This window comes from Amycolatopsis lexingtonensis, from assembly GCF_014873755.1.
GTDB lineage: Bacteria > Actinomycetota > Actinomycetes > Mycobacteriales > Pseudonocardiaceae > Amycolatopsis > Amycolatopsis lexingtonensis.
Genome location: NZ_JADBEG010000001.1, coordinates 5,350,731 through 5,463,879 on the forward strand (window position 1 = coordinate 5,350,731; position 113,149 = coordinate 5,463,879).

The 113,149-nt window shown below is 71.5% G+C and carries 108 protein-coding genes and 1 riboswitch (2 of these 109 only partly in view); of the genes, 41 read left to right on the top strand and 67 right to left on the bottom strand.

Features of this window, described 5'->3' with window-relative positions; genetic code table 11:
* From H4696_RS24005 to H4696_RS24040, 8 genes are all read right to left on the bottom strand, one after another.
* A protein-coding gene (locus H4696_RS24005) for a thiolase family protein (RefSeq protein ID WP_086863164.1) crosses the window boundary here: on the bottom strand, positions 1-806 show its 5' portion. 376 nt of this gene lie to the left of the window's left edge; the window shows 806 of its 1,182 coding nt (coding positions 1-806); its start codon is at positions 804-806; the stop codon falls past the left edge of the window.
* On the bottom strand, positions 803-1,561 hold the full coding sequence (locus H4696_RS24010; protein ID WP_192782506.1) for a CoA-transferase subunit beta: 759 nt from the start codon (positions 1,559-1,561) through the stop codon (positions 803-805). The genes H4696_RS24005 and H4696_RS24010 overlap by 4 nt, the downstream gene beginning before the upstream one ends.
* Complete coding sequence (locus H4696_RS24015; RefSeq protein ID WP_086859488.1) at positions 1,558-2,367, bottom strand: CoA transferase subunit A; 810 nt, start codon at positions 2,365-2,367, stop codon at positions 1,558-1,560. The genes H4696_RS24010 and H4696_RS24015 overlap by 4 nt, the downstream gene beginning before the upstream one ends.
* A 166-nt stretch (positions 2,368-2,533) precedes the next feature.
* On the bottom strand, positions 2,534-3,841 hold the full coding sequence (locus tag H4696_RS24020; protein ID WP_249026980.1) for a glycoside hydrolase family 27 protein: 1,308 nt from the start codon (positions 3,839-3,841) through the stop codon (positions 2,534-2,536).
* 22 nt (positions 3,842-3,863) lie between these two features.
* Positions 3,864-4,703: a carbohydrate ABC transporter permease gene (locus H4696_RS24025; protein ID WP_086859490.1), complete on the bottom strand. Its 840-nt coding sequence runs from the start codon at positions 4,701-4,703 to the stop codon at positions 3,864-3,866.
* Complete coding sequence (locus tag H4696_RS24030) at positions 4,703-5,656, bottom strand: carbohydrate ABC transporter permease (protein ID WP_086859492.1); 954 nt, start codon at positions 5,654-5,656, stop codon at positions 4,703-4,705. The genes H4696_RS24025 and H4696_RS24030 overlap by 1 nt, the downstream gene beginning before the upstream one ends.
* Entirely contained in the window at positions 5,653-6,921 is a 1,269-nt protein-coding gene (locus H4696_RS24035) for an ABC transporter substrate-binding protein (protein ID WP_086859494.1), read from the bottom strand. Before H4696_RS24035 ends, H4696_RS24030 begins: the two co-directional genes overlap by 4 nt.
* Positions 6,922-6,939: 18 nt before the next feature.
* Positions 6,940-8,130, bottom strand: a complete 1,191-nt coding sequence (locus tag H4696_RS24040) for an ROK family protein (RefSeq protein ID WP_225955790.1) — start codon at positions 8,128-8,130, stop codon at positions 6,940-6,942.
* A 76-nt stretch (positions 8,131-8,206) separates the two neighbouring features.
* Between H4696_RS24040 and H4696_RS24045 the strand changes: the two genes are divergently transcribed.
* The 4 genes from H4696_RS24045 (at position 8,207) to H4696_RS24060 (ending at position 13,339) form a co-directional block, all read left to right on the top strand.
* Positions 8,207-10,285: an alpha-galactosidase gene (locus H4696_RS24045; protein ID WP_086859498.1), complete on the top strand. Its 2,079-nt coding sequence runs from the start codon at positions 8,207-8,209 to the stop codon at positions 10,283-10,285.
* A gap of 106 nt (positions 10,286-10,391) precedes the next feature.
* Positions 10,392-11,279: an SGNH/GDSL hydrolase family protein gene (locus tag H4696_RS24050; protein WP_086859499.1), complete on the top strand. Its 888-nt coding sequence runs from the start codon at positions 10,392-10,394 to the stop codon at positions 11,277-11,279.
* Positions 11,280-11,288: 9 nt separating this feature from the next.
* Positions 11,289-12,221 carry a 2-hydroxyacid dehydrogenase gene (locus tag H4696_RS24055; protein WP_086859501.1) on the top strand — a complete coding sequence of 311 codons (933 nt, stop codon included), beginning with the start codon at positions 11,289-11,291 and terminating at the stop codon, positions 12,219-12,221.
* Positions 12,218-13,339, top strand: coding sequence for a glycerate kinase (locus tag H4696_RS24060; protein WP_086859503.1), 1,122 nt, complete (start codon positions 12,218-12,220; stop codon positions 13,337-13,339). Before H4696_RS24055 ends, H4696_RS24060 begins: the two co-directional genes overlap by 4 nt.
* A 210-nt stretch (positions 13,340-13,549) precedes the next feature.
* On the opposite strand, the gene H4696_RS24065 is transcribed toward H4696_RS24060, so the two are convergent.
* Both H4696_RS24065 and H4696_RS24070 read right to left on the bottom strand, forming a co-directional pair.
* Positions 13,550-13,843 carry an iron-sulfur cluster biosynthesis family protein gene (locus tag H4696_RS24065; RefSeq protein WP_086859505.1) on the bottom strand — a complete coding sequence of 98 codons (294 nt, stop codon included), beginning with the start codon at positions 13,841-13,843 and terminating at the stop codon, positions 13,550-13,552.
* Positions 13,844-13,924: 81 nt separating this feature from the next.
* Positions 13,925-14,335 carry a hypothetical protein gene (locus tag H4696_RS24070; protein ID WP_086859507.1) on the bottom strand — a complete coding sequence of 137 codons (411 nt, stop codon included), beginning with the start codon at positions 14,333-14,335 and terminating at the stop codon, positions 13,925-13,927.
* A 149-nt stretch (positions 14,336-14,484) separates the two neighbouring features.
* On the opposite strand from H4696_RS24070, the gene H4696_RS24075 reads away from it, so the two are divergent.
* The 4 genes from H4696_RS24075 to shbA all read left to right on the top strand — a co-directional run bounded on the left by H4696_RS24075 (position 14,485) and on the right by shbA (position 16,604).
* Positions 14,485-14,958, top strand: coding sequence for a GtrA family protein (locus tag H4696_RS24075; protein WP_086859508.1), 474 nt, complete (start codon positions 14,485-14,487; stop codon positions 14,956-14,958).
* Between the two features lie 11 nt (positions 14,959-14,969).
* Entirely contained in the window at positions 14,970-15,323 is a 354-nt protein-coding gene (locus H4696_RS24080) for a YidH family protein (RefSeq protein WP_086859509.1), read from the top strand.
* A 70-nt stretch (positions 15,324-15,393) separates the two neighbouring features.
* Entirely contained in the window at positions 15,394-15,690 is a 297-nt protein-coding gene (locus H4696_RS24085; RefSeq protein ID WP_086859510.1) for a DUF202 domain-containing protein, read from the top strand.
* A gap of 254 nt (positions 15,691-15,944) precedes the next feature.
* The gene (gene shbA, locus H4696_RS24090; protein ID WP_225955791.1) at positions 15,945-16,604 is read left to right on the top strand and encodes an RNA polymerase sigma factor ShbA; all 660 of its coding nucleotides are present in this window, start codon (positions 15,945-15,947) and stop codon (positions 16,602-16,604) included.
* Positions 16,605-16,635: 31 nt separating this feature from the next.
* Here shbA and H4696_RS24095 read toward each other — a convergent pair whose 3' ends face one another.
* The 3 genes from H4696_RS24095 to H4696_RS24105 are packed head-to-tail and all read right to left on the bottom strand — an operon-like array spanning position 16,636 to position 18,789.
* Positions 16,636-17,487, bottom strand: a complete 852-nt coding sequence (locus H4696_RS24095; protein ID WP_086859512.1) for an amidohydrolase family protein — start codon at positions 17,485-17,487, stop codon at positions 16,636-16,638.
* Positions 17,484-18,446, bottom strand: a complete 963-nt coding sequence (locus tag H4696_RS24100; protein ID WP_086859514.1) for an aldo/keto reductase — start codon at positions 18,444-18,446, stop codon at positions 17,484-17,486. The genes H4696_RS24095 and H4696_RS24100 overlap by 4 nt, the downstream gene beginning before the upstream one ends.
* Before the next feature lie 4 nt (positions 18,447-18,450).
* Positions 18,451-18,789: an L-rhamnose mutarotase gene (locus H4696_RS24105; protein ID WP_086859515.1), complete on the bottom strand. Its 339-nt coding sequence runs from the start codon at positions 18,787-18,789 to the stop codon at positions 18,451-18,453.
* Between the two features lie 80 nt (positions 18,790-18,869).
* Here H4696_RS24105 and H4696_RS24110 point away from each other — a divergent pair, with 80 nt between their 5' ends.
* Complete coding sequence (locus tag H4696_RS24110; protein ID WP_086859517.1) at positions 18,870-19,601, top strand: FadR/GntR family transcriptional regulator; 732 nt, start codon at positions 18,870-18,872, stop codon at positions 19,599-19,601.
* A gap of 28 nt (positions 19,602-19,629) precedes the next feature.
* Here the strand turns inward: H4696_RS24110 and H4696_RS24115 are convergent, their stop codons facing one another.
* The 6 genes from H4696_RS24115 to H4696_RS24140 are packed head-to-tail and all read right to left on the bottom strand — an operon-like array spanning position 19,630 to position 26,132.
* A complete protein-coding gene (locus H4696_RS24115) occupies positions 19,630-20,643 on the bottom strand; it encodes an ABC transporter permease (RefSeq protein WP_086859519.1) in 1,014 nt (337 codons plus the stop codon).
* Entirely contained in the window at positions 20,640-22,163 is a 1,524-nt protein-coding gene (locus H4696_RS24120; protein WP_086859521.1) for a sugar ABC transporter ATP-binding protein, read from the bottom strand. Before H4696_RS24120 ends, H4696_RS24115 begins: the two co-directional genes overlap by 4 nt.
* Positions 22,160-23,191: a sugar ABC transporter substrate-binding protein gene (locus H4696_RS24125; protein ID WP_086859523.1), complete on the bottom strand. Its 1,032-nt coding sequence runs from the start codon at positions 23,189-23,191 to the stop codon at positions 22,160-22,162. The genes H4696_RS24120 and H4696_RS24125 overlap by 4 nt, the downstream gene beginning before the upstream one ends.
* A gap of 43 nt (positions 23,192-23,234) precedes the next feature.
* Complete coding sequence (locus H4696_RS24130; protein WP_086859525.1) at positions 23,235-23,981, bottom strand: SDR family NAD(P)-dependent oxidoreductase; 747 nt, start codon at positions 23,979-23,981, stop codon at positions 23,235-23,237.
* Entirely contained in the window at positions 23,974-25,278 is a 1,305-nt protein-coding gene (locus H4696_RS24135) for an enolase C-terminal domain-like protein (protein ID WP_086859527.1), read from the bottom strand. Before H4696_RS24135 ends, H4696_RS24130 begins: the two co-directional genes overlap by 8 nt.
* A 2-nt stretch (positions 25,279-25,280) precedes the next feature.
* The gene (locus tag H4696_RS24140; protein WP_086859529.1) at positions 25,281-26,132 is read right to left on the bottom strand and encodes a fumarylacetoacetate hydrolase family protein; all 852 of its coding nucleotides are present in this window, start codon (positions 26,130-26,132) and stop codon (positions 25,281-25,283) included.
* Positions 26,133-26,336: 204 nt separating this feature from the next.
* Between H4696_RS24140 and H4696_RS24145 the strand changes: the two genes are divergently transcribed.
* Entirely contained in the window at positions 26,337-27,557 is a 1,221-nt protein-coding gene (locus H4696_RS24145) for a multidrug effflux MFS transporter (RefSeq protein ID WP_086859531.1), read from the top strand.
* On the opposite strand, the gene H4696_RS24150 is transcribed toward H4696_RS24145, so the two are convergent.
* Both H4696_RS24150 and H4696_RS24155 read right to left on the bottom strand, forming a co-directional pair.
* Positions 27,533-27,913, bottom strand: a complete 381-nt coding sequence (locus H4696_RS24150) for a hypothetical protein (protein ID WP_086859533.1) — start codon at positions 27,911-27,913, stop codon at positions 27,533-27,535. The genes H4696_RS24145 and H4696_RS24150 overlap by 25 nt on opposite strands.
* A gap of 21 nt (positions 27,914-27,934) precedes the next feature.
* Positions 27,935-29,158: an NAD(P)/FAD-dependent oxidoreductase gene (locus H4696_RS24155; RefSeq protein ID WP_086859535.1), complete on the bottom strand. Its 1,224-nt coding sequence runs from the start codon at positions 29,156-29,158 to the stop codon at positions 27,935-27,937.
* A 205-nt stretch (positions 29,159-29,363) separates the two neighbouring features.
* Here H4696_RS24155 and H4696_RS24160 point away from each other — a divergent pair, with 205 nt between their 5' ends.
* The 3 genes from H4696_RS24160 (at position 29,364) to H4696_RS24170 (ending at position 33,931) form a co-directional block, all read left to right on the top strand.
* Positions 29,364-29,567, top strand: coding sequence for a hypothetical protein (locus tag H4696_RS24160; RefSeq protein WP_086859537.1), 204 nt, complete (start codon positions 29,364-29,366; stop codon positions 29,565-29,567).
* Positions 29,568-29,846: 279 nt separating this feature from the next.
* Entirely contained in the window at positions 29,847-31,826 is a 1,980-nt protein-coding gene (locus H4696_RS24165; protein ID WP_086859539.1) for an SDR family oxidoreductase, read from the top strand.
* A gap of 326 nt (positions 31,827-32,152) precedes the next feature.
* Positions 32,153-33,931, top strand: coding sequence for a hypothetical protein (locus H4696_RS24170; protein WP_086859541.1), 1,779 nt, complete (start codon positions 32,153-32,155; stop codon positions 33,929-33,931).
* A gap of 3 nt (positions 33,932-33,934) precedes the next feature.
* Here H4696_RS24170 and H4696_RS24175 read toward each other — a convergent pair whose 3' ends face one another.
* Together H4696_RS24175 and H4696_RS24180 are read right to left on the bottom strand one after the other, a co-directional pair.
* Positions 33,935-35,080, bottom strand: coding sequence for an FAD-dependent oxidoreductase (locus H4696_RS24175; protein WP_086859542.1), 1,146 nt, complete (start codon positions 35,078-35,080; stop codon positions 33,935-33,937).
* A 94-nt stretch (positions 35,081-35,174) separates the two neighbouring features.
* Positions 35,175-36,497: an aminotransferase-like domain-containing protein gene (locus H4696_RS24180; protein ID WP_169734968.1), complete on the bottom strand. Its 1,323-nt coding sequence runs from the start codon at positions 36,495-36,497 to the stop codon at positions 35,175-35,177.
* A gap of 224 nt (positions 36,498-36,721) precedes the next feature.
* Here H4696_RS24180 and H4696_RS24185 point away from each other — a divergent pair, with 224 nt between their 5' ends.
* Entirely contained in the window at positions 36,722-37,378 is a 657-nt protein-coding gene (locus H4696_RS24185; RefSeq protein WP_086859546.1) for an O-methyltransferase, read from the top strand.
* Here the strand turns inward: H4696_RS24185 and H4696_RS24190 are convergent, their stop codons facing one another.
* The gene (locus H4696_RS24190) at positions 37,379-39,268 is read right to left on the bottom strand and encodes a transglycosylase domain-containing protein (protein WP_169734969.1); all 1,890 of its coding nucleotides are present in this window, start codon (positions 39,266-39,268) and stop codon (positions 37,379-37,381) included. It abuts the gene before it with no gap.
* Positions 39,269-39,334: 66 nt separating this feature from the next.
* Positions 39,335-39,832, bottom strand: a complete 498-nt coding sequence (locus H4696_RS24195) for a MarR family winged helix-turn-helix transcriptional regulator (protein ID WP_086859547.1) — start codon at positions 39,830-39,832, stop codon at positions 39,335-39,337.
* Between the two features lie 54 nt (positions 39,833-39,886).
* Here H4696_RS24195 and H4696_RS24200 point away from each other — a divergent pair, with 54 nt between their 5' ends.
* Positions 39,887-40,732, top strand: a complete 846-nt coding sequence (locus H4696_RS24200) for a helix-turn-helix domain-containing protein (RefSeq protein ID WP_192782507.1) — start codon at positions 39,887-39,889, stop codon at positions 40,730-40,732.
* Positions 40,733-40,885: 153 nt separating this feature from the next.
* Positions 40,886-41,824, top strand: a complete 939-nt coding sequence (locus H4696_RS24205; RefSeq protein ID WP_086857014.1) for an NADP-dependent oxidoreductase — start codon at positions 40,886-40,888, stop codon at positions 41,822-41,824.
* Positions 41,825-41,827: 3 nt separating this feature from the next.
* On the opposite strand, the gene H4696_RS24210 is transcribed toward H4696_RS24205, so the two are convergent.
* The gene (locus H4696_RS24210) at positions 41,828-42,553 is read right to left on the bottom strand and encodes a FadR/GntR family transcriptional regulator (RefSeq protein ID WP_169734846.1); all 726 of its coding nucleotides are present in this window, start codon (positions 42,551-42,553) and stop codon (positions 41,828-41,830) included.
* Between the two features lie 99 nt (positions 42,554-42,652).
* Here H4696_RS24210 and H4696_RS24215 point away from each other — a divergent pair, with 99 nt between their 5' ends.
* Positions 42,653-42,904 carry a hypothetical protein gene (locus H4696_RS24215; protein ID WP_086857015.1) on the top strand — a complete coding sequence of 84 codons (252 nt, stop codon included), beginning with the start codon at positions 42,653-42,655 and terminating at the stop codon, positions 42,902-42,904.
* 56 nt (positions 42,905-42,960) lie between these two features.
* On the opposite strand, the gene H4696_RS24220 is transcribed toward H4696_RS24215, so the two are convergent.
* The 7 genes from H4696_RS24220 to H4696_RS24250 form a co-directional block, all read right to left on the bottom strand.
* Complete coding sequence (locus H4696_RS24220; RefSeq protein WP_086857016.1) at positions 42,961-44,328, bottom strand: L-serine ammonia-lyase; 1,368 nt, start codon at positions 44,326-44,328, stop codon at positions 42,961-42,963.
* Between the two features lie 14 nt (positions 44,329-44,342).
* A complete protein-coding gene (gene lipA / locus H4696_RS24225) occupies positions 44,343-45,344 on the bottom strand; it encodes a lipoyl synthase (protein ID WP_086857017.1) in 1,002 nt (333 codons plus the stop codon).
* The gene (glyA, locus tag H4696_RS24230) at positions 45,341-46,615 is read right to left on the bottom strand and encodes a serine hydroxymethyltransferase (protein WP_086857018.1); all 1,275 of its coding nucleotides are present in this window, start codon (positions 46,613-46,615) and stop codon (positions 45,341-45,343) included. Before glyA ends, lipA begins: the two co-directional genes overlap by 4 nt.
* Positions 46,615-46,992 carry a glycine cleavage system protein GcvH gene (gene gcvH, locus H4696_RS24235; RefSeq protein WP_086857019.1) on the bottom strand — a complete coding sequence of 126 codons (378 nt, stop codon included), beginning with the start codon at positions 46,990-46,992 and terminating at the stop codon, positions 46,615-46,617. Before gcvH ends, glyA begins: the two co-directional genes overlap by 1 nt.
* A 10-nt stretch (positions 46,993-47,002) precedes the next feature.
* The gene (gene gcvT / locus H4696_RS24240; RefSeq protein WP_086857020.1) at positions 47,003-48,094 is read right to left on the bottom strand and encodes a glycine cleavage system aminomethyltransferase GcvT; all 1,092 of its coding nucleotides are present in this window, start codon (positions 48,092-48,094) and stop codon (positions 47,003-47,005) included.
* A 2-nt stretch (positions 48,095-48,096) separates the two neighbouring features.
* Entirely contained in the window at positions 48,097-50,928 is a 2,832-nt protein-coding gene (gene gcvP, locus H4696_RS24245) for an aminomethyl-transferring glycine dehydrogenase (RefSeq protein ID WP_192783062.1), read from the bottom strand.
* A 135-nt stretch (positions 50,929-51,063) separates the two neighbouring features.
* Positions 51,064-51,157: riboswitch (glycine riboswitch) on the bottom strand.
* Positions 51,158-51,347: 190 nt separating this feature from the next.
* Positions 51,348-52,640, bottom strand: coding sequence for a helix-turn-helix domain-containing protein (locus H4696_RS24250; protein WP_086863326.1), 1,293 nt, complete (start codon positions 52,638-52,640; stop codon positions 51,348-51,350).
* 72 nt (positions 52,641-52,712) lie between these two features.
* Here H4696_RS24250 and H4696_RS24255 point away from each other — a divergent pair, with 72 nt between their 5' ends.
* Positions 52,713-52,910 (top strand): hypothetical protein, encoded by a 198-nt coding sequence (locus H4696_RS24255; RefSeq protein ID WP_086863327.1) that lies wholly within the window; start codon positions 52,713-52,715, stop codon positions 52,908-52,910.
* Here H4696_RS24255 and H4696_RS24260 read toward each other — a convergent pair.
* From H4696_RS24260 to H4696_RS24275, 4 genes are read right to left on the bottom strand one after another with little or no spacing between them, the layout of a single operon-like run.
* On the bottom strand, positions 52,907-53,674 hold the full coding sequence (locus H4696_RS24260) for a 3-oxoacyl-ACP reductase (protein ID WP_086863328.1): 768 nt from the start codon (positions 53,672-53,674) through the stop codon (positions 52,907-52,909). The genes H4696_RS24255 and H4696_RS24260 overlap by 4 nt on opposite strands.
* On the bottom strand, positions 53,674-55,038 hold the full coding sequence (locus H4696_RS24265; RefSeq protein WP_086863329.1) for an aldehyde dehydrogenase family protein: 1,365 nt from the start codon (positions 55,036-55,038) through the stop codon (positions 53,674-53,676). Before H4696_RS24265 ends, H4696_RS24260 begins: the two co-directional genes overlap by 1 nt.
* The gene (locus H4696_RS24270; protein WP_086863330.1) at positions 55,039-55,746 is read right to left on the bottom strand and encodes a gamma-glutamyl-gamma-aminobutyrate hydrolase family protein; all 708 of its coding nucleotides are present in this window, start codon (positions 55,744-55,746) and stop codon (positions 55,039-55,041) included.
* Entirely contained in the window at positions 55,727-57,091 is a 1,365-nt protein-coding gene (locus H4696_RS24275) for a glutamine synthetase family protein (protein WP_211299773.1), read from the bottom strand. The genes H4696_RS24270 and H4696_RS24275 overlap by 20 nt, the downstream gene beginning before the upstream one ends.
* 211 nt (positions 57,092-57,302) lie before the next feature.
* On the opposite strand from H4696_RS24275, the gene H4696_RS24280 reads away from it, so the two are divergent.
* A complete protein-coding gene (locus H4696_RS24280; RefSeq protein ID WP_086863332.1) occupies positions 57,303-57,827 on the top strand; it encodes a YflT domain-containing protein in 525 nt (174 codons plus the stop codon).
* Between the two features lie 345 nt (positions 57,828-58,172).
* On the opposite strand, the gene H4696_RS24285 is transcribed toward H4696_RS24280, so the two are convergent.
* The 4 genes from H4696_RS24285 to H4696_RS24300 all read right to left on the bottom strand — a co-directional run bounded on the left by H4696_RS24285 (position 58,173) and on the right by H4696_RS24300 (position 61,294).
* Positions 58,173-59,057: an alpha/beta fold hydrolase gene (locus tag H4696_RS24285; RefSeq protein WP_192783063.1), complete on the bottom strand. Its 885-nt coding sequence runs from the start codon at positions 59,055-59,057 to the stop codon at positions 58,173-58,175.
* A gap of 168 nt (positions 59,058-59,225) precedes the next feature.
* Positions 59,226-60,437, bottom strand: coding sequence for an HAAS signaling domain-containing protein (locus tag H4696_RS24290; protein WP_086860346.1), 1,212 nt, complete (start codon positions 60,435-60,437; stop codon positions 59,226-59,228).
* The gene (locus H4696_RS24295) at positions 60,434-60,757 is read right to left on the bottom strand and encodes a PadR family transcriptional regulator (RefSeq protein WP_086860348.1); all 324 of its coding nucleotides are present in this window, start codon (positions 60,755-60,757) and stop codon (positions 60,434-60,436) included. Before H4696_RS24295 ends, H4696_RS24290 begins: the two co-directional genes overlap by 4 nt.
* 90 nt (positions 60,758-60,847) lie before the next feature.
* The gene (locus H4696_RS24300; RefSeq protein ID WP_086860350.1) at positions 60,848-61,294 is read right to left on the bottom strand and encodes an Lrp/AsnC family transcriptional regulator; all 447 of its coding nucleotides are present in this window, start codon (positions 61,292-61,294) and stop codon (positions 60,848-60,850) included.
* Positions 61,295-61,354: 60 nt separating this feature from the next.
* Between H4696_RS24300 and H4696_RS24305 the strand changes: the two genes are divergently transcribed.
* Positions 61,355-62,257, top strand: coding sequence for an SMP-30/gluconolactonase/LRE family protein (locus H4696_RS24305; protein ID WP_086860397.1), 903 nt, complete (start codon positions 61,355-61,357; stop codon positions 62,255-62,257).
* A 148-nt stretch (positions 62,258-62,405) separates the two neighbouring features.
* Here H4696_RS24305 and H4696_RS24310 read toward each other — a convergent pair whose 3' ends face one another.
* The 12 genes from H4696_RS24310 to rsmD all read right to left on the bottom strand — a co-directional run bounded on the left by H4696_RS24310 (position 62,406) and on the right by rsmD (position 72,024).
* Positions 62,406-63,584 (bottom strand): MAB_1171c family putative transporter, encoded by a 1,179-nt coding sequence (locus tag H4696_RS24310; RefSeq protein WP_086860352.1) that lies wholly within the window; start codon positions 63,582-63,584, stop codon positions 62,406-62,408.
* A complete protein-coding gene (locus H4696_RS24315; protein WP_249027000.1) occupies positions 63,581-64,147 on the bottom strand; it encodes a hypothetical protein in 567 nt (188 codons plus the stop codon). The genes H4696_RS24310 and H4696_RS24315 overlap by 4 nt, the downstream gene beginning before the upstream one ends.
* 255 nt (positions 64,148-64,402) lie before the next feature.
* Positions 64,403-64,837, bottom strand: coding sequence for a helix-turn-helix domain-containing protein (locus H4696_RS24320; protein WP_086860354.1), 435 nt, complete (start codon positions 64,835-64,837; stop codon positions 64,403-64,405).
* Positions 64,838-64,896: 59 nt separating this feature from the next.
* The gene (mutM, locus tag H4696_RS24325; RefSeq protein WP_086860356.1) at positions 64,897-65,754 is read right to left on the bottom strand and encodes a bifunctional DNA-formamidopyrimidine glycosylase/DNA-(apurinic or apyrimidinic site) lyase; all 858 of its coding nucleotides are present in this window, start codon (positions 65,752-65,754) and stop codon (positions 64,897-64,899) included.
* 30 nt (positions 65,755-65,784) lie between these two features.
* Positions 65,785-67,140, bottom strand: coding sequence for a polysaccharide lyase 6 family protein (locus tag H4696_RS24330; protein WP_086860358.1), 1,356 nt, complete (start codon positions 67,138-67,140; stop codon positions 65,785-65,787).
* Between the two features lie 88 nt (positions 67,141-67,228).
* Entirely contained in the window at positions 67,229-67,978 is a 750-nt protein-coding gene (gene rnc / locus H4696_RS24335; RefSeq protein WP_192782508.1) for a ribonuclease III, read from the bottom strand.
* A 13-nt stretch (positions 67,979-67,991) separates the two neighbouring features.
* On the bottom strand, positions 67,992-68,174 hold the full coding sequence (gene rpmF / locus H4696_RS24340) for a 50S ribosomal protein L32 (protein ID WP_013223689.1): 183 nt from the start codon (positions 68,172-68,174) through the stop codon (positions 67,992-67,994).
* 70 nt (positions 68,175-68,244) lie between these two features.
* Positions 68,245-68,847, bottom strand: a complete 603-nt coding sequence (locus H4696_RS24345; protein ID WP_169734987.1) for a YceD family protein — start codon at positions 68,845-68,847, stop codon at positions 68,245-68,247.
* 407 nt (positions 68,848-69,254) lie between these two features.
* Positions 69,255-69,983: a DivIVA domain-containing protein gene (locus H4696_RS24350; protein ID WP_086860363.1), complete on the bottom strand. Its 729-nt coding sequence runs from the start codon at positions 69,981-69,983 to the stop codon at positions 69,255-69,257.
* Positions 69,984-70,090: 107 nt separating this feature from the next.
* Positions 70,091-70,792 (bottom strand): ribonuclease domain-containing protein, encoded by a 702-nt coding sequence (locus H4696_RS24355; protein ID WP_086860366.1) that lies wholly within the window; start codon positions 70,790-70,792, stop codon positions 70,091-70,093.
* 142 nt (positions 70,793-70,934) lie between these two features.
* Complete coding sequence (gene coaD, locus H4696_RS24360; RefSeq protein WP_086860368.1) at positions 70,935-71,420, bottom strand: pantetheine-phosphate adenylyltransferase; 486 nt, start codon at positions 71,418-71,420, stop codon at positions 70,935-70,937.
* A gap of 43 nt (positions 71,421-71,463) precedes the next feature.
* A complete protein-coding gene (gene rsmD, locus H4696_RS24365) occupies positions 71,464-72,024 on the bottom strand; it encodes a 16S rRNA (guanine(966)-N(2))-methyltransferase RsmD (protein ID WP_192782509.1) in 561 nt (186 codons plus the stop codon).
* A gap of 123 nt (positions 72,025-72,147) precedes the next feature.
* Between rsmD and H4696_RS24370 the strand changes: the two genes are divergently transcribed.
* On the top strand, positions 72,148-74,262 hold the full coding sequence (locus tag H4696_RS24370; protein ID WP_086860372.1) for a HelD family protein: 2,115 nt from the start codon (positions 72,148-72,150) through the stop codon (positions 74,260-74,262).
* 330 nt (positions 74,263-74,592) lie between these two features.
* Here H4696_RS24370 and H4696_RS24375 read toward each other — a convergent pair whose 3' ends face one another.
* Entirely contained in the window at positions 74,593-78,372 is a 3,780-nt protein-coding gene (locus H4696_RS24375) for an nSTAND1 domain-containing NTPase (protein WP_476693076.1), read from the bottom strand.
* 140 nt (positions 78,373-78,512) lie between these two features.
* On the opposite strand from H4696_RS24375, the gene H4696_RS24380 reads away from it, so the two are divergent.
* From H4696_RS24380 to H4696_RS24435, 12 genes are all read left to right on the top strand, one after another.
* On the top strand, positions 78,513-79,508 hold the full coding sequence (locus H4696_RS24380) for an LLM class flavin-dependent oxidoreductase (RefSeq protein ID WP_211299681.1): 996 nt from the start codon (positions 78,513-78,515) through the stop codon (positions 79,506-79,508).
* A gap of 544 nt (positions 79,509-80,052) precedes the next feature.
* Positions 80,053-80,847: an MlaE family ABC transporter permease gene (locus H4696_RS24385; RefSeq protein ID WP_086860376.1), complete on the top strand. Its 795-nt coding sequence runs from the start codon at positions 80,053-80,055 to the stop codon at positions 80,845-80,847.
* Between the two features lie 2 nt (positions 80,848-80,849).
* The gene (locus H4696_RS24390; protein ID WP_086860378.1) at positions 80,850-81,701 is read left to right on the top strand and encodes an MlaE family ABC transporter permease; all 852 of its coding nucleotides are present in this window, start codon (positions 80,850-80,852) and stop codon (positions 81,699-81,701) included.
* Entirely contained in the window at positions 81,698-82,972 is a 1,275-nt protein-coding gene (locus H4696_RS24395; protein WP_086860380.1) for an MCE family protein, read from the top strand. Before H4696_RS24390 ends, H4696_RS24395 begins: the two co-directional genes overlap by 4 nt.
* On the top strand, positions 82,969-83,973 hold the full coding sequence (locus tag H4696_RS24400; RefSeq protein WP_086860382.1) for an MCE family protein: 1,005 nt from the start codon (positions 82,969-82,971) through the stop codon (positions 83,971-83,973). The genes H4696_RS24395 and H4696_RS24400 overlap by 4 nt, the downstream gene beginning before the upstream one ends.
* Positions 83,970-84,962, top strand: coding sequence for an MCE family protein (locus H4696_RS24405; RefSeq protein WP_086860384.1), 993 nt, complete (start codon positions 83,970-83,972; stop codon positions 84,960-84,962). Before H4696_RS24400 ends, H4696_RS24405 begins: the two co-directional genes overlap by 4 nt.
* On the top strand, positions 84,959-85,993 hold the full coding sequence (locus H4696_RS24410) for an MCE family protein (RefSeq protein ID WP_086860386.1): 1,035 nt from the start codon (positions 84,959-84,961) through the stop codon (positions 85,991-85,993). Before H4696_RS24405 ends, H4696_RS24410 begins: the two co-directional genes overlap by 4 nt.
* Complete coding sequence (locus tag H4696_RS24415) at positions 85,990-87,051, top strand: MCE family protein (protein WP_086860388.1); 1,062 nt, start codon at positions 85,990-85,992, stop codon at positions 87,049-87,051. Before H4696_RS24410 ends, H4696_RS24415 begins: the two co-directional genes overlap by 4 nt.
* Positions 87,051-88,247: an MCE family protein gene (locus tag H4696_RS24420; RefSeq protein WP_086860390.1), complete on the top strand. Its 1,197-nt coding sequence runs from the start codon at positions 87,051-87,053 to the stop codon at positions 88,245-88,247. Before H4696_RS24415 ends, H4696_RS24420 begins: the two co-directional genes overlap by 1 nt.
* A 5-nt stretch (positions 88,248-88,252) precedes the next feature.
* Positions 88,253-88,738 carry a hypothetical protein gene (locus H4696_RS24425; RefSeq protein ID WP_225957181.1) on the top strand — a complete coding sequence of 162 codons (486 nt, stop codon included), beginning with the start codon at positions 88,253-88,255 and terminating at the stop codon, positions 88,736-88,738.
* On the top strand, positions 88,735-89,406 hold the full coding sequence (locus H4696_RS24430) for a hypothetical protein (protein WP_225955794.1): 672 nt from the start codon (positions 88,735-88,737) through the stop codon (positions 89,404-89,406). The genes H4696_RS24425 and H4696_RS24430 overlap by 4 nt, the downstream gene beginning before the upstream one ends.
* A gap of 68 nt (positions 89,407-89,474) precedes the next feature.
* Positions 89,475-90,119, top strand: coding sequence for a hypothetical protein (locus H4696_RS24435; protein WP_086860395.1), 645 nt, complete (start codon positions 89,475-89,477; stop codon positions 90,117-90,119).
* Between the two features lie 43 nt (positions 90,120-90,162).
* Here the strand turns inward: H4696_RS24435 and H4696_RS24440 are convergent, their stop codons facing one another.
* Positions 90,163-91,047, bottom strand: coding sequence for an RCC1 domain-containing protein (locus H4696_RS24440; protein WP_192783064.1), 885 nt, complete (start codon positions 91,045-91,047; stop codon positions 90,163-90,165).
* A 431-nt stretch (positions 91,048-91,478) separates the two neighbouring features.
* Between H4696_RS24440 and H4696_RS24445 the strand changes: the two genes are divergently transcribed.
* The 4 genes from H4696_RS24445 (at position 91,479) to H4696_RS24460 (ending at position 94,739) form a co-directional block, all read left to right on the top strand.
* A complete protein-coding gene (locus tag H4696_RS24445; RefSeq protein WP_086865556.1) occupies positions 91,479-92,117 on the top strand; it encodes a DUF6801 domain-containing protein in 639 nt (212 codons plus the stop codon).
* Positions 92,118-92,190: 73 nt separating this feature from the next.
* Entirely contained in the window at positions 92,191-93,594 is a 1,404-nt protein-coding gene (locus tag H4696_RS24450) for a DUF6801 domain-containing protein (RefSeq protein WP_086865557.1), read from the top strand.
* A gap of 9 nt (positions 93,595-93,603) precedes the next feature.
* Positions 93,604-94,170, top strand: coding sequence for a hypothetical protein (locus tag H4696_RS24455; RefSeq protein WP_225955795.1), 567 nt, complete (start codon positions 93,604-93,606; stop codon positions 94,168-94,170).
* On the top strand, positions 94,167-94,739 hold the full coding sequence (locus H4696_RS24460; protein ID WP_086865558.1) for a DUF6801 domain-containing protein: 573 nt from the start codon (positions 94,167-94,169) through the stop codon (positions 94,737-94,739). Before H4696_RS24455 ends, H4696_RS24460 begins: the two co-directional genes overlap by 4 nt.
* A gap of 103 nt (positions 94,740-94,842) precedes the next feature.
* Here H4696_RS24460 and H4696_RS24465 read toward each other — a convergent pair whose 3' ends face one another.
* Positions 94,843-96,120 (bottom strand): PucR family transcriptional regulator, encoded by a 1,278-nt coding sequence (locus H4696_RS24465; protein WP_086865559.1) that lies wholly within the window; start codon positions 96,118-96,120, stop codon positions 94,843-94,845.
* 305 nt (positions 96,121-96,425) lie between these two features.
* On the opposite strand from H4696_RS24465, the gene H4696_RS24470 reads away from it, so the two are divergent.
* Both H4696_RS24470 and H4696_RS24475 read left to right on the top strand, forming a co-directional pair.
* Positions 96,426-97,121: a hypothetical protein gene (locus H4696_RS24470; protein ID WP_086865560.1), complete on the top strand. Its 696-nt coding sequence runs from the start codon at positions 96,426-96,428 to the stop codon at positions 97,119-97,121.
* Positions 97,118-97,480: a GntR family transcriptional regulator gene (locus tag H4696_RS24475; RefSeq protein WP_086865561.1), complete on the top strand. Its 363-nt coding sequence runs from the start codon at positions 97,118-97,120 to the stop codon at positions 97,478-97,480. The genes H4696_RS24470 and H4696_RS24475 overlap by 4 nt, the downstream gene beginning before the upstream one ends.
* Before the next feature lie 62 nt (positions 97,481-97,542).
* Here H4696_RS24475 and H4696_RS24480 read toward each other — a convergent pair whose 3' ends face one another.
* The 5 genes from H4696_RS24480 to H4696_RS24500 form a co-directional block, all read right to left on the bottom strand.
* Positions 97,543-98,328, bottom strand: a complete 786-nt coding sequence (locus H4696_RS24480; protein ID WP_086865562.1) for an arginase family protein — start codon at positions 98,326-98,328, stop codon at positions 97,543-97,545.
* Entirely contained in the window at positions 98,325-101,702 is a 3,378-nt protein-coding gene (locus tag H4696_RS24485) for a pyruvate carboxylase (RefSeq protein ID WP_192782510.1), read from the bottom strand. Before H4696_RS24485 ends, H4696_RS24480 begins: the two co-directional genes overlap by 4 nt.
* Positions 101,703-101,834: 132 nt before the next feature.
* Positions 101,835-102,722 carry a S8 family peptidase gene (locus H4696_RS24490; protein WP_192783066.1) on the bottom strand — a complete coding sequence of 296 codons (888 nt, stop codon included), beginning with the start codon at positions 102,720-102,722 and terminating at the stop codon, positions 101,835-101,837.
* A 43-nt stretch (positions 102,723-102,765) separates the two neighbouring features.
* Positions 102,766-105,123 (bottom strand): caspase, EACC1-associated type, encoded by a 2,358-nt coding sequence (locus H4696_RS50885; RefSeq protein WP_169734931.1) that lies wholly within the window; start codon positions 105,121-105,123, stop codon positions 102,766-102,768.
* Positions 105,124-105,176: 53 nt separating this feature from the next.
* Positions 105,177-106,310, bottom strand: coding sequence for an erythromycin esterase family protein (locus tag H4696_RS24500; protein WP_086858662.1), 1,134 nt, complete (start codon positions 106,308-106,310; stop codon positions 105,177-105,179).
* Positions 106,311-106,341: 31 nt separating this feature from the next.
* Between H4696_RS24500 and H4696_RS24505 the strand changes: the two genes are divergently transcribed.
* Positions 106,342-106,974: a TetR/AcrR family transcriptional regulator gene (locus H4696_RS24505; RefSeq protein WP_086858661.1), complete on the top strand. Its 633-nt coding sequence runs from the start codon at positions 106,342-106,344 to the stop codon at positions 106,972-106,974.
* On the opposite strand, the gene H4696_RS24510 is transcribed toward H4696_RS24505, so the two are convergent.
* Genes H4696_RS24510 through H4696_RS24520 form a run of 3 tightly spaced genes read right to left on the bottom strand, consistent with a single transcriptional unit; the run spans position 106,937 to position 111,124 of the window.
* Positions 106,937-107,341, bottom strand: coding sequence for a GNAT family N-acetyltransferase (locus H4696_RS24510; RefSeq protein WP_249026954.1), 405 nt, complete (start codon positions 107,339-107,341; stop codon positions 106,937-106,939). The genes H4696_RS24505 and H4696_RS24510 overlap by 38 nt on opposite strands.
* A 47-nt stretch (positions 107,342-107,388) precedes the next feature.
* Positions 107,389-109,542 carry an ATP-dependent DNA helicase RecG gene (gene recG, locus H4696_RS24515; protein ID WP_086858659.1) on the bottom strand — a complete coding sequence of 718 codons (2,154 nt, stop codon included), beginning with the start codon at positions 109,540-109,542 and terminating at the stop codon, positions 107,389-107,391.
* 4 nt (positions 109,543-109,546) lie between these two features.
* A complete protein-coding gene (locus tag H4696_RS24520; protein ID WP_086858658.1) occupies positions 109,547-111,124 on the bottom strand; it encodes a DAK2 domain-containing protein in 1,578 nt (525 codons plus the stop codon).
* A 134-nt stretch (positions 111,125-111,258) separates the two neighbouring features.
* Here H4696_RS24520 and rpmB point away from each other — a divergent pair, with 134 nt between their 5' ends.
* Complete coding sequence (gene rpmB, locus H4696_RS24525) at positions 111,259-111,450, top strand: 50S ribosomal protein L28 (RefSeq protein WP_003091970.1); 192 nt, start codon at positions 111,259-111,261, stop codon at positions 111,448-111,450.
* 57 nt (positions 111,451-111,507) lie between these two features.
* Here rpmB and H4696_RS24530 read toward each other — a convergent pair whose 3' ends face one another.
* From H4696_RS24530 to H4696_RS24540, 3 genes are all read right to left on the bottom strand, one after another.
* A complete protein-coding gene (locus H4696_RS24530; RefSeq protein WP_086858657.1) occupies positions 111,508-112,278 on the bottom strand; it encodes an alpha/beta fold hydrolase in 771 nt (256 codons plus the stop codon).
* 64 nt (positions 112,279-112,342) lie between these two features.
* Positions 112,343-113,020 carry a uracil-DNA glycosylase gene (locus tag H4696_RS24535; protein ID WP_086858656.1) on the bottom strand — a complete coding sequence of 226 codons (678 nt, stop codon included), beginning with the start codon at positions 113,018-113,020 and terminating at the stop codon, positions 112,343-112,345.
* 30 nt (positions 113,021-113,050) lie between these two features.
* Positions 113,051-113,149: the final stretch of a gamma carbonic anhydrase family protein gene (locus H4696_RS24540; RefSeq protein WP_086858655.1), read on the bottom strand. It continues 432 nt past the right edge of the window; 99 of the gene's 531 nt are visible here — the last part of the coding sequence; its start codon lies beyond the right edge, outside the window; the stop codon is at positions 113,051-113,053.

Sequence of the window (113,149 nt, forward strand, 5' to 3'; positions counted from 1 at the left end):
TTGTTCAGGCGGTTCGCGGTGGCCTCGTCGCCGAGCAGGAGGGCCGAGGCGCCGTCGTTGAGCGGGGAGGCGTTGCCCGCCGTGACGGTGCCGTTTTCCTTGCGGAAGACCGGCTTCAGCTTGGCGAGCTTCTCGGGGCTGGAGTCCGGGCGGATGCCTTCGTCGCGGGCCAGCTCGACGCCTTCGACCGGGACGACGAGGTCGTCGTAGAAGCCTTCGTCCCAGGCCTTGGCGGCGTTGACGTGGCTGCGGGCGGCGAAGGCGTCCTGCTCGTCGCGGCCGATGCCGTAGCGCTCGGCGAGCTGCTCGGTGGACTCGCCGAGGGACACCGTCCACTGCGACGGCATCGCCGGGTTGACCATGCGCCAGCCGAGCGCGGTGTTGTAGAGGGTCTGGTTGCCGGCCGGGAACGCCTTCTCGGGCTTCGGCATGACCAGCGGGGAGCGGGTCATCGACTCGACGCCGCCGGCGACGACGAGGGAGGCGTCGCCGACCTGGATCGCGCGGCTGGCCTGGATCGCCGCGTCGAGGCCCGAGCCGCAGAGGCGGTTGACGGTGCTGCCAGGGACGGTCGTGGGCCAGCCGGCGAGGAGCGCGGCCATGCGGGCGACGTTGCGGTTGTCCTCGCCCGCGCCGTTCGCGTCGCCGAGGGTGACTTCGTCCACTGTGGACGGGTCAAGGTCGTTACGGGCCTGAAGGGCTTTGAGGACCCCGGCGGCCAGGTCGTCCGGGCGGACGCCGGCCAGTGCGCCGCCGTAGCGGCCGAACGGTGTGCGGATCGCGTCGAGGATGTAGACGTCGGTCATGCGCTCGCCTTCTCCAGGTCTCGGAGCACCTGCAGCTCCTGGTCGGTCGGGGCGGGGGTGGTCTTCAGGTCCTCCGCGACCTTGAGTTTCCACCCCGTCGCCGCCACCACGCGGTCCAGCTCCACGCCTGGGTGCAGCTCGGTGAGGGTGAGCTCGGCGGTCTCCGGGTCGGGGCGCAACAGGCCGAGGTCGGTGACCACCAGGGTGGGGCCCCGGCCGGGGAGGCCGAGGCGCTCGCGGTCGCCCTTGCCCGTTCCGTGGCCGAACGAGGTCACGAAATCGACCTTCTCCACGAACGCGCGCGGGTTCTGGCGCAGGACGATGAACACCTCGCCGCAGGAGGCGGCGATCTCCGGGGCGCCGCCCGCGCCCGGGAGGCGGACCTTCGGGTCGTGGTAGTCGGAGCCGATGACCGTGGTGTTGATGTTGCCGAACTTGTCGAGCTGGGCGGCGCCGAGGAAGCCGACGTCGATGCGGCCCGGCTGGAGCCAGTAGTTGAACACCTCGGGGACGCTCACCACGGCGTCGGCGGTGTCGGCCAGCTCGCCGTCGCCGATCGAGAGGGGCAGGCGGGACGGCTTCGCGCCGAGGCAGCCCGATTCGTAGATGAGGTTGAGGTCCGGTGCGTGCGTGCGGCGGGCCAGGTTGGCCGCCTTGCTCGGGAGGCCGATGCCGACGAAGCAGGACTTGCCGCCGGCGAGCGCGCGGGCCGCCGCGACGCTCATCATCTCGTCCGCGGTGTACTCGGTGCTCATGCCTTCACCCCGGTCAGCTCGTTCAGCCACTTCGTGAACTCCTCGCGATCGCGGCCCACCGCGTCCCACGCCTGGTACGCGGCGTTGTCGCGCTCGTAATAGCCCGCCGCGTAGGACGGTTTCGCGCCGCCGGGGACCTCGGCCACCGCCGTGACCGCCCAGGACGGGAGGACCACCGCGCCGGGGCGAGGCTCCAGTTCGTCCACGATCTCTTCGACCGTCACGATCGAACGCTTCGCCGCCAGTACCGCCTCCTTCTGGACGCCCGTGATGCCCCACATCTGGACGTTGCCGGCCCGGTCGGCGCGCTGGGCGTGGACGATCGTGACGTCCGGGTTCAGCGCCGGGACCGCGGTCAGCTGCTCGCCGGTGAACGGGCACGTGATCGGCTTGATCGTGTCGGTCTGCGACGGCAGATCGGTGCCCGTGTAGCCGCGCAGCACCGCGAACGGCAGGCCGGACGCGCCGGCGACGTACCGGTTCGCCATGCCGGCGTGGCTGTGCTCCTCGATCTCCAGCGGCACCGGCCAGTCGTGCTGGACGGCGTCGCGGAAGCGGTGCAGCGAGCCCACGCCGGGGTTGCCGCCCCACGAGAAGATCAGCTTGCGGGCGCAGCCCGCGCCGATCAGCTGGTCGTAGACGATGTCCGGGGTCATCCGCACCAGCGTGAGGTCACGCTTGCGCTGCCGGATGATCTCCTGCCCGGCCGCGACGGGGATGAGGTGCGTGAAGCCCTCGAGCGCGACGGTGTCCCCGTCGTGCACCAGCCGGGCCACGGCCTCATCGAGCGACAGCAGCTCCGCCATCACGTGCTCCAAACTGTTCGCATCACGCACACTCGTTCTGCAACCGAACATAGCACGCTCGGCGGGCGCCGGACCAGACGTCTTCCGCCCAATGGATGACGCACGCACGACGAAGGGGACTTTTTCCGCCGTTCGCGCGGGAAAAGTCCCCTTCGAGGGAGAAAGCTCAGCCGATCCGGACCAGCCGGGAGCCGTGCGGGGGCACCGAAGAAGCCGTCCACGAGCCGCGGAACCGCCCGAGGTCCTGACGCGCGGCCAGGTCACGCACCGGCCGCGCCCCGGGAACGCCGAGGTCCACCGTGATGTCCGCCGGAGCGGACCCCAGGTTGTAGACCGCCGCGTACCAGGTGCCGTCCGGCGCCTTCTTCTTCCACACCTGCAGGTCCCCGCCGGTGACCCGGACCGGGTACGAGCCGGCGTGGTCGACCGCGATGACCTCGGGGTTCGTCAGGATCGACACGGCGGAGGCATCCAGGAAGTAGATGTCTCCCCCGACGTACAGCGGCGACGACGCCATCGACCAGAACGTCATCACGCTTTGCCGCTCGACGTCGGAGATCCCGTCCTGGATGCCGGACCCCGTGTTGTTGCTGATCGGCATCGAGTCCAGGTCCGGCCGGTACTGCGGCCCGAACACACCCAGCCAGCCCGGCAGGTCCGCCCACCGCGCCTTGACCGAGCTGTCCCAGGTGGACACCGTCTCGCAGTAGCACTCGACGTCGGTGTCGACGCGCACGCCGTTGGCGTAGGGCGCCAGCGAAGAGCCGATGGACCGCGGGACCGGCCACGCGCTCGCCGTCAGCCACATCGGCCGCCGCGAGTGGTCGATCGCCGCCGACCACGCCTTGATGTCCGGGACGTTGTCCGCGGTCGTCCCGTCGACCTTGACGAAGTCGACGCCCCAGGACGCGAAGCGGGCCACGATCGAGTCGTAGTACTTCTGCGCGCACGGGTTGGTGAAGTCGACCTTCCAGTTGCCACCCCAGCCGTTCGACGGCGTCAGCGGCCGGTACGCGATGTCCTGCGCGTGGCACGACGTCCCGAGGATGGGCGCGTTCTTGTCGTAGACCTCCTTCTCGAGCCCGGTCACGGCGTACAAGCCCAGCTTCAGTCCGAGCGAATGCACGTAAGAGGCCAAAGCGGGAATCCCGGAAGGAAACCGCCCCGGATCGGGCGTCGGGATGCCGTTGCCGTCGGTGTGGAACACCCACGACGAATCAGCGTTCCAGCCCGAGTCGATGTTGACGTAGGTGTAGCCCGCGGACTTGAGCTTCGAAGCCATCGCCGAAGCCGCGTCGCGGACGTGCGACTCGTTCAGCCACGAAGTGCCGTAACCCGCGCGGGTCGACGACTCCAGGCTCCAGCTGCTCCAGCCCATGAACGGCCGGACGAACGGCGTCCGCGCGTCGGCCGGAGGAACGACCAGGGAGAAAAGCCCGAGCACGGCGAGGAAAACGGAAAGGAGGCGCTTCACTGAACACTCCTCGGTAGGGGACCTACTCCTTGAGCCCGCTCGCCGCGATCCCGCTGACGATGAACCGCTGGGCGACCAGGAACATCGCGACCAGCGGCGCGATGGTGACGAGCGCGCCGGCGAACAGCGCCGGCAGGTTGACCGACTGCGCGGTCAGGAACGTCGAGAGCGCGATCTGCGCGGTCCACGACGACGGGTCCTGCCCGATCACCAGCGGCCACAGGAACGCGTTCCAGCTTTCGATGAACATCAGCGCGCCGAGCGACGCGATCATGCTCCCCGAGTTCGGCAGGACCAGGCGCCGGTAGACGCCGAGGTAGCCGAGCCCGTCGAGCCGGCCCGCTTCTTCGATTTCGGCGGGGAACCGCAGGTAGAAGTTGCGGAACAGGATCACGGTGAACGCGCTGAACAGGTTCGGCGCGATGATCCCCCACTCGGTGTTGACCCCGCCCATCGAGCCGACGACGACGAACGTCGGCACGAACGTCACCGACTGCGGGATCATCAGCGTGACCAGCACGTACGTGAAGACCGCACGGCGACCGGGCACGTTGATCCGGGCCAGCGCGTACCCGGCCATCGAGCCGAACAGCGTGCCGACCGGAGCCGTGACGACCGCGACCAGGAACGAGTTCCAGAGCGCGTGCGCCATCGGCACCGACGCGTCGGCGAACAGGTCGCCGAAGTTGACCCACGACAGCGGGTCCGGCAGCCACGACCAGTCCGGCGAGCTGACCTGCTGCCGCGTCATCAGCGCGTTGCGCACCATGATGTAGAACGGCAGCAGGAAGATCAGCGACAGCACCGACGCCAGGACGTACTTCGGCGCTTTCCTGACGCGAGGAGCGGCGAGGACGGCCATCAGTCCTTCTTCCCGAAGCCGACGAACCGGCCCTGCAGCAGGGTGATCACGACGATGATCACGGTGAGCAGGAACGCGCCCGCCGAGCCGACGCCGTAGTTCTGGTCGCCGAGCGCGGAGTCGTACAGGTAGACCAGCGGCGGTTTCACCGGCGCGGTCGCGGTGCCGGAAAGCCCGGTGCCGAACAGGTTGTAGAACTCGTCGAACGCCTGGAACGCCGCGATGAGAATGAGCAGCAGCACCGCCACCGACGTGTTCCGCAGCTGCGGCAGCGTGATGTACCGGAACGCCTGCCACTTCGTCGTGCCGTCGAGTTCCCCGGCTTCGTACAGCGACGGCGAGATCGCCTGCAGCCCGGCCAGGAACAGGATCATGTACAGCCCGACCTGCAGCCACAGCCGCAGCGTCACGACCGCGACCCAGTACACCGGCGGGCTCGTCGTGGACAGCCACGGCACCGGGTCGGCGCCGAACAGCCCGCCGACGACGTTCGCGACGCCGGACGGAAGCCCGTTGAACAGCGCCATCTTCCACACCAGCGCCGCGACGACGTACGACACCGCCGCCGGGATGAGGAACACCGTCCGGAAGAACGCCTTGCCGCGCTTGATGCTGTTGATCAGCACCGCGAGGCCGAGCGAAGCCACGAAGGTGATCGGCACGATGAAGACAGTGAAGATCGCGATCGTCGACAACGACGTCAGGAAAGCGTCGTCGCCCAGCAGGAACGCGTAGTTGTCGAAGCCGATCCAGTTCCCGATGGTGATGGTGCCGCGGGCGTCGTTGAAGCTGAGCAGGAAGCTCCACGCGATCGCGACGTACTTGAACAGCCCCAGCCCGATCACCACGGGCCCGGTCAGCACGGCGAACGCGCCGATCGCCCGCCAGTCGCGACGCCGTCGACGCCTTTTCGCCGGCGCCTGCACCGTCGGAGCCTCCAACAGGGCCGTCATGCCAGCTGCTTGTCGACTTCGGCCTGCGCCTTCTTCGCCGCGTCGGCGAGTTCGGCGGCCGGGTCGGCCTGCCCGTTCGCGATCTTCGTCGCGGCCTGCAGGAACAGCGTCGCCGACGCCTTGTTCCACAGCCCCGAGTACGACTTGCCGTTCTGCTGCGAGATCGTCACGGCGTCCTTCGCCGGACCGCTGGAGAACTCGGTGGTCTGCGCGGCGACCTCCTTGCGGGCCGGGATGTGGAAGCCGTACTTGACGCACCAGTCCTTCTGCAGATCGGCGTTCTTGACCCACAGCCAGTCGATGAACTTCTTGACGGCCTCCAAGTTGGCGGACTTCGCGTTGGCCAGCTGGTACCAGCCGCCGACGCGGGCGACCTGCTTGCCGGCGTCGCCGAACTTCGGCCACGCGACGACCCCGAAGTCGTCACCCAGTGCCTTCTTGATGTCCGGCAGCGACCACAGGCCACCCCACTGCATCGCGGTGGCGCCGTTCGCGAACGCGCCCGGGTCGGACCAGTCCGTCGGATAGCCCTGGAGCAGGCCGCCGGTGTCGTGGAGCTGCTTGAGCCCGCCGATCGCGGCGATCGCCTCGGGCGACGCGAACGCGACCTTCTTGCCGCTGGAGTCGAAGAAGTCCCCGCCGGACGACCAGAGCAGGAGCGTCGCCGCTTCGCCGACGCCGTCGGTGCCGACGTACAGGCCCTTCTGCTTGCCGGTGTTGAGCTTCCGCGTCGCTTCGAGCAGCTCCGCGAACGTCTGCGGCGGCTGTACGCCCGCGGCCTGCAGCGCGCTCTTGCGGTAGTACAGCATCATGACGTCGTCGATCATCTTGACGCCGTAGATCTTCCCGTCGACGGTCACGGTGTCCAGCGCGGCCGGGCTGAAGTCGGCCTTGACCGGGCCGACAACGTCGTCAAGCGGCGCGAGCAGGCCGTTCTTGACGTTCTGGTACCGGAAGTCGCCCAGCTCGAACAGGTCCGGCGCCTGCGCGGTGAGCATCGCCGAGTTCAGCTTGGTCTCGTAGTCGCCCGCGATCCAGCTGACGTTGATCGCGATGTCCGGGTTGGCCTTGGTGAACTCCTGCGCGTAGCGCTGGACGGCCTGCTGCGTCCCGGATTCGCCGTACGCGTGGTACCACTGCTGCAGCGTCACTTTCGCGCCGGAAGCGGCGCCCGCGTTCTTGTTCAACGGATCCGAGGTGCAGCCCGCGAGGGCGGCGCCACCGGCGAAGAGGACGGAACCGACCAGGAAGCTTCTCCGGTTCATGGGGCTCACAGGGACTCCTTAGACGCTCTCGGCGACGAAAAGACTTTGGATGGCGACGGCGGCCGCGCCCCGCGCCCACTCCTCGAACGGCAGCGGCCGGATCACCAGGCCGCAGCGGGCGGCGCTGCCGAACGCCTGGACCGCGAAGGTCCGGCGGATCTGGTCTTCGAACAGGTCGTAGGTGGCGACGCCTTCACCCGAGACGACGACCCGCTCGGGGCCGAACAGGTTGACCAGCGCGGCCAGGCCGAGCCCGATCGCGTGCCCGGCCGCGGCGAACACCTCGCGCAGCGGTTCGTCGCCGCGACGAGCGCGCGTCACGGCGTCTTCCATGGTCAGCGCGGGTTCTCCGGAGACCGCGCGGGCGCGGACGAGGATCGCTTCGGTGGACGCGATCGCCTCGACGCAGCCCTGGCCGCCGCAGTGGCAGGACGGGCCGCCGTCGGCGACCGGGACGTGCCCGATCTCGCCCGCGACGCCGTGCGCGCCGCGGACCAGGTCGCCGTTCACGACGAGCGCGCTGCCAATCCCGGTCCCCACCGTGACCAGCGCGAACGACGACGCGCCGACGCCTTCGCCGAACCACTGCTCGGCCACGGCGAGCGCCTTGACGTCGTTCTCCAGCGTCGCGGTCAGCCCGGTCGCGTCTTCCAGCAGCGCGGCCAAGGGGACGTCCCGCCAGCCGAGGAACGGCGAGTACCGGACGACGCCGGACGCGCGGTCGACGTCACCGGACACCGCGACGCCGACGCAGTAGGCGCGGTCGCGGAGGTTGCTGGTGCCGTCCGGGGTCGGCCCGGCCAGCAGCTCACCGACCAGATCGGCCAGCGCGCGCACGACGTGGTCGACGTCGTGACTGGTCAGCGCGTGGTGGGCGCTGGCCCGGACGTCGGCGCGCAGGTCCGTGACGACGCCGATGAGGTCGTCGCCGGTGATCTTGACGCCGACGAAGTACTCCCGGTCCGGGCGGATCGCGAGGGGGTTCGCGGGACGGCCGGCGCCGGGCGTCGTGCGGCCTTCGGAAGCGAGTTCTTCGAGGTAACCGGCTTCGATGAACGGCCGGGCCGCCTTCGTGACCGCGGCCGACGACAGACCGGTGCGCCGGGCGACGTCGACGCGGGAGACCGGCCCTTCGGTCAGGACCGTGGTGAACACGGTCGCTGCCGCGGGACTGGTGATCGGCGCCCTTGCCGGTGCACTGCGAGGCATGGCCGGAAGGGTAGGCAGGATTAATTAACTTCGTCAAGAATTTATTTTTTCGCTGGTCATGCCTACGCTCGGGATCATGTCGCTCGTCGAACACGACCCCGCGCACCGGCTCTGGCTGCTGCGCACCCCCGAAAGCTCGTACGCCTTCCGGCTCGACGCCGACGACCGGCCACGCCACGTCCACTGGGGCCCGCCGCTCACGTTGGCCCAGGCCACACAGGTCGCCGCGCGCCGCAACCCGGCCGACAGCAGCTTCGACGAGCCGGGCGACGAGCGGCAGGAACTCCCGGTCGAAGGCGGCGCGTTCTTCGGCGTCTCGGCGCTGGCCGTGCGGTTCGAGGACGGGACGTCGGCGCTCGAGTGGCGCTACGACGGGTTCGCGATCGAGGACGGAACGCTGGTCATCCGGCTCGCCGACCGGCACTACCCCCTCCGGCTCTCGCTGCACTACCGCGTCCGCGGCGACGTCGTCGAACGCTGGACGTCGCTGCGCGCGGACCAGGCGGTTTCCCTGCTGCGCACGGATTCCGCGTCCTGGACGCTCCCCCGCCGCGACGGCGCCCGGCTGACCCGGACGTCGGGCGCGTGGAGCGCGGAGTACGGCGTCCTGCGCGAAGCCCTGCCGGTCGGCGAGACGACGTTGACCAGCCGTCGCGGCGTGTCCAGCCACCAGGTCAACCCGTGGGTGATGCTCGACGCGGGCGACGCGACCGAGACCTCCGGCGAGGTCTGGAGCACCGCGCTCGCCTGGAGCGGCAGCTGGCGGATCACCGTCGAGCACACGCACACCGGGCGCGTCACGTGGACCGGCGGGTTCGGCCACGAGAACGTCGCCTGGCGGCTGCAGCCGGGCGAAACCTGGGAGACGCCGGTGTTCGCGGGGCTCTACGCGGCCGACGGCTTCGGCGGCACCAGCCGGCGCTGGCACGCCTACGTCCGCGAGTTCGTCCAGCCGCACCCGGCGGAACTGCGGCCGATCGTCTACAACTCGTGGGAAGCCACCGGCTGGGACGTCGACGAGCGGACCGAGACGGACCTGGCCGCGGCGGCCGCTCGCCTGGGGGCCGAACTGTTCGTGATGGACGACGGCTGGTTCGGCGCCCGCACCGGCGACACCGCGGGGCTGGGCGACTGGACCGCCAACGAACAGCGCTTCCCCGGCGGGCTGCGGCCCCTGGTCGACGCCGTGCACGCGCACGGGATGCAGTTCGGGCTCTGGGTCGAGCCGGAGATGGTCAACCCGGACAGCGACCTCTACCGCGCGCACCCCGACTGGGTGCTGCACATGGCGAACCGCGAACGGACGACGCTGCGGAACCAGCTCGTGCTCAACTTCGCCCGCCCGGATGTCGCGGACTGGGCGCACAAGTGGCTCGACCGGCTGGTCGGCGAGCACGGGATCGACTACCTCAAGTGGGACATGAACCGCGCCTTCACCGAAGCCGGCTGGCCGGGCGGGGCGGCCGGGCGCGTGTGGGTGGACCACGTCCGCGCGGTGCACACGATCCTCGACCGGCTGCGCGCCGACCACCCCGCGCTGCGGATCCAGGGCTGCGCGGGCGGCGGCGGCCGCACCGACCTCGGGATCCTGGCGCGGACCGACGAGATCTGGGCGTCCGACAACACCGACGCGGCCGACCGGATCGCCATCCAGCACGGCTACGGGCAGCTCTACCCGGCCGGCACGATGTCGGCCTGGGTCACCGACAGCCCGAACCCGACCACCGGCCGCGAAGCGCCGTTGAGCTTCCGGTTCCACGTCGCCATGGCGGGCGTGCTCGGGCTGGGCGGCGACCTGCCGAAGTGGAGTGCCGCGGAACTCGAGGAGGCGGCCGCGCTCGTCGCGCTGTACAAGGAGATCCGGCCGGTCGTGCAGCACGGCGAGCTGTACCGGCTGGCGGACCCGGCGACGTCGGCGCTGACCGCGGTGCAGTACGTGCTGGACCGCGAAGTGGTCGTCTTCTTCTGGCGGCGGCCCGCGGAGTTCGCGCGGCCGTTCACGCCGCCGCGGCTCGCCGGCCTCGACCCGGCGGGGCGCTACCGCGACTCCGGCGGCGTCGTGCACGACGGCGCGGTGCTGCTGAGCCACGGCCTCGACGTCGACTTCCCGGGCAGCGGGTACGCGAGCGCGGTGGTGCGGCTGACCCGGGTCTGATTACCCACGCCGTTCGGCGTGACCGGCGTGGGTGAGGGTGATTGACTTTTCACCGGGCGTGAGCCGAATGTGAAAGTCCTTCACTTCGCTCGCCAACGGAGGCAGCATGCGCAAGCGCCTGTCCGCCCTGCTCGTCGTACCCGCGCTCGCCGTGCTGGCCCTCGCCGCCCCGGCGTCCGCGAGCACGGGCTACCACGAGTACGTCGCACTGGGGGACTCCTGGACCGCCGACGTCTTCGTCACCTTCCCGCCCACCACCGAGTACACGCCGCTCGACTGCGCGCAGTCCACTTCGGACTACCCGCACGAGCTGGCCGGCGCGCTGGGCGTCGAGACGTTCCGCGACGCGAGCTGCGGCGGCGCCACGACGACCGACTTCACCCAGCCGCAGAAGCTGCCGCTGGGCGGCACGAACCCGCCGCAGTTCGACCGGCTCACGCCCACCACGGACCTGGTCACCGTCGGCGTCGGCGGCAACGACATCGGGCTGGCGGCGGCCGTGACGCAGTGCCTCAACCTGCTGCCGGTGAGCACCTGCAAGGCGAAGTTCACCGCGGGCGGCGTCGACCAGCTGGAAAACGCCGTCACGGCGACGGAGCCGAAGATCGCGGCGGCGCTGCAGGGGATCAAGGAGCGGTCGCCGCACGCGCGGATCCTGCTGGTGAACTACCTCGCCGGCCTGCCCGCGAGCGGCAAGGGCTGCTGGCCGGTGATCCCCGTCGCCGACGGTGACATCGCCTACCTGCAGGCGAAGTTCCTCCAGATGAACGCCATGCTCGCGCGGGTCGCCGCGGACAACGGCGTCGAACTGGTCGACACCTACTCCCCCACCCTGGGCCACGACGCGTGCCAGGCGCCGACCGTGCGGTACGTCGAGGGCCTGATCCCGGTCTCGGTGAGCAACCCGCTGCTGCTCGCCTTCCCCTTCCACCCCAACGGCGCGGGCGCGGCGGCGCAGTCGGAGATCGTTCTCGAGGCCGTTCAGGGGGACTAGGCTGTCGGGGTGGCCAAGATCGCGGTGACCCGGTGGATTCCCGACGACGCGGTGAAGCTCCTCGCCGAAGCGGGCGACGTGGTGGTGTCGCCCGCCGACCGCCCGCTCACACCGGCGGAACTGCACGAGTTCGTGGCCGGCGCGGACGCCGTGGTCGGGATGCTGCACGACCGGCTCGACGGCGCCCTCGCCGACGCCGCCGGCCCGGGCCTGAAGGTGGTCGCGAACGTCGCAGTCGGCTACGACAACGTCGACGTCCCGGCGCTGGCCGGGCGCGGCGTCGTCGTGACGAACACGCCGGGCGTGCTCACCGACGCGACCGCCGACCTCGCCTTCGGCCTGCTGCTCGCCGTCACGCGGCGGCTCGGCGAGGGCGAACGGCTGCTGCGTTCGCGCACGCCGTGGTCGTTCCACCTCGGCTTCCTGCTCGGCTCGGGCCTGCAGGGCAAGACGCTCGGGATCGTCGGGTACGGCCAGATCGGCCGCGCGGTGGCGAAACGCGCCGAGGCGTTCGGCATGGAGATCGTCCACTCGGGACGGTCGAACCGGGGTTCCGTTCCCTTCGACGAACTCCTGGCGCGCTCGGACGTCGTCTCGCTGCACTGCCCGCTGACGCCGGACACCCGGCACCTCATCGACGCGGCCGCGTTGCGCGCCATGAAACCCAGTGCCTACCTGGTGAACACCACGCGCGGCCCGGTCGTCGACGAGGCAGCACTCGCGGACGCGCTCGAAGCCGGCGAGATCGCGGGCGCCGCGCTCGACGTGTTCGAAAAGGAACCCGAGGTCGAACCGCGCCTGCTCGGCCGCGACGACGTCGTGCTGAGCCCGCACCTCGGGTCCGCGACGGTCGAAACCCGCACCGCGATGGCCGTGCTGGCCGCCCGCAACGTCGTGGCGGTGCTCGCCGGGCGGACCCCGCTGACGGAGGTGAAGCCGTGACCCGTGTCGTGATCGCGCCGGACAAGTTTAAGGGCAGTCTCACCGCGGTCGAGGCCGCGGAAGCCATCGCACTCGGCGTCCGGGATGCCTTGCCGGACGCCGAGGTCGTCTCGTGCCCGGTCGCCGACGGCGGCGAAGGGACACTGGACGTGCTCGAAGCGGCGGGGGCCCGGATCGTCCGGCTGTCCGTCCGCGGTCCGCTCGACGAGCAGGTCAAGGCGCGGTACGCGGTGCTGGACGGCACGGCGTACGTCGAATCGGCGCGGGCGTGCGGGATCGAATTCGTCGACCCCACCCCGGAAACCGCGCTGGCCGCGCACACCTGGGGTGTCGGCGAGCTGCTCATGGACGCGCTGATGCACGGCGCTCGCCGGCTCGTCCTGACCGTCGGGGGCACGGCCAGCACCGACGGCGGCGCGGGGATGCTGGGCGCGCTCGGCGCCGGCGTGCTGGACGCGTTCGGCGCGCCGGTCGGCCTGGGCGGCGGGACGCTGACACGGGTCGCGTCCACCGAGCTGGCTCCCGTGCGGGAACGCCTCGAAGGAGTGAGCGTCGCGGTCGCGACCGACGTGACCAACCCGCTGCTGGGCCCGTCGGGAGCCGCGGCGGTGTTCGGGCCGCAGAAGGGGGCGGGGCCCGCGCAGGTGAAGCTGCTCGACGAGGCGCTGGGCCGGTGGGCGCACGCGCTGCAGGTGGGCGGGGCGCCGGACGTCTCGCGGGTACCGGGTGCCGGCGCGGGCGGCGGCGTCGCGGCCGGGGCGATCGCCGGGATGGGCGCGACCGTCGAGTCCGGGTTCGACCTGATCGCCGGGCTGACCGGGGTGGACGCCGCGCTGGTGGGTGCCGATCTCGTGATCACCGGCGAGGGATCGCTCGACGAGCAGAGCTTGAACGGCAAGGCGCCGGCCGGGATCGCGGCGCGGGCGGGCGGGATTCCGTTGCTGGTGCTCGCGGGGCGGATCCAGCTGGACGAGGCCGGGCTGGCGCGGTTGGGCGTGGTGGGGAGCAGTGCGTTGATCGACCACGCGTCGTCGGTGGCGGAGGCGCAGGCGAACGCGCCGGCGCTGCTGCGGGCCCGCGCGGCCGAACTCGTGCGGGAGTGGCGCTCCCGCGGGTGACGTGAACGACTCGTTCACCTCGTCTGGCGCGTTGGTCCCGCGGCAAAGTCGGGTCGGTGCGGTCCGCAGCGGTGCACCGGTGTCTTGAATGAGTCATTCAGGACGTCCGAAGACCTGAATGAGTCATTCAAGACGTTTCATGAACGACTCGTTCACGGCAACCGGGCGAACGGACCTCTCGCCACACTGCGAAAGGCCCGTCCGCCGCGGTCAGCTCGTGTGCTGGGGCAGCACCGCGAAAGCGACTCCGCCCGCTTCGTCCTCTTGGACGTCCAGCACCTTGTCGTCGAGCAGCGCCGCCGCCTGGGGTTCCAGGAACACCTTCGGGCCTTCGTCGGCCCCCAGCACGCTGTCGCCCTCCGCGGGTTCCGGCGCCACCGACAGGGCCAGCTGGGCACTTTCGCCGTCGGCGTTCTGGACCGCCAGGCGGAGCCCGGCGTCGCCCTCCCCCTGGCTGGTCAGTGCGGTGATCGCCTCGGCGGCGGCTTCGGTCACGGTCAGCATTTTCGGCCTTCCCTTCGTCGCGGTCCGATGCACTGGTGCCCCACGCTAGGGGCGCCCGAACGGACGCGCAGTCTGAGCGGATCAGCCCTGCCGGGCCTCGCGGATCGCGTCCGCCACCGAGCCGCCCGCGTAGTCCGCCCGCTCGCCGGGGTCCGGGTCCGCGTGGCGGTGCGGCAGCTCGTCCTCCGGGGTCACCGGCTCGAAGTCCGGCGGGGCGTCCTCGATCGTCTCGTCGAGCTCCGCCGCCGGCGTCGCCGCGAGGGGGCGCTCCGGGACCTGCTCCGGTTCGGTGTCCGGCTCCTCTTCGGCCAGGCGCTGCTCGATCGGCTCGCCCTCGCGGATCTCGCTCGGCGTGGTGCCGTAGCGGTTCGCGGCGCTCCAGTGCTCCGCCGGCTCGACGCCCGCTTCGAGCGGATCCACGCGCAGCTCGTCCTCGTCCAGTGCTTCGCTCGGGCTCAAGCTGTCCGGTTCGGCCGAGTCACGGTCACTCACCAGTCGTCTCCTCGCGCTCGGAACTCGTCATCCCCCGTGACCTACCCCGGACGCCGGGGAGCCGAAACCCCGGCGGTGTCGCCGGGATCACATTTCTTCAACCGGTTTAACACATTCACAAGTTTGTGAACGCAAGGTAGCTTGGCAACATGGCCACCACCAGGTGCGCACCGGAGAGCCGGCTGCTCGCCACCGCCCCGGACCGCCACCACGAGCTCGGCACGCACGCCGCGTGGTACGTCGTCGCCGGCGTCATCACGACGGGCGTCCAGGCCCTCCTCTTCCTGCTGTTCCGCGACGAACTCGGCTCGCAGGTCGCGAACCTGGTCGCGATCGCGCTCACCACGGTCGGCAACACCGAGTTCCACCGCCGCGTCACCTTCGCCGGGCGGCCCAGCAACGCCGGGAAGCGGCACCTGCAGGACTTGCTCACCTTCGCCTTCTACGCCGGGTACGGCTCCGCGGTGCTCGCGCTGCTCGACGCGCTCGTCGACCGGCCGACGTCGTGGGAGGAGACCGGCACGCTGCTGCTGGCCAGCTTCGTCGGCGGGTTCGTGCGGTTCGCCGTGCTCCGCTGGTGGGTGTTCGCACACCGGACGGCCACGGCGGCGCACAGCGGCTAGCGTCTGCAGGCGTGGCCTCGGACGACATCAAGCCCCACGACGGCGGCACGGAACCGGACTACCGCTTCACGCTGGCGAACGAACGCACCTTCCTCGCCTGGCTCCGCACCGCGCTCGGCTTGCTCGCGGGCGGCGTCGCGGTGCACCAGCTGGTGCCGTCGCCGGCCGCCGCCAGCGCCGTCCTCGCCGGGCTGTGCGTCGCGCTGGCCGCGATCCTCGCCGCGACCGCGTATCCCCGCTGGCGGCGGGTGCAGGTCGCGATGCGTGCCGGAGAGCCACTGCCGCGGAGCCGGATGATCCTGGTGCTGACGGGCGGGCTGCTGATCCTCATCGTCGCCGCCGCGGTGCTCCTGGCCGTCTCGTGACGCCGCGAATACCGCTCCCTCGCGATTATCACCAGGTCAGAAATACCGTCATGACCCCTCGGGGGCGGTCGTGAATCCGGCGAGCGGGGCCCAAGCCGAGCGCACCGGCCTCGCTTGGCGCCGGACGGCGCTGGCGGCCGCCGCCTGCACCGTACTGCTCCTGCACTCGGCCGCCCAGCGCCATTGGGGTGTCACCCTGGTCCCCGTTTTGCTGTCCGCGAGCACATCCGCCCTGCTAGCGGCGTTCGGAATGCTGCGCGAACGGGCCTTGCGCACCCCCGGACCGGGGCCGGCCCACCCCGCGCTGCCCGCGATCGCGTCGCTCGCCGTGACCGCCACTGCCGCTTCCGTGCTCGTCTTCCACTGACGAGTGAACTCCGCACATCCTGAAACCGATTAATCGCAATGTGCGGGGACTGGTCGCGGGAACATCACGGTCGATGCTGCGAACGGGGTATTGGTCGTTGAAATCTGGACTGACCGCCATGGAGGTGCTTACGATTACCCAGCGTCGCACGGATGGCAGATCAACCCGGATCTCCCGGAGTATCTGCAACCGGAAAGTCACGGAGAGTGGAGTCCCCCGGCAGCGGCGGTCGAGGGTCGGCCGGGGAGACGACCATGACAGCACCGCCGAGTACCACCGAAGAACCCGCTACCGCCGTTCGCGATTATCGCACTCCGGAGTCATTGCCCCGGCCCGGCGGCCGGCTCACCAAGGAGGATCTCGACCCCCTGGTGAAGGACGCGGGTGAGGGGAACCCCGCGGCGATCCACTCCCTGCTCCAGATGATCGAGCCGGTGGTGGTCCGCTACTGCCGGGCGCGCATGGGCGGGCGCGACCTCTCGTACCTGTCGGCCGACGACGTCGCCCAGGAAGTCTGCCTCGCGGTGTTGAAGGCCCTTCCCGATTATCAGGACCGCGGGGGCTCGTTCCTCTACCTCGTGCACGCGATCGCGGCCAACAAGGTCGCCGACGCCTACCGCGCCGTCGCCCGCGACCGTTCCGAGCCCGTCCCCGAGCTCCCGGAGCGCCCGCTGGTCGCCGGCAACGAGCCGGAATCCCACGCGCTGCACCTCGACCTCGGCGCGCGGCTGGGCCGGCTGCTCGCCTCGCTGCCGCGGGTGCAGCAGGAGATCCTGACCCTGCGCATCGCCGTCGGCTTCTCCGCCCAGGAGACCGCCGAAGCCCTCGGCATCTCCCCGGGCAACGTGCGCGTGACGCAGCACCGGGCGCTGACCCGCTTGCGCGGCATGATCAGCGGCGACGAAGAGTTCTGAGCCTCCCGAGCGGCGGGCGGGGCGTCCTCTTTTACCCCCTGGAAGAGGACTCCCCGCCCGCGTCCAAGCCGTAGACCGTCCGGGCGTTGTGCTCGAAGACGGCGAGGCGCTCCCCGTCCGACAACCCGCCCGTCAGCGCGATCGCCGTGTCCACGACCAGCTCGTAGGACGCCGCCAGCTCGCACACCGGCCAGTCCGAGCCGAACACCACGCGGGACGGGCCGAACACGTCCAGCACGTGGTCCACGTACCGCCGCAGGTGCCCGGCCTCCCAGCCGGTCCAGTCCGCCTCGGTGACCAGGCCCGACAGCTTGCACACGACGTTCTCGTGCGCGGCCAGCGCGGTCACCCCGGATGCCCAGGGCTCCCACTCCCCCGCCGCGATCGCCGGCTTGGCCGCGTGGTCCAGCACCAGCCGCAGCTCCGGCAGCCGTCCCGCCAGCGCGGTGGCCGCGGGCAGCTGGTCGACGCGCACGAGCAGGTCGTAGGTCAAACCCGCCGCCGCGACCGCGCCCAGCCCGGCCAGCACGGCGGGGCGCAGCAGCCACTCGTCGTCCGGCTCGGTCTCCACCTGGTGCCGGATCCCGACCAGCGGACCGTCCAGCGCCGCGAGCCGCTCGGCGACGTCCGGGGCCGCCAGGTCCGTCCAGCCGACGACCCCCGCGATGAGCGGTTCCGCGGCCGCGGTCTCGAGGAATTCGGCCGTCTCCTCGGCCGACGAGGTCGTCTGGACCAGGATCGTCGCGTGGACGCCGGCCGCCTTCGTCACCGCGTGCAGGTCGTCAACGGTGTACGGACGGCGGATCGGGTCGAGAGCCTCGCCGGCCATCCACGGGTAGTCGCGCCGCGAGGGGTCCCACAGGTGGTGGTGCGCGTCGATCATGAGACTCCTTCGGCGATGACGGCGTCGGCACGCAGCAGGCCCGCGCCGACGAGTTCGGTCCACAGCTCCGGCGGCACGACGGCCCCGGCCCGCCGCGCGTTCACGCTGACCTGGGATGGATCGTGCGCGCCGACGACGACCGACGCCACCGCGGGGTGCGCCATCGGCAGCGCCAGCGCCGCTTCCGGCAGCTCGACACCGTGCCGCGCGCAGATCGCCGCGATCCGCCCGGCCCGTTCGACCAGCTCGGGCGGCGCCTCGGCGTAGTCGTAGACGCGGCCCGGCTCGGCCGTCGCCAGGATGCCGCCGTTGAACACGCCGCCGGCGACCACGCGGACCCCGCGGTCGAGGCAGAGCGGCAGCAGCTCGTCGAGGGCGGGCTGGTCCAGCAGCGTGTAGCGGCCGGCCACGAGCAGGACGTCGAGGTCGGTGCGGCGGACGAACTCGGCGAGCATCGGCGCCTGGTTCATCCCGGCGCCGAACGCGCCGATCACGCCCTGCTCCCGCAGCTCGCGCAACGCCGGGAAGGCCCCGCGCAGGGCTTCCTCGAAGTGGTCGTCGGGGTCGTGGACGTAGACGACGTCGACGCGGTCGAGCCCGAGCCGCGTCAAGCTGTCCTCGAAGGACCGCAGGACGCCGTCGCGGCTGAAGTCCCACCGGCGCCGGTACGCGGCCGGGACGGCGAAGCCCTGGTCGTCCTGCCGCGCGGCGCCGTCCGGATCGGGTTCGAGCACGCGGCCGACCTTCGTGGACAGCACGTACTCGTCGCGGGGGTACGACCGCAGGGCCGCGCCGAGGCGGGTTTCCGACAGGCCGAGGCCGTAGTGCGGCGCGGTGTCGAAGTACCGGATGCCCTCGTCCCACGCGCGGCGGACGGTCGCGGCCGCCGTCTCGTCGCTGATCGCGTGGTAGAGGTTGCCCAGCTGCGCGCAGCCGAGACCCAGCGGGGACAAGTTCACCGCGTCACTCCTTCGCCGGCAGTTCCCAGACCAGCCCGATGCCGGTGTCGTCGCCGGAGTAGTCGTCTTCGACGGCCAGCAGCTCGGCCATCCTGGCCTGCCACGGGACGTTCGCGGGGTGGTCCCGCAACGCCGCGCGCATCGCCGCGTAGTCGTCCACTTCGACGACGTGGAAGAGGTCGAGTCCGTTACGCCAGATCCGCCAGGTGCGGACCCCGGCCTCGCGCAGGGCGGTGTCCAGCTCGGGCGGGATGACGGCGTGGACGGACTCGTACTCGGCCTCCTTGCCCGGCTTCAGGCGGGTATGGAGGGCCACTCTTTGAGGTGTGGGCTGGTGGGTCATCACCACTCCTTCGCCGGGACATGGCACGCTGGTGTCGAACACCGAAACATCCGAGGTCTGGTGCAGGGAGGACGGACGCGATGCCCGTCACCGATGTCGCGATCGACAAGATCAAGGACATGATCATCTCCGGCGAGCTGGCGCCGGGCGACCGGCTGCCGAAGGAGGCCGAGCTGGCCCAGCGGCTCGGGCTCTCGCGCAGCTCCCTGCGGGAGGCCGTCAAGGCGTTGTGCCTGATCAGGGTGCTCGACGTCCGCCAGGGCGACGGCACGTACGTCACCAGCCTCGAGCCGAACCTGCTGCTCGACGCGATGACGTTCGTGGTCGACTTCCACCGCGACGACACCGTCCTCGACTTCCTCGCCGTGCGGCGGATCCTCGAGCCGGCCGCGACCGCGCTGGCCGCCTTGCACATGAGCGAAGCCGACATCACCGAGCTGGGCCGGCTGCTCGGCGAGCTGGAGGACGCGCCGACCGTCGAGGCGCTGGTCGCCAACGACCTCGAGTTCCACCGCAAGATCGCCGACGGCTCCGGCAACCCCGTGCTCTGCTCGCTGCTCGACAGCCTCTCCGGGCCGACCGCCCGCGCCCGCATCTGGCGCGGCCTCACCCAGGAGGGCGCGGTCGCGAAGACGCGGGAACAGCACACGGCGATCTACGAGGCCATCGCGGCGCGCGAGCCGGAACTGGCGCGCTCGTGGGCGACCGTGCACGTCGCGGGCGTGGAGCAGTGGCTGCGCAACGCCCTGGGCACCGCGGACGACCCGACCGTGCCCGATTCGGACGACGGGCCGGCCGCGGAAGCCTCCTGACAGTGATCCGATGATCACGGGCTGACCATCAGGTCTGGGGCTTTCCGCCCGCGTACCGGGCGATGATCAGCGCGACCAGGATGATGGCGCCGTAGATCGCGCCCTGCCACTCCGCCCGGACGTGCGCGTAGTTGAGCAGGCTCGACACCGAGGACAGCAGCAGGACGCCGGTGAGCGCACCGACCAGGGTGCCCTTGCCGCCGTCGAGCGAGACGCCGCCGATCACCGCCGCCGCGAACACCTGCAGGATCAGCCCGGAGCCCTGGTTCGCGCCCAGCGCGCCGACGTAACCGGTGTAGGCGAGCCCGCCGATCGCGGCGAGGATCCCGGCGACGACGAACACCGCCCACGCGATCCGGTCGACGCGGACCCCGGCCGCCCGCGCGGCTTCGCGGTTGCCGCCGATCGCGTACAGCGCGCGGCCGACGCGGTGGTAGCGCAGCACCCAGCCGGCGATTGCGAACAGCGCCGCGGCCAGCCAGACCGACATCGGCAGGCCGGCGAACGTCGTCGTGGCGAGGTTCGTGAACGAGTCCGGCAGGTTGAACAGCGTCTTGCCCTGCGTCGACCCGACCTGCACGCCGCGCAGCACGGTCAGCATGGCCAGGGTGACGATGAAGGCGTTCAGCTTCAGCTTCACGATCAGGAAGCCGTTGACGAACCCGACCAGCGCGCCGCACAGCGGGATGATCAGCAGGCCGATCGCCGCGGGCAGCTCGACGCCGAAGCCGGCCGACGCCGCGGGGATCACGACCATCGCGCCGAGCGCCGGCGCCAGGCCCATAGTCGACTCCAGCGACAGGTCGAACTTCCCGGTGATCAGCACCAGCGACTCGCCGAGCACGACCAGCGACAGCGCCGCCGACGCGGTCAGGATGCTGACGATGTTGCTCCAGCCGACGAAGGTGTCGTCGACCAGGCCGCCGATGACGAACACCACGACGAGCGCGGGCAGCAGCGCCAGTTCACGCAGCCAGAGGGCTTTCCGGCGCCGGGGCGGCGCAGGCAGCTCCGTTTGCGGAGAGGTCATCACGTCGGTCACGAAAGCTCGACTCCTTCGATGTCGGCCACGAGGTCGCCGTCGGACCACCCGGCCTGGTGCTCGGCGACGACGGCCCCGGCGCGCAGCACCAGGACCCGGTCGCTCAGGCGCAGGTCGTCCAGCTCGTCGCTGACGATCAGCACCGCCTTGCCTTCGGCGCGCACCCGGTCGACGACCGCGAGCAGCGCCTCCTTCGACTTCACGTCCACCCCGGCGGTCGGGTTGATCAGCACCACGACCCGGGGGTCGCCGATCAGGGCCCGCGCCAGCACGACTTTCTGCTGGTTGCCGCCGGACAGGTCCGACACCGGCTGCTCGGCGCTGGCGGCCACGATGTCGTAGTCCTTCAGCGCCTGGGACGCCCTCGCGAACCGGGTGCGCGGGGACGCGATCCCGCCGCGGCCCAGCTTGTCCAGGATCGACAGCGTCGCGTTGTCGGCGATCGTGTGCTCCAGCACCAGGCCTTCGTGGTGCCGGTCGCGCGGCACGCAGCCGATGCCCGCCCGGATCGCCGCCGGGATGTCACCCGGCCGCAGCGGCGAGCCGTCGACGCGGATCGTGCCCGCGGACGGTGTCCGCAGGCCGTAGACCGTCTCGGCGACCTGGTGCTTGCCGCTGGCGTTGCTGCCCGCGAACCCGACGACCTCGCCGCGGCGCAGCCGGAAGGAGACGCCGGAGAAGCCGTCCCCGGACAGGCCGTCGACCGCGAGGATCTCCGGGGCGTCCGCTTCGAGGGACTCGCGCGAAGCGGCGTCCCGCACGGACAAGCCGCCGGGTTCGCCGGTCATCGCGTCGACGAGTTCCGCGCGCCCCACCTCGGCCACCGGCGCGGTGAGCACGTGCTTCGCGTCGCGCAGCACCGTGACGGCCTGGCAGACCTCGTACACCTCGTGCAGGTGGTGCGAGATGAACAGGAACGTCACCCCGCCCGCCTGCATCTGGCGCATCCGCTCGAAGAGCCGCTCGATGGCCTGGCTGTCCAGCTGCGCGGTCGGCTCGTCGAGGACGATGAACCGGGCGCCGTAGGACAGCGCGCGGGCGATTTCGACGAACTGCCGGTCCTCGACCGACAGCTCACCGGCCGGGGTGTCGACGTCGACGTGGACGTCCCACGAATCGAGCAGCTCGCGGGCCTGGCGCCGCAACGACTTCCAGCCGATCGAGAACCCGCCGCCCGCCTGCCGGTTGAGGAACAGGTTCTCGGCGACGGTGAGCTGCGGGACGACCATCGCGTGCTGGTACACGCAGGCGACGCGCGCCTTCCAGTCGTCCTGTTTGGACAGTGGCGGGGCCGGCTCGCCGCCGAACTCGACGTGCCCGGTGTCCGTGGCGGACAGCCCGGTGAGGATGGAGACGAGCGTCGACTTGCCGGCCCCGTTGCGCCCGACGAGCGCGTGCGACTCGCCGGGGTGCACGGTGAGGCTGACGTCGTGGAGCGCCACGGTGGGGCCGTAGCGCTTCCCGACTCCTACGGCGCTGACCACCGGGACGGCGGGTTCGCCGGCGGGCAGCGCGGTCACAGGTTGTTCCCCCAGAGGGCCTTGTCGTCCACGTTGTCCTTGGTGATGACGGGCGCGGGCAGCTGGTCCTCGAGGATGCCGGGGCTGATCTCGACGATGGTGCTGTCGTGGTCGGTCGGGCCCGGCTTGAACGTCTCGCCGGCCATGGCCTTCTTCAGCCAGTACAGGCCGTACTTCGCATAGGCGTCGGCCGGCTGGGACACGGTGGCGTCGAGCTCGCCGGCGCGGATCGCGGCCAGTTCCTGCGGGATGCCGTCGTTGGAGACGAGCACGATGTGCTTCGGGTCGCCGACCGGGAAGAACAGGTTCTTGCGCTTGAGCGCCTGCTCGGTCGGGGCCAGGTAGACGCCGCCGGCCTGCATGTAGACGCCCTTGATGTCCGGGTTCGCGGTCAGCATGCTGTCCAGCCCGGCGGACGCCTTGTCGGCCTTCCACTCGGCGGGGATCTCCAGCACCTGGACGCCGGGGTACTTGGACTTCATGCAGTCGCGGAAGGCTTCCGAGCGGTCGCGGCCGTTGACCGACGCGAGGTCGCCCATGATCTGCACGACCTTGCCGGACTTGACCTTCTGCCCGATCGCGTCGCACGCCTTGGTGCCGTAGGCCTTGTTGTCGGCCCGCACGACCATCGCGACCTTGCCGCTCTCGGGGGCGACGTCGACGGCGACCACCGGCACGCCCTTGTTCTCGGCCTGCTTGAGCCCGGCGACGATCGCGGCCGAGTCCAGCGGCGTCACGACCAGGCCCTTGACGCCCTGGTTGAGGAAGGTGCCGATGTCGGTGATCAGTTTGGCCGGATCGCTGTCCGCGTTGACCGTCGGGAGGACGTCGACGCCCTCGGACTTGGCCATCTGCGGCACGTAGTTGTTGTAGGCCTGCCAGAACGGCGAGGTCAGCAGGGGCAGCGTCGCGCCGACCTTGCCGCCGGGGCTGCCGCCCGCCGCGGGCGCCGACGCGTTGTCCTTGGTGGACCCGCAGGCGGCCAGTACCAGGCCGCAGACGGCGGCCGTGGCGGCCACCGTGATCACCCTATTGCGCACCGCATCCTCCTTGATGACAGCGGAAAAAGTCTTATCGGGGTTGCACCGGGCCGCGCGGGCGCAGGCCGTACATGCCACCGTCGACCGCGAGCGCGGTGCCGGTGGTCGAAGCGGAAAGGGGACTCGCGAGGTAGACGACGGCGTTGGCGACCTCGTCGGCGGTGACCAGCCGGCCCATGGGCTGGCGCGCGGCGAGGGCCGCGCGTTCGGCCGCCGGGTCGTCGGCGGCGTCGAGCAGGCGGCCCACCCACGGGGTGTCCGCCGTGCCCGGGCAGACGCAGTTGACGCGGATCCGGTCGGGCAGGTGGTCGGTCGCCATGGCCAGGGTCAGCGAGAGCACCGCGCCCTTGGTGGCCGAGTAGAGCGCGCGGTTGGGCAGGCCCGCCCAGGCCGCGATGGAGCAGGTGTTGACGATCGCCGCGGACGGCGAGTTCTTGAGGTGCGGCAGCGCGGCGCGGGCGAGCCGGACCATGCCGACGACGTTGACGTCGAACACGCGGTGCCACTCGTCGTCGTCGTTGGCCGTGACGTCGCCCTGCGCGCCGATGCCCGCGTTGTTGACGAGGATGTCGAGGCGCCCGAAGCGGTCCACGACGGCGTCGATCGCTTCGCGGACTTCCTGATCGGAGGAGACGTCGCAGCGGAAGCCGTCGTCATCCGGTTTCAAGTCGAGTACCGCCACCTGCGCGCCGCGCTCGGCCAGCAGGGTGGCGACAGCCTTGCCGATGCCCGAGGCGCCTCCGGTGACGGCGGCCACCAGGCCCTCGAATTCACTCACTTGCGGTCTCCGTCCACTCGGGACCGTCCGGGAAGCGGAACCGGCGCAGCGTGGCGTCGTGCATGCGCGCGGAGAACCCGGGTGCGGTCGGGGCGAGGTACCGGCCGCGCTCGACGACGGCCGGGTCGGTGAAGTGCTCGTGCAGGTGGTCGACCCACTCGATCGAGCGGTCCGCGTCGGTGCCGGACACCGCGACGAAGTCGAACATCGAGAGGTGCCGGACGAGTTCGCAGAGCCCGACACCGCCGGCGTGCGGGCACACCGGGACGCCGAACTTGGTGGCGAGCAGCAGGATCGCGAGGTTCTCGTTGAAGCCGCCGACGCGGGCGGCGTCCAGCTGCAGCACCGAAATCGCGTCCGCCTGCAGCAGCTGCTTGAACACCACGCGGTTCTGGACGTGCTCGCCGGTCGCGACCTTGATGGGCGCAAGCGCTTTCGCGATGGCGGCGTGGCCGAGGACGTCGTCGGGCGAGGTCGGCTCCTCGATCCAGTACGGGTCGTACGGCGCGAGTTCGGTCATCCAGTCGACCGCGGCCTGGACGTCCCAGCGCTGGTTGGCGTCGACCGCGATCCGGACGTCCGGCCCGACCGTCTCGCGAGCCAGCTTCATGCGGCGGACGTCGTCCTCGAGGTTGCCGCCGACCTTCAGCTTGATCATCCCGAAGCCGTCCGCGACGGCCTGTTCGGCGAGCCGCACGAGCTTCGCGTCGGCGTACCCGAGCCAGCCGGGAGACGTGCTGTAGGCGCGGTAGCCATTCGCTTCCAGCTGCTTGGCGCGCTCGGCTCGGCCGGGTTCCGCGCGGCGCAGGATCTCCAGGGCCTCGGCTTCGGTGAGCGCGTCGGACAGGTACCGGAAATCGACCAGGGAGACGAGTTCTTCCGGGGTCATGCGCGCGGCGAACCGCCAGACCGGGAGGTTCGCGCGGCGGGCGGCGAGGTCCCACGCGGCGTTGACGATCGCGCCGACGGCCATGTGCGCGACGCCCTTTTCCGGGCCCAGCCAGCGGAACTGCGAGTCGCCGACGAGCGTGCGGGACAGGTCGCCGAGCGCGCCCGCGTCCTCGGGGACGTCCCGGCCGACGACGTGCGGGGCGAGCGCGCGGATCGCGGCGGCCTGGACGTCGTTGCCGCGGCCGATGGTGAACGCGAGGCCGTAGCCGTCCGGGCCGCCGTCGGTGTGCAGCACGACGTAGGCGGCGGAGTAGTCCGGGTCGGGGTTCATCGCGTCCGAGCCGTCCAGTTCCTTCGACGTCGGGAACCGGACGTCGAGGACCTCCATACCGATGATCTTCGCCATGGTCAGGCCTGCCTCGCGACCTGGCGCTGCCGCCCGAGGCCGTCGATCTCGAGCTCGATCACGTCGCCGTCGCGCAGGTACGGCTTCGGGTCGGGCTGCCCGAGCGCGACGCCTTCCGGTGTGCCGGTGTTGATCAGGTCGCCGGGGCGCAGCACCATCACCTGGCTCAGGTGGTGGACGATCTCGGCGACGCTGAAGATCATGTCCTTGGTGGACGAGTCCTGCTTCTTTTCCCCGTTGATCCACAGCCGCAGGCCGAGGTCCTGGGGGTCCGGCACCTCGCTCGCCTGGACCAGCGCCGGGCCGAGCGGGTTGAAGTTCTCGCACGACTTGCCCTTGTCCCACTGGGCGGTGCGGAACTGCAGCTCGCGCTCGGAGACGTCGTTCGAGACGACGTAACCGGCGACGTACTCGAGGGCTTCGTCGACGCTCTCGAGGTAGCGGGCGGTCTTGCCGATGACGACGCCGAGCTCGACCTCCCAGTCCGTGCTCGCGGAGCCGCGCGGGATGAGGACGTCGTCGCCGGGGCCGACCACGACGTCCGGCGCCTTCATGAAGACGACGGGCTCGGTGGGCGGCGTCGCCCCGGTTTCCTCGGCGTGGCGGCGGTAGTTCATGCCGATGCAGACGACCTTGCCGGGCTGGGCGATCGGCGAGCCGACGCGGAGCCCTTCGACGTCGGCCTTCGGCAGCTCCCCGGCGGCGAGCGCGGCGGCGGCACGCGCGATGCCGTCCGCGGCGAGGAAGCCGCCGTCGACGTCGGCGGTCAGCCCGCCCAGCTCGTAGGTGGTGCCGTCGCCGTCCCGCACGAACGGGCGCTCACTTCCCGGCTCTCCGAGGCGCACTAGCTGCACGGATATTCCCTTCACCCACAACCGACCAGACATCCGATGTATATCGCAGTCGCGGGCCTCGATCCAGAGCCAGCGGCGAATAGCCCGGAAATTGGTCGGATCAGTATCCGTTAACGCTCATTTGAGCACAGGGTGTCACCGATCACAGCCGGAATAGCCCCGCCGCCGGGGTCGCTGGTCGGAGTCAGGACCCGGAGGAGGCCGATGACCACCACGGCGGAACGTACCGCGACCAGCGGGCGCGCGCAGCTGAAGTTCGTCCTCATCCTCGGTGGCCTCTCGGCGTTCGGGCCGCTGTCGATCGACATGTACCTGCCGGCGCTCCCCCGGATGGCCGAGGACCTGCGCGCGGCGGACAGCACGGTCCAGCTGACGCTGAGCGCGTTCATCGTGGGGCTGGCGCTGGGCCAGCTGGTGCTCGGCCCGCTGTCGGACGCGTTCGGCCGCCGCCGCCCACTGCTCGCGGGGCTGGTGCTGTACGTCGTCGGCTCGGTCCTGTGCGCGGTGAGCCCGGACGCGTGGCTGCTGGTCGGCGCGCGGTTCATCCAGTCGCTGGGCGCCGCCGCGGGCGTCGTGATCGCGCGGGCCACGGTCCGCGACCTCTACTCCGGCACCGCGATGACGAAGTTCTTCTCGACGCTGATGCTGGTCAGCGGCCTGGCCCCGATCCTGGCCCCGCTGATCGGCGGCCAGCTGCTGAACTGGACGTCGTGGCGCGGGGTGTTCGTCGCGCTGACGGCGTTCGGCGCGGTGCTGCTGGCGGTGGTCGTGTTCTTCCTGCCGGAGCCGTCCCCGGTCCGGACCCCCGCCCGGCTCGGCCAGGTGATGCGGACGTACGGGCGGCTGGTGGCGGACCGGTCGTTCGCGGGCTACGCGCTGGCGTCGGGGCTGCTGTTCGCCTCGATGTTCGCCTACATCTCGGGATCGTCGTTCGCGCTGCAGGGCGTGTACGGGCTCAGCCCGCAGGCGTACAGCGTGGTGTTCGGCGTCAACGGCGTGGGAATCGTCCTGGCGGGCCAGCTCAACGGACGGCTCGTGGGACGGGTTTCCGAGCGGGCGCTGCTGTCGTCCGGGCTGCTCTTGGGGGTCGTCGGCGGGGCACTGGTGCTGGCCTCGGCGTTGTTCCGGGCGCCGCTGGCTCTGCTGCTGGTGTCGCTGTTCCTGCTGGTGTCGAGCATCGGGCTGGTGATGCCGAACGCGAGTTCACTGGCGCTGGCTTCGCACGCCCGGTCCGCGGGGTCGGCGTCGGCGTTGCTGGGGGTGCTGCAGTTCGTGGTCGGCGCGGCGGCGACACCGCTGGTGGGCCTCGGCGGGCCGGGAACGGCGGTGCCGATGGCCGCGACGATGGCGGGGTTCGCCGCGCTGGCGCTGGTGGCTTTTCTCGCGCTGACGCGGAAACCTCAGCCCGTCGGCTTGGTCGCGTAGCCGGGCAAGCCGCACCAGTCGGAGCGGTCGAAGGTGTCCGGGTGGTCGAGGATTTCGCGGACCCGGCGCGCCCAGGTTTCGAGCCAGGCGTCCCCGGACCGCTCTGCGATCCGGGCGGTCTCGCGGAAGTCCTCCTTGGCCGGCGCGTGGCCGACCACGCAGTAGAGGCTGCTGAGCAGCGTTTCGCGGGCCGGGCAAGCGGGATCCCCGGCCAGCTCGAGCAAGAGGGGAAGGTTCCCGGGCTCGGCGAGCAGGATGTCCCAGTCCTGCATCGGCTCGCCGGCACCGCTGTACGCCCAGGCGCGGATTTCCGCGTCGGTCGGGTGGAAGCTGTCTTCGAAGTCTGATTCCTTCACGAGGCGATACTCGCACGAAGATCAGGTCAGCGAGGCCAGATCCGCGGTCTTCAGCTGTTCCGCCGTCACCTTCGCCCGGCCGTCCACCAGCGTGCCCAGCGCGTCCCCGTCGTCCCACATGTTCACGTTCATCGCCGCCGCCACTTCGCCGTCGCGGAGCCAGAACGCCGTGAACTCGCGGGCCGCCAGGTCCCCGCGCACCACAAGTTCGTCCGTGACCGGGTCCGCGAGACCCCGGTACTCGCACCCCAAGTCGTACTGGTCGGTGAAGAAGTACGGCGACGCCAGGAAAGGCTCGTTCTCCCCCAGCAGGTTCTGCGCCACGTGCGTGCCCTGGTCCTTCGCGTTCGCCCAGTGCTCCACCCGGATCCGGCGGCCGTAGCGCGGGTGGAAGTGGGCCGCGATGTCGCCCACCGCGTACACGTCCGGGGCCGCCGTGCGCAGGCCCGCGTCGACGCAGACGCCGCCGTCGTCGGACAGTTCCAGGCCGGCCGCGTGGGCCAGCTCCACCCGGGGAGCCGCGCCGACCGCGATCAGGACCACGTCCGCCCGCAGCTCTTCGCCGCTGCCGAGGCGGACGCCGCGGACGCCGTCCGGGCCGCCCGTGATCTCCGCTACCTGCTCGCCCAGGCGGTAGTTCACGCCGTTCGAGACGTGCAGGTCGCGGAAGACGCCGCCGATCGTCTCGCCGACTACGTTGGCCAAGGGCACCGGGACCGGGTCCACCACCGTCACGTCGGCGTTGTGCGTGCGGGCCGCCGCGGCGGCCTCCGAGCCGATCCAGCCCGCGCCGACGATGACCACCCGCTCCGCTTCCGCGAACGCCGAGCGCAGCTTCAGCGCGTCGTCCAGGGTGCGCAGCGTGTACAGCCCCGGCAGGTCGCCGCCCGGGACCGGGAGGGTGCGGGGGCGAGAGCCGGTCGCCAGGACCAGGCGGTCGTAGCGGTGCTCGCCGCCCGCGTCGTCGAGGACCAGGCGGGCGCCCAGCTCGACGCGGGTCGCCGTGACGCCGGCCGCGAACCGGACGTCCTTCTCCGCGTAGAACTTCTCTTCGTGCACCCAGTCGGGCTCGTCGGTGTTGCCCAGCAGGATGCCCTTGGACAGCGGCGGCAGCTCGTACGGGCGGTGCGGATCCGCGCCCATCAACAGGACTTCGCCGGTGTAACCACGCTCTCGCAACGCGGCCGCGGCGGACGCCCCGCCCAGTCCCGCACCGACGATGACGATCTTCCGCGGCTCCGACATCAGCGACCTCCCACGACGACGAGACGGTGCGGACGGTACTCCGGAACCGGCCGCGCCACGACCGGGGGATACGCCGGAAATCCGCGAAGCGCAAGACAAAACCCGCGAGTAGGCAGATCGGGTGAACCCGCGTCATAGCACCGGCACGGCCCCATCCCACCCTCGCACGAAGCACGATCGACGAAGGAATCGGAGGGCGGCGACCATGAGTCGGGGCGAGTGGTCGATCGGCTGTCGCGATCTGGCCGGCAGGCGCAGGGACGTGACGGTGTTCGTCAGCAACGACAAGGTGGTGCTGGTCGCGCCGCCCGGTGAGGCGGCGGTGCTCGGGCCGCTCGACGTCGGACGGCTGCGGGCCGCATTGCGTGACGCCGTCGTCGCGACGGCCGACGAGACGGCGCAAACCTGACCCGGCGGCCGACCCAGGGCGCCGGCAACCTGGTGCCCGGCCGACCGGGTGTGGGCGGTGTGACCGATGTGGCTGCAGGACCTGGTGTTCTGGTCCCGGATGCGCCCCAATGTGGCGTTCGGTGCGTCCCACGCACCCAATGTGGCGTTCGGTGCGTCCAACGGCCGCCGCGGGCCCGACTTTGGCGGGGGCCCGGGGTTCGCTCCCCTGGGCAACACTGACAACTACCGTTCCTACTTTCCAGTAGGTTAGAGTCGGTCCCGACGGAAGGGACCGGCCATGACGACCTACTTCGTGACGGGTGCGACGGGTTTCATCGGGAAACGCCTGGTCGCGCGGTTGCTCCGGCGGCCGGAGACGTCCGCTGTGTACGCATTGGTGCGGGAAACCTCCCGCGAGCGGCTGGCCGCGCTGAGCCGGGACTGGGCGAGCGCGGAGAAGCTGCGGCCCGTGGTCGGCGACCTCGCCGAACCCCGGCTCGGCGTCGACCCCGCGGGGTTCGAGCACCTCGACCACGTCGTCCACCTGGGCGCGGTCTACGACCTCACCGCCGGTGAAGAGGCCAACCGGCGCGCCAACGTCGAGGGCACCCGGCACCTGCTCGCCTTCGCCGCCGCGGCGGGGGCGGGGCTGGTGCACCACGTGTCCTCGATCGCCGTCGCGGGCGACCACGCCGGGCGGTTCACCGAAGCCGACTTCGACCTCGGCCAGCGCTTCGGCTCGCCGTACCACGCGACGAAGTTCCAGGCCGAGAAGCTCGTCCGCGAGCAGGCCCTGCCCTTCCGCGTCTACCGGCCCTCCGCCGTCGTCGGCGACTCGCGCACCGGCGAGATGGACAAGGTCGACGGGCCCTACTTCTTCCTCCCCGCGATCTCGCGGCTGGCGGCGCTGCCCCGGCGGCTCCCGCTGGCCGCCCCCGACCTCGGCGCGACGAACCTGGTGCCGGTCGATTACGTCGTCGACGCGATGGACCACCTGATGCACCGGGACGCGCCGTCCGGGTCGACCTACCACCTCGCCGCCGCGCGGCCGCAGTCGCTCAACTCCGTCTACAACGCCTTCGCGCGCGCCGCCGGCGGGCCGGTGATCCGGGCCGCGCTGCCCGCCCGGCCGTCCGGAGTGGTCCGGCGCGTGGGCGGGCGGGTCGCGAAGGCGGCCGCGGCCGGGATCGACCGCGTGCCCGGCGGCCGGACCACGCGGGCCGCCGTCCTCGAAGAGCTGGGCGTCCCGCTCGAAGTGCTGCCGCACCTGAGCATGCCCGTCGAGTTCGATACCGCGCGCACCACGACGGCGTTGTTCGGCAGCGGCATCACATTGCCCGAGCTCCGTGACTACGCGGGCCCGCTCTACCGCTACTGGCAGGCCCACCTCGACCCCGACCGCGCCCGTCGCACCCATGGCCTCGCCGGGCGGACGGTGCTGGTCACCGGCGCGTCGTCCGGGATCGGCCGGGCGTCGGCGCTGGCCGTGGCGCGCAAGGGCGCGAAGGTGATCCTCGTGGCCCGGCGCGCGTCGGAACTCGAAGAGGTGCGGGAAGAGATCCTCGCGGCGGGCGGCACCGCGGCGGCCTACCCGTGCGACCTCACCGACGGCGACGCGGTCGACGCGCTCGTCAAGGACGTCCTCGGCGACCACGGCGCGGTGGACGTGCTGGTGAACAACGCCGGCCGGTCGATCCGGCGCTCGGTCGCGCTGTCCACCGAACGGTTCCACGACTTCGAGCGCACGATGGCGATCAACTACTTCGGCCCGGTGCGGCTGATCCTCGGGTTCCTGCCGTCGATGGCCGAGCGGCGGTTCGGCCACGTCGTCAACGTGACGACCCAGGGCCTGCAGACCGACACCCCGCGCTTCTCCGCGTACCTGGCGTCGAAGGCGGCGCTGGAGGAGTTCGGGCTGACGGCCGGGCGCGAGACGCTCTCGGACGGCATCACGTTCACCTCGGTCCGGATGCCGCTGGTGCGGACGCCGATGATCGCGCCGACCGGCTACCGCGGGCTCCCGTCGAGCAGCCCGGAACGCGCGGCGGCCCTGGTGGTGAAGGCGTGCGAGGAGCGGCCGGAGATCCTCAGCCTGCCCGAAGGCCGCGCGGCCGAACTGGCGGCGCTCGTCGCGCCGCGGCTCGCCCGCTTCGCCGCGCACCTCGCGTATTCGGCCGTGCGGGAGTCGGCGCCGGAAGCCCGGGACCTCCCCCGCCGCCCCGCGCCGGCGTCGGTCGCGGCGGCGGTGACCCGCTCGATCTGGCGCCGTCGTGCTTGATCCCCGCGTATTCCGCCGAAACGCTGGCACGGCGGCGACGGTACTTCTACCCTCGCGCGAGTTCCCGCACACCGGTGCGGGCGTGAACTGGGGAGCTGGAAATGCCGGAAATCACCACTGGGGAAACAGCCGAGATCGGCACCGCACGGCCCACCTTCGGGTGAGCTGAGCCGGCACGGTTGATCCGTGAATGCCACATCGAGGGACGTAACGTCTCTTGATGTGGCATTCACGGCCTTCGGCCCGGTGGTGCTGTCCATGCCGGGGCGAAGACCGGCCGCTACCATCGCTCCCGGGTGTGATCGGGAGCGGAAGGCGGGCGAGGCGTGGACGTGGCGAGTCCTGCGCACGCCGCCGCGGAGCCCGCGCCCCCGAAGACCGCGCGGCCGGTGCTGCGCTGGGCCGTCCACGCCGGCTGGGTCGTGCTGCTCGCCCTCGCCACCGAACTCCGCGTCGGCCGCTTCGGGTTCCACCCCTCCGACCAGGGCTTCATCCTCGCGCAGGCGTGGCGCGTGCTGCACGGCGAAGTCCCGCACGCCGACATCATCTCCGCGCGCCCGCTCGGGTCCGCCGTGCTGCACGTCGCCGACTTCGCCCTCCCGATGCCGCTGTTCTTCGGGTCGAGCTTCCTGTCGATGATCGAGATCATCGTGGCGACGATCGCGTTCGCCGCGCTCGTCACCCGGCGCCGGGTGCTGGACTGGGGCCCGGGCATGACGGCGATGGTCGCGGCGGCGTCGCTGATCAACCTCAACGCCTTCCCGCTGATGGCCTGGCACACCGTCGACGGCATCGCGCTCACCGCGTGCGGCGCCTGGGCGCTGGACACCGGCCTGCGCTCCGGCCACACTCTCGCCCGCCGCGGCGGGCTGGTGCTGCTGGGCTGCGCGGTGTTCGTGAAGCAGAGCTTCGCGCTGGCCGCCGTGATCGGCGTGCTGTGGCTGCTGCTGCACCCGGCCACCCGGGCGGGCACGCGACGCGTCGTGCGAGTGCTGCTCGACCTGCTCGCGCTCGGCGCGCCCGGGCTGGCGTACGTGGCTTGGGTCGCCCTCGGCGGCGGGTTCGCCGAGATGGTCGAGCAGCTCACCGGCGGCGTGCCCGCGTACGGCGAACGGCTGCTCGGGTTGTGGCTGGCCGACCCCGAGGTGCTGACCAAGGCGCCGGTGCGCGAACTCGGTTTCTTCGCCGCCATCGCCGTGGTGCTGCTGGCCGTCCGGCTGCCCGGCGACCGGCTCGGCGCGGCCGGGCGGGTCGCGTCGTGGCTGCTGGTGCTCGCCGGGGCGGCCGCGGTGGTCTGGACCGTCGTCGACGGCCGGTTCACCGGCTCCTCGCGCTGGGCGGACGTCCTGTGGTGGATCGTCGCGGTCAGCGTGCCGGTGAACGCGGCCGTGGCGCGGAAGGTGCCGTGGGCCGGGCTGCTGGTGCTCGCCACCGGGTTCATGACCAGCCTGTCGTGGGGCAACGACACCCCGACGCTGCTCACCGGCACCCTCGCGCTGACGGCGTTGCTGCTGCTGAGCCACGTCGTCCCGCCGCGGCCGCGGCTGGCGCGCCGCTGGGTGACCGCGACGGCCGGGCTGACCGCGGTCGCGGTGTGCGGCTGGGTCGTCGTCGCCCGCCACGACCAGGCCGCCTACCTCGACCTCGGGCACGACCGGCTGACCGCGGACCTCGGCGACGTCAGCCCCGCGATGTCCGGCATCCGCACGAACCCCTCGACCTACGCCTACGTCCGCCAGATCCGCGACTGCGTCGACCGCTTCCCGGCCCCGCGGACGGCGGTCCTGCCGGACAACGCGTTCGCCTACCCCGCCTTCGGCCTGACCAACCCGTTCCCGCTGGAGTGGCCGCTGCCGCTGGAGATCGTCGGCGACGCACCCGAGCGGATGCTCGCGAAGAGCGACGAGCTCAACCGCGAAGGCGGCTACCTGGTGCTGTTCCAGACGGTGCCGAGCCGCCTGCTGGCCACCGGCGGCCCGGTGCCGGCGGAGGTCCCCGCCGACACCCCGGTGTTCACCTACCTCGGCCTGGAGCGGGCGATCCAGGCCCGGCTCACCGGCCGCGTGGTGACCTGCGGCAGCTTCGTGGGCAAGTACGCGCCCTGAGTTTCAGGAAGCGCGCCCGGCCTCGCTGAGCGCGCTGAACACCTCGATCAGCGCCCGGGCGACGGTTTCCCCGTCGGTGCCGGACATCAGCTCGCCGAACTGGACGCTTTCGGCGGCGACCTTGGCGCTGCGGACGGCCATCGCCCGCTCGTACTCCGCCAGCGCTTCTTCGACCGGGTGCGTGGCCAGGGCTTGCCCCAGCTCGGCGCCGTCGAGCATGGCCAGGTTGGCGCCTTCGCCGTTGACCGGCATGAGGTGGGCGGCGTCGCCGATCAGCGTCACCCCGGGCACCCGGTCCCACTCGTGCCCGGCCGGCAAGGTGTAGTGGGGACGCAGGACGGGCGCGGTGTCGCCGTCGGTGATCAGCGCCGTGAGCTCCGGTGCCCAGCCCTCGAACTCCGCCGCGATCCGCGCGGCCGCCGCGGCGGGATCACCGAAGTCGACGGCGTCGAACCACTCCAGCGGCCGCGTGAACGAAACGTAGGTGTGCAGCGTGTCCCCGCTCTCCCGGTGGGCGTGGATCCCCTTGCCGGGCGCGGGCACCATCAGCGAACCGCCGCCGACGGCTTTCGCGGCCGCCGGGTGGCGGGTGTCGGCGTCGTGGAGGTGGATCTCGACGAACGCTTCGCCGACGTACTCGGGTTTCGCCGCCGTCAGCAGCGGCCGGATCCGCGACCAGGCGCCGTCCGCGCCGACCAGCAGGTCCGTGACGACCGTGGTGCCGTCGGCGAAGACGACTTCGTGCCGCCCGCCGGCGAGGGTCCGGGCGCCGGTGACCTTCCGTCCCCAGTGGACGGTGCCGGGCGGCAGCGAATCCAGCAGCATCTGCCGCAGTTCGCCCCGCTGCACCTCGGGACGGCCACCGGTACCGTCGTCGGCCTTCTCGAACAGGAGCTTCCCGTTCGCGTCGAGGACGCGCATCGCTTGGCGGCCTTCCAGGATCAGGCCCCGGAACTCGGTCATCAGCCCGGCGGCCTCGACGGCCAGCTGGCCGTTGTAGTCGTGGATGTCGAGCATCCCGCCCTGCAACCGCGCCATCGGGGACGCTTCGGCTTCGTAGACCTCGGCTTCGATGCCGTGGACGTGCAGGACGCGGGCGAGGGTGAGGCCGCCGAGGCCGGCGCCGACGATCGTGACTGGGGTGTGCATCCGTGCTCCTCCGGAATTCGTGGTGACTTCCGAAGGCTGGCGCGGCGCACTGGCGCGGGCCGCACACCGCGCTGGCACGGACCTGGTAGCGCGGTCAGTCCGCCAGCAGGTCGTCCGGGCTCCCGCTCGCCAGCCCGGCCAGCACGTCCAGCGCGGCGGCCAGGGTCTCCACCGGCGGCGCCGACACCGCGACCCGCACGGCGTTCGGCGCGTGGCCGGGCAGCACGGCGAAGGCCGCCGCCGGGGACAGCGCGATCCCGCGCTTGGCCGCGGCCGCCACGAACGTGTCCGCGCGCCACTGCTCCGGCAGTTCCCACCAGCGGTGGTACGAAGCCGCGTCGCCGCGCAGGCCCGGCAGCTTTTCCCCGACCACCAGCGCCCGCGCGGCGGCGTCCCGGCGCTTGGCGGCTTCGACTTCGGCGAGGGTGCCGGTGACGATCCACTGGGTCGCCGCTTCGACTGCGAACCGGGACGCCGCCCAGCCGCCCGAGCGCACCGACGACGCCAGCCGCGCGGCCCAGCGCGGTGGCGGCACCAGGAAACCCGCCGTCAGGCCGGGTGCGACGCGTTTGGACAGGCTGTCGGCGAAGACCGTCCGCTCGGGCGCGTACGCGGCGAACGGCCGGACGTCGTCGCGCAGGAACGTGTAGATGCCGTCCTCGATCACCGGCAGGTCGAGCCGCGCGACGACGTCGGCCAGCTCTTCCCGCCGTCGCGGGGACATCGTCGTGCCCAGCGGGTTGTGCAGCGTCGGCTGGACGTACAGCGCGCGCACCGGCTCGGCCGCGGCGAGCGCCGCCGGCACGAGGCCGTCCTCGTCGGTTTCGATCGGCACCAGCTCGATCCCGAGCCGCGAAGCGAGGGCTTTGACCACCGGGTACGTCAGCGACTCCACCGCGAGCCGCTCCCCCACCGGGACGAACGCGGCGATCGCCGCCGCGATGGCCTGCCTGCCGTTGCCGGTGAACAGGACCGCCGCCGGGTCCGGCCGCCAGCCGCCGCGGGCGAGCAGCGACGCCGCCGCCGTCCGCGCCGCCGGGGTGCCCGCGGCACCGATCGGGTGCAGGGCCGCGGTCAGGACGTCCGCGCGCAGCAACGGTTCCAGCGCTTTCGCCAGCAGCGCCGACGCCTCGGGCAGGACGGCGAAGTTGAGCTCGAGGTCGACGCGGGCGTCGCCGGGCTCGGCGAGCGCGGGCTCGGGCGGCGGCTTCGCGGCCCGGACGAACGTGCCGCGGCCGACCTCGCCGACCGCCAGGCCACGCCGGACGAGCTCGCCGTAGACGCGGGCGGCGGTGGAGTTCGCGATGCCGCGCTGGCGCGCGAAGCGGCGCTGCGGCGGGAGCCGGTCGCCGGGGCGGAGGCGGCCCGCCTCGATGTCGGCGGCGAGGGCGTCCGCGACGACGCGGTAGTCGTCCATCTCCACCTTCCCGCTTCCGGTCGCTCCTGAGCATGATCCCAGGCCGCCCAGGACCCCGCCGTCCCGCCTCGCGAGCGCCCCAAGGCGGCCTTGGTTGCGTCTGACGCACCGAAGGCCGCCTTGGGTGCGTCTGACGCACCGAAGGCCACATTGGGGCGCTGGGTCCGCTGTCGCGATCTCCGGTGCCTGGCGTCCCAGCCCGCTAGGTTGGCCGTGGAGGTGCCATGACCGACAAGACCTGGACCGAAGTCGACGACTACCTCACCGAAGCCCTGCTCGCGCCCGATCCGGTGCTCGACGACGCGCTCGCCGATTCGGCCGCCGCCGGGCTGCCGTCCATCGCCGTCGCGCCCAACCAGGGCAAGCTGCTGAACCTGCTCGCCCGCCTGTCCGGGGCGCGGACGATCCTCGAGATCGGCACGCTCGGCGGGTACAGCACGATCTGGCTGGCCCGCGCGCTCCCGGCCGGCGGCAAGCTGGTGACCTGCGAATACGAACCGAAGCACGCGGAAGTCGCGAAGGCGAACCTGGCGCGGGCGGGCTTCGGCGAGGACGTCGCCGAAATCCGCGTCGGCGCCGCGCTGGACACGCTGCCCATGCTCACCGGGCCGTTCGACTTCGTGTTCATCGACGCCGACAAGGCCAACCTGGCGAACTACGTGCGGGCCGCGCTCGAGCTGTCCCGGCCGGGCACCGCGATCGTCGTCGACAACGTGGTGCGCCAGGGCCGGGTCGCCGACGCGAGCAGCGACGACCCGAACGTCCGGGGCGCGCGGGCGATGTTCGACGTGCTCGCCGCCGAGCCGCGGCTGGACGCGACCGCCGTCCAGACCGTCGGGACCAAGGGGCACGACGGCTTCGTGCTGGCCATCGTCCGCTGATCAGCGCGGTGGCCGCGCCACCGGTGACGGCGGCGGCACCACCTGGTGCGCCGCCGTCATGAACGCGCGCCAGACGTCGGCCGGGACGACGTCACCGGTCAGCTTCGCGCCGCCGGCGTCCTTCAGCCGCCGGTCGTCGTCGGAGCCGATCCAGACCGCGGTCGCGAGCTGCGGGGTGTAGCCGACGGCCCAGGCGTCCTGGTTGTCCGGGCTGTTGCCGTGCTCGGCCTCGCCGGTGCGCAGCGCGGCGCCGCCGCGGTCGGTCAGGGTGCTCGTGACGTCCCGGGCGACGCGGTGGCTCGCGTCGTCGTCGCCGAACGCCGGGGTCGCGGTGTCCGGCGCTTCCCAGATCACCGCGCCGCTCTCGTCCCGGACCTTCGCGACCAGGTGCGGGGTGGCGCGCCGGCCGTCGGCGGCGAAGGTCGCGTAGGCGCCGGCCAGGTCGAGCGGCCGCACCGGGTAGCGGCCGATCGCGATGCCCGGCCCGATGAGGAAGCCGTCCTTCTCGCGCATCGTCGGCACGCCGTCGACGGTCTCCGGGATGCCGGCCTGGCGCGCGGTCTCGCTCAGCGCGTCCGGGCCGAGCTGCTTCGCCAGCGCGACGAACGGGCCGTCGGCGTGGCTCGTCATCGCCGTGCGCGGGGTGCACTTCGGGCCGCAGACGTCCGGGTACTGGAAGCTCTCGCCGAGGAACTCGAGCTTCGACGGCGACGGGATCGGCTGATCCGCGCCGTAGCCGTGGCGCAGCAACGCGGCGAGCGTGAAGGGGTAGAACGCCGAGCCCGGCGCGTGCGAGGTACCCGCGTAGTCGCGGACGCCCTGGTCGCCGCCGTTGTAGGCGCGGACGGCACCGGACCGCGGGTCGATCGCCACGACCGCGCCGCGGAACTCCTTCGGTTCGCCCTTCAGCCGCTCCTGCAACGCTTTCTTGGCGGCGTCCTGCATCCCGCGGTCCAGCGTCGTCTCGACCGTCATGTTCCCCTGCTGGAGCCGGTTCAGCGGGAAGCCTGCCCGGTCGAGCTCGGCGAGCACCTGCTGCTTGACGTGGAATTCGTCGTAGGTGACGCGGCCCGCGCGGGTTTCCGACGGCGGCTGGATTTCCGCGCCGGGGTACGCCATCGCCTCGCCGGCCTTCACGTACCCGCGGCCGCGGAGCTTGTCGCGCACGTACTCCCAGCGCCGCGTGGCGTGGGCGTCGCCGGAGGCGGCCGGGTCGTGCACCGACGGCGACTGGATCATCCCGGCGAGGAAAGCCGCTTCGCTCCAGGTGATCGAGTCGTCGAGCTTCCGGCCGAAGTAGGCGTTCATCGCCGCCGACGGCCCGAACGTGCCGCGGCCGAAGGAGATGATGTTGACGTAGCTCTCGAAGATCTGTTCCTTGCTCTGCTCCTGGGTGATCTTCGTGGCCAGCACGAGCTCGGCGAACTTGCGGCCGATCGTGGCGTCGTCGTCGCCGGTGGACTTCTTGATGTACTGCTGGGTGATCCCGGAGCCGCCGCCGACGCCGGTCAGGAACGCGCGGCCGATGCCGGTCGGGTCGAAACCCTGGTTGTCCCAGAAGGTCGGGTCCTCGGTGGCGATGATGGCGTCCCGCAGCTTCGCGGGCACCTGCGCGTAGGGCACGAACATCCGGTCGCCGTCGGCCGGGATCACCTTCAGCAGCTCGGATCCGTCGGCGTACTGCAGCACGACGGTCTTGTCCAGCCCGGCCAGGACCTCTTGCGGGCTGCGGACGTCGAGCACGAGGTAGGCGACCCAGAACGCGATCAGCGGGACGCCGACGAACACCCCGGCCGTCCAGTACGCGATCCGCCGGACGCGCCGCCACCGCCGCCGTCGCGGGGTGGTCTCAGTCGATTCCTCGGTCGGTTCCTCGGTCGGCAAGGTCACGAATGGATGACGGCCGGACGGGTGAAAAGGTTCTGTGGAGAACCGACGGGGGTTGTTCGAATCCTGTCAAGACGTCCCCTTGGCCCGGCGGGGCGCCGCCGAGCGGGGTGGCGTCGAGCGCATGTGGTCCCGCACCGGCGCCAGCAGGCCGGCGAGCGTCTCGACGTCGGCGCGGGACAGCTTCTCGAACAGCAGGCCCGAGACCACCTCGACGTGCCCGGGCAGCACCCGGGCGAGCCGCTCGCGCCCGGCGTCGGTGATGGTGACCGTCGTGCTCCGCTCGTCGTCCGGGGACGGGGCGCGGGTGACCAGGCCCGCTTTCTCGAGCAGGCTCGCCTGGTAGGTCAGGCCGCTGCGGCTGTAGACGACGCCGTCGGCCAGGTCGGTCATGCGGTGGCTGCCCGACGGCGAGTCCCCGAGCCGGGCCAGCAGCTGGAACTGGACGTAGCTGAGCTCGCCCGCCTCGCGCAGCTGCTGCTCGACCGCGTGCCGCAGCAGGCTCGTCACCTCGATGAGGTCGAAGTAGGCGCCGAGCTGCACGGGGTCGAGTGAGGGTGTGCCCATGGCCGGAGTGTACTGCTTCGAATTCGAAGTGGTGCGGTGGTGCAGACTGGCGCCATGTCGCTGTCCGAACTCGGCGCCGCGGTCCGCTGGTTGCGTGAACACACTTCGCCACCCGGACCTCGGGCCGGGCGACGGGTGCGCGGACTGCGCCGGGAAGAGCTCGCCGAGCTGGCCGGGGTGTCCGCGGACTACGTGCGACGGCTGGAGCAGGGACGCCGCCACCCGTCGGCCGGCGTGGTGACCGCCATCGCCCGCGCGTTGCGGGTCAGCCGGGCGGACTACGAACGGCTCTGCGCGCTCGCCGGGTACGCCGCGACGGACGGGCTGGTACCGCGCGAAGCCGGCGCGGCGGCGATCCGGCTGCTGGAGCGGTTCGACGACACTCCGGCGTTCCTGACCGACACCGCGTGGAACGTCGTCGCCGTCAACGGCGCGTGGCTGGCGCTCGGCGGCGGGGCGGCGCCCGGGCGCGCGCGGGACTGGAACGTCGCGTGGCGCACGTTCTGCGACGCGCGCGGGGAGATCACCCGCACCGACGAGCACCAGGCCGGGTTCCGGGCCGCGCTCGCCGCCCGGCTGCGCGACACGCACCTGCGCCACCCCGGCGACCCCGCGCTGGCCGAGCTCGTCGACGAGCTGCGCAGCACCAGCCGGGCGTTCGACGTCTTGTGGCGCAGCCCGGAAACGGTGTCCGCGTACGAAAACCGGGCCGTGTTCCGCACTCCGGACGGCGAGGACATCGCGCTCGACGGCAGCCTGCTCGGGGTGCCCGGCGACGACCTGATGGCGGTGGTCCTCACCGCGGCCCCGGGCTCGGCCGACGCGGCCCGCCTCGGCGAGGTCGTCCGCGCCGCCCGCGGGCCGGCCGTGCTCAGGGTGGGCCAAACCGGCCCAGGCTGACCGGGGCCGCGCCCACGATCCTGGGTCCCGGGTGGATCAAGGACGTCTCCCGAGCCGGCGGTGACCGGCATCACTTGCTTCGAATTCGAAGCAGTTGTACTGTTCCCTTCAGTTGCTTCGAATTCGAAGCTTTTCCCGAAAGCGAGAACCCCGATGAAGGCAGTGCGTTTCCACGACTACGGCACCCCCGACGTCCTGCGGTACGAAGAAGCCGACCTGCCGGTGCCCGCCGCCGGGCAGGTCCGGCTCCGGGTCGCCGCGACGTCGTTCAACCCCGTCGACGGCAACATCCGCGGCGGTTTCATGCGCGGCCCCATCCCGGTGGAGCTGCCGCACACCCCCGGCATCGACGTCGCCGGCACGGTCGACGAGCTGGGCGAAGGCGTCGAGGGCCTCGCAGTGGGCGACCGGGTCGTCGGCTTCCTGCCGATGGACGGCGCTGGCGCGGCCGCGGAGTACGTCGTGGCACCGGCGTCGGTCCTCACGTCGGCACCGGCGGACGTCCCGCTGGCGGACGCCGCGGCGTTGCCGCTGGTGGGGCTGACCGCTTACCAGGCGCTGTTCGACCACGCGAAGCTGACCGCCGGGCAGCGGGTGCTGGTCAACGGGGCCGGCGGAGCGGTCGGCGGGTACGCCGTGCAGCTGGCGCACGGCGCCGGCGCCCACGTCATCGCCACGGCGGGCCCGCGCAGTGGGGCATCGGTCAAGGCGGCCGGCGCCGACGAGGTCGTCGACCACACGACCACTTCGGTGCCCGCGGCGGTGACGGAGCCGGTCGATGTCGTGCTCAACCTGGCCCCGGTCGACCCGGCGGAGCTAGCCGCGCTGGTCGGCCTGATCCGCCCGGGCGGGGTGCTGGTGAACACGACGGTGTGGATGCCCGCGCCGTCGGATGAAGCGCGAGGGGTGCGCGGGATCGATCTGTTCGTCCGCAGTGACGCCGGGCAGCTGGCGAAGCTGGTGGGGATGGTCGACCGGGGCGAGCTGCGGGTCGAGGTCGCCGAGCGGGTGGCGTTGCCCGAGCTGCCGGCGCTGCACGCACGGGCCGCCGAGGGCGGGGTGCACGGCAAGGTCGTCGTCGTGCCTGCTTGAGCGTCAGGACAGGAAGGCGCGGAGCAGGGACGCCGTGCCTTCGATGTGCTCCGCCATCGCCTGGCGGGCCGCGGGGGCGTCGCCGGCGAGGATGGCGTCGACAATGGCCTCGTGCTGGGCGTTCGAGTGCTCGAGGTTGGGCGGGAGCAGCGGGATGCGGTCGAGCAGCTGGTTGACGCGGGTGCGGGCGTCGGCCATCGCCGTGGTCAGGGAGCCGGATGCGGTGACCTCGGCGATCGCCAGGTGCAGCCGGGAATCCTTGCGGCGGTAGTCGTCGAGGTCGGCACCCGCGGCCTCGGCGAGCGTGCCGGTGAGGTGCTGCCGGTCGGCGGGGCTCAGCGAACGCGCGGCGGCCATCTCCGCGGCGCCGGTTTCGAGGACGTAGCGGAGGCTCAGCGCGTCCTCGAGCGCGACGGTGTCGACCTTGCCGCTGGGTGATTTCTCGGAAGGTGCGGGAAGGCTGTCGTTCACGAACGTGCCGCCGTACCGGCCCCGGCGTGACTCCACGTAACCAGCGTCGGCGAGGGCGCGGATGGCTTCCCGCAGCGTCACGCGGCTGACCCCGAGCCGCTCGGCCAGCTCCCGTTCCGACGGCAGCCGCTCCCCCGCGCCGACCACCCCGAGCCGGATCGCCTGCAGCAGCCGCTCGACGGTCTCCTCGAAGGCGTTGCCCGCGCGAACCGGCCGGAACAGCGCTTCACCGGCGTTCGCCACCGAGGTCGACTCCATCCCGCGAGTCTAGGCCCCCGGCGTTGGTCACCGAGTGTTCACGCCGGGGTGTTCGCGCCGCGGAAAACCGGTGGATCCGGACGGCCACGGTGAGCGACGATGGAGCGACCGACACCGAACATCGACGCAGGGGGCGATCCGGTGCACTTCCTGATGGCCGAGGACTTGGTCCACGAACGGGAGAACGAGCTGCGCCACCGCGTGCGCAACCGCCCGCCCGGCGGGGCGGCGCCCCGACGCCGAACGGGCACGAGACGCCAGCAGTTCGGCTGGACCCTGGTCGAGGTCGGCCTGCGGCTGGCGACCGAGCCGGACGGAGCTAGCGCCGCTAGAAAAACGCATCTTTCCTAGGGAAAGTTCGGCCTCGGCGCCCCCGAGCCGCATCTTTCTCGGGGAAAGTGGCGGCGTCAGCACTCGATGACGTTCACCGCCAGCCCGCCGCGCGCGGTCTCCTTGTACTTCACGCTCATGTCCGCGCCCGTCTCGCGCATCGTCTTGATCGCCTTGTCCAGCGTCACCACGTGACTGCCGTCGCCGCGCATCGCCATGCGGGCCGCGTGGATCGCCTTCGACGCGCCCACCGCGTTGCGCTCGATGCACGGGATCTGGACCAGGCCGCCGACCGGGTCGCACGTGAGGCCGAGGTGGTGCTCCACGCCGATTTCCGCCGCGTTCTCCACCTGGGCCGGCGAGCCGCCGAGGACTTCGGTCAGGCCCGCCGCCGCCATCGCCGACGCCGAGCCGACTTCGCCCTGGCAGCCGACCTCGGCGCCCGAGATCGAGCCCGTCTGCTTGAGGATCGAGCCGATCGCGCCCGCGGTGAGCATGAACTTCACGATGCCGTCGTCGCTGGAGTGGCGGATGAAGCGCTGGTAGTAGTGCAGCACCGCCGGGATGATGCCCGCCGCACCGTTGGTCGGGGCGGTGACGACCCGGCCGCCCGCCGCGTTCTCCTCGTTGACCGCCAAGGCGTACAGGCTCACCCAGTCCATGGCGTACAGCGGGTCGTCCGCGCCGTCTTCGGCCAGCAGCTTTTCGTGCAGCGACTTCGCGCGCCGCGGCACCTTCAGGCCGCCCGGGAGGACGCCTTCGTGCGTGCAGCCGTTGCGGACGCACTCGGCCATGACCGCCCAGATGTCCAGCAGGCCGGAACGCACCTCTTCGCGCGAGCGCCAGGCCAGCTCGTTCGCCAGCATGACCTCGCTGATCGGCAGCCCGGTTTCCGCGCAGTGCCCGAGCAGGTCCGCGCCGGTGCGGAACGGGTACGGGACCGGCGTGGAGTCCTCGACGAACACCGCGTCCGTCTCGTAGGACTCGTCGCGGACGAACCCGCCGCCGACCGAGTAGTACGTCCGCTCGCGCAGCAGCCCGCCCGCGGCGTCGAACGCGCGGAACACCATGCCGTTCGGGTGCGCGGGCAGCGACTTGCGGCGGTGCATGGTGAGGTCGGTGTCCTCGTCGAACGCGATCTCGTGCGACCCGGCCAGCCGAAGCCGCCCGGACTCGCGGATCTCCGCGACGCGCACCGGGACGGTGTCGGTGTCGATCTCTTCGGGACGTTCACCGGAGAGCCCGAGCAGGACGGCTTTGTCGCTGCCGTGGCCGAAACCGGTCGCGCCGAGCGAGCCGAACAGCTCGGCCTGCACGCGGGACGTCCGCGCGAGGTCGTCGCCGAGACCGTCCACAAAGGTCAGTGCCGCCCGCATCGGCCCGACGGTGTGGGAGCTCGACGGGCCGATGCCGATGGAAAACAGGTCGAAGACGCTGATCGCCATTGATCCGCCCCTTCCTATCGCGCCAGCAGCGAGCTGGCTTCTTGCGCGGCCGGGCCCTGGTCGGCGAGGTGCCGCAGGTTCTCCGGCAGCTCCTCCCCACGGTAACCCTTGGTCTGCGCGTAGAGCCGTCCCGCGCGGTACGACGAGCGCACCAGCGGACCGGCCATCACACCCGCGAAGCCCATCGCCTCGGCAGCGCGAGAGTGCTCGACGAACTCCTCCGGCTTCACCCACCGGTCCACCGGGTGGTGCCGCGGCGACGGACGCAGGTACTGCGTGATCGTCAAGATCTCACAGCCCGCATCGACCAGATCCCGCATCGCCGGAGCCACCTCGTCCGGGGTCTCACCCATGCCCAGGATCAGGTTCGACTTCGTCACCAAACCGGCCTCACGCGCCTTCGTGATGACCTCCAGCGAACGCGCGTACCGGAAACCGGGGCGGATCCGCTTGAAGATCCGCGGCACCGTCTCCACGTTGTGCGCCAACACCTCCGGCCGCGACCCGAACACCTCAGCCAGCTGGTCGGGATCGGCGTTGAAGTCCGGAATCAACAGCTCCACACCGGTGCCCGGGTTCAAGTCGTGGATCTGCCGGACGGTCTCGGCGTACAGCCAGGCGCCACCGTCTTCCAGATCGTCGCGGGCCACGCCGGTGACCGTCGAGTACCGCAGCCCCATGGCCTGCACCGACTCCGCGACCTTCCGCGGCTCGGTACGGTCCAGCTCGGCAGGCTTGCCGGTGTCGATCTGACAGAAGTCACATCGCCGCGTGCACTGATCGCCACCGATCAGGAACGTGGCCTCACGGTCTTCCCAGCACTCATAGATGTTAGGACAACCGGCCTCTTCGCACACCGTGTGCAGACCCTCGCGGCGCACCAGGCCCTTGAGTTCGGTGAACTCCGGCCCCATCCGCACCCGCGTCTTGATCCACGGCGGCTTCTTCTCGATCGGCGTCTCACTGTTGCGAACCTCGAGACGCAGCAGCTTCCGGCCCTCGGGCAGCGCGCTCATCGCGAAAGGCCCGCGTACAACGGGTGCTTCGCGGCCAGCGCCTCGACGCGGTCGCGCAGCTTCGCACGCAGGGCGTCGTCGAAGTCCGGCTTGAGCGCCTCGGCGATGACGTCGGCGACCTCGGTGAAGTCCTCGGCCTGGAAGCCGCGGGTGGCCAGCGCCGGGGTGCCGATGCGCAGGCCCGACGTGATCATCGGCGGGCGCGGGTCGAACGGGACGGCGTTGCGGTTGACCGTGATGCCGACCTCGTGCAGCCGGTCCTCGGCCTGCTGACCATCCAGAGTGGACTGGACGAGGTCGACCAGCACCAGGTGGACGTCGGTGCCGCCGGTCAGGACGCGCACACCGGCGTCCGCGCAGTCCGACTGCGACAGCCGCGAAGCCAGGATCCGCGAGCCTTCGAGGGTCCGCTCCTGACGCTCGCGAAACTCCTCGCTCGCGGCGATCTTCAGCGCGACGGCCTTGGCCGCGATGACGTGCTCCAGCGGCCCGCCCTGCTGGCCAGGGAACACGGCCGAGTTGATCTTCTTCGCCAGCTCCTCGCGGCTGAGGATGAGACCGCCGCGCGGGCCGCCGAGGGTCTTGTGCGTGGTCGTGGTGACGATGTCGGCGTGCGGCACCGGCGACGGGTGCAGCCCGGCCGCGACCAGCCCGGCGAAGTGCGCCATGTCCACCATCAGCTTCGCGCCGACCTTGTCCGCGATGCGGCGGAACTCGGCGAAGTCGAGCTGACGCGGGTAGGCCGACCAGCCGGCGATGATCAGCTTCGGCTCGTGCTCGACGGCCAGGCGCTCGATCTCGGCGAGGTCGACGATGCCGGTCTCTTTGTCGACGTGGTAGGCGACGACGTTGTAGAGCTTGCCCGAGAAGTTGATCTTCATCCCGTGCGTCAGGTGGCCGCCGTGCGCCAGGTCGAGGCCGAGGATCGTGTCGCCCGGCTTGAGCACGGCGAACATCGCGGCCGCGTTGGCCTGCGCGCCCGAGTGCGGCTGGACGTTGGCGTGCTCGGCGCCGAACAGGGCCTTCGCGCGGTCGATCGCGAGCTGCTCGACGACGTCGACGTGCTCGCAACCGCCGTAGTAGCGGCGGCCCGGGTAGCCCTCGGCGTACTTGTTGGTCAGCACCGAGCCCTGCGCCTCGAGCACGCCCACCGGGGCGAAGTTCTCCGACGCGATCATTTCCAGGGTGGACTGCTGGCGGGTGAGCTCGTCGGCGACGGCCGCGGCGACCTCGGGGTCGACGTCGGCGAGGTGGGCGTCGAAAGTCGGCATCAGTTCTCCTGGGTGTGCGCGGCGTACGCGGCGGCGTCGAGCAGTTCCGGCACGTCCCCGGACAGACGCACCTTCAGGAGCCATCCTTCGGTGTAGGGGTCGGAGTTGATGACCTCGGGGGTGTCCGATGTGGTGCCGTTCACCTCGACGACCTCGCCGGAGACGGGCGCGTACAGCTCGCTGACCGACTTGGTCGACTCGACCTCGCCGAACACCTCGCCGGCGGTGATGGTCGAGCCGGCGTCCGGGAGCTGGACGAACACGATGTCACCGAGCGACTCGGCGGCGAAGGCGGTGATGCCCACGGTGGCGATGCCGTCTTCGACGGACAGCCACTCGTGTTCCTTCGTGTACTTCAGGTTCTCGGGGATGCTCACAGGAAGTCCTTTACGCGCGGGAGTAGAAGGGCAGGGCGACGACCTCGACGGGCTCGATCCTGCCCCGGATGTCGACGGACAGCTCGGTGCCGGGCTCGGTGTACGCCCGATCGACGTACGCCATGGCGATCGGGTAACCCAGCGTCGGCGACAGCGCGCCGCTGGTGACCTCGCCGATCTCGACGCCGTCGGCCAGCAGCTTGTAGCCGTGCCGCGGCGCGCGGCGACCGGTTCCGCGAAGGCCGACCCGCACCCGCGGGACGTCCTGCTTGGACCGCTCTTCCAGCGCGGCGCGACCGACGAAGTCGCCCGGCTTCTCGAACTTGACGACCCGGCCGAGCCCGGCCTCGAACGGGCTCTGCTCGACGGTGAGTTCGTTGCCGTACAACGGCATCCCGGCTTCCAGCCGCAGCGTGTCGCGGCAGGCAAGACCCGCCGGGACCAGGCCGTGTGGCTCGCCCGCGGCCATGAGCAGCCGCCACAGCGCCGGCGCCTCGTCGGCGTCGACGAACAGCTCGAAGCCGTCCTCGCCGGTGTAGCCGGTGCGGGCAAGCAGGACGTCGTGGCCCTTCACCGACGCCGGGACGCTGGCGTAGTACTTGAGCGCGTCGAGGTCGGCGTCGGTCACGGCGCCCAGGATCTCGACGGCCTTCGGCCCCTGGACGGCGATCAGCGCGGTGGTCTCGGACTTGTCGTCCACGACCGCGTCGAAGCCCGCGACCCGCTCGGCCAGCGCGTCGGCGACGACCTTCGCGTTGCCCGCGTTCGCGACGACCAGGTAGTGCTCGTCGGCCAGCCGGTAGACGACCAGGTCGTCGAGCACGCCGCCCTCGGCGTCGCAGATCATCGTGTACCGCGCCCGGCCCGGCTTGACCCCGGTCAGGTTGCCGACCAGCGCGAAGTCCAGGACGTCGGCCGCCTGCTTGCCGGTGACGTGGATTTCGGCCATGTGCGACAGGTCGAACAGCCCGGCCGCCTCGCGGACGGCCTTGTGCTCGGCCAGCTCGCTGGCGTACCGGACCGGCATGGACCAGCCGGCGAAGTCGGTGAACAGCGCACCGAGTCCCTTGTGGACTCCGTGCAGGGAGGTTTCCTTCGACACTGTCAGCCTTCGTAAGCGTTGAGGGGCGGGCAGGAGCACACGAGGTTACGGTCGCCGCGGGCGCCGTCGATGCGACGCACCGGGGGCCAGTACTTGTTCTTGCGCGAAACACCCGCCGGGTACACGGCCAGCTCGCGGTCGTAGGCCTTGTCCCACTCGCCGACCAGCGTCTCCGCGGTGTGCGGCGCACCCCGCAGCGGCGACTCCTCGGCGCTCCACTTGCCGTTCGCCACCTCGTCGATCTCGGCGCGGATGGCGATCATCGCGGCAATGAACCGGTCGATCTCGCCCAGGTCCTCGGACTCGGTCGGCTCGACCATCAGCGTCCCCGCGACCGGGAACGACATCGTCGGCGCGTGGAAGCCGTAGTCGATGAGCCGCTTCGCGACGTCGTCGACCGTCACGCCGGTCTCCTTGGTGAGCTGGCGCAGGTCGAGGATGCACTCGTGCGCGACCAGGCCGTCCTGGCCCGTGTAGAGCACCGGGTAGTGCGGCGCCAGGCGCGAAGCGACGTAGTTCGCGGCCAGCACCGCGACCTTCGTCGCGGCGGTCAGGCCGGGCGCGCCCATCATCCGGACGTACGCCCAGGAGATCGGCAGGATCGACGCCGAGCCGTACGGCGCGCCGCTGATCGGGCCGACGCCCGTCTCCGGGCCGGCCTGGTCCAGCAGCGGGTGGTTGGGCAGGTACGGCGCGAGGTGCGCGCGCACCGCGACCGGGCCGACGCCCGGGCCGCCACCGCCGTGCGGGATGCAGAAGGTCTTGTGCAGGTTCAGGTGCGAGACGTCGCCGCCGAACTCGCCCGGCTTGGCCAGGCCCAGCAGGGCATTGAGGTTCGCGCCGTCGACGTACACCTGGCCGCCGCCGTCGTGGACGATCTTGGCCAGCTCGTCGATGTCGTGCTCGTACACGCCGTGCGTGGACGGGTAGGTGACCATGATCGCGGCGAGCGTGTCGCGGTGGGTGTCCACCTTGGACCGCAGGTCGGCCAGGTCGACGTTGCCCTCGTCGGTGCACTTCACGACGACCACGCGCATCCCGGCGAGCACCGCGGAGGCGGCGTTGGTGCCGTGCGCGGACGACGGGATCAGGCAGACGTCCCGGCCCTCGTCACCGTTCGCGCGGTGGTAGGCGCGGATGGCGAGGAGCCCGGCCAGTTCGCCCTGGCTGCCCGCGTTCGGCTGCAGCGACACCTTGTCGTAGCCGGTGACCTCGGCCAGCCAGTCGGCGAGCTGCGCGACGAGGACGTGGTAGCCCTCGGCGTCCTCGGCCGGGGCGAACGGGTGGATGCCCGCGAACTCGCGCCAGCTGATCGGCTCCATCTCGGTGGTGGCGTTGAGCTTCATCGTGCAGGAGCCGAGCGGGATCATGCCGCGGTCCAGCGCGTAGTCCAGGTCGGACAGCTTGCGCAGGTAACGCAGCATCGCCGTCTCGGAGCGGTGGGTGCCGAAGACCTCGTGGCCCATGAAGCCGCTCTCGCGGGCGAGGCCGTTCGGCAGCGCGACGCCGTCTTCGAGGTCGGACTCGACGCCGAACGCCTTCAGGACCTTCGCGGCGATCGCGGGGGTGCTGACCTCGTCGAAGGCGACGCGGACGTGGTCGGCGTCGACGTGCCCGAGGTTGATCCCGGCTTCGCGGGCGGCCGCGTGGACCTCGGCGGCCTGGCCCGGGACGTGCGCGACGACGGTGTCGAAGAAGGACTCGTGCACGACCTCGACGCCGGTCTGGCGGAGGGCGTCCGCGAAGCCCGCGGCGAGGCCGTGGACGCGCTGGGCGATCCGCTTCAGGCCGTCCGGGCCGTGGTAGACCGCGTACATCGCGGCCAGCACCGCCGGGAGGACCTGCGCGGTGCAGATGTTGGACGTCGCCTTTTCGCGGCGGATGTGCTGCTCACGGGTCTGCAGCGCCAGCCGGTAGGCCGGGTTGCCGTCGGCGTCGACCGAGACGCCGACCAGGCGGCCGGGCAGTGAGCGCTCGAGCCCGGCGCGGACGGACATGTACCCGGCGTGCGGGCCGCCGTAGCCGAGTGGGACGCCGAAGCGCTGGGTCGAGCCCGCGGCGACGTCGGCGCCGAACTCGCCGGGCGCGGTGATCAGGGTGAGCGCGAGGAGGTCGGCGGCGACGGTGTACAGCGCGCCCGCGGCCTTCGCCGACTCCGAAATCGCGTGGTAGAAGCCGCGGCCGCGCAGCACACCGGACGCGCCCGGGTACTGGACGACGACGCCGAAGAACTCGTCCGGCAGGCCGGTGAGCAGGTCTCGGACCTCGACCTCGATGCCCAGCGCCTCGACGCGGGTGCGCACGACGGCGATGGTCTGCGGCAGGCACTCGGCGTCGAGCACGACCTTGTTGGACTTGGACTTCGACGCGCGGCGCATCAGCGTGACGGCTTCGGCGACGGCGGTCGACTCGTCCAGCAGGGACGCGTTCGCGGTGGCCAGGCCGGTCAAGTCGGCGACCATCGTCTGGAAGTTGAGGAGCGCTTCGAGGCGGCCTTGCGAGATTTCCGGCTGGTAAGGCGTGTACGCGGTGTACCAGGCCGGGTTCTCGAGGACGTTCCGGCGGATCACGCCGGGGGTGACGGTGTCGGAGTAGCCGAGGCCGATCATCTGCGTCATCGGCCGGTTGCGCGCGGCGAGGGCGCGCAGTTCCGCGGTGGCGTCCTCTTCGGACGCGGCGGGCGGCAGGACCAGCTCACGCGTGGCGCGGATGGCACTGGGGACGGCGGCGCCGACGAGCGCGTCGAGACTGCTGTAGCCGCACTCGGCCAGCATCTTCGCGCGCTCGGCCTCGGACGGGCCGATGTGACGGGCGTCGAACTGCGTGGAAGTGATCGGGAGCTCCTCGGGCCGGGCACACAACGGTGCGCTGGGAACTCCCCCTCTGTCATGGCACCTGAGAGTTTCACCGTGCGGAACACGGCTTTCACCTTGGGTGAGGCGCGGGTGCGCCTGCTTTCCAGAGTGGCCTCGCGCGAAGCGGTAGCAGGTACCTGAGAGATTCCGGGGAGTTTGCTCCTTCGGTGCCCCACCGACTTCGTGAGGGCTCTCCCGCCTCGGCTCAACGGCCCGATCTGCAGTTGTGGCGGTTACGGTACCCGGCGCTTCCGGCGGGCGTCTACACAACCCGGCCAACGCCACAGTGATCCTCGACCCCGCCCCGAGCGCCCCAATGTGGCGTTGGGTGCGTCAGACGCACCGAACGCCACATTGGGTGCGTCAGACGCACCGAACGCCACATTGGGGCGCTTGGGTCAGGGGGTGCCGGCGACCCGGCGGACGACCTGACCGGCCAAAGCCGGGGGCCGCCGGACCCGGCCCGAGGGCAGGACCAGGCGCTTGAGCGGGCCGCCCAGCGGGACCGGCGGGTGCCCGGCACCCAGCAGCACCTGCTCGACGATCTGCTCGGCGTGCCAGGCCACCGCGTCGTTGAGCCGGTCCAGGGACGGGCGGTCGCCGTCGAAGACGTCCTCGTCGGCCAGGGTCACCTCGTAGTACGCGCTGCCCGGCGGGACCGTGACCGCCTCCTCGATCGCCCGGGCGCCGGCCTCGGGGTCGGCGAACCCGGCTTCGAGCAGCGGCTCCCGGTAGATCCGCGCCGCCCGCGCCCGCATCCGCGGCCCGTAGCGGACCACGACCGGGAGGCGCCCGGTCAGGTCCGGCACCGCCAGGCCGTGCAGCAGCATGATCGGCGGCACCGAGTGCACCAGCCGCGGCGCGGGTTCGGCCAGCTCGCGGGCGGTGATCCGGACGCGGTCGGCCATCGCGTCCGGGAGGCCGAAGTAGCGGAAGTCGACGTTGCCGAAGCCGAGGCCGTCGGCGATCAGCGACGCCAGCAGCTCGCCGTACCCCCAGATCGGCGACAGCACCACGACCGGCGGCGCGGCCACGACCGGCGACGGCGCGGGCGGGCGCGTCGCCTCCTGCTCGGGCACCTGGATGACCAGCCGCGGGGGCTCGTGCCAGTCGTGCACCTCGGCGACCCGCCAGTACAGCCCGAGCGGCCGCCACAGTTCGCCGAGGATGTCGTGCTCGATGATCCTCCGCGCCTCGTCCTCGGAAAACGGGAAGTCCCGCGGCGGCACGATCCCGACGTAGTGGTGGTAGGTGACGCGGACCTCGTCGCCGCGGGTGGCCGAGCGGATCCGCATCTCCCAGTCGATCGGCGACGCCGCGATCGCGTTGGCCACCTGCGTGCCGGGCGAGGAGTAGACGAGCGCGGTGGCCTGCCGGAGGAACTGTCCGGCCTGGTCGATGCCCTCCCGCAGCGCCTTCGCCGCCTGCGCGACGTGCACCGGCGAAGCGAGCGAGTCGGGCAGCACGCCGGCGACGCGCAGCAGCTCGGCCTCCCCCAGCCCGGTGACCTCGGCCAGCTGCGCCCAGTGGTCGAACACCGTCACCTTCGGCGCGTGCCGGTGCTCGATCCAGCTGCGCAGCGTCGACGTCGGGACGCCGATGCGGCGGGCGGCCTCGTCCAGGGAAAGCCCGCGGGAGCGGATCCCGGTCCGGACCGCTTCCGCCCACTCGTCGGCGCGCCAGTGCGTCACCTCACAAAGCTAACGAAACCCGCTAGCTTTGCGCAGGGACAAACCGCCCACGGCCACCCGACGCTGGTCACCATGACCACCACCATCGTCGTCCTGACCCTGATCGTCGGCGTGCTGACCTTCACCGCCGGCGCCTTCCTCGCCTCCGAGATCGCCGTCCGCGTGCTGCGCCGCCGCGAACGGCTCGTGTCCGAAGAGCGCAAGAAGCTCAACGCCGCCTGGAGCTACCTGCGGGAGGTCTACGGCGTCAAGAAACCGACCAAGCGTTAGAGCGGGGTGACGTACGCGCCGGAGATGCCGCCGTCGACCAGGAACTGCGAGGCCGTGATGAAGCTGGCGTCGTCGCTGGCCAGGAAGGCCACCGCCGCCGCGATCTCCTCGGGCTCGGCGAACCGGCCGACCGGCACGTGGACCAGCCGCCGCGCCGCGCGTTCCGGGTCCTTCGCGAACAGCTCCTTGAGCAGCGGGGTGTTCACCGGGCCCGGGCAGAGCGCGTTGACGCGGATGTTCTCCCGCGCGAACTGGACGCCGAGCTCGCGGCTCATCGCCAGCACGCCGCCCTTGGACGCGGTGTAGGAGATCTGCGACGTCGCCGCGCCCATCACCGCGACGAACGACGCGGTGTTGATGATGGACCCCTTGCCCTGGCGCTGCATGTGCGGCAGGACGGCCTTGCAGCAGTGGTAGACCGACGTCAGGTTGACCCGCTGGACCTTCTCCCACGCCTCGATGCCGGTGGTCAGGATCGAGTCGTCCTCGGGCGGGGAGATGCCCGCGTTGTTGAAGGCGACGTCGACCGAGCCGAACTGCTCCACCGTGCTGTGGAACAGGTTTTCGACCTGTTCGGCGTCGGTGACGTCGGTCTGGATGAACGCGCCGCCGATCTCGTCGGCGACCGCCTTGCCCAAGACCGGGGTCAGGTCCGCGATGACGACCTTCGCCCCTTCGCTCGCCAGGCGGCGGGCCGAGGCGAGCCCGATCCCGCTCGCACCGCCGGTGATGACCGCCACGCGGCCTTCGAATCGCTGGACCATTACTCCTCCGTGCTCAGAAAGACGTTCTTGGTTTCGGTGAACGCCGCCGCGGCGTCGGGGCCCAGCTCACGGCCGAGGCCGGACTGCTTGAACCCGCCGAACGGCGTCCAGTAGCGCACCGAAGAGTGCGAGTTGACCGAGAGGTTGCCGGCTTCGACGCCCCGCGCCACCCGGAACGCGCGGCCGGCGTCGCGGGTCCAGATCGACCCGGACAGGCCGTACTCGGTCGCGTTGGCCATGCGGACCGCGTCGGCCTCCTCCGCGAACGGCACGACGGCGACGACCGGGCCGAAGACCTCCTCCGCCACGGCGGGGTGCCGCAGGTCGGGCGGGGTGAGGACGGTCGGCGGGAACCAGTACCCGGGGCCGGCGGGCGCGCTGCCGCGGAACGCCACGGGCGCGTCGCCGGGCACGTAGGAGGCGACCTTCTCCCGGTGCGCGGCCGAGATCAGCGGACCCATCTCGGTCTTCTCGTCGCCGGGGTCGCCGACGACGACGCCGTGCACCGCCGGTTCCAGCAGCTCCATGAAGCGGTCGTACGCGCTCGCCTGCACCAGGATCAGCGACCGCGCGCAGCAGTCCTGACCGGCGTTGTCGAAGACGCCGTAGGGCGCGGTTGCCGCGGCCTTCTCCAGGTCGGAGTCGGCGAAGACGATGTTCGCGTTCTTGCCGCCCAGCTCCAGCGTCACGCGCTTCACCCGCGCCGCGCAGCCCGCCATGATCTGCTTGCCGACCTCGGTGGAGCCGGTGAAGACGACCTTGCGCACGTCCGGGTGCTCGACGAACCGTTGTCCCACCACGGATCCCTTGCCGGGCAGCACCTGGAAGACGTCCTCGGGGATGCCCGCCTCGCGCGCCAGCTCGGCCAGCCGGATAGCCGTCAACGGAGTCAGCTCGGCGGGCTTGAGGACGACGGTGTTCCCGGCGGCGAGCGCGGGCGCGAAGCCCCAGCCCGCGATGGGCATCGGGAAGTTCCACGGCACGATCACGCCGACCACGCCCAGTGGCTCCTGGAACGTGACGTTGACGCCGCCGGGGACCGGGATCTGCTTGCCGATCAGGCGTTCCGGCGCCGCGGAGTAGTAGTTGAGGACGTCCCGGACGTTGCCCGCCTCCCAGCGCGCGTTGCCGATGGTGTGCCCGGAGTTCTCGACCTCCAGCCGGGCGAGGTTCTCGATGTCGGCTTCGACGGCGTCGGCGAACCGGCGCAGGAGCCGCGCGCGGTCACCGGGGGTGACGTCGCGCCACGCCGGGAACGCCGCCCGCGCGCGGGCGATCGCCGCATCGGTTTCTTCGGCGCTGGTCAACGGGACGCTCCGCACCACCTCCTCGGTGGCGGGGTTCCGGACGTCGAAGGTGGTCATCTACTTCTCCTTGCTCGCGTCGACGAGAGCCTGGAACAGCCGGACGTCGTCGCCGTCCTGCTCGGGGTGCCACTGGACGCCCAGCGTGAACTCGCCGGGCACTTCCGCGGCTTCGACGGTGCCATCCGCCGCCCAGCCGACCGCCTCCAGGCCGGTGCCGAGCCGGTCGATCGCCTGGTGGTGGTAGCAGAGCGTCTTGGTCTCCTCGCCCAGGATCGCCGCCGCCCGGCTGCCTCCGGCCAGCGTGACGGTGCCGCGGCCGAATGTCGCGGGGGCCGGCTGGTGCTCGGTGGTTTCCTTCGCTTCCGGCAGGTGCTGCGTGAGCGTGCCGCCGAGGGCGACGCTCATCACCTGCAGGCCGCGGCACACGCCCAGCACCGGCTTGCCCCGGCGCCGGGCGGCCGCGAACAGGCCGAACTCGAAGGCGTCCCGGTCCGGCCTGGTGTAGGTCGTGGGGTGCGGCTCCTGGCCGTAGCGCTCCGGTTCGACGTCGGCGCCGCCGGTCAGCACCAGCCCGTCCACTGTGGACACGAGCCGGTCGTGCGCGCCGGCCACCGGCGGCAGCAGCACCGGGATGCCCCCGGCGGCGACGACGCAGTCGACGTAGACCCGGTGCAGCAGCACGGCTTCGGTCTCCCAGACGGCGAACTTCGCGGGTTCCAGGTAGCTGGTGAGACCGATGACCGGCTTAGAGTCGTTCGAAGCCACGGACGAGCTCCCAGTCGGTGACGGCGGCGTTGTAGGCGTCGACCTCGATCTTCGCCGCGTTCAGGTAGTGGTCGACGACGTCGTCGCCGAACGCCTCACGCGCGAGTTCGCTCCGCGCGAGTGCCGCGGCGGCCTCGGGCAGCGTGGTCGGCACCGTGGCCCGGTCGGAGTGGTAGGCGTTGCCGGTGAACGGTTCTTCCAGCTCCAGCTCGTTCTCGATGCCGTGCAGGCCCGCGGCGATCAGCGCGGCGACGGCCAGGTACGGGTTGACGTCCCCGCCCGGCACCCGGTTCTCGACGCGCAGCGATTCGCCGTGCCCGACCACGCGCAGCGCGCAGGTCCGGTTGTCGGTGCCCCAGGCGATGGCGGTCGGCGCGAAGCTGCCGGGCACGAACCGCTTGTAGGAGTTGATGTTCGGCGCCAGGAAGTACGTCAGCTCGTGCAGCGCGGCGAGCTGGCCGGCGAGGAACTGCTCCATGAGCGTCGAGAAGCCGTGCTCGCTGTCTCCGGCGAGAACGGCCCGGCCCTCGGTCGAGCGCAGGCTGATGTGGATGTGGCAGGAGTTGCCCTCGCGCTCGTTGTACTTCGCCATGAAGGTGAGGCTCTTGCCCTCCTGCGCGGCGATCTCCTTGGCGCCGTTCTTGTAGACGCTGTGGTTGTCGCAGGTGGTGAGCGCGTCGGTGTAGCGGAAGGCGATCTCCTGCTGGCCGGGGTTGCACTCGCCCTTGGCGGACTCGGGGTAGAGCCCGGCGCCTGCCATGTCGTTGCGGATGCGGCGCAGCAGCGGCTCGAGGCGCGCGGTGCCGAGCATCGAGTAGTCGACGTTGTACTGGTTGGCGGGCTTGAGCCCGTGGTAGCGCTTGTCCCAGGCGGCTTCGTAGGTGTCGTCGAAGACGATGAACTCGAGTTCGGTGCCGACGAAGGCGGCGAGCCCCCGCTCGGCGAGCCGGTCGAGCTGCCGCCGCAGGATCTGCCGCGGCGACACGGCGACCGGCCCGCCCTGCACGCGCTCGACGTCGGCGAGCACCAGCGCGGTGCCCTCGTGCCAGGGGATCTCGCGCAGGGTTTCGAGGTCGGGCCGCAGCACGAAGTCGCCGTAGCCGCTCTCCCAGGACGAGAGCGCGTAGCCGTCGACGGTGTTCATGTCGACGTCGACGGCGAGCAGGTAGTTGCAGGCCTCGGTGGCGTGCCCGACGACCTCGTCGAGGAAGTACTCGGCCGAGCAGCGCTTGCCCTGCAGCCGCCCCTGCATGTCCGTGAGCGCGACGAGCACGGTGTCGATCGTGCCCGCGTCCACGCGCGCGCGGAGTTCGTCGAGCGTGAGCATGCCTCGCCTGCGTGCCATCGGTCGCCCCAAAGGTTTGGTATGAATCCTTTGCCGGTTCTTCCTACCCGGTGAGCCCCGGCGGGTCAACCGGAGAAAAGGTATTTTCTTGAACCATTGGATTGGTCACCGGTTTGTCCATGATGCCCGGCTGAGAAGAGTCTGTGAATTCGTGCCGGCGGGAGGAAACCGGGATACTCCCACGTTGTACGGGGCAGGAGAGGTGAGATCGATGACCACAGCATTCACGCAGCAGAGCACGATCGGACAGCAGCAGGCGCGGCCCCAGCTGCCGACCCTGCCCACCGGCTGGCCGATCGGTTCGTACGAGTCCTACGAGCAGGCGCAGCGCGCGGTCGACCACCTCGCGGGCGCGGACTTCCCGGTCACCGACGTCACGATCGTGGGCGTCGAGCCGATGCTCGTCGAGCGCATCGCGGGCAAGATGTCCTGGGGCCGCGTCCTGGGCAGCGCCGCGACGTCGGGCGCGATGTTCGGCCTGTTCCTGGGCCTGGTCCTCAGCCTGCTCAACCCGGGCGCGGGCCTGGTCCCGATCGTCCTCGGGCTGGTGGCGGGCCTCGCGTTCAACCTGCTGTTCGGCGCGCTGGGTTACGCGGTGAACCGGAACAAGCGCGGGTTCGTCTCGCAGAGCCAGCTGGTGGCGCGGCGGTACGACGTGCTGTCGCAGCCGCGCAATGCCGAGAAGGGCCGGGCGCTGCTGGCGGATCTCGCCGCGCGCAGCGCTTTCGGGCACTGAGCTGATCGATCGAAGGCCGCCACCGGTGTTCCCGGGGGCGGCCTTCGTGCTGTCCCGGTGTGCCGGGCCCGGCCGGGTACGTTGCCGTGGTCCCGGGTCCGGAGGTCATGAACGCCCCTTTCACCGCGCCTGACGACAGGGCTTCGGCAAGTCGCGTCGGTGCAGCCCGCAGCGGTGCACCAGCGTCTTGAATGACTCATTCAGGACCTCCGAAGACCTGAATGAGTCATTCAAGACGTCGGGCGAGCGGGTCACCGACGGCAGCGTGGCCCGCCCGCGACCCCACCCGAGCCGCCCGCCCCGGAACTGTCGGTCCCCGCCGGTAGCGTGGAAAACGGGGGCTGCTCAGGTCCCCGAGGACACCGCCGCATCCGGCTCCACCGCGGGGTCCGGCGTCCCGGCCGGCCGCCCCGCCCGCAACAGATCCCCCCACCGCCCCCGGTCGTACTCAGCCGCCGGCGTCCCCGTCAAAAACTCCCGCAACGTCTCCGCGAACCGCGCCGGATCCGACCGGTGCGGGAAGTGCCCGGCCCCCTCGAACAGCACCAGCCGGCTGCCCGGCATCGCCCGGTGCGCGCGCAGCGCGTGGCCGCTCGGCACCACCCGGTCCTCGGTCCCCCACACCAGCAGCGTCGGGATCCCCTCGGTCAGGTAACACCGGTCCAGCATGTTGACCACCTGCCCGCGCCAGTCGACGACCGAGCGCAGCGTCCGCAGGAACGCCGACCGCGTGCCCGGCTCGACCAGGCGGAGGTAGCGCGCGACCACGTAGTCGAGGTCGTCGGAGATCCGCAGCAGCTCGGCGAGCCCGCGCAGCACCGGCAACGCCGGCCGCGCGCCCAGCAGGGGCAGCACCAGCCCCGCGCCCGGCGCCGCCGCCAGGCGCAGCAGCGGGTGGACGCTCACCCCGACGCCGCCCGAACCGACCAGCACCAGGCGTTCGCAGCGTTCCGGGAACTGGTAGGCGAACTGCATCGCGACGCCGCCGCCGAGGGAGTGCCCGACCACCGTCACCCGGTCGACGTCGAGCGTCGTCAGCAGGTCGCGCATGCCGCACGCGTAGGCGGCGACCGAGTAGTCCGCGCGCGGTTTCGCCGAAGCCCCGTGGCCGAGCAGGTCGGGCGCGATGACCGTGAAGTCGTCCGCCAGCGCCTTCAGCAGTTCCAGCCACGTCGACGAGTCGTCGCCGATCCCGTGCAGGAATAACACCGCGGGTCCGCGCCCGGCCATCCGGTAGGCGCGTTCGTACCCGTGGACCACCCGGGTCCGCGGGGCGAAGGCGTCCGAGAGCACCCGATCAGCTCAGCACGCCCGCGTGCCCCCGACGTTTCCGGCACGTTCGGATCGGGTGAACGCCGGGAGCGGGCCCCGACCCGCGCTCCCGGCGTCCGTTCCCCCTTACTTCGTCGGCGTCGGCGCAGCCGGCGCGGACGAAGAAGTCGTGGGCGGCGGGACCGTCACCTTCGGGATGGCCGCGCTGAACGGGACCCCCGCGTCCTCGCGGCAGGCGGAGCGGTACCCGTTGTAGCCGTTGAAGTTGCCCTCGCGGTCGGTGACGCCCTGCTCGATGTTCGGCCGCGGGAACCGGTTGTCCTCGCCGATCTTCTCCTTGGTGCCGCTCGAGCGTTCGCAGCCGTAGCGGGTCAGCGCCAGCGGCCTGCCCTGGTCGTCGTAGAGGTAGACCTCCGTCAGCGGCTTGCCCTCGGCGTCGAACGCGTAGACGTTCTCGATCTCCCGGCCGCCGTAGGTGAGCTGCTCGTTGCCGTACCGGTCGGACGACGGGGCGTAGTACGACGCCGACTGCGACGGGGAGTACCGGTTCGAGATGAGGTCGACCGCGGCACCGAACCCGCCGAGCGCACCGCCGATGACGAACGCCGAAACCGGCACGGCCAGCCACAGCAGCCGCCGGTCACCGCGCACCCGCGGGCCGGCCCACACGATCCCGGCCCCGGCCACGAGCAGGAAGGGCAGCATGAGCACGGCGCTGCGCTGCCGCATCATCAGCAGGACGCCGAAGGCGAGCAGCACCACGGCGCACAGCACCCACCACGCCGGCTTCATCGAGCCCAGCCAGCGCAGCACCTTCCCGGTTTCCTCCTGCTCGCGCCCCTTCGCCAGCGTGTTCCGCACCCAGCCGACCTCCGGCAGCGCCAGCACCGGCTCGACCCCGCCGCGCAGCAGCAGCGCGAAGCTGATCAGGAACACCGGCAGGAACAGCAGCATCCCCACGAGCACGTCGGGGTCGACGCTGATCGCGGCGCCGAAGGCCAGCAGCGCGAGCCCGATCGCGCAGAGCACCAGGCCCCACAACGCGATCCGCGGCTTCGCCAGGCTGGGCGTGGCCGCCGTCGTGAGCACCTGCGTCGCGCCCTCGCCCGCCGGCGGGTATCCCCCGGCGGCGCGCAGCTCGGCGGCGTAGCTCTCGGGCGTCCCGAGCCGTTCGATCAGCGCCTCGACGCGGGCGCCCTCCCCGAGTTCGGCCTCCAGTTCCGCCAGGTGCGGGCGGACGTCTTCGAGGATCTCTTCGATCTCGCTCGCGGGCAGGTCGGCGAGCGCGGTGCGGACCCGCGCCAGATACACCCGCACGGCGGTCGGCTTCTCGCTCATGCTGCCTCTCCCAAAAGCGCGTTCATCGTCACGGCGAAGCTCTGCCAGGTCTTGCCCGACTCCGCGAGCCGCGCCCGGCCCGGCTCGTTCAGGCTGTAGTACTTGCGGTGCGGGCCCTCTTCACTGGGCACCACGTACGAAGTGAGCAGGCCGGCCTTGTACAGCCTGCGCAGCGTCCCGTACACCGACGCGTCCCCCACCTCTTCCAGGCCCGCGGTCCTGAGTCTTCGCAGGACGTCGTACCCGTAGCCGTCTTCGTCGCGAAGCACCGCGAGAACGGCGAGATCGAGCACCCCTTTGAGCAGCTGACTGATCTCCACTGCACCCTCCAGTCTTACGCTTGGGAAGGTACCACGCATTGCACAGTAGTGCGCACGGCGGAGGGCCAGACGGGCGTGTCGGGCTGCTTCTCAGGCTCCGGTGTCGACGGGACGCTCGAAGAAGGATTCGAGGACGACGATGGTCTGCGTGCCGGTGACGCCGTCGATCGCGAAGAGCCGGCGCAGCGACGCCTGGAGCTCCTCGGTCGTCGCCGTGCGCACCTTGACCAGCAGCGACGCCGGCCCGGCGATGACGTGCGCCTCGACCACCTCGGGCAGTGCCTCGAGGGCTTCACGCACCGGCCGGTCGCCCATCCAGGCGTTCGCCTCGACGAGGACGAACGCCGCGACACCGCGCCCGACGGCGGCCGGGTCGACGTCCACGGTGGTCCGCCGGATCACGTCCTGCTCGCGGAGCTTGCGCACGCGCTCGTGGGCCGCCCCGGCGGAGAGCCCGACGGCCTTGCCGAGCGCCGCGTACGCCTGCGTCGCGTCTCGCTGCAGTTCGGCGAGCAGAACACGATCAACGCTGTCCATGACTTGACCATATCAGGTTCGGCGTTCCATGCTTAGGACAGAATCTCATTAGGGGTGACGATGGATCTGATCGAGACCGAGTTCGAGGTGCTGGACGAGCGGTTCAAGCGCGTCAACGGCGACGAGTGGACGCAGCGCCTGCACACCGGCTGCCGCTGGACCGAGGGCCCGGCGTACTTCCCGGCCGGCCGCTACCTGGTGTTCAGCGACATCCCGAACGACCGCACCCTGCGCTGGGACGAGACGACCGGGCAAATCGGCGTCTTCCGGCAGCCGTCGCAGTACTCGAACGGGCACACCGTCGACCGCAACGGACGGCTGATCAGCTGCGAGCAGGGCACCCGCCGCGTGACGCGCACGGAGCACGACGGCTCGATCACGGTGCTGGCGTCGGAGTTCCAGGGGAAGCGGCTGAACAGTCCGAACGACGTCGTCGAGCACTCGGACGGGTCAATCTGGTTCACCGACCCGAGTTACGGCATCGACAGCGACTACGAGGGGTACCAAGCGGAGAGCGAAATCGGCGGCTGCCACGTGTACCGCGTCGCGCCGTCGGGCGAGGTCCGGATCGTCGCGGACGACTTCTCACGCCCGAACGGGCTGGCGTTCTCGGCGGACGAGTCGCTGTTGTACATCGCGGACACCCGTCAGGATCCCAGCCACCTCAGGGTGTTCCGGGTCGGTCCGGACGGGACGCTGGCCGGCGGCGAGATCTTCGCGACGAGCGACGCGGGCGGGTTCGACGGCGTGCGCGTCGACGCGGACGGCCGGGTCTGGGCGGCCGCGCACGACGGGCTGCACTGCTTCGACCCGGACGGCACGAGGATCGGCAAGCTGCGGATCCCGGAGATCTGCTCGAACCTGACGTTCGGCGGGGCGCGGCGGAACGAGCTGTTCATCACGGCGTCGAGTTCGGTGTACACGTTGAGGGTGAACGTGAACGGGGCCCGCTACCCGCGGTGACCTCCGGCGCCGGCTGGCCTCCTCATGCGCCCCAATGTGGCCTTCGGTGCGTCAGACGCACCGAAGGCCACATTGGGTGCGTCAGACGCAACCAAGGCCACATTGGGGCGTTTGCCGCGGCTGGGTGAGACCGGGCCGGGGCGGGTGGCTAGCCGAGCGTGGCCGCGCGGACGCGGGCCACCACCGTTTCGCGCTGCCAGGCTCGGCTCACCTGGACCAGCCAAGCCGCTTCGGCGGCGACGTCCGCTTCGGCGTCGGACAGAGAGTCCGGTGTGGCCTCCGCCGCGTCGAAGCGGCGGCCCGCCCGGCCCGCTTCGATCGCCGCCGCGAGGGTGACCGCCTCCACGGTGGCCGGGAGGTCCGCTTCGCGCACTCCCTCGGCGCGGGCCGCTTTCTCGGCTCGGGCCGGGAGGTCCGGGTCGAAGTGGGCGCGCAGGGCGAGGTGGCCGTCGCGGATTTCGATGACGCGGCGGTACAGCGCGAACTCCGGGCCGCCCGCCAGTTCGCGGCCGCGGTCCAGGACGATGCCGGGGACCGCCGCGCGCAGGGCCGTCCACAGTGGCTCGATGCGCCGGTACGCCCGGTACGCCCTGACCCGGCCGATCACCGATGAAACCGCCGGTGACCACGCGCTGAGCGTCGCGCCCGCCGTCACGAAACCCACCGTCGCCGCGGCGAGAACCGAGGACGGCAGGTCCTCGCGGGCGCCGATGCGGGCCGTCTCGGCGAGGCGGCGGACGTCGTCGACGTCCCAGAACGTCCACGCGAACGCCGCGCCCACGCCGACGACCAGCAGCCACAGCCCGGCGCGCAGCGGTCCCGGCTCGGCGTGCCGCGCGCTGCGGACGAACACCACGAACAGCAGCCCGAGGCTGATCAGGCTGTACAGCAGGAACAACACCTTGTCGGCGAGCGCGAACGGCAGCGACGCGGACGTGAACACGGTGTCGTCTCCGACGCGTCGCGGCTCCGACAGCGTGAAGCAGACCGCGAGCAGGACCATCGTCGCGCCGGTGAACAGCGCGTGCGGCGCCAGGCGGGCGCCTTCGCCGCGCCACACCGACTGCGTGAAGGCGACGGCGAACCCGATCGCGCCCAGCTTCAGCTCGTCGCCGGCCAGGCTGAGGATCCATTCGCCCACCGGGCCGGGGCCGACGAGGGCCGCCATCGCCGGCGTCAGCACCATGATGCCGGTGGCGATGCAGATGCCGAACCCGGCGAGGAACCACATCGTCCGCACCGGCTGGCTGCGGCGCGCTTCGATGAGCTTGTACCCGAACCCGGCGAAGCCCACCACGCACAGCAGGTAGGCCAAGGTCTCGATCACGGCGTACGGCGGCGGGACCGGCCGAACAGCGAATCGAAGCGCCGCACGCCTTCGGGCACGTCGGCGGCCGGCTCGCGCCGGTCCCCGGGCCGCACGACGCGCTGCGCGAGCAGGCTCGCGACCAGCTCGGCTTCCTGTTCCTCGACCTCGCTGTAGGTGGTCCGGCCGAGCACGCGGCGCACCAATTCGGGCGAAAGGTGCGGCATCAGCTGACGGCCGGCGGCGGCGTCGATGGCCACGCCGTCGGCGCCCGCGTCGGACCCGACGTGGCCGCACAGCAGGTGCCCGACCTCGTGCAGCAGGATGTGCCGCCGGTGCAGGGCGGTCGTGTTGGTCGGGTAGAGGATGTAGTCGGCGCGCTCGGTGCTCATCAGCAGCCCGCAGGGCGCGCCTTCGGGAGCGCTGACCGGCATGAGTTCGATGGGCCGCCCCCGCTCGGCGGCCAGCCCGGCGACGAACGCCTCGGCGTCGAACGGCTCCGGCAGGCTGACGGCATCGGCGACGTGCCGCGCCCGCCGCCACAACGCCCGCCCCGGCCGCCGTCGCAAGGATGGTTGCCGCACTTTCAGGCCTCCTCCACCACGCCCCGCACGAACGGCTCCGGCCGGTTCAACGCGGCGGCCCCCGCGGGGATACGCGACCGGAGCACCTTCGGACGCGCGGTTCCCGGGCAGGGTTCCGCGGGAGCGATTCGGACACCCGGACGGCCCAGTCCGCCCTGCGCGACGGTATCCCACCGGCCCGATGCGGTGAGCGGAAGGTGGTCACGCCAAGGCCGGCTCCCAGCCGCGCCGCCGTCGCCGGAACGGGCCCGCACCTCAGCCCTCCCTCTTCGGGGTGCCGCGGCCGGCCTCCCTTCGGGCTATCGCGTCGATCATGTCGCTGATCGTGTCCAGGCCGTCGGCCGAGAGGGTGACCGCGCGCAGGGCCAGGTCGCGGACGCCCGCGTCGCGCAGCGCGCCCAGCAGGGCCAGCTCTTCGGCGATCTTCTTGCTCTGCTCGTCGTCGAAGAAGTACGCCGGGGGTACGCCGAAGAAGCGCGCGAGTGCCTCGAGGTGGCGCTTGGTCGGGTTGTCGCGGCGGCCCGTGCGCAGCTGCCACAAGTACGTCGTCGAAAAGCTTTCGCCCGTGGCCTCGCGGCAGGCCTTCGCGACCTCTTCGTTGCTGTACGGCTCCCGATCGGGCCTGCGGACCACGTGGAACAGCCGGTCGATCTTGTCGGCCAGCGTCGACTTTCCGGGCTCCTTGACCACGATGCACTCCCTCAGCTGCCAGGCGTATTCATCCTAGCTGAAAGGCGAACACCCTTGATCTACGCAAGTTTGGCCCGGGGCCGCGGCTGGCACCGGGGGCAGGAGAACGACGACCGGTTCATGAACGGCTCCCGCCGGATCGCCGTGCCGCAGCGGTGGCACGGGAGGCCTTCCTGGCCGTACGCGTCCAGGGACCGGTCGAAGTAGCCGGACTGCCCGTTCACGTTCACGTACAGCGCGTCGAACGACGTCCCGCCCGCCCCCAGCGCCGCGTTCATCACGTCCGAAGCCGCGGACAGCAGCTCACGGCCCTTCGCCGCCGTCAGCTTCTCCGTCGGACGGGACCAGTGCAGCCGCGCGCGCCACAGGGCTTCGTCCGCGTAGATGTTGCCGATGCCCGACACCAGTGTCTGGTCGAGCAGGGCCCGCTTGACCTCGGTGCGCCGGGACTTCAGCGCGCGCACCGCCGCGTCGAGGTCGAACGCCGGGTCCATCGGGTCGCGGGCGATGTGCGCGATCGTGTCCGGGAGCAGCACGTCGTTGAGGTCGTCGAGGGCCAGGCCGCCGAACGTCCGCTGGTCGACGAAGCGCAGCTCCGGCCCGTCGTCGTCGAAGCGCAGCCGGACCCGCAGGTGCTTCTCGTCCGGCGCGCCCTCGGGCTGGACGAGCATCTGCCCGCTCATCCCGAGGTGCGCCAGCAGCGCCTCCTTGTCCGACAGCTCGAGCCACAGGTACTTGCCGCGGCGCCGCGCCGCCTCGACGCGGGTGCCGCTGAGCCGCCGCGTGAAGTCCTCCGCGCCCAGCGCGTGGCGGCGGATGGCGCGCGGGTGCAGGACCTCCGCCTCGCGGATGGTCCGGCCCGCCACGTGCGCCTGCAGGCCCAGGCGGACGACTTCGACCTCGGGGAGTTCGGGCATACGGCCATTGTGCCCGCCGGGTACGACAATTTATGGAGCGGTGGGTCCGACGTCGGCCTTCGTCAGCGGAACCCGGGTCGTCCCGGACGCGAAGTACTCGTCGGCACCGACGTCGTACGCCCCGCTGCGGGCCTGCAGGTCGAAGTCCTTCGCGGCGAACGGGTACGAGCCCACCCCCGCGTCGATCGCCGGGCTCCCGGAAGCCAGCCGGTACAGCCCGGCCGCGTCCTTCACGAGCTTCGGGTCGACCGACCGGGACGGGATGCCCGCGGTGCCGCCGAAGGTGATGTTGCCCTCGTACTTGACGGTCGACCCGCTCGGCAGCGTCACCAGCGTGCCGGACGTCCCCTTCACGATGTTGTCCGCGACCACGCAGTCCTTCGGCTTGAAGTCGCCGCCGTCGCCGTCGATCACGCTGTTCGACCCCAGCACCGTGTTGTACGCGACCGTGACGCGGTCCGGGCGGTCGTGCAGCTTGCTCGTCGGCCCGGAGTCGGCCTCATCGCCGGAGCCGAACACGATCGCGCGGCCGCCGGAGTTCGCGACGTAGTTGCCGACGACCTTGTGGTCGTTGCCGTGGAAGCGGATGCCCGAACCGAACAGCAGGTTGCCCTCGACGGTGCTGCGGTTGCCGTGGCGCAGCACGATGTAGCCCCGGCTGTCGCGGATCGTGTTGTACCGCACCACGTTGTCGGACGACTTGACCGAGATGGCCTCGCTGTCGCCGTCCGCCTTCTCGAAGAGGTTGTTCTCGATCAGCGCGTTCGCCGAGTACGACTGGCGGTCGCTGAGCCCCAGCCGGATCGACTCGCCGCCGTTCGAACCGGTGAACTGGTGGTTGTAGAAGTAGTTGTGGTGCACGTGGACGTGCTTCGCCATCGCGCCGGACGGCCCGAGGATCTGCAGGAACACGCCCTGGCTGGTGCGGTTCTGGAAGACGTTGCGGTCCAGCACGGTGTCGTCGCCGCTGACGGTCACCCAGTTGCCGTCGGTCGTGAGCTGGAAGTCGTTGCGGGTCAGGCGGTTGTTCGACGCGCCGGCCGGCACCGACAGCGCGGCGCCGTTACGGAACTTGAAGCCCCGCAGCACCACGTTCGACACGCCGCTCGCGAAGGCGAACGTCTTCGAGCCGGTGATGGTGGCCTGGCCGGTGTGCTCGGCGGCGACGGTCACCGGCGCGGAAGCCGTGCCGGACCGCTTGATCGACAGCGTCGAGCTCGCGGCGTACGAGCCGTCGGCCAGCATGATCGTGTCGCCGGGATTCGCCTTGTCCAGCGCGGATTGCAGCGCCGAAAGCGAAGTGACCCGGATCTGCGCGGCCGACGCGGCCGGGCCGGGGACGACGACGAGCGCCGCGGCGATCAGGGGAACGAAGAAAAGACGCATCCGCCCTACCTCTCAGTGGTTCCAGCGCGGCGGATGATCATCACGCTACTGAGGGGCGGGCGGAATCGTCAACGGAGGTTCCCGGTGATCAGGACTCCGGTTCTTCTTTCTTCTGCGCTTCGAGCTCGGCGGACAGCGAACGCCAGGCCGTCTCGGCGGCCTTCTGCTCGGCTTCCTTCTTCGTCGACCCCGAGCCGTCGCCCAGCGGGCGCGAAGCGACCAGGACCGTGGCCGTGAACTCCTTGCGGTGGTCCGGCCCGGTGTCCTCGACCTTGTACTCGGGCACGCCGAGACCGGCCGACGCGGTCAGCTCCTGCAGGCTCGTCTTCCAGTCGAGGCCGGCCCCGCGCAGCGGCGCTTCGGCGAGCAGGCCGTCGAAGAGGCGGTGCACGAGCTTGCGGGCGATCTCGATGCCGTGCGCGAGGTACGTCGCACCGATCACCGCCTCCAGGCCGTCGGCGAGGATGCTCGCCTTGTCCCGGCCGCCGGTGAGCTCTTCGCCCTTGCCCAGCAGCAGGTGCGCGCCGAGCCCGCCCTCGCCGAGCCCGCGCGCGACGCGGGCCAGCGCGTGCATGTTGACGACGCTGGCGCGGAGCTTCGCGAGCTGACCTTCGGGCAGGTCGGGATGCGTGTTGTACAGGTGATCGGTGACGACCAGGCCGAGCACGGCGTCCCCGAGGAACTCCAGCCGCTCATTGGGCGGCAGGCCCCCGTTCTCGTACGCGTACGAGCGGTGGGTCAGCGACAGCCCGAGCAGCTCGGGGTCGAGTGTGACCCCGAGCGCTTCGAGCAACGGCGCCGGATCGGCTGGTGGTCCCCCGGGCGTCTTGCCCCCCATGTCGGCTACCCGATCAGGCGGGCTCGACGACCTGGCGGCCGTTGTGCTGGCCGCACGACGGGCACGCGATGTGCTGGAGCTTCGGCTGCTTGCAGGCGCGGTTGGAGCAGGGCACCAGCTGCACCGGAGCCGCCTTCCACTGGCTGCGGCGGGAGCGCGTGTTGGATCGCGACATCTTCCGCTTCGGGACGGCCACGAGTAGATCTCCTTATGACGGTCTGCTCGCGGTGCGAGCGAACTTCCTCCGCAACGAGCTGGGTCGCTCGTCAGGCTTGCTCAGCGGGACCCGGCGCAGGCTTTTCGCCCGCATTCTCGTCGAAGCGCTCGACCAGTGCGGCCCACCGAGGGTCTATCTTCTCATGCCCGTGTCCGGGCTCGAGATCGGCCCACTTGACGCCGCAGTCGATGCACAGCCCGGCGCAGTCTTCGGTGCACAGCGGGGCCAGCGGCAGGGCCAGCACGATCGCGTCGCGGACGATGGGCTCGAGGTCGATCTTGTCGTCGACCAGGCGCGGGATCTCGTCCTCGTCCGTGGTCTCCTCGGTGGCCGACCCCGGGTAGGCGAACAGCTCCTGGACCTCGACCTCGACCTCTTCGGTCAGCGGGTCGAGGCAGCGGGCGCAGGTGCCCTTGGCGGTCGCCGTGGCGGTGCCGCTGACCAGGACGCCTTCGACGACGGACTCGAGCAGCAGGTCGAGCTCGAGCTCGGAGCCCGCCTCGATGGTGATGACGTCGGGGACGCCGAGCGGCGTCTCCACCGGCACGCTGCGCTTGAGGGCGCGGCTGAGGCCGGCGTGACGGCCGAGCTCACGGGTGTCGATCACCCACGGGCTGCGGTCGTCGAGCTGGGGGGTCTTGTTCTCGGACATCCAGTCCAGAGTACGCACCGGGTGCCACGCCTTTTGACCTGGCACCTCGCGGGGCGTCCGGCGCGGAACGTCATGAACGAGTCGTTCACCTCGCCGGACGCCAGGGGCCCGGCAAAGTCAGGTCAGCACGGCCGATCCGGCTGCGCGCACGTCATGAACGACCCGTTCATGACATCCCGCGACGCCGAGCCGACCGCGGCCACCCTGCCGCCGTGACCCGCTCGATCCACGTCTTGAATGGGTCATTCAGGTCTTCTGAAGACCTGAATGACCCATTCAAGACGCTGGGGCAACGCTGCGGAGTGCACCGACGGGACTTTGCAGGGACCCTGTCGCCGGACGCGGCGAATGGGTCGTTCACGACCTACGGACCCGGGAGCGGGCGTGCGGAGCGGCCGAGAGGCGCGTCACACCTGGTAGTCGTACAGCGTGGGACGGCCGCCGCCGCTCGGGAGGTTCGCCGGGGAACGCAGGTGGTTGCGGCCCGAGTCGACCGTCCGCAGCGTCGTCGCCAGCAGCTCCGAGAACTCCGCCAGCTTCCCGTCCACGTACGCGTCGCAGTCCTGGCGCTGGCGGTCGGCCTCCGCGTGGGCCTCGTCGACGATGCGGGCCGACTCGGCGTGCGCGGCCTGGACGACCTCGGTCTGGGCGACCAGGCGGGCCTGCTCGGCGCGGCCGTCCTCGATGGCGCGGTCGTAGGCGTCGCGGCCGGCCTGGATCATGCGCTCGGACTCGGCGCGGGAGCGGTCGGTGAGGTTCTGGTACTCGGCCTGGCCCGCCGCGACCGTGCGGTCGGCCTGGTCGTGGGCGTCGGCGAGCATCTGCTCGGCGCGGGCACGCGCGTCGGCCAGGATGCGCTCGGCTTCGTCGGTCGCTTCGGCGATGGTCCGCTCGGCCTCGGCGTTCGCCCCCGCGACCGCTTCGCCCGCCTCCTTGCGGGCGGCGTGGATCAGGTCGTCGCGCTTGTCCAGGACGTCCTGGGCGTCGTCGACCTCCGCGGGCAGCGCGTCGCGGACGTCGTCGAGGAGTTCGAGCACGTCGCCGCGGGGCACCACGCAACTGGACGTCATCGGGACGCCGCGCGCCTCCTCGACGATGGTGACGAGCTCGTCGAGCGCCTCGAAAACCCGGTACACGGCAACTCCAATCCCCTGTCGCTGTGACCAGTCTGCCCGTTGCCCGCGCCGAACCGGTGAAGGCGCACGGCGCCGGGCGTGTCCTCCCCCGGCGCCGCGGCCGAAGATCAGGAGCTCAGGTCGACGCTCTTGAACGTGGCGTAGTGGTCGGGGGTGTAGGCCAGCTCGCCCGCCCCGCCCGAGATCACCCGGTCGTCCGTACCCACCGCGTACAGCTTGTAGTAGCCGGACGAGCAGGCCGGGAGCACGCCTTCGCGGTTCTCGTACGTCGTCCCCGCCGAGGTGCCGTTCCGCACGTTGTCCACGACCGTGCGGGCCGCCGACGACAGCTGCGAGTAGCCGATCTTCGCCAGGCCGGACAGGTCGCCGCAGGCGTGGGTCGTGCCGCCGCCGTCGACGTCGATCACCTGGAAGGTCGCGTAGTGGTCGCCGGTGTAGAAGTACTCGCCGCCGGAGCCGGTCACGATGCGGCGCGTGCCGCGGGTGCTCGAACCCGGGGTCGGCACCGTGTACTCGTGGTAGTAGCCGGACGCGCAGGACGGGAGGATGCCCTCCCGGTTGTCGAAGACGACGCCGTCGTTCTGCGGGTACGGGAACGGCCCGTCGGTCTGGATCAGGTTGTACGTCGTCGTCGCTTCGGCGGGCAGGGCCGAGAGCGCCGTGTGCGTGAAGCCGGAGAGGTCACCGCAGGAGTTCTGCGCCGCGACGGCCGGTGAACTCGTCACCGCTTCGGCGGCGGTGACCCCCATGGACAGCGTGGCCAGGAGCGCGAAGAGGACCGCGACCAGGCGAGATCGGTAGTTGGTCATTTTCGGACCGTAACTCGATCGCGTGATCGTCAGAAGACGGGAACGTGAACTCCGCCACCGCGGGCGGCAAGTCCCGACGAACGTAGGGGGCCGATCGACGGGAACCGGGCGTCCCGGGTTGCGAGAAGTCTCTTGTGGAGGGTCAGCCCCCGAGCTTCGGGAACTTCTCGGTGAGGCGCTCGTAGACGATCGGCGGCACCAGGTGCTCGATGTCGCCGCCGAGCGCGGCGACCTCCTTGACCAGCGAGCTGGACACGAACCCGTACGCCGGGTTGTTGGCCATCAGCAGCGTCTCGACGCCGGTGAGCTCGCGGTTCATCTGCGCCATCTGCAGCTCGTAGTCGAAGTCGCTGACCGAGCGCAGGCCCTTGGCGATCGCCGCGATGCCGTTGTCGCGGCAGTAGTCGACCAGCAGGCCTTCCCAGGAGTCGACCCGCACGTTGCCGAGCTTCGCGGTGATCTCCCGCAGCATCTCCAGGCGCTCTTCGATCTCGAAGAGGCCCTTCTTGCTCTTGTTCACCCCCACCGCGACGACGACCTCGTCGAACAGCTGGGCCGCCCGCTCGATGATGTCGAGGTGCCCGTTGGTGGCCGGATCGTAGGAACCGGGACAGACCGCACGCCGCATGGCGCGGACGCTACCGTGCCGAACCCGGTTTCCGCCGCGTGGCTCACGCCACAGGCGAGTATTCGGCCCAGAAGACCGCCGTGTCGCCGTACTTCTTCGCGCGCGAGGGCTCGAAGCCCGCCGGCCAGTCCGGCTCGCCGTCGCGGGCCGCGCGTTCGACCACCACCAGCGCGCTCTCCCCCAGCCAGCCGCCCGTCGCCAGCGAAGCCAGCACCTTGCCGAGCGCCGCCGCGTCCACGGCGTAGGGCGGGTCGGCCAGCACCAGGTCGAACGCCGACGGCGCGGGCGCGGCGACGACCGCCTCGACCTGCCCGGCCCGGACGGTCCCGCCCAGGCCCAGCGCCGCGACGTTGCCGCGCAGCACCTCCACCGCGCGCCGGTCGGACTCCACGAACAGCGCGTCCGAAGCGCCGCGGGAAAGTGCTTCGAGGCCGAGCGCGCCGGAGCCGGCGTAGAGGTCGAGGACGCGGGCGCCGTCCAGCTCCCCCGCCGTCTCCAGGGCGTTGAACAGGGCTTCCCGCACGCGTTCCGACGTCGGCCGGGTGCCCTTCGGCGGCACCTTGAGCCGCCGTCCGCCCGCCGATCCGGCCACGATCCTCGTCACCCCCCGATTGTGCGGGGATGACGCGGAGCACTCAGAACCGGGACATCGGTGTGCGGTCGGAACCCAACGCGTAGAGTCGTTCTTCGCCCTCGGAGGCGATCCAGAGCTGTCAAGGAGCCATGCGTGTCGGAACCTCGGGTCAGACGGGCCGAGATCGCCATCGAACAAGCCCACGTCGATCGCGTGTACACCCGTCTGGACGAACTGCGCACCCAAGCCGAGGCGATGCGCACCAAGGGCTATGAAATCGGCCAGGGCGCGCAGCGCGAGGCGATCTTCGAGCAGGCGTCGATGCTGTTCGAGCGGGACATGATGGTCTACCACGCCAACCAGACGCTCCAGACGCTCGACGCCGAGTACGAGGGGCTCGTCTTCGGCAGGCTGGACGACCGCGAAGGCGAACGCACCTACGTCGGGCGGCTCGGCATCCGCGACGCCGAGTTCGACAACCTCGTCACGGACTGGCGCGCGCCGGCCGCGGCCGCGTTCTACCAGGCCACCGCCGAGGAGCCGATGGACGTCGTGCGGCGGCGCGTGATCCGCTGCTCCGGCCAGAACGTCCTCGACGTCGACGACGACGTCCTGATCGCCGACGCCGTGCCCGAGGGCATGCAGATCGTCGGCGAAGGCGCGCTGATGGCGGCGCTGGGGCGCTCGCGCGGCGAGAAGATGCGCGACATCGTCGCGACCATCCAGAAGGAGCAGGACGAGGTCATCCGGGCGCCGTGGCGCGGCGTCACCGAGATCACCGGCGGGCCGGGCACCGGCAAGACCGCCGTCGCGCTGCACCGCGCGGCCTACCTGCTCTACCGCCACCGCCGCCAGCTCGGCGGGGCGGGCGTGCTCGTGATCGGGCCGTCCGGGGTGTTCACCAGCTACATCTCGCGCGTCCTCCCCTCGATGGGTGAGACGAACGTCGAACTGCGCGCGCTCGGCGAAGTCCTCGACGGCCTGGAGGCGACGCGGCAGGACGCGGCGCCCCTGGCGGCGGTCAAGGGGTCGCTGCGGATGCGGAAGGTGCTGCTGCGGGCGCTGCGGGACACCCCGCCGGAGGCGCCCGAGGAGATGCGGATCGTCTACCGCGGCGAGGTCCTGAAGCTGAACGCGCGCGAGCTGGAGAAGGTGCGCCGCAAGGCCCACACGCAGGGCGCGCCGCCGAACCGGTCGCGGATCCGGGCCGCCGAGCTGCTGCTGGACGCGCTGGCGGCGAAGGCCGAGGAGTACGCGAAGGCCGACGGCAAGCAGTTCGACCGGGCCGAGCTGATCACCGACCTGGGCGAGCGGATCGACTTCCACCGGTTCCTGGTGGTGTGGTGGCCGGTGCTGTACCCGGCGCAGATCCTCAAGTGGCTGGGCGAGGAGAAGCGGCTCGCGGCGGCGTCGAAGGGCGTCCTGAACCGCGCCGAGATCTCGATGCTGGCCGCGGACTTCGCGGACCGGTCGCGCGGCTGGTCGATCGCGGACGTGGCGCTTTTGGACGAGCTGCGCGTGCTGATCGGGCCGCCGCCGAAGCGCAAGCGCCGCCAGGTGATCGAGGTGGAGCCGCAGCGCTCCGGCGGCGCCCCGACCCGGCCCGAGCACTACGACGAGTACTCGCACGTGGTCGTCGACGAGTCGCAGGACCTTTCGCCGATGCAGTGGCGGATGGTCGGGCGGCGCGGGAAGTACGCGAGCTGGACCGTGGTCGGCGACCCGGTGCAGAGCTCGTGGCCGGACCCGGCCGAGGCGGCGACCGCGCGCGACCAGGCGTTCGGCGTCAAGACGACCCGGCGGCGCTTCACGCTGCGCACGAACTACCGGAACTCGGCGGAGATCTTCGACCTGGCGGCCAAGGTCGTGGCCGGGCACGCGGAAGCCGGCGAGCTGCCGGTCGCGGTGCGGCAGACCGGCGTGGTGCCGGAGGTCCGCCCGGTCGAGGCCACCGGCCTGGCGGCCGCGACGCAGGCGGCGGTCAAGGAACTGCTGGGCGCGGTCGAGGGCACGGTCGGCGTCATCACGGCGATGGACCGGGTGCCGGAGGTCGGTGGCTGGCTGTCGGGGCAGGCGGACGAGCGGTTGAAGGTCGTGGGCAGCCTGGACTCGAAGGGGCTCGAGTACGACGCTGTGGTGCTGGTCGAGCCGATCGACCTGGTGACGGAGTCGACGACCGGGCGGCGGGTGCTGTACGTGGCGCTGACCCGGGCGACGCAGCAGCTCACGGTGCTGGCCTCGAACCCGGATTGGCTGCCGTCGGCCTGACGCGGTGTCTTGAATGAGTCGTTCATGACGGCTCGGCCACGTCGCCGCCGGTGACCGGCTCGCCTGACGTCTTGAATGAGTCATTCAGGTCTTCGGAGGTCCTGAATGACTCATTCAAGACGTTGGCGGAGCGCTGTGTCTCGGCCCGGGCGTGAACACGCTGAAGGGCCCCTTCGAGGGGCGGGAGGCGGGGTTCCCGTGCCCTTGAAGGAGCCCTTCAGACCCCCGGTGAAATGAACGTCGCGAGGACGTTTCCGTCCGAGGGCATGTCTAGCCGATCCGCGTTGTTCGGTGTCAGCGCGCCGCCACCGAACAACAACGCCGAACAATTCAGGGGCAAGGGGGCGCGTAGCCGAGGCCCGGCAGGCTCGCCGTCCATTCGGCTTCGCTGATCCGGGGTGCCGCCACCGCGCAGATTCTTTCGGCCGCCCGGTCAGGATCGGTCTCCCACAACCGTACCGTGCCGTCCGCGCCCGCACCGGCCAGCGTGTGCCCGTCGGGCGCGTACTGCGCGGCGTAGACGCGGTCCCGTTCTTCGGGCAGGACCGCCTTCGGGGCCGCGGCGGCGACGTCCCACAGCCGGATCGTCCGGTCGTAGCTGCCGGAGGCGAGGGTCCGGCCGTCGCCGCTGAAGGACACCGACATGACGATGTCCGTGTGCCCGGCCAGCACCGTGGACACGGGGTTCGCGACGTCCCAGAGCCGGATCGTGCGGTCGGCGCTCCCGGTCGCGACCCGCTTCCCGTCGGGGCTGAAGGCGATCGAGAAGATCGTGTCGGTGTGCCCTTCGAGCTTCGCCACCGTCCGCGGGGCCCGCGGCGCCGAGATGTCCCAGAGCCGCGCGGTGTGGTCCCAGCCCGCGGTCGCGAGGGTCCGGCCGTCGGGGCTGAACGCGATCGTGTGGACGTCGTCGTCGTGGCCGTCCAGCCTGGCGATCTCCACCGGGTGGAGGCGGTCGGCGAGGTCCCACAGCCGGGCGGTGTGGCCGTCGCCCGCGGTGGCCAGCAGCTTGCCGTCCGGGCTGAAGACGACCGCGTCGATGTCGTCGTGGTATCGGTTGAACACCGTCGGCGGCCCCGGGTGCGCCGGGTCGGTGATGTCCCGGACCGTCATCGTGTGGTCCCAGCTGCCGGTGGCCAGGGTGCGGCCGTCCGGGCTGATCGCGACGCCGCAGACCGCGTTGCCGAAGCCGCCGATCGTGGCGAGGAGGCGGGGCGCGGCCGGGTCGGTGCGGTCGTGCAGCCGGACGGTCTCGTCGTAGCCGGCGGTGGCGAGCAGCTCGCCGCCCCGGCCGAAGGCGACGTGGCAGGCCTGGGCCGTGTGCGCCGGGATGCCGGGGCCGGGCAGGTCCCAGAGCCGGGCGGTCTGGTCGTCGCTGGCCGTGGCGAGGGTGCGGCCGTCGCGGGTGAACACCGCGGAGCCGACCGCGCCGATGTGCCCGGGCAGGGACAGCCGCTCGCGGGGCTGCTTCGGATCGGTGACGTCCCACAGCCGGGCCGTGCGGTCGAAGCCGGTGGTGGCGAGCGTGCGCCCGTCGGCGGTGAACGCGACCGAGCGCACGATCGCCTTGTGCGCGGTGAGCGACGCCAGCTGCGCCGGGCGGGCCGGGTCGGTGACGTCCCACAGCCGCGCGGTCTGGTCCTGGCTCGCCGTGGCGAGGGTCCGCCCGTCGGGGCTGAACGCGACCGAGTGCACGACGTCGGTGTGGCCGGCCGCCACGCCGAGCTGCGTCCGCGAAGCGACGTCCCAGACCCGCGCGGTCTTGTCGGCCGACGCGGACGCGAGCAGCTTGCCGTCGGCGCTGAAGGCCAGGTTGTTGACGTAGGAGGTGTGCCCTTTCAGCTCGCCCAGCGGGCGCGGACGGGCCGGGTCGGCGGTGTCGTAGAGCCGGAGCGTGCCGGTGACGTCGGCGGTCGCCAGCAGCGGCCCGGCCGGGCTGAAGGCGACGGCGTAGGACTTGCCCTGGTGCTGCTCGATCGTCGTGCCGGGACCCGGGCGGGCCGGGTCGGAGACGTCCCAGACGCGGACGGTGCCGTCGAAGCCCGCGGTGGCCACGGTCCGGCCGTCGGCGGCGAACGCGACGTTGTTGACGTTGCCGGCGTGCCCGGCGAGGGTGCCCAGGGCCACGGGGTGGTGCGGGTCGCCGATGTCCCACAGCCGCGCGGTGCCGTCCCAGCTCGCGGTGGCCATGACGCGGCCGTCGGGGCGGAGGGCGACGGTGTTGACCCGGCCGGTGTGCCCGGTGAGCCGGGTCGAGTACGGCGTCGCGAACATGCCGAGCACGCTGCTGCGCTCGTCGGCGCCGGGGTCGAGCCGGTACGCGGCCAGCGCGAGCTGCGCGGCCAGCGCGGGGTTGGTGGCGCGCATGGCCAGCGCCTGGCCCGCGACCTTCTGGGCGAGCGCGCTGTTGCGCTGCTCGGTGGCCGTCGACTCGGCGTGCACGGCGTAGACGGTGGCGCCCACCGCGAAGACCAGCAGCACCGCGAGCAGCGCGACCAGCTGCCGGAGCCGGCGGGTGCGGCGGCGGTCGCGCTCCTGCTCGGCGTGCTCGACGGCGAGGCTCGCGTCGAGGAACCGCCGTTCCCGCCGGGACAGCGCGGAGTCCTGGCGCGCGGCCCACTCCCGCGCGATGGCCAGCCGGGTGCCGCGGTAGAGCCAGCCGGGGTCTTCGCCGACGGACTCCCAGGCGCCGGTCGCCTCGGTGAGCTGCCGGTGCACGCGCAGGCCTTCGCGGTCCTGGGTGAGCCACTCGCGCAGCCGCGGCCAGCCCCGGATGAGGGCTTCGTGGGCGATCTCGATGCCGGTGTCGTCGAGGGCGACCAGCCGGGCCGAGGCCAGCTCGCCGAGGACGACGGCGGTGTCTTCGTCCTCGGTGTCGAGTTCGGCGCGGCCGATCCGGCGCTTGGTGTCTTCGGTGCCTTCGCCGAGCGCGGTCATCCGGAGGAAGATCTGCCGGGCCAGCCGCTGCTGAGGGCCCGAGAACTTCCCGAAGGTCCCTTCGGACGTCTGCGCGATGGCCCGCTCGATGCCGCCGGTCGACTCGTAGCCGGCGAGGGTCAGCGTGGTGCCGCGGCGCCGCCGCCACGTCTCCAGCAGCGCGTGGGAGAGCAGCGGCAGCACGCCGGGCTGGCCGGTGGCGTCCGCGACGAGCCGCGAGACCAGTGCGTTTTCGACGCGGTAGCCGGCGTCCACGGCGGGCCGCGAGATCGCCTGCCGGAGCTCCTCGGTGGTCATCGGGCCGACCAGGACCTGGGCGTCCTGCATCGCCTCGGCGAGCACGGCGTGGCGCGCGCAGTGGGTGTAGAAGTCGGTGCGGATGCCGAGCACCACCCGAGTCCGGCTGTCCGGGCCGGTCGTGGCGGCGACCAGCGCGTCGAGGAAGCGGGTGCGTTCCACGTCGTCCTGGCAGAGCGTGAAGACCTCTTCGAACTGGTCGACGACCAGCACGACGTCCTCGCCGCCGTCGTCGGTCAGCTGGCGGGCGGCCAGGCCCAGGTTGCGGGGGTGCGCGGCGAAGTCGTCGAGCAGGGCGCCGGCCGGGACACCGAGCGCGGCGGCGAACCTGACCGCGCACTCGTGCAGCGGCCGGGCACCCGGGGTGAGCAGCACCACCGGTCCCTTGACGGCGGGCAGCAGACCGGCGCGCAGCAGCGAGGACTTGCCCGATCCGGACGCGCCGAGGACGGCGAGAAAACGTTGTCTCGACAGCCGCGCGACGAGCTTTTCGATCAGCTTGTCCCGGCCGAAGAATCGCCGCGCGTCAGCTGAGGTGAATGCGGACAGGCCGACGTAAGGCGGGATTTCCCCGGATTCGGGCTCGGGCGGTGAATCGGCACCGTCCCGGCGCGACTCTTCGGCGACGGCGTGCCACCGCTCTTCCCATTCACCGGGGACCCCGCCGCAGGCCCGGACGTAGGCCAGAGTCACCGCCAAGCTGGGGAGTTTCCGTCCGCCGGCGGCTTCGGACAGCGTGCCGGCCGAGTAGTGCGCACGACGGCCGAGCTCGCGATAAGTGGGGTTCCCGGCGCTCTCGCGCAAACGCCGGAGATCGGCGGCGAATTCGGTCAGCAGATCGTCCCCGGGATCCAGGGGTCGCTCCGGACGCGGCACCCGTCCTCCTGTTTCTCTTTTTCCGGTTCGGACACCGTATCCCCATTGCCGCCCCTTCCGCGGCCGTTCGGCGCGAACGGCGTGAAGATCGTCACCGCCCGCCGGGAAGCAATGCGGGCACCGGGGCGTTGACCCCGGTTGTGAGCTCACTGCCTGACGTGCCGCTGTCCGTGCTCGACCTGTCCCCCGTGTCGGAGGGGAACACCGTCGGCGAGACGCTGCGCAACACCCTGGACCTCGCCCGCGCCGCGGAACGGCTGGGCTTCAACCGCTACTGGCTGGCCGAGCACCACAACATGCCCGGCATCGCCAGCTCGGCGACGTCGGTGCTGATCGGCCACGTCGCCGACGCGACCGAGCGCATCCGCGTCGGCTCGGGCGGCGTGATGCTGCCCAACCACGCGCCCCTGGTGGTCGCCGAGCAGTTCGGCACCCTGGAGGCGTTCCACCCGGGCCGCATCGACCTCGGCATCGGCCGCGCGCCCGGCACCGACCAGCGCACGGCACTCGCCCTGCGCGGCCCCGGCGGGCTGTCGGCGGACAACTTCCCGGAGCACCTGCAGGAGCTGATCGGCTACTTCACCCATTCGGAGGCCCGCGGCGTCAACGCGGTGGTCGCGGAGGGCAACCAGCCGCCGGTGTGGCTGCTGGGTTCCAGCGGCTTCAGCGCCCAGCTCGCGGGACGGCTGGGGCTGCCGTTCTCCTTCGCCCACCACTTCGCGGCCGAGAACACGATCCCGGCGGTGCAGCTGTACCGGGAGAACTTCCAGCCTTCCGCGGTCCTTTCCGAGCCGTACGTGATGCTGGGCGTTTCGGTGGTCGCGGCGGAGACCGACGAGCGCGCGCAGTTCCTGGCGGGGCCGTCGGGCCTGACGTTCCTGAGCCTGCGCCGCGGGCGGCCGATCGCGCTGCCGACGCCGGAGGAGGCCGCGGAGTACCCGTACACCGAGATGGACCGGGCGTTCCTGGCCGACCGGTTCGGGTCGAGCATCATCGGCTCGCCGGAGACGGTGCAGAAGGGGTTCGAGCAGCTGCTCGCGGACACCGGCGCGGACGAGCTGATGATCACGACGATGGTGCACGGGCACGCGGACCGGGTGCGGTCGTACGAGCTGCTGGCCGGCCTCAAGTCCTGACGCGGCAGCGCCGGGCCCCGCAACCAGCCCCACGACGCCACCCGAGCCGAGCCGGGCCACGCGGCGAGCGTCTTGAATGACTCATTCAGGTCGTCGGAGGTCCTGAATGACTCATTCAAGACCGCGCGAGCCGAGCGCACGCCACCCCGGCGGCGCAACTCTGGACGTGCGGCACCGCCCGGCCTACCCTCCCCGCGTACCCGTCCACCCCGTCGTTCCGGTGAGCGGGAATGGTCACGACCGTGCAGGTCGCCCCCGCTCACCGCACCCGGTAGGGGATTTTCTTTTCCTCCACTGACAACAAGATCCAGGCCGTTTGTCAGTACTCGACAAGAAATGCGCGGTTACCAGCCCGTGACCGCGTGATCCTGCTCAAGTTCTTGTCTCCCAGCAGGGCCGTCGTTAGCGTACCGACCAGTAGGAAACGGCACGGTGTCCCCCGAGACCGTGAATGGCCGACAATTGTTACCCCGTTCGGACCATTTCCCTTTGCTCACCTCGGGTGTATTCGGCGTGCCGCCGAAACCGCTGGGGAGGCACACGAATGGCCGAACGGACGACGACGGCGTCGTTCCCCGGGGCCGCCGCGCTGCGGCAGACCGGACGGCTCTACGGGCTGGGGCTGGACGTCGTGCGGCTGACGTTCCGCCGCCCGTTCCAGGTGCGTGAGCTGGTCCAGCAGTTCTGGTTCATCGCGAGCGTCTCGATCCTGCCGACGGCACTGGTCTCCATCCCGTTCGGCGCGGTGATCGCGCTGCACATCGGGTCGCTGACCACGCAGATCGGCGCGCAGTCGTTCACCGGCGCGGCGAGTGTGCTCGCGATCATCCAGCAGGCCAGCCCGATCGTCACCGCGCTGCTCATCGCCGGCGCGGGTGGCAGCGCCATGTGCGCCGACCTGGGCTCCCGGACCATCCGCGAAGAGATCGACGCCATGGAAGTGCTCGGCGTCTCGCCCGTGCAGCGGCTGATCGTGCCGCGGGTGCTCGCCGCGATGGGCGTCGCCATCTTCCTGAACGGCATGGTCAGCGTCGTCGGCGTGCTCGGCGGCTACTTCTTCAACGTGATCATGCAGCACGGGACGCCGGGCGCGTACCTGGCGAGCTTCTCCGCGCTCGCCCAGCTGCCCGACCTGTGGATCAGCGAGATCAAGGCGCTCATCTTCGGCTTCGTCGCCGGGGTCGTGGCCGCCTACCGGGGGTTGAACCCCAAGGGCGGGCCGAAGGGCGTCGGCGACGCCGTGAACCAGTCCGTGGTCATCACGTTCCTGCTGCTGTTCGTGCTGAACCTGGTGCTCACCACCGTGTACCTGCAACTCGTGCCGCCCAAGGGGAGCTGATCGTGACGACCACGGACCTCCCGAGAGCCGCGCGCGTGCGCGAAGCCGTCGACCGCCGGTTCGGCTTCCTCGACACCCTCGGCGACCAGATCCTCTTCTTCCTCCGCGCGATCGCCTGGATCCCGCGGGCGATCCACCGCTACCTGCGCGAGATCGTGCGCCTGCTCGCCGAAGTCAGCTTCGGCAGCGGGGCGCTGGCCGTCATCGGCGGCACGATCGGCGTGATGATCGGGATGACCGTCGCCACCGGCACGGTCGTCGGCCTGCAGGGCTACTCCGCGCTCAACCAGGTCGGGACGTCGGCGTTCGCCGGGTTCGTCTCCGCCTACTTCAACACCCGTGAGATCGCCCCGCTCGTCTCCGGCCTCGCGCTGTCCGCCACCGTCGGCTGCGGGTTCACCGCGCAGCTCGGCGCGATGCGGATCTCCGAGGAGATCGACGCCCTCGAGGTCATGGGCATCCCCAGCGTCCCGTACCTGGTGACGACCCGGGTGATCGCCGGATTCCTCGCCGTCATCCCGCTCTACGCCATCGGGCTGCTCTCGAGCTACCTCGCTTCGCGGCAGATCACCGTGTGGTTCTTCGGCCAGTCCGCGGGCACCTACGACCACTACTTCCTGCTGTTCCTGCCGCCCGGCGACGTCCTGTGGTCGTTCGGGAAGGTACTGGTGTTCAGCGTCGTCGTGGTCCTGGCGCACTGCTACTACGGCTTCCGCGCGAGCGGCGGCCCGGCCGGCGTCGGCGTCGCGGTGGGCCGCGCGGTCCGCACCGCGATCGTCGCGATCAGCGTGCTCGACTTCTTCCTGTCCCTGGCCATCTGGGGCGCGACGACGACCGTGCAGGTGGCCGGATGAGCCGGGACACCCGCCGCAAGGCCGGGATCCGCACCGCGGGCGTGCTGTTCCTGGTGGTGATGGGCGTGCTCGTCACGCTCTCCATCAAGGTGTACGACAAGGACTTCGTCAGCACCGTCCCGGTGACGCTCAAGACGAGCCGCATCGGCAACCAGCTGTCCGCGGGCGGGCAGGTCAAGGCCCGCGGCGTGCTCGTCGGGGAGATCCGCGACGTCCGCGCGACCCCGCAGGGCGCCGAGATAGCGCTTGCTCTCGAGCCCGGCAAGGTGGACATGCTGCCGCGCAACGTTTCCGCGTTGCTCGTGCCGAAGACGCTGTTCGGCGAGCGGTACGTCCAGCTGTCCATCCCGGACGGCGCCCGCGCCCCGCACCTGACCGCCGGCGACACGATCGAGCAGGACCGTTCGGCGAACGCGATCGAGCTGGAACGCGTCTTCGACAACCTGCTGCCGGTGCTGCAGGCCGTCCAGCCGCAGAAGCTCGCGACCACGCTGACCGCGGTGTCGACGGCGCTGCAGGGCCGCGGCGAACAGCTCGGGAAGACGATCGGCACCGCGGACGCGTACCTGAAGAACTTCAACCCCGACCTCCCCCAGCTGACGGCGGACATCCACGACCTCGCCACCGTCTCCAACCTCTACGGCGACATCGCGCCCGATCTCCTGGACGCGCTCACCGCGTCCGCCGTCACGCTCAACACCGTCAAGGAGAAGCAAAGCGAGCTGACCGGGGTCTACCAGCAGGTGACCTCGTCTTCGCGGGAGGTCACGGACTTCCTGGCGAACAACCGCGGCAACCTCATCTCCCTGGCCGCCGACAGCCGCGCGCCGCTGGAGGTCGCCGCGAAGTACTCCCCCAGCTTCGCCTGCACCCTCGCTTCGCTCAACGCACTGAGGAAATCCATGGACCAGGTGCTCGGCGCCGGCACCGGTGAGCCGGGCCTGCACGCCGACGTCGCCGTCACCGCCGACAGCGGGAAGTACCTGCCGGGCAAGGACGATCCGCGCTACACCGCCGGCGGCGAGCCGCGCTGCTACCCCTCCGGCGTGGCCCCGACGATCGGCACCGCGGCCGCGGCGCCCGGCACCACCGGGCACCCGCTGCTGACCGGCGGGCAGGGCGACCTCGGCGTCGCCAACTCGCCGCAGGAGCAGCAGCTGCTGGCCACCCTGGTCGCGCCGTCGATCGGCGTGCCCGCCGCCGACGTCCCGGCGTGGAGCAGCGTGCTGGTCGGGCCGCTCTACCGCGGCACGGAGGTGAAGCTCAAGTGAGGAACATCATCGCCCCGCTGCTCAAGAGCATCATCTTCATCGCCGTCACGGCGATCGCGACGACGCTGCTGGCCGTGTCCATCACGAACACCGGAGTCGGCGCCTCCGAGCGCTACACCGCGAAGTTCCTCGACGCGACTTCGCTCAACGTCGGCGACGACGTCCGCATCTCCGGTGTCCGCGTCGGCCAGGTCGAGTCCCTCGACATCAGCGACCACAACCGGGCATTGGTCGCGTTCTCCCTCGACCAGGGACGGCGGCTGCCCGCCGACGTGAAGGCGGTCATCAAGTACCGCAACATGGTCGGCCAGCGCTACATCGCGCTGGAGCGCGGGAGCACCGCGACCCGGGAGCAGTTGCCCGAGGGCGGGGAGATCCCGCTGGAGCGCACGACCCCGGCGCTGGACCTGACCGACCTGTTCAACGGCTTCAAGCCGCTGTTCCAGGCGCTGTCGCCGAACGACGTCAACGAGCTGTCCGGCGAGATCGTCCAGGTGCTGCAGGGCGAAGGCGGCACCGTCGAAAGCCTGCTCGCGCACACCGGTTCGCTGACCACCACCCTCGCCGGGCGCGACAAGGTGATCGGCGAGGTGATCGGGAACCTGAACTCGGTGCTGAAGACGGTCAACGGCAAGGGCGACGCGCTGGCGAACCTCGTGTCGACCCTGCGGCAGCTGGTGTCCGGGCTGGCCGGCGACCGCGCCGCGATCGGCGACGCGATCAGCGGGATCGGCGACCTCACGCGGTCCACCGCCGGGTTGTTCGAGCAGGCCCGGCCGCCGCTGAAGGACAGCATCGCCGGGCTGAAGGGCCTGGCCGGCGGCCTGGTCCAGAACCAGTCCGATGTGGACAGCTTCCTGACCAACCTGCCGGTGAAGTTCACCGAGATCGGCCGGGTGGCCTCCTACGGCTCGTGGATGAACTTCTTCCTCTGCCGCGCCACCCTGGTCACCACGCCGCCGCGCGGCGTGATCGTCCCGACGCCGAGGTGCGAGCCGTGAAGTCCTTCAAGGAGCGCAATCCGATCGTCCTCGGCGCGATCGGCAGCGTCGCGCTTGCCGCGCTGCTGACCGTCACGTTCAACTACGACAACCTGCCGATCGTCGGCGGCGGCACGACCTACGAGGCCGAGTTCTCCGAGGCCGCCGGCCTGCAGGCGGACGACGAGGTCCGGGTCGCCGGCATCAAGGTCGGCGAGGTCCGCGACGTCGCGCTGGCCGACGACCACGTCCTCGTCACCTTCCGGGTCAAGAACGCCTGGATCGGCGACCGGACCTCGGCCGAGATCAAGATCAAGACGTTGCTGGGCCGCAAGTTCCTCGCGCTGAACCCGACCGGCGACGACGTCCAGGACCCGGACCGGCCGATCCCGCGGTCCCGGACGGTCACGCCCTACGACGTCACCGACGCCTTCAACGGGCTGGCCGACACCGTCGGCGCGATCGACACCAAGCAGCTCGCGGACAGCTTCACGACGTTGTCGGACACCTTCCGCAACTCCCCCGAGCACGTCCGCAGCGCGCTCGACGGGCTTTCCCGGCTCTCGCAGACAGTGTCCAGCCGCGACAGCCAGATCGCCGAGCTGCTCGCGAACGCGCGGCAGCTGACCACGACGCTGGCGAACTCGAACGACGACTTCGAGAAGCTCATCGACGACGGGAACCTCTTGCTCACCGAGCTCAACCGGCGCCGCGACGCGATCCACGACCTGCTGACCGGCTCGGCGCGGCTGGCCGAGCAGCTCCAGGGGCTGGTGAAGGACAACGCCGAGCAGCTCCGGCCCGCGCTGCAGTCGCTGAGCCAGGTGACCGACCTGCTCAAGCGGCAGAACGACAACCTGACCAAGGGCCTGCAGCTGGCCGGGCCGTACTTCCGGGTGGTCACCAACACGACCGGCAACGGCCGCTGGATCGACGCCTACCTCTGCGGGCTGATCCCGGAGAACCACGACCCGTGCACCGTGCCGAAGAACCCGGGAGGGACGAAGTGAGCGCGCTGACGACCACCCGCGCCGGTGTCCTCACGAGCCGGTTCATCGCCGCCGCCCTGCTGCTCGCCCTCGTCGTGACGGCCGCGCTGTGGTGGGTGTTCTCCGGCAGCGGGCAGCACCACGTGACCGCCTTCTTCACCCGCGCGGTCGGGGTCTACGCCGGGTCCGACGTCCGGGTGCTCGGCGTCCGGATCGGCCAGGTCGACGCGGTCACCCCGCGCGGCGAGCAGGTGCAGGTGGACATGACGGTCGACGGCTCGGTCGGCATCGCCGAGGACACCACGGTCCTGGTGATCGCGCCCAGCGTCGTCGCCGACCGGTACGTCCAGTTCGCCAAGCCGGCCCGCGGCGGGCCGCGGCTGCCGGACGGCGCGTCGATCCCGGTGCGGCGCACCGCGACCCCGGTGGAACTCGACCAGCTCTACGCCAGCCTCGACTCGCTGTCGAAGGCGCTCGGCCCCAACGGCGCCAACTCCCAGGGCGCGCTGTCGGACCTGCTCAAGACCGGCGCGCAGAACCTGCAGGGCAACGGCCGCGCGTTCAACGACAGCGTGCGCAACTTCGCGCAGCTGGCGCGCACGCTGGCCGGGAACTCGGGCGACCTGTTCGGCACGGTCGACGAACTCCAGCAGTTCACCACCATGCTGGCCACCAACGACCAGCAGGTCGGCACCGTCAACCAGCAGCTGTCGCAGATCTCGGGCACCCTGGCCGCCAACAGCGGCGAGCTGGCGAAGGCCCTCGACGGCCTCGGCCACGCGCTCGCCGATGTCCAGGCGTTCATCCGGGACAACCGCGGCGCGCTCAAGTCCAATGTGGACAACCTGGTGACGACCACCCGGACGCTCGTCGAACAGCGCGCTTCGCTGGCCGGCACGATCGACGCCGTCCCGCTGGCGGTGACGAACGTGCTCAACGCGGTCGACCCGAAGACCGGGCGGCTGCTCGGGCGCGAGAACCCCGACTACTACCTCACCGCGCTGCCGCTGCCGGTCACCGGCGACGTCTACACCAACGGGGGTGGGCGGTGAAACGGGTCCTCGCCACCGCGGCCGTCGGGTGCCTGCTGCTCGCGGGCTGCTCGTCGGGCGAGTTCAAGGGTGTCTACGACCTGCCGCTGCCCGGCGGCGCCGACGTCGGCGACCACCCGTACTCGGTCACCGTGCAGTTCGCGGACGTGCTCGACCTGGTGCCGCAGGCCGCGGTGAAGGTCGGCGACGTCCCGGTCGGGCGGGTGCGCGAGATCCGGCTGGGCGGCGACGGCTGGACGGCCGAAACCGTGCTGGAGGTCAACGGCGACGTCGTGCTGCCCGCCAACGCGATCGCGCGGCTGCGCCAGTCCAGCCTGCTCGGCGAGAAGTTCGTCGAGCTGGCCCCGCCGGACGGCTCGCCGCCGGGTGCCGGGACCGCGCGGCTGGCGGACAAGGCCACGATCACCGTGGACCGCACCAACCGCAACCCCGAGTTCGAAGAGATCTTCGGCGCGCTTTCGCTGCTGCTCAACGGCGGCGGCATCGGGCAGCTGCAGACGATCAACCGCGAGCTGTCCAAGGTGATGGACGGCAACGAGGAGCAGATCCGCTCGTTCCTGTCCGGGGTCAACACCCTGATGACGGATCTGGACGCGCACCGCTCGGACATCACCGAAGCCCTCGACGGCATGAACCGGCTGTCGGCGACGCTCGCGAACCGCCACAGCCAGGTCTCCGGCGCCCTGACCGACCTGACGCCGGGGCTGCAGTCGCTCAGCGACCAGCGCACCCAGCTCGTCTCGATGCTGCAGGCGCTCGACCGGCTCTCGACCGTGGCCACCGACGTCGTCGACCGCAGCCGCGACGACATGGTCGCCGACCTGCGGGCGCTCGCGCCGATCCTGGGGCAGCTGGCCGCGGCCGGCGAAAACCTGCCGCAGTCGCTGCAGCTGCTGCCGACGTTCCCGTTCCCGGACTCGGTGCTCCCCGCGGTGAAGGGCGACTACATCAACACCTTCGCCAGGATGATCCCGGCGCCCGGCGTGCCGCTGCCCCCGCCCGGCGAGGGCGTGCCGCCGGGGCTGCCGCCGCTCCCGCTCCCCTCGGGAGGCCAGTGATGCTTACCCGCAGAGTCCGGATCCAGGTGGTCCTGTTCATCGTGATCGCGCTGGCCACGACGGCGTTCGTCGGCGCGAACTACGCCGGTCTCGGCCGGCTGTTCGGCTCCGGCAGCTACACGGTCAAGCTCGAGCTGGCCGAAGGCGGCGGGCTGTTCACGAACGGCGAGGTGACCTACCGCGGCGTCGCCGTCGGCCGCGTCGGCGAACTGCGGCTCACCCTCACCGGGACCGAAGCCGACCTGCTGATCGACGACGGCGCCCCGCCCATCCCGGCGGATTCGAAAGCCGTGGTGGCGAACCGGTCGGCGGTCGGCGAGCAGTACGTCGACCTGCAGCCGCGCACGTCGGGCGGGCCGTTCCTGACCGGGGACTCGGTCATCCAGCGCGAGTCGACCACCCTGCCGCTGCCGGTGAACAGCCTGCTGACCGACCTGGACTCGTTCACGGCATCGGTGCCGACGCAGGACCTGCGCACGGTGGTGGACGAGCTCGACGACGCCCTGCGCGGCGCGGGCCCGGACCTGCAGACGCTGATGGATTCGGCGACGACGTTCACCCAGGAGGCGAGCGCGCACCTGCCGCAGACGTCGAAGCTGATCGGCGACGGCGCGACGGTGCTGCGCACGCAGGTCGACTCGTCGGCGGAGTGGCGCTCGTTCAGCGGCAACGCCCGCGTGTTCGCCCAGCAGCTGGCCAAGTCCGACGGTGACCTGAGGCGCCTGATCGCGACCGCGCCCCCGGCGGCGACGGAGCTTTCGTCGCTGCTGAAGGAGAACGACCCGGGCCTGCCGATCGTGCTGGCCAACCTGCTGACGACGGCGCGGGTGTTCGGCACCCGCACCGCGGCGGAGGAGACGCTGCTGGCGAACGTCCCCCGCGCGGTGGCGGCGGTCGGCTCGGCCATCGACAACGATCGGCACGAGCTGCGGATGGGCCTGGTGCTGAACTTCAACAACCCGCCTTCGTGCCTGCAGGGCTACGAGGACACCCCGCACCGGTCGAGCCGGGACCTTTCGCCGTTGCCGCTGAACACCGACGCGGCGTGCACGCTGCCGTACGGCAACGAGAGCTCGGTGCGCGGCACGCAGAACGCGCCGCACCCGCCGGTCCCGGACGCGGTGCCGGTGGGCCCGCTGACGATCGGCACGCAGGCGACGAACACGACCATGGAGGAGATGCTGTGGCTGCGCTGAAGCCGATGGCGGCGGCGGTCTCCCTGGCCGCGGCGGTGTTCGCGGGCTGGTCCGGCTGGTCCTGGTACGCGGCGGCCCACGAACCGGCGGTGACCTACGGTGCTGCCCGCGACGAGGCACTGGCGAGCGGCCGGACGCTGGTGGCGGAACTCAACAGCCTGGACTACCACGACGTCGACGGCGGGCTGGCGCGGTGGCTGTCGGCGTCGACGGGTCCGCTGCACGATCAGCTGGCCCGGACGGACGCGCAGACGAAGCAGGCGCTGGCGGCGAACTCGACGGTGTCGACGGGACGGGTTCTGGACGCGGCGGTGAGCGAGCTGGACGAGCACGCGGGGACGGCGAAGCTGCTGGCCTCGGTGGAGATCACGATGGCGAAGCAGGGAGCGGCCCCGGCGGTGAAGCGCAACCGGTTCGCTGCGGCACTGGCACGGACGGCGGACGGGTGGAAGCTGAGCGCGCTCGACCAGCTGGCGGTGGGGAGCCGATGAACCGCGCGAAGACGGTGGACGAGGTGGAGAACGAGGACCTCGAACGCGGCCCGGACGCAGCCGAGCAGCCGGTCGCAGTCACGATCAGTGAGGAGGCGGGCGAGCCGGAACTCGACGAGTCCGAAACCGAAGCAGCCGAGCCCGTCCCTGCCAAGACCCGCCCGGTCTGGCTCCGGCTCCCCGCCCTCCTCCTCGCCGCCGCCGTCGTCCTCACCGGCGCCGGCACCTGGTTCACCGTCGAAGCCCACTCCGCCGCCGCCACCTCCGCCGCGGCCAACCTCGCGCTCACCGATGTCGGTGCCACCGCCGATGTCACCTCCGCGATCACCCTCGCCGTGAACCGGATCTTCTCCTATTCCTACGATCGGACCGACGTCACCGAAAAGGCCGCCGCCGCGGTGCTGCGCGGTGCCGCCAAGGATTCGTACGACAAGCTCTTCGCCCAGGTGCGGCAGAAAGCGCCCGAGCAGAAACTCGTCCTCACTTCGCGCGTTTCGGCTATCGCCGTCCAGGAACTCCGGGACAATCACGCGCGGTTACTCGTCTTTCTCGATCAATCAGCCGTACGGGCCGACAACAATGCGACCGACAACGCGGCGGCGCAGCTTTCCGTGACCGCCGAACGCACCGGCGGCACGTGGACGATAACCGCACTCGAACCGCGCTGAAACACCGAGCACTTCACCGTTTCCGGGAGCACCCGGGACGGACGGGAAAACGCAAAGGGAGAACAACTATGTCCGTGGCAACGCAGCTGAGGAGACTGGCCGTCCTCACGTCGGCGGCGGCACTCGTGCTGACCGGGGTCGCCGTGACCCCGGCGTCGGCCGACGTCATCCCGATCCCCGTGTCCTACAAGGTGACCGGCAGCACCACGGTGAAGAAGACCGGCAGCACCATGAAGCTCGGCCCCGGCTCGCTCAAGGGCAACCTGCTCATCGACGACCAGACCGGGTCGGTCGGGCTCAGCGCGGACCTGGCGCTGCCGCCGTCGCAGGCCGACATTTCGCTGCTGGCGGGCATCTTCCGGATCAAGGCCAAGGTCAAGGTCATCCCGCTCGGCCCGGCCACCGGCACCATCGCCGACGGCAACCTGGTCACGAAGGCCAAGGCCAACATGCAGATCTACGACATCTGGGCCGGCCCGATCGTGCCGATCTTCCCGCTGCCGACCGTGCCGGGCAGCTGCACGACGAAGACCCCGCTCGACCTGACGCTGTCCGCGCAGAACATCGACATCACCGCGCCGGCCATCACGGTGACCGGGACCTACACCATCCCCGAGTTCTCCAACTGCTTCATCGCCGACATCGCGCTCGGCGCCCTGGTTTCGGGGCCGGGCAACACCATTTCGCTCGACCTGGCCAGCGACGCCACCTGAGCCTGACCCGGGTGGCGGGCCGTCAAGCCCGCCACCCGCCGGCTCAGCAGGGCGCGGCCGGGTCTTCCTTCAGCGCGAAGCTGTCGTTGTCCCCGGCCGAAACGGCGAACACCGGCCCGCACGAGAGCGGGGCCGTCTCCCCGACGAAGTTCGAGCCCCAGACCACGATGTCGCCGTTGGTCTTGTAGGCCACGTTGTGGTTGAACCCGGCGTCGATGCCCGCGACGTCCGACAGGGCCTCCGGCGGCACCTCGGTCTGGTGGAAGTTGTCGCGGCCCCACGCGTACACACGGCCCGCCTTCAGCGCCAGGCTGTGGTTGAACCCGGCCGAAACCGCGGTGACACCGGAAGAAAGCCCGGCCGGCACGGTCGTCTGGCCGTAGGTGTTGCTGCCCCAGGCCAGCACGCCGCCGTTCTTGAGCGCCAGGTTGTGGTCGCCACCGGCGGAAATCGCGGTGACGCCGGACTGCGCCGACGCCGGCACGTCGGTCCGCGTTCCCCAGCTCACCACCAGCCCGCCTTGCTTGAGCGCCAGGCTGTGCATGTTGGACGTCGAGATCGCGATCACGCCGCTCGACACCGACGCGGGCAGCGTGGTCTGGCCGTACCAGTTGTTTCCCCAGGCGATGACCTTGCCGCTCTTGAGCGCCAGCTCGTGGCCCCAGCCCGACGCGATCTGGCTGACGCCGGAGGTCGCCGCCGCGGGGATTTCGTTGGCGCCCCAGTTGTTCGCGCCCCACGCGAGGACCGCGCCACCCTTGAGCGCCAGCGCCGTCGTGCTGCCCGCCGACACGGCGGTGACGCCGGTCAGCGCGGCCGGCGGCGGGATCGTGACGTCGTAATCCGGTTTGCCCCAGGCGATCACGCCGCCCACCGTGGCCGCGGACGCGGGCTGGGCGAGCGACGAGACGGCCAGCGCCGCCGTCAGCGCGAATGCGGCACGTGTGAATGACACCCGTCCACAACGTGAAGAACCCGGCACGATAGCCTCATTTCTCCGGTTTCGTTATCCGTGATTGCCCTCGCAAGATCACAAATGGTAGACCGTAGCCGACGGCGGATCGCCGCCGCGGGCGTTCTTTGTCACGATCCGCCAAATCCGGCGGCACCGCTGCGCGGCTTCGCACAAGAATTCAACGAAGCACTCCGGCGGCTCACCCGTGGGGGTCCAGAAGTCTTGTTCCGTAGTGAACTGGCGAGTAGCCTCGATTTCGGCAGATGGACCTCCACCTCGCACGCCGGTGAATCGCGTCCCGCCGCCCGGGGCAATCGGGGCGGGTGAAGCGATGGGGGATCAACGGCAGCGGGCAATCGATCAGCCAAAGCCGAGACTGAACTGAATCAAAGGAGATGACAGGCATGTCCCGACTCAGCAGACTGTCCGCCGGTATCGCCACGACCGCGACCGCCATCGGCGCCATCGCGGTGCTGACCGCGGGTACCGCGGCCGCCGCCACCGTCACCTACGCCGCCGGGGGCACGGCGGGCATCACCTACAACTGCACCTTCCCCGGCATCTCGCCGCAGCCGGTCGCGATCACCGCGCACCTCGACGCGCCGGACGTCGTCGGCGTCGGCACCACTGTCACGCCGAGCAACGTCGGCGGCTCGGCGACGATCAGCTCGACCGTCCACTCGCTGCTGACCGCGGTCGGCTACGACGGCATCCGGGGCAAGGCGACGGTGCCGGTGACGGCGTCGTCGGGCACGCTGTCGCAGCCGTCGGCCACCGGGCTGAACATCCCGGAGGTGATCTACCCGACCGGCGGGGCGATCACGGTGGTCATTTCGCAGGACTCGGGCTCCAGCATCCCGAGCTGGACCGCGCCGGCCACGGCGGGCACCGCCACCCTGTCGCTGACGAGCGGGCTGTCGGCGAACCTGGAGTTCCACAAGAAGTCGACCAACACCTGGTCGGCGTGGACGATGAACTGCACCCTCAAGGTGACCAGCCCGGCGCAGAACACCGCGTTCAGCCCGAGCATCACCGTTTCCTGACCGGGTTTCCCGGTGCGGGCACCCGCCCGCACCGGGACCACCCCGCCGCTTCCGCACGCACCCAGGGAAACCGATGCCACGTCGAGTCCGGCCCCGCACCCTCACCCTCTCCGCACTGGCAGGCGTCGGCCTGCTGTCCGCGGTGAACGGCGCGCTGACGGGAGTCGGCTCGGCCGCCCCCGCGCCCGCCGTCCCACCGGACACCAAGGCGGCGACGTCGGTGTCGGTGACGTGCCCGTTCGCCGACCCGCCCGGCGCCCGCGCGCTCACCGTCGAAACGTCGGCCACGCTGCCAGCCCAGGCGCGGACCGGGACTTCCCTGGCCCTCGGCGCGTTCTCCGCGAAGCTCACGCTCCCCCGCGACGTCGCGCTGTCGTACCTCCCGGCCGGCGCCACCGCCGGCTCGCTGGCCGGCGAAGTGCAGCTCGATCTCAACGTGCACAAGGACGACCGCGCGGACAAGGTCCCGGTCACCCTCACCGTGCCGGCCACCCCGCTGCCGGAAACCGGCGACGTCACGCTGACCGCGGCCGGCACCGTGCCCGAGATCGCGCTGAACACCGTCGGCGCCGTCACCTTCGACGTCACCGCGCCGTCGCTCGCGCTCGCCGCCGTCCCGCCGCCCGCCGAGCCGGCCGCGAAGCCGGTCGCGTGCGCGCTGGACCCCGAGCAGCAGACGACGCTGGGCAAGGTGCTCGTCCTGCCGAAGGTGACGCCGGGCGCGAAGGCGAAGCAGCAGACCGCGAACGCGGCCGAGCCCGACCCGGGCGACCCGCCGACCGAAGACGAGTTCGCCGTCCCGCTGAGCCTGGTCACGATCCAGACGAAGTCGACGGTCCGGAAGCTCGGCGCGACCGTCACCGCCGACCCCGCGTTCCTGTTCAACGGGTTGTTCATCCTCAACCTGATCGACGGCAGCTCACGGGTGACCGGCTCGACGACGTTCGCCCCGGCGACCGCCACGTTCCTCGGCTTCGGGTTCGTGCCGGTGACCGCGACCGTCGAGTTCCTGCCCGTCGACTACCGGAACAGCAAGATCATCGAGTTCGCCGGCAAGATCACCAGCGACCCGGACACCGGGGCCACCTTCCTGAACACGACGCTGAAGGTGCGGGCCCGGCTGAGCCACGCGAAGGTCAACGGCGTCCCGCTCGACCTCGGGCCCGAGTGCGTGACGAAGGACGACGTGACCCTCACGCTGAGCGGCCCGTACGAGGCGTTCGGCGTCGGCCACATCCGGACGGACGAGAAGAAGGGCTTCGACCTCCCGGAGTTCACCGGCTGCGGCGCCGCCGGCCAGGACCTGAACCCGCTGCTGTCCGGGATGAGCTCGGGCGGGGGCAACCAGGCGTTCGTCGACACGTACAACCTGGTCGTCTGCACCGACCCGGACCACACCCAGTGCCCGGACGGCTCGACGGGGCCTCCGCAGGGCTCCGCCGCGGCGAAGAAGGCGGCGGCCAAGAAACCGAACTGAGGGGATCGCATGAGGATCGGACCGGCCATAGCGGCGGCACTGCTCGTCACCGGCCTGGCGACGGGCACGGCCCACGCCGCGACGACCACGACGGGCACGGGCATGTTGACCTACAACTGCACGTTCCCGGGGGTCACGCCCCAGCCCATGACGCTGATGGCGCAGCTGGACGTCACCGATCCCCATCCGGGTCAGCCGTTCACGGTCACGCCGTACGCCACGGTGACGTACACGGCCGCCGTGAAGTCGTTGCTGAACGCGCTCGGCTACGACCAGGTGCGCGGCTCGCTCAGCACGACGTTCAGCGTCGCCAACGCGACCCCGTCGACCGGGTTCCTCGCGGGCGATTTCCCGGCCAACGCGTTCACGGGCGGCTCGGTCGTCGGTACGCCCCAGGTGTTCACCGCCGGCGGGGCGGGTTCCGTCGGCTTCGCGATGGGCACGGGCATCTCCCAATCCCTCGAGCTGCACAAGAAGTCGACCGGGACGTGGACGCCGTGGGCGTCGAGCTGCACGCTGAAGGTCACCAGCCCGGCGCAGAACACCGCGTTCAGCCCGAGCATCGTGATCTCATGAGGACCGCCATCGCCCTGGCGGCGGCACTCGTCGTCACCGGCCTGACCGCGGGCCCGGCCCACGCCGCGACGACCGCCCAGACCGGCACCCTGAACCACAGCTGCACGTACCCGGGCATCGCCCCGCTGACGTCGACGTTCGCGGGATCGCTCACGGCGCCCGACGCGGTTTCTTCCGGCAATCCGTTCACCGTCACCGGCATCCAGCTGAGCCACGTCATGAGCCCGGCGGTTCGCTCGCTCTTCGTCGCGGCGGGCTACGACCGCGTGCAAGGCTCCTTCGCGGCGACGATCACCGCGACGAACGCGGCCCCGGCCGCGGCGCCGATCTCGGGCAGCTACCCCGACCAGTCGATCACCGCCGCCGGCTCGCTCACGTTGGCCGCGCAGGCCGCCGACGTCACCTTCACCGCGGGCACCCCGGGCTCGATCGTGTTCGGGCTGGGCTCGCCGATCACCGAATCCCTGCAGTTCCACAAGAAGACGACCGACACGTGGGTGCCCATGCAGTCGGTGTGCACGCCGCGGGTGACCGACACGACGTTCCAGCCGGGGATCACCGTCTTCTGACGGGGACGTTCAGCGCGTGTGACGAGCTAGCGTCGCGCGTCCGAGGGTTGTTGACAGCGCCGGGAATGCGGCCCGGCTGTGAAACGACTTGCGACGCGCGACACTAGTTCGGCGTCCACTGTGGACGCGAGTGCCCGGTGCGCGGCGACGGCAGCAGGTCGCTCACCGGGTACCGCAGCGGCAACGGGGCCGCCCCCGCGCGCAACGCCAGCTCCATCTCGAAGCGGGCCGCCGGGTCGCGGAGGCTGTCGCCGAACGTCGCCTGGAGCTGGCGCATGCGGTAGCGGACCGTCTGGGGGTGGACGCCAAGGCGTTCGGCGATCTCCACCACGTTGCCCTGGCTGTCCAGCCACGCGCGCAGCGTCTCCAGGAGGCGCTCCTGCTGCTTGCCCGTCATGTCCGCCAGCGGCGCGAACAGGCGGTGCCGCAACGTGCCGACCAGGCCGGCGTCGGAGTTGACCAGCAGCGTCGCCAGGTGCTCCTCGGCGCGCAGCACCGGGCGCGGGGTCAGCACCCCGCGTTCGGCCAGCTGGAGCGCGTTCCGGGCCCAGCGCAGGGAATCCGCCACCGACGTGAGCGGCACGCACGGCCCGATCGACAGCCGGCAGTCCGGCAGGGCCACCTGCAGGGCCGCCAGGCGCGGGGCGCTCAGTTCGCCCGGGACCACCAGTTTCGGGTCCGCGGTGTCGAGTTCGGCGAGGACGTCCGCGTCCAGCCCGGCGTGGCGGCGGGCCGGGGCGACGCCGCCCGCGGGGCAGACCGCCACCGGGGTCGCGTCGGCCGGGACCGGCCAGCCGATCAGCTGGGCCAGCTCGGCGATCGCCTTGGGCGAGGCGGGCGGGGTCTCGAGGATCAGGTGGAGGAGCTTGCGGCGCCACGTTTCCAGCGCGCCCGCCGTACGCGCCTTCGCCTCCAGGTAGCCGTCCAGCGCGACGGACGCCAGTTCGTCCATGAACGCCAGCATCGCGTCGGCCAGCTGGGACATCACCGCCGACGAGAGCCCGCTTCGCCGTCCCACGCGCATGATCCGGCGCCACGACACCCGCGCGCCGACCCGGTACGCCGACTGCAGCGTGTCGAGGCTGCGGCCTTCGCGCATCTCGTTCTGCCCCAGCCGGTGGTGCACCTCGTGGGACTGCTCCTTCGACACCGTCGGGTCGGCGATCTGCGCGACGAACAACGTGATCGCGTATTCGACGCCGGCGCGGATCGACTTGCCGTAGGGCCCGTCGAGCGGGCGGGCGTAGGGGGGGATGGTCGCGCGGATCTCGTCGACGATCTCCGCGGCGAGGCTGGCCAGCTCGGGGCGCAGGATGTCCGCGAGCTTGCGGGGCAGGGCGGCCGGTGGCGCAGCGTGTTCGAATCCGCGCTCCACCGTCATCGCAGCTCCTTCGCTCCGCCCCGGACTCCGGCGCGCGCACGCGCGACGGGAGACCCCGCACCTGAAGCGGGGTGACAACGGACACATCGAAAAACCAACGCCGAGTGTGTCACTTCCCTGAGAAGAAACCGATTTCTTGTCAGTTTTGTGACAAGTTCACGGGACACCCCTGCGAAACGCTGACAATTACCCCGCCGACTGCACCTTCACTTGCGTACGAACGGACGAACCCGTGCCGGGTGCCCTGCGCTGCGGTTACCCGGTGTGCTTGTATCATGTGGTTGATACAAGCGAGGAGGTCCAGCATGCCGTGGGACAACGTACTGGCGGTCGCGCTCTTCAGCGGGCTGATCGGGCTGGCGATCCTGATCGTGCTCTGGCCGGGTGAGAAGCACGGTAAGCGCTTGCTCGAACGCTGGGGCGTCCCCGATCCCGACGCGGCCGAGGTCGCGCTGGCCGTCCGCTACCTCAAGCGGCGCCGGCTCTGGTACCCGTGGCTGTTCCTGGCGCTCCCGCCGCTGTTCGACGACACGACGACGGGCTCGCTCGTGGCCACCCTGCTGCTGGGCGGCCTGATCGCCGAGCTGCTGGCCCAGCGGCCCTCGCGCGGCCCGCGGCGGGAAGCCGACCTGGCCCCGCGCTCGCTGACGGCGATCGCGCCGGCCTGGGTGCTCGTGCTCGGCGCGCTGGCGGCCGCCGGGTCGATCACGCACCTCGCCGTGACGGCCCAGTGGAAGTTCCTCGCCGTCACGGCTGGGACGGCCGTGCTCTGCGCGGCGATCACGGCGCTGGCGATCCGCCGCCCGGCGGCCGGCGCGGCACGGGCCGACCTGGCGCTGCGCTGCCGCAGCGCGCGGGTGGCGATCGGCCTCGGCATCGGCTCGGTGACGGCGCTCGGCTGGCCGGGCGGCAACCTGGTGTCGTTCCTGGTGGTCGTGGCGGGCGTCGCCGCGTTCCTGGCGGTGACGGCCCCGCTGAAACGGCTCCCGGCGGCGGCGTGAAGATCGTCGTCGACACCGAAAACGGGCTGGCACCCTGGCGGCAGGTGCACGACCAGGTGGTCCACGCGGTGACGACGGGGGCGCTGGCGGAGGGGACGCGGCTGCCGCCGATCCGCCAGCTGGCGCGGGACCTCGGCCTGGCGTCGGGGACGGTGGCGCGCGCGTACCGCGAACTGGAGTCGGCGGGCTGGGTGACGACGGCCCGCGCCCGCGGCACGGTGGTGACGCTCCCGCCCGGCCGTCCGGCCCCCGCGGAGCTGCTCCTCGCCGCCGCCACCGCGTACCTGACCCAAGCCCGTGACCTGGGCGCCGACCTCGAAACGGCCCTGAACGCCGTCCGCGCCGCCCACGACCGCTGAGCCGAAGTCCGTGAATGCCACATTCACGGACACTTAGGCCCTCAATGTGGCATTCACGGACTTCAGTGGCCCAGGAGGCGGCCGATCGCGGCTAGGACGGGCTCGAGGACTTCCACCTCACGCGCGGTGCCCACGCACTCCGTGATGCCCGCGCCGACGACCTCGTAGTCGGAGAGGGCGTCGAGTTCGGACACCAGGCGGGCGATCGTCCAGCCGTCCGGCTCCGGGTAGTTCAGGCCGGGGAATTCCGCCGGGTCCAGCACGTCCAGATCCACGTGGACGTACAGCTTCTCCACGGCCAGCGCGTCCACCGACGTGACGGCCAAGCCGCGTGAGACGGCAGCACGCTCCTCCGGGTCGAACACCCGCGTCCCCAGCAACGCGACGTTCCCCGGCACCAGCGCCGGGTCGGCCGCGAAGTCCGGGTCGCCCTCGCCGAACAGCGACCGCAACACCATCCCGTGGAACGCGCCCGACGGCGACGTCGAAGCCGTGTTCAAATCCGGGTGGGCGTCGAACCACGCGACACCCAGGCCCGGCCCGTACCGGAACCGGGCCACGCCGATCGGGACCAGCTCGACGCCGCAGTCGCCGCCGATCGTCAGGACCGGGCCGCCCGGGGCCTCCAGAGCCGCCAGCTGGGCCGCGCGGTTCGGGCCGGTCAGCACCGCCCGCGACGCGACCCCGTGGTCCACTTCGGACACTTCACGCGTCTGCCGGACGTGGTGGACGGGCCGGCCGAGCACGTGCCCGGCCAGCTCCGCCAGCGCGAGGCAGCCGTCCGGCAGTTCCGCCGAACGCGGTCCCACCGCGCCCTGGCGCTGCGGGACCGCGTTGATCAGCGTCATTCCAGGACGAGCAGGAGATCGCCGCCCTCGACCTGCTGGACGGAGTTGATCGCGAGCCTGCCGACCTTGCCGCCCGCGGACGCGGTGATCGACGCCTCCATCTTCATGGCCTCGATCGTCGCGACCGTGGCACCGGCCTCGACCGTGTCGCCCTCGGAAACCTGCAGCGTTACCACGCCGGCGAACGGCGCCGCGACCTGCTTCGGGTTGCCCTTCTCCGCCTTCTCGGTCGCCGGGATGTCCGAGGCGATCGAGCGGTCGCGGATCTGGATCGGCCGCAGCTGGCCGTTCAGCGTCGACATCACCGTGCGCACGCCGCGCTCGTCGGCCTCGCCGATCGCCTCCAGCTCGATGAGCAGCCGGACGCCCGGCTCGAGGTCGACCGGGTACTCCTCGCCCGGACGCAGGCCGTAGAAGAAGTCCTTGCTGGGCAGGACCGACGTGTCGCCGTAGGCCTCGCGGTGCGCCTCGAACTCCTTCGTCGGGCCGGGGAACAGCAGCCGGTTGAGCGTCCGGCGCGGGTGCTCCGAAAGCGCCGTACGGTCCTCTTCGGACAGTTCGACGACCGGCTTGGCCGCCGCGCGGCCCTCGAGGGCCTTGGTGCGGAACGGCTCCGGCCAGCCGCCGGGCGGGTCGCCCAGCTCGCCGCGCAGGAAGCCGATCACCGAGTCGGGGATGTCGAACTTGTTCGGCTCGGCCTCGAAGTCGGCCGGGGAGACGCCCGCGCCGACCAGGTGCAGCGCGAGGTCGCCGACGACCTTGGACGACGGCGTCACCTTCACCAGGTGGCCGAGGATCTTGTCGGCCGCGGCGTACATCGCCTCGATGTCCTCGAACCGGTCGCCCAGGCCCAGCGCGATGGCCTGCGTGCGCAGGTTCGACAGCTGCCCGCCGGGGATCTCGTGGTCGTAGACGCGCCCGGTCGGCGACGCCAGGCCGGCCTCGAACGGCGCGTAGATCTTGCGCACGCTCTCCCAGTACGGCTCCAGGTCCCCGATCGCCCGCAGGTCGAGCCCGGTGGTGCGGGCGGAGTGGTCGGTGGCCGCCACGATCGACGACAGCGACGGCTGCGACGTCGTGCCCGCCATCGACGAGACCGCGCCGTCGACGGCGTCCGCGCCCGCGTTGATCGCCGCGAGGTAGGTGGCCAGCTGGCCGCCCGCGGTGTCGTGGGTGTGGATGTGCACCGGCAGGTCGAACTCCTTGCGCAGCGCGGTGACCAGCTTGGTCGCCGCGGGCGCGCGCAGCAGCCCGGCCATGTCCTTGATCGCCAGGACGTGCGCCCCGGCGCCGACGATCTGCTCGGCCAGCTTGAGGTAGTAGTCGAGCGTGTAGAGCTTCTCGCCCGGGTCGGACAGGTCCGAGGTGTAGCAGAGCGCCACCTCGGCGACCGCGGACCCGGTCTCGCGCACGGCTTCGATGGCCGGGCGCATCTGCTCGACGTCGTTGAGCGCGTCGAAGATCCGGAAGATGTCGATGCCGGTCTTCGTGGCCTCTTCGACGAAGGCGTTCGTGACCTCGGTCGGGTACGGCGTGTACCCGACGGTGTTGCGCCCGCGCAGCAGCATCTGGAGGCAGATGTTCGGCACGGCTTCGCGCAGCGCGGCGAGGCGCTCCCACGGGTCCTCGGCGAGGAAGCGCAGCGCGACGTCGTAGGTCGCGCCGCCCCAGCACTCCAGCGACAGCAGTTCCGGCAGCGTGTTCGCGACGACCGGCGCCACCGCCAGGAGGTCCTTGGTGCGGACGCGGGTGGCGAGCAGCGACTGGTGCGCGTCGCGGAACGTCGTGTCGGTGACACCGATGTGCGGCGACTCCCGCAGCCAGCGCGCGAACCCGGCCGGGCCCAGCTCGGCGAGCTTCTGCTTCGACCCCGGTGCCGGCTGGGCGTCCTTCGGCAGCTTCGGCAGCTTGACCGTGGCGTCCGGCGTCCTCGGGCGCTCGCCGTGCGGCTTGTTGACCGTCTGGTCGGCGAGGTAGGTCAGCAGCCGCGTGCCGCGGTCGGCGGACTGCCGCGCGGTGAGCAGCTGCGGGCGCTCCTCGATGAACGACGTCGTCACGCGCCCGGCGCGGAAGTCTTCGTCGTCGAGAACCGCTTGCAGGAACGGGATGTTCGTCGCGACACCGCGGATCCGGAACTCCGCGACCGCGCGGCGCGCGCGGCCGACGGCGGTCTTGAAGTCGCGGCCACGGCAGGTGAGCTTCACCAGCAGCGAGTCGAAGTGGGCGCTGATCTCGGTGCCGGAGAAGGCGGTGCCGCCGTCGAGCCGGATGCCGGAGCCGCCCGGCGAGCGGTAGGCGGAGATCATCCCGGTGTCCGGGCGGAAGCCGTTGGCCGGGTCCTCGGTGGTGATGCGGCACTGCAGCGCGGCGCCGCGCAGGTAGATCTTGTCCTGGCTCAGGCCGAGGTCGTCGAGGGTCTCGCCGGAGGCGATCCGCAGCTGCGACTGCACGAGGTCGACGTCGGTGACCTCTTCGGTGACCGTGTGCTCGACCTGGATGCGCGGGTTCATCTCGATGAAGACGTGGTTGCCCTGCTTGTCGAGCAGGAACTCGACGGTGCCGGCGTTGCGGTAGCCGATCTGCTTCGCGAACTTGACGGCGTCCGCGCAGATCCGGTCGCGCAGCTCCGGGTCGAGGTTCGGCGCCGGGGCCAGCTCGACGACCTTCTGGTGGCGCCGCTGCACCGAGCAGTCGCGCTCGTAGAGGTGGATGATGTTGCCCGCGCCGTCGGCGAGGATCTGCACCTCGATGTGCCGCGGCTCGACGACGGCCTTCTCCAGGAAGACGGTCGGGTCACCGAAGGCGGACTCGGCCTCGCGCGCGGCGGCCTCGATGGACTCGCGCAGCACGGCGGGGTCCTCGACGCGGCGCATGCCGCGCCCGCCACCGCCGGCGACGGCCTTGACGAACACCGGGAAGCCCAGCTCTTCGGCGGCCGCGACCAGCGCGTCGACGTCGCTGGAGGGGTCGGACGACCCGAGCACGGGCACGCCGGCCTCGCGCGCGGCCTTGACCGCGCGGGCCTTGTTGCCGGTGAGTTCGAGGATCTCGGCGCTCGGCCCGACGAAGGTGATGCCCGCTTCCTCGCACGCGCGCGCGAGGTCGGGGTTCTCCGAGAGGAAGCCGTAACCGGGGTAGACGGCGTCGGCCCCGGCCTTCTTCGCCGCGGCGACGATCTCGTCGACCGAGAGGTAGGCGCGCACGGGGTGACCGGGTTCCCCGATCTCGTACGCCTCGTCGGCCTTCAGCCGGTGCAGGGAGTTGCGGTCTTCGTGCGGAAACACGGCGACGGTCCCCGCGCCCAGTTCGTAGCCGGCGCGGAACGCTCGGATCGCGATCTCCCCGCGGTTGGCCACCAGCACCTTGCGGAACATGCCCGGTCCTTCCCGTATGGATCGGTAAGTCAACGCACGTTACCCGGTTCTTCCCGCTCTGCGGGAGTTCCATACCAGGTGATGGACATCATGCGCGTGGAAGATTCGCCGGGCCGCCGGTTGGGCAGCTTCTCAGGTTCCCGGCGGCGCGTAAAGCAGCCGGTTGGCCGTGCCGTCCGGGACGCCCTTGAGCACGTCCGTCGTCGCGGCCTGAACAAGCGCTTGGTCCACCTGCGCGGGGGCCATTTCCGGGTGCTGGGCGCGGTAGAGCGCCGCCACGCCGGCGGCGAACGCGGCCGCCATCGACGTCCCCGATTCGGGCCCGGCGCCGGTGCCGCCCGCGATCGGGCCGGGGACGTCGACGCCCGGGGCGTAGAGGTCGACGTCCTGGCCGAAGTTGGACGCCTTGTCGGGGTGGTCCTGCGTGTCGGTGGCCCCGACCGTGAGCGCCTCGGTGACCCGGCCCGGGGAGAACCCGCTCGCGTCGGCCGTCTCGCTGCCCGCCGGGACCGCGATCGGGACCACCGCGGCCAGCCGCTTCACCGCGGCGTCGAGCTGGTCGTTCGGCACCCCGCCGATGCCGAGGACGGCGACCGCGGGCTGCTGGGCGTTCTGCGCGACCCAGTCGATGCCGGCGATGATCTGGTCGGTCGCGCCGCCGCCGTCCTTGTCGAGCACCCGCACCGGCACGATCTGCGCGCCCTTCGCGACGCCGTAGTCCTTGCCCGCGGCGATCCCGGCGAGGCGGGTGCCGTGGCCATTGGTGTCCGCGGTGTCGGCGCCGCCGTTCAGGAAGTCCCGCCCGGGCGCGACGCGGCCCTGGAAGTCGGGGTGGTTCGCGTCGACGCCGGTGTCGATCACGTAGATCGTGACGCCCGAGCCGTCGCTCGCGTAGTGGTAGGCGTGGTCCAGGCCGGTGCGCTGGTCGATCCGGTCCAGCCCCCAGCTGGGCGGATCGGGCTGCACCCCGACGGCCGCTGCCGGCCCGGCGAGGACGGTGGCCACGGCCGCGAGAAGCATCTTCATGATCGTCGTGGTACCCCGGCGGTGCGGCCGCGACAACTCAGGGCTGTCCCTCGATCGGCTGATTCCGCCGGGCCAGGACCACGACGTCGATCGCGAGCAGCAGCACGGCGCCGGACGCGATCACCTGCCCGGCGACGGTCGAGTGCTCCACGACGGCCACGAACGTCGGCGCGAGGACGCCGGCCAGCCCGGCGGTCCCGGTGGCCAGCACGGCCCACCCGGCGCCGGGCAGCGTCACCGCGACGACGGGGACGAGCAGGGCCAGCAGCGCACCGAGCACGAAATAGGCGGCGGCGCGTTCGGCCTCGCTGTCGCTGTGCTCGGCGAGCTCGGCCAGCTGCGTCAGCCAAGCGGCGGCGAGGACGACACCCAGCCCGGCCGCGGCCCACGCCGGCCAGCCGCGCACCCGGCGGTCGCTGGCGTTGCGGCGCAGCACGATCGGCGCGCAGACCAGGGCGGCCGTCCAGGCGAGGTGCGCGAGGAGGAGGAAGGTGAAGCCGGCACCGAGTTCGGCGTCGCCACCCTGGCTGAGGGTGATGACGTCGCCGAGGAAGCGGAGGAGGCCGAAGAGCGCGGCCAGCCCGGTGCCGAGCAAGAGCGCGGGGCCGGTCCGGGTTCGGGTCCGCGGGGCGAGGGTCAGGATGCCGGAGAGGAGGGCGCACGCGGCGACGATCCCGACGTAGGTTTCCATGCCGGGGCGGTAGTAGGTGAGGGGTTCGCCGTAGCGGTAGGCGAGCCCGAGCCCGATGACGGCGAGGACGGCGCCGGTGATCGCGGCGATCCCGCCGAAGCCGCCGACCGGATCGACTGGCTGCGCTTCGGGTCCGGGAGTGCGCCCCAATGTGGCCTTGGTTGCGTCTGACGCACCCAATGTGGCCTTCGGTGCGTCTGACGCACCGAAGGCCACATTGGGGCGCTTGGTGGGGTCGGGTGCGGCTTCGGGTTCGGCCTCCACCGGAGCCCCGGGAGCGGTGGCCGGCGCAGCCGATTCCGGTGCGGGCTCCGGCGCAGGCTCACGGGCAGGCGCGCTTTCGGGCTCGGCGGCGACTGGCTCGGGTGCGGGCGTGGAGACGGGCGAAGGTTCCGGTGCGAGCGCGGGGCTCGGCGCGGGTGCGGAGTCTGGCGCCGGTGCGGGGTCCGGCGCGGGTGCGGGGTCCGGCGCGGGCGCCGGGATCGCCTCGATCTCCACCCCCACCACCACATCCCCGGTGGGCCCGCTCACCACCACCTTCCCCCGCCGGGTCCCCGTCTCGCCCGCCGTCACCGTCAGCTCCGCCCCACCCGCCGACTCCACGACCGCGATCCACGGGTGCGAAGCCTCGAACCGCACCTCCCGCGCCACCGGCGGCCCCAACGCTCGCACGGAAGCCGAAGCCACCTCCCCCGCCGGGGCCGACAACCGCACCTCCGGCGCGTCCACCCGCACCACCACATCGCCCAACGCGTCCGAAGCCGCAGCAGCGATGTGCTCGATGTCCGTGGCCGCCATCGACCGAAGGGCCTCGAACGCGCCCATCGCCACCGGCAGGTTGTCGCTCGACAGGCGGCGGCGCAGCTCCGCCACCGCGCCCAGCCTCGTGAACGGGTTATCCGCCGCGATCGCCGCCGCCAGGTCCGGTGGGATCGGGGACGGCTTGATGCGGCGGCGCCGGCTCTTCGCCAGGTACAGCTCGCCCTGCATCTCGATGTCGCGACTGGGCGTCTGCTTCGGGTTGCGCTCGCGGACCCGGTCGAACAGGTACTCGTACAGCTCCCCCAGCGCGATCCAGCCGTCCTCGTCGCGGTCGGCCTCGCCCGTCCGCAGGCCCTCCACCAGCGCCGACGTGAACACCGATGGCCGCGCCGGCTCGTCCGAGGCCAGGCGGGCGCCCTCGAAGGCGTACTCGATCGAGTTCGACGCCGTGATCACCGCCCGGCCGCGGCCGCCGCGGAAGCTGTCCAGGACGTTCGCGTCGCCCGACGCGCGGACCGCCACGCCCTGGCCGAACGCCCCGCCGTAGCAGCAGTCCAGCAGCAGCACGATGCTGCGCGAGCGGCTCTGGCGGATGCACTGCTGGACGAAGTGCGCGGGCACCGCAGTCGAGCGCAGGCGGTCCGGGCGCGTGTTGCGGGCCGCGAAGTACAAGCCGCCCGAGTCGTCTTTCAAGCCGTGGCAGGAAAAGTGCAGCAGCAGGACGTCGTCCGGGCGGCCCTCGGCGCACAGGTCCTCGATCTCCGCCTGGACCACGTGCGCGGTTTCGTTGCGGACCACGCGGACGTCGAAGTCGCTGATGGTCCGGTCGGCCAGCACCCCGGCCAGGGCGTCGGCGTCCGCCGCGGGTGAGCCCAGGCGCTGCAAACCCGCGTTGTCGTACTCGCCGTTGGCGACGATCAACGCCCGCCTCCGCCCGGCCATACCGGTAGGAAACGCCCGCGAACCCACTACGGCAATCAGCCGAACGGGCACACCTATTCGGCGCCGGGCCCGAAAATCGTTTCCTGCCCTTTCAGGCAGACCACCGCGTCGAACGCCGATGCGACGTCGACCGACACGGTCATGTGCGCGTGCCGGATGCCCGACGCCGCCGGACGCGCGACCACGCACGGCGCCTGATCCGCGAGCAGCGCCTCGACACTGCCTTCCGCTGGGTCCCCGAGGTCCTGCGGAAACATCCGGAACCCGAGCCGCTCGCCTTCGTCGGGCGCCAGTCCGGTCGTCGTCCCCGAGACCGCGGTCAACGCGAGCGCGAAATACCGGTCGCCCAGCTCCGCGGCCAGGTGGGTGCCCGCCGACGGCGCCGTCATCCCGGGCATCGGCGAGAACGGCACGCGCTGGAGGTGTCCGTTGTGGAGCATCAGCACGATCTTCTCGCCCGGAAAACGCCGTCGCAGCAACCGGACGGTGGCCGCCATGTACGTGTCCCGCGACGAACTCTGCGGCTCCGGCGCCTGCCCGGCCATCAGCGCGGCCAGCTCCCGCAGGTACAGGTCGACGCGCAGCGCGCCCTCCGCGTCGTGCGCGGCTTCGGGCGCCAGCGACTCGACGTGTCCTTTGAGGACGGTCAGCGCAGTGGTGGCCGCGTCCCGCGCCGCGACGCTCATCTCCTGGTACCGCCCCGGCGCGACCGCGCTGCTCACCGACGCGTACGGCTCGCAGGCCGCCAGCGCCGTGTCCACAAGGGACACATTGGCGGGGTCCACCCGCGACAGGACTTCGCGGACCGCCCGCAGCGCGGGCACCGGCGAGCCCGCCGAACCCGGTACGTCCAGCCCGAAGAACCGGACGCCGCGGCCGCGCAGCCAGGTCAGCATCGCATGCACCTCGGCCGAGTCGCCCAGGCCGAAGGTGAAGCCGTCCCGCGCGATGCCGGCGACGTCGCCCGGGCCACCGCGCAGCCACTCGTCGACGAGGTGCCCCTCCGGGAAGCCCCCTTCGAACCCGAGGACGGTGAACCCGCGCTCGGTGACGAGGTGGCGCAGCAGGCGGTCGCGCAGCGCGCCGAACTCGCGGATGTGATGGTTGTTCTCACCGATCGCGACGACCTCGGCGTCGCCGATCAGGTCGGCGACCGAAGCGACGGCGACGGACTCGGTTTCTGGCATACTGGGCACACTAACGCAACAGGAGTAGCAGTTGGCAACCGAGATTTCCGGCACCAGACGGCCGGGCGGCCGCACCGAGCGGACCCGCCTCGCCGCGCTCAACGCCACCCTGGAACTGCTCGGGGAACGCGGGTACGCCGAGCTGACCGTCGAGGCGGTCGCCGAGCGCTCCGGCGTGCACAAGACGACGCTGTACCGGCGGTGGGAGTCGGCCGAAGGCCTGGTCGCGGCGGCCCTGCTGATGGGTACCGAGCAGGAGTGGGCCGCGCCGGACACCGGTTCGCTCGAGGGCGACCTGCGCGAGGTCAACCTGGAGCTCGTCCACTACTTCACCTCGCCGGGCGAGCGCGAGCTCCCGACCGCGTCGATCTCGGCCGCGTTCCTCTCCGCGCGCGCCGCGGACGCCCTGCGCGAGTTCTACGTCGACCGCCATGCCCGCTCCGCGCCGATCGTCGAGCGGGCCGTCGAGCGCGGCGAGGTCCCGCCCGGGACCGACCCGGTCGAGGTCGTGCGCGTGGCCTGCGGGCCGGTCTTCTACCGCCTGTTCGTCTCCCGGGAAGGCGTGACGCCGAAGGACGCCGGAGTGGCCGCCGCCGCGGCCGCCGCGGCCGCGAAAGCCGGGGTGTTCACGACGGACGGCGGAACCGCACCACGTCCAGCGTGACTTCGCCGAGCGTCTCGGTCCCGGTTTCGCCGTCGGCACGCCAGCCCTGCCGGACGTAGAACGCCTTCGCCCGCTCGTTCGTCGCGAGCACCCACAGGACGGCGTCGCCGGACAACTCCTCGAGAACGCGGTCGTGGAGTGCCCGGCCCAGGCCGCGGCCCCAGTACCGCGGCAGCAGGTACAGCGCGTAGAGCCGGTCCGGCGCGAAGGCGGCGAACCCCGCGACGGCCCCCGCCTCTTCGACGACCAGCACCCGCCCGCCGCCGGCGATGCGCTCCGCCCAGGTGGCCGCCTGTTCCCCGGCCGAGAGGTGCGCGAGGAAGCCGTCCGGCAGCAGGCCCGCGTACGCCGCCCGCCAGGACGCCACGTGGACCTCGCCGATCGCCGGGGCGTCGGCGAGCGTGGCCCGGCGGATCAGCTCTTCTCCAGGTACTCCGCACGGTCGACGTCGACGACGTCGTCGACCATCTGGGCCAGGCCGCGGTACTTCTTCAGCTCCGGGTCCTTCTCGACGATCTCCTGCGCGCTCGCCCGCGACGCGGCGATGACGTCCTCGTCGCGCAGCAGCGACAGCAGCTTCAGCGTCGACCGCTTGCCGGACTGCGCCGCGCCGAGGATGTCGCCTTCCCGCCGCAGCTCCAGGTCGAGGCGGGACAGCTCGAAGCCGTCGGTCGTCGACTCCACCGCCGCCAGCCGCTCACGGGTCGCCGTGCCGTCGAGGGCCTCGGTGACCAGCAGGCACAGCCCCGGCACGCTGCCCCGGCCGACGCGGCCGCGCAGCTGGTGCAGCTGGCTGACACCGAAGCGGTCGGCGTCCATGATCACCATCGCGGTCGCGTTCGGCACGTTCACGCCGACCTCGATGACGGTCGTCGCCACGAGGACGTCCAGCTTGGCCGCGGAGAACGCGCGCATCACCGCGTCCTTGTCGTCCGGGGGCATCCGGCCGTGCAGCACACCGATCTTCAGGCCCTGCAACGGACCGTGCTCCAGCTCGGGCGCGACTTCGAGGACCGCGAGCGGCGGCCGCTTGTCGCTCTTGTCCGACGGCGGCTCGTCGCCGATCCGCGGGCAGACGACGTAGGCCTGGTGCCCCTTGCCGACCTCTTCGCGGACGCGCTGCCAGATCCGCTCGAACCAGGCGGGTTTTTCGGCGACCGGCACGACCGTGGTGGCGATCGGCGAGCGCCCGACCGGCATCTCGCGCAGCGCGGAGACCTCCAGGTCGCCGTACACGGTCATCGCGACCGTGCGCGGGATCGGCGTCGCCGTCATGACGAGGACGTGCGGGCTGGTGTCGCCGGCACCGCGGGTGCGCAGCGCGTCCCGCTGCTCGACGCCGAAGCGGTGCTGCTCGTCGACCACGGCGAGGCCGAGGTCGGCGAACTCGACGTGGTCCTGGATCAGCGCGTGCGTGCCGACGACGATCCCGGCTTCGCCGCTGACGATCTCCAGCAGCGACTTCTTGCGCTCCTTCGCGCCCATCGACCCGGTCAACAGCGTCACGCGAGTGGCGTTCTCCGCCGCGCCCAGCTCGCCCGCCTGGCCGAGGTCGCCGAGCATTTCCCGCAGCGAACGCGCGTGCTGCGCGGCGAGGACCTCGGTCGGCGCGAGCATCGCGGCCTGCCGCCCGTTGTCGACGACCTGCAGCATCGCCCGCAGCGCGACGACCGTCTTGCCCGAGCCGACCTCGCCCTGCAGCAGCCGGTTCATCGGGTGCTCGGTCGCGAGGTCCGCGGCGATCTCGTCGCCGATCCCCCGCTGGCCCGCGGTGAGGTCGAAGGGCAGCCGCTTGTCGAAGGCGTCCATGAGCCCGCCGCTGACGTGCGGGTTCGGCTTCGCCGGCCGCGAGATGGCCGAGTGGCGCCGCTGGGCGAAGATCAGCTGGACGGCCATGGCCTCGTCCCACTTCAGCCGCTTCTTCGACGCCTCGAGGTGCGCCCAGTTGCTCGGGCGGTGGATGCCGTGCAGCGCGGTGTCGAGGTCGGACAGCTTGTGCAGCCGCCGCAGCTCGGCGGGCATCGGGTCGTCGTCGACCTCGAGGACGTCGAGGACCTGCCGCACGCACTTGGCGATCGACCACGTCGGCATGCCCTGCGCCGCCGGGTAGACCGGGATGATCGCGGCGAGGAAGTCGTCCATCGCCTCGTCGGCGCGGTCGGCTTCGAACAGCTCGTACTCGGGGTTGGTCAGCTGCAGGGTGTCGCGGAAGGCCGACACCTTGCCGGCGAACAGGCCGGTCTTGCCGGGCACGAGGTCCTTCTCCCGCCACGCCTGGTTGAAGAACGCGCAGCTGAGCCGGCGTTTCCCGTCGGTGATCACCATGTCGAGGATGGTGCCGTTGCGCGCCTTCATCCGGCGCTTGCTCACCTTTTCGACGCGCGCCAGCACGGTGGCGTGCTCGCCCAGCTCGAGGCCGGCGATGTCGGTGAGCTCGCCGCGCTCGGCGTAGCGGCGCGGGTAGTGGCGCAGCAGGTCGCTGACCGTCTCGATGTCCAACGACGTGGCGAGCGCCTTCGCCGTCTTGGCGCCCAGCAGCAACGGCAGCTTGTCGCGCAGTCCGGCCATCTCGCTATTCGACTCCCATCAGCAGCACGGCGCCGGTCTGGCCGCTGGCGTAGCTGGTCAGCTCCACCTCGGGGTGCTCCACCCGCAGCTGCTCCGCGAGCTCCCCGGCGACCCCGGGCGGCGCGGCGGCGCCGCTCAGCACCGTCACGAGCTCGCCGCCGAGCGCCAGCATGCGGTTCAGCACGTTCATCGCGGCGGCGACCAGGTTCGTCTCCGACGCGGGCGCCGGCTCGATCAGGACCACCTCGTCGTCGACCAGGCCCACGACGTCACCGGACTGGGCCCGGCCCACCCAGGTTAGCGACTCCTCCTGCGCGATCCGCAGTTCGCCACGCCTGGTCGCGGCGGCCGCTTCGGCCATCGCGACGACGTCGTCGTTCGTGCGGCGCCCGGCGTCGTGCACGGCGAGGGCGGCCAGCACCTGCACCGGCGACACGCAGGGGATGACGACGACGTCCCGGTCGGCGGCCACGGCGTGCCCGGCCGCGGTGTCGACCGCCGCGGTCAGCTCGACACTGCTCGGCAGCACCGTGACGTGCTGCCCGGCGGCCTCGTTGAGCAGGCTGATCATGTCTTCGACGCTCGGCGTCTCGCCCTCGGGCACGGCGAGCACGGGGATGCTCTCGGCGCGCAGCAGCTCGGCCAGCGCGCCGCCGTGCACGACGGCGACGACCGTGCGGTCGATCCCGCCGCCCGGTTCGATCGGCGTCGGCGTGAGCAGCGGCTCGACCCGGATCTTGCGCGGGCGGCCGAGCGTGAGCCCGGCCTCGATGGCGGCGCCGATGTCCGCGCAGTGGACGTGCACGGCGTGGCTGCCCGAGCCGTCGCCGGCGACGGTGACGCTGTCGCCGAGGCCGCTGAGCTCCTTGCGCAGGGTCGGCAGGCTCGCCTCGTCGACGCCGTCCAGGAGGTACATGACCTCCCACGCATAGGCCTCGGCCTGCGGGACGGCGTGCACCTCGAGGGCGTGCTCCTGCTCGATGGGCGCGCCGGTGAGCACCCCGACCAGGGCGTCGAGCACCGCGACCAGCCCGCGCGCGCCGGCGTCGACCACGCCGGCCCTGGCCAGCGCGGGCAGCTGCTCCGGCGTCTTCTCCAGGGCGTACGCGGCTTCCTTCGCGGCTTTCCGGGCCACTTCGCCGAGCGTGCTCGTCTCCCCGCGCACGGCGAGGGCGACGGCGTGCAGCACGGTGAGGATGGTCCCGGCGACCGGGCGGCTGACGGCGCCGGTGGCGACCTCGTCGGCGTGGCCCAGCGCCCCGGCCAGCCACGCACCGTCGAGGTCCCCTTCGGCCCGGTCCGCGAGCCCGCGCACGACCTGGGACAGGATCACGCCGGAGTTGCCCTTGGCCGAGGCGACGGCTCCGCGCGCGAGAATCCTCAGCGCTTCGGCGGCGTCCGCGGGGTTCGCTTCCGCCAGTTCGGCGGCCGCGCCGCGCATGGTGAAGAGCATGTTGGAGCCGGTGTCGGAGTCCGCCACGGGGTAGACGTTGATCCCGTCGATGGCCGGGCGCAGGGTCGCGAGGCTGTGCACGCAGCCCGCCGCCCAGTCCGCCACCGCCGCCGCGTCCAGCACCCGCACCCCGTAACCTCCTACCTGGTCCCGGGGCAGCGTATCGACCCGGTGCTCGGGGCCGGGAACGCAGTAGTTACTATGGTTGAGTTGCCCAGTGCATCTGGGCTCATTTCTATGACCCAGATCCAAAGGAGTTCGACGTGGCTGCCGTGTGCGACGTCTGTGGCAAGGGACCCGGCTTCGGCAAGTCGGTCTCGCACTCCCACCGCCGTACCAACCGCCGGTGGAACCCGAACATCCAGACCGTCCACGCCAAGGTGGGTGTGTCCCAGCGCAAGCGCCTGAACGTGTGCACCTCGTGCATCAAGGCGGGCAAGGTCGTTCGCGGCTGAGGCGAGAAAAGTTCGAAAATGGCGGGTGCTCTCCGGAGCACCCGCCATTTTTTGTGCCTACTTCAGGAAGCCGGTCAGCAGGTCCTTCAGCGTTTCCGGGTACTGGAGGACTCCGTGGTCCTGCCCCGCCAGGGTTTCGTGGCGGGCGCCCGGCACCGCCGCGGCCGCCGCGCGAGCGCCTGCCTGGAGCGCTTCGTCGCTCGCGCCGCCGCCGATGACCAGCGTCGGGATCGAGATCTTCGCCAGGTGGTCCGTGCGGGGGCGGGCGCCCGGGCCGCAGATCGTCAGGTCGTACGGGAGCGTGTGTGCCAGCGCCGTGAACCAGCCCCACACCGGCGCCTGCTTCATCCCCTCGACCATCTCCGCCGGGGTGCCCGCGACCTGCAGGAACGTCGACACCGCGCCGTCACGGTCGCCCGCCGCCAGCTGCGCGTCGACCTCGTCCAGGACATCGCCCCGGGCGTGCTCGGGCGTCGCGTACGGCGGCTCGTACGCCACCAGCTTGTCGATCGGGAGCCCCGCGGCCGCCGCCTCCAGGGCCAGCACCGCGCCCGACGAGTGGCCGAAGACCGACGCCGTCCCGCCCGCGTGGACGATCAGCGCCGCGATGTCCTCGATCTCCCGCTCCAGCGCGTACGGCGCGGAGTCGCCGGAATCACCGCGCCCCCGCCGGTCGTACGCGATCGTCGTGAAGTCCGCGGCCAGGACTTCCGCCAGGCCCGCGACGGTCGTGCGGTCGTTGAACGCGCCGCCCACCAGGATCACGGGCGCGCCCGAACCACGCTGCTCGAAGAAGATCGAAGTGCCGTCGGCCGATGTGACGTTCATTGCGGGTCCTCCAAGGTTCGTTTCCCCCTGGTCGGAGCCGTCACCCGGATCCGGACACCGATCCTCAGGGAAGTTTCCAATCGACGGGCGCCGCGCCCTGCTGCTCCAGCATCTGGTTGGCCCGGCTGAACGGGCGCGACCCGAAAAAGCCGTTGTGCGCCGAGAGCGGGCTGGGGTGTGCCGACTCGATGCACGGGACGTCGCCCAGCATCGGCCGCAGGTTCCGCGCGTTGCGGCCCCAGAGGATCGCCACCATCGGCTCCGACCGGGCCGCGAGGGCTTTGATCGCCTGCTCGGTGACCGCTTCCCAGCCCTTGCCCTGGTGGGAGTTCGACTTCCCGGGCTGCACGGTCAGCGACCTGTTGAGCAGCAGCACGCCCTGCTCGGCCCACGGCGTCAGGTCGCCGTTGGACGGCAGCGGGTGGCCGAGGTCGTCGGCGTACTCCTTGTAGATGTTGACCAGGCTCTTCGGGATCGGCCGGACGTCCGGCGCCACCGAGAAGCTCAGGCCGACCGCGTGCCCGGGCGTCGGGTACGGGTCCTGGCCCACGATCAGCACGCGCACGTCGTGGAACGGCTGCTTGAACGCGCGGAGGACGTGCTCACCCGCCGGCAGGTACGTCCGGCCCGCGGCGATCTCCGCGCGGAGGAACTCCCCCATCGCGGCGACCTGCGGCGCCACCGGTTCCAGGGCCTCGGCCCAGCCTGCCTCGACGATGTCCTGCAGCGGTCGTGCGGTCACGGCGCGCAAGCCTACCGGGCGTGGCCGGCGTCACCCGAGCGGGTCGAGCCGCCGCAGCTCGGTCCGGAACCGCTTGCCGCGCTCGACGTAGGAGTCCACCACCAGCGCGATGCTCTCCGGCCCGAACGA

What these genes read in the sequence shown, in the direction of transcription:
- H4696_RS24265 (WP_086863329.1), bottom strand. Translation starts at nt 55,038, where the DNA reads ATGACCACCTTCGACGTCCGGAACCCCGCCACCGAGGAGGTGGTGCGG.
- H4696_RS24460 (WP_086865558.1), top strand. Translation starts at nt 94,167, where the DNA reads ATGAGGACCGCCATCGCCCTGGCGGCGGCACTCGTCGTCACCGGCCTG.
- lipA (WP_086857017.1), bottom strand. Translation starts at nt 45,344, where the DNA reads ATGAGCGCGCTGCCCGAGGGCCGGAAGCTGCTGCGTCTCGAGGTTCGC.
- H4696_RS24285 (WP_192783063.1), bottom strand. Translation starts at nt 59,057, where the DNA reads ATGGCCGGGCGCGGACCCGCGGTGTTATTCCTGCACGGGATCGGCGAC.
- H4696_RS24050 (WP_086859499.1), top strand. Translation starts at nt 10,392, where the DNA reads ATGCGCAAGCGCCTGTCCGCCCTGCTCGTCGTACCCGCGCTCGCCGTG.
- H4696_RS24040 (WP_225955790.1), bottom strand. Translation starts at nt 8,130, where the DNA reads ATGCCTCGCAGTGCACCGGCAAGGGCGCCGATCACCAGTCCCGCGGCA.
- H4696_RS24210 (WP_169734846.1), bottom strand. Translation starts at nt 42,553, where the DNA reads ATGGAGTCGACCTCGGTGGCGAACGCCGGTGAAGCGCTGTTCCGGCCG.
- H4696_RS24200 (WP_192782507.1), top strand. Translation starts at nt 39,887, where the DNA reads ATGTCGCTGTCCGAACTCGGCGCCGCGGTCCGCTGGTTGCGTGAACAC.
- H4696_RS24425 (WP_225957181.1), top strand. Translation starts at nt 88,253, where the DNA reads ATGGCGGCGGCGGTCTCCCTGGCCGCGGCGGTGTTCGCGGGCTGGTCC.
- H4696_RS24420 (WP_086860390.1), top strand. Translation starts at nt 87,051, where the DNA reads ATGCTTACCCGCAGAGTCCGGATCCAGGTGGTCCTGTTCATCGTGATC.
- H4696_RS24045 (WP_086859498.1), top strand. Translation starts at nt 8,207, where the DNA reads ATGTCGCTCGTCGAACACGACCCCGCGCACCGGCTCTGGCTGCTGCGC.
- H4696_RS24075 (WP_086859508.1), top strand. Translation starts at nt 14,485, where the DNA reads ATGGCCACCACCAGGTGCGCACCGGAGAGCCGGCTGCTCGCCACCGCC.
- H4696_RS24160 (WP_086859537.1), top strand. Translation starts at nt 29,364, where the DNA reads ATGAGTCGGGGCGAGTGGTCGATCGGCTGTCGCGATCTGGCCGGCAGG.
- H4696_RS24175 (WP_086859542.1), bottom strand. Translation starts at nt 35,080, where the DNA reads ATGCACACCCCAGTCACGATCGTCGGCGCCGGCCTCGGCGGCCTCACC.
- H4696_RS24155 (WP_086859535.1), bottom strand. Translation starts at nt 29,158, where the DNA reads ATGTCGGAGCCGCGGAAGATCGTCATCGTCGGTGCGGGACTGGGCGGG.
- H4696_RS24530 (WP_086858657.1), bottom strand. Translation starts at nt 112,278, where the DNA reads ATGAACGTCACATCGGCCGACGGCACTTCGATCTTCTTCGAGCAGCGT.
- H4696_RS24465 (WP_086865559.1), bottom strand. Translation starts at nt 96,120, where the DNA reads ATGACGGTGGAGCGCGGATTCGAACACGCTGCGCCACCGGCCGCCCTG.
- H4696_RS24205 (WP_086857014.1), top strand. Translation starts at nt 40,886, where the DNA reads ATGAAGGCAGTGCGTTTCCACGACTACGGCACCCCCGACGTCCTGCGG.
- H4696_RS24500 (WP_086858662.1), bottom strand. Translation starts at nt 106,310, where the DNA reads ATGCCAGAAACCGAGTCCGTCGCCGTCGCTTCGGTCGCCGACCTGATC.
- H4696_RS24485 (WP_192782510.1), bottom strand. Translation starts at nt 101,702, where the DNA reads ATGTTCCGCAAGGTGCTGGTGGCCAACCGCGGGGAGATCGCGATCCGA.
- H4696_RS24015 (WP_086859488.1), bottom strand. Translation starts at nt 2,367, where the DNA reads ATGGCGGAGCTGCTGTCGCTCGATGAGGCCGTGGCCCGGCTGGTGCAC.
- H4696_RS24450 (WP_086865557.1), top strand. Translation starts at nt 92,191, where the DNA reads ATGCCACGTCGAGTCCGGCCCCGCACCCTCACCCTCTCCGCACTGGCA.
- H4696_RS24300 (WP_086860350.1), bottom strand. Translation starts at nt 61,294, where the DNA reads ATGGACAGCGTTGATCGTGTTCTGCTCGCCGAACTGCAGCGAGACGCG.
- H4696_RS24435 (WP_086860395.1), top strand. Translation starts at nt 89,475, where the DNA reads ATGTCCGTGGCAACGCAGCTGAGGAGACTGGCCGTCCTCACGTCGGCG.
- H4696_RS24105 (WP_086859515.1), bottom strand. Translation starts at nt 18,789, where the DNA reads ATGACCCACCAGCCCACACCTCAAAGAGTGGCCCTCCATACCCGCCTG.
- H4696_RS24480 (WP_086865562.1), bottom strand. Translation starts at nt 98,328, where the DNA reads ATGACGCTGATCAACGCGGTCCCGCAGCGCCAGGGCGCGGTGGGACCG.
- H4696_RS24010 (WP_192782506.1), bottom strand. Translation starts at nt 1,561, where the DNA reads ATGAGCACCGAGTACACCGCGGACGAGATGATGAGCGTCGCGGCGGCC.
- H4696_RS24065 (WP_086859505.1), bottom strand. Translation starts at nt 13,843, where the DNA reads ATGCTGACCGTGACCGAAGCCGCCGCCGAGGCGATCACCGCACTGACC.
- H4696_RS24305 (WP_086860397.1), top strand. Translation starts at nt 61,355, where the DNA reads ATGGATCTGATCGAGACCGAGTTCGAGGTGCTGGACGAGCGGTTCAAG.
- H4696_RS24255 (WP_086863327.1), top strand. Translation starts at nt 52,713, where the DNA reads ATGACCACCACCATCGTCGTCCTGACCCTGATCGTCGGCGTGCTGACC.
- shbA (WP_225955791.1), top strand. Translation starts at nt 15,945, where the DNA reads ATGACAGCACCGCCGAGTACCACCGAAGAACCCGCTACCGCCGTTCGC.
- H4696_RS24195 (WP_086859547.1), bottom strand. Translation starts at nt 39,832, where the DNA reads ATGGGCACACCCTCACTCGACCCCGTGCAGCTCGGCGCCTACTTCGAC.
- mutM (WP_086860356.1), bottom strand. Translation starts at nt 65,754, where the DNA reads ATGCCCGAACTCCCCGAGGTCGAAGTCGTCCGCCTGGGCCTGCAGGCG.
- recG (WP_086858659.1), bottom strand. Translation starts at nt 109,542, where the DNA reads ATGGCCGGACTGCGCGACAAGCTGCCGTTGCTGCTGGGCGCCAAGACG.
- H4696_RS24030 (WP_086859492.1), bottom strand. Translation starts at nt 5,656, where the DNA reads ATGACGGCCCTGTTGGAGGCTCCGACGGTGCAGGCGCCGGCGAAAAGG.
- H4696_RS24185 (WP_086859546.1), top strand. Translation starts at nt 36,722, where the DNA reads ATGACCGACAAGACCTGGACCGAAGTCGACGACTACCTCACCGAAGCC.
- coaD (WP_086860368.1), bottom strand. Translation starts at nt 71,420, where the DNA reads ATGCGGCGTGCGGTCTGTCCCGGTTCCTACGATCCGGCCACCAACGGG.
- rnc (WP_192782508.1), bottom strand. Translation starts at nt 67,978, where the DNA reads ATGGGGGGCAAGACGCCCGGGGGACCACCAGCCGATCCGGCGCCGTTG.
- H4696_RS24180 (WP_169734968.1), bottom strand. Translation starts at nt 36,497, where the DNA reads ATGGACGACTACCGCGTCGTCGCGGACGCCCTCGCCGCCGACATCGAG.
- H4696_RS24470 (WP_086865560.1), top strand. Translation starts at nt 96,426, where the DNA reads ATGCCGTGGGACAACGTACTGGCGGTCGCGCTCTTCAGCGGGCTGATC.
- H4696_RS24355 (WP_086860366.1), bottom strand. Translation starts at nt 70,792, where the DNA reads ATGACCAACTACCGATCTCGCCTGGTCGCGGTCCTCTTCGCGCTCCTG.
- H4696_RS24330 (WP_086860358.1), bottom strand. Translation starts at nt 67,140, where the DNA reads ATGCGTCTTTTCTTCGTTCCCCTGATCGCCGCGGCGCTCGTCGTCGTC.
- H4696_RS24135 (WP_086859527.1), bottom strand. Translation starts at nt 25,278, where the DNA reads ATGGCGAAGATCATCGGTATGGAGGTCCTCGACGTCCGGTTCCCGACG.
- H4696_RS24455 (WP_225955795.1), top strand. Translation starts at nt 93,604, where the DNA reads ATGAGGATCGGACCGGCCATAGCGGCGGCACTGCTCGTCACCGGCCTG.
- H4696_RS24395 (WP_086860380.1), top strand. Translation starts at nt 81,698, where the DNA reads ATGAGCCGGGACACCCGCCGCAAGGCCGGGATCCGCACCGCGGGCGTG.
- H4696_RS24385 (WP_086860376.1), top strand. Translation starts at nt 80,053, where the DNA reads ATGGCCGAACGGACGACGACGGCGTCGTTCCCCGGGGCCGCCGCGCTG.
- H4696_RS24220 (WP_086857016.1), bottom strand. Translation starts at nt 44,328, where the DNA reads ATGGCGATCAGCGTCTTCGACCTGTTTTCCATCGGCATCGGCCCGTCG.
- H4696_RS24110 (WP_086859517.1), top strand. Translation starts at nt 18,870, where the DNA reads ATGCCCGTCACCGATGTCGCGATCGACAAGATCAAGGACATGATCATC.
- H4696_RS24345 (WP_169734987.1), bottom strand. Translation starts at nt 68,847, where the DNA reads ATGTCCGAGAACAAGACCCCCCAGCTCGACGACCGCAGCCCGTGGGTG.
- H4696_RS24165 (WP_086859539.1), top strand. Translation starts at nt 29,847, where the DNA reads ATGACGACCTACTTCGTGACGGGTGCGACGGGTTTCATCGGGAAACGC.
- H4696_RS24430 (WP_225955794.1), top strand. Translation starts at nt 88,735, where the DNA reads ATGAACCGCGCGAAGACGGTGGACGAGGTGGAGAACGAGGACCTCGAA.
- H4696_RS24445 (WP_086865556.1), top strand. Translation starts at nt 91,479, where the DNA reads ATGTCCCGACTCAGCAGACTGTCCGCCGGTATCGCCACGACCGCGACC.
- H4696_RS24275 (WP_211299773.1), bottom strand. Translation starts at nt 57,091, where the DNA reads ATGGCACGCAGGCGAGGCATGCTCACGCTCGACGAACTCCGCGCGCGC.
- H4696_RS50885 (WP_169734931.1), bottom strand. Translation starts at nt 105,123, where the DNA reads ATGGCCGGGCGGAGGCGGGCGTTGATCGTCGCCAACGGCGAGTACGAC.
- H4696_RS24095 (WP_086859512.1), bottom strand. Translation starts at nt 17,487, where the DNA reads ATGATCGACGCGCACCACCACCTGTGGGACCCCTCGCGGCGCGACTAC.
- H4696_RS24215 (WP_086857015.1), top strand. Translation starts at nt 42,653, where the DNA reads ATGGAGCGACCGACACCGAACATCGACGCAGGGGGCGATCCGGTGCAC.
- H4696_RS24145 (WP_086859531.1), top strand. Translation starts at nt 26,337, where the DNA reads ATGACCACCACGGCGGAACGTACCGCGACCAGCGGGCGCGCGCAGCTG.
- H4696_RS24490 (WP_192783066.1), bottom strand. Translation starts at nt 102,722, where the DNA reads ATGCTTCTCGCGGCCGTGGCCACCGTCCTCGCCGGGCCGGCAGCGGCC.
- H4696_RS24280 (WP_086863332.1), top strand. Translation starts at nt 57,303, where the DNA reads ATGACCACAGCATTCACGCAGCAGAGCACGATCGGACAGCAGCAGGCG.
- H4696_RS24260 (WP_086863328.1), bottom strand. Translation starts at nt 53,674, where the DNA reads ATGGTCCAGCGATTCGAAGGCCGCGTGGCGGTCATCACCGGCGGTGCG.
- glyA (WP_086857018.1), bottom strand. Translation starts at nt 46,615, where the DNA reads ATGCCGACTTTCGACGCCCACCTCGCCGACGTCGACCCCGAGGTCGCC.
- H4696_RS24035 (WP_086859494.1), bottom strand. Translation starts at nt 6,921, where the DNA reads ATGAACCGGAGAAGCTTCCTGGTCGGTTCCGTCCTCTTCGCCGGTGGC.
- H4696_RS24025 (WP_086859490.1), bottom strand. Translation starts at nt 4,703, where the DNA reads ATGGCCGTCCTCGCCGCTCCTCGCGTCAGGAAAGCGCCGAAGTACGTC.
- H4696_RS24290 (WP_086860346.1), bottom strand. Translation starts at nt 60,437, where the DNA reads ATGAGCGAGAAGCCGACCGCCGTGCGGGTGTATCTGGCGCGGGTCCGC.